Source organism: Micrococcus sp. TA1, assembly GCF_014199555.1.
In the GTDB taxonomy this organism is placed as follows: Bacteria; Actinomycetota; Actinomycetes; order Actinomycetales; family Micrococcaceae; genus Citricoccus.
The window spans coordinates 1151446-1266788 of sequence record NZ_JACHNW010000001.1 but is presented as its reverse complement, the minus strand read 5'-3'; the positions used below and the strand labels follow the sequence as shown (position 1 = coordinate 1266788).

The 115343-nt window shown below is 69.6% G+C and carries 96 protein-coding genes and 2 pseudogenes; 41 read left to right on the top strand and 57 right to left on the bottom strand.

The genetic code is table 11. From position 1 onward, the window contains the following. The first annotated feature begins 187 nt into the window (after positions 1-187). From GGQ69_RS05480 to ybaK, 3 genes are read left to right on the top strand one after another with little or no spacing between them, the layout of a single operon-like run. Positions 188-1090: a sulfurtransferase gene (locus GGQ69_RS05480; RefSeq protein ID WP_183525625.1), complete on the top strand. Its 903-nt coding sequence runs from the start codon at positions 188-190 to the stop codon at positions 1088-1090. Next, positions 1087-1587 carry a SufE family protein gene (locus GGQ69_RS05475; protein ID WP_183525621.1) on the top strand — a complete coding sequence of 167 codons (501 nt, stop codon included), beginning with the start codon at positions 1087-1089 and terminating at the stop codon, positions 1585-1587. The genes GGQ69_RS05480 and GGQ69_RS05475 overlap by 4 nt, the downstream gene beginning before the upstream one ends. Beyond that, positions 1584-2087, top strand: a complete 504-nt coding sequence (gene ybaK, locus GGQ69_RS05470) for a Cys-tRNA(Pro) deacylase (protein WP_183525618.1) — start codon at positions 1584-1586, stop codon at positions 2085-2087. Before GGQ69_RS05475 ends, ybaK begins: the two co-directional genes overlap by 4 nt. A 17-nt stretch (positions 2088-2104) precedes the next feature. Here ybaK and GGQ69_RS05465 read toward each other — a convergent pair whose 3' ends face one another. The 5 genes from GGQ69_RS05465 to GGQ69_RS05445 form a co-directional block, all read right to left on the bottom strand. Then, complete coding sequence (locus GGQ69_RS05465) at positions 2105-2860, bottom strand: GPP34 family phosphoprotein (RefSeq protein ID WP_183525615.1); 756 nt, start codon at positions 2858-2860, stop codon at positions 2105-2107. Then, positions 2853-3497, bottom strand: coding sequence for a phosphatidylinositol phosphate synthase (pgsA, locus tag GGQ69_RS05460; RefSeq protein ID WP_183525612.1), 645 nt, complete (start codon positions 3495-3497; stop codon positions 2853-2855). Before pgsA ends, GGQ69_RS05465 begins: the two co-directional genes overlap by 8 nt. Further along, entirely contained in the window at positions 3497-4117 is a 621-nt protein-coding gene (locus GGQ69_RS05455) for an HIT domain-containing protein (RefSeq protein ID WP_183528332.1), read from the bottom strand. Before GGQ69_RS05455 ends, pgsA begins: the two co-directional genes overlap by 1 nt. Positions 4118-4146: 29 nt before the next feature. After that, positions 4147-6159, bottom strand: a complete 2013-nt coding sequence (thrS, locus tag GGQ69_RS05450; RefSeq protein ID WP_183528330.1) for a threonine--tRNA ligase — start codon at positions 6157-6159, stop codon at positions 4147-4149. A gap of 313 nt (positions 6160-6472) precedes the next feature. Continuing rightward, positions 6473-8665, bottom strand: a complete 2193-nt coding sequence (locus GGQ69_RS05445) for an HNH endonuclease signature motif containing protein (RefSeq protein WP_183525609.1) — start codon at positions 8663-8665, stop codon at positions 6473-6475. Between the two features lie 351 nt (positions 8666-9016). Here GGQ69_RS05445 and GGQ69_RS05440 point away from each other — a divergent pair, with 351 nt between their 5' ends. Further along, positions 9017-9679, top strand: coding sequence for a dihydrofolate reductase family protein (locus tag GGQ69_RS05440; RefSeq protein WP_183525606.1), 663 nt, complete (start codon positions 9017-9019; stop codon positions 9677-9679). Positions 9680-9690: 11 nt separating this feature from the next. Here GGQ69_RS05440 and GGQ69_RS05435 read toward each other — a convergent pair whose 3' ends face one another. The 3 genes from GGQ69_RS05435 to GGQ69_RS05425 all read right to left on the bottom strand — a co-directional run bounded on the left by GGQ69_RS05435 (position 9691) and on the right by GGQ69_RS05425 (position 14867). Then, the gene (locus tag GGQ69_RS05435) at positions 9691-13482 is read right to left on the bottom strand and encodes a DNA polymerase III subunit alpha (RefSeq protein WP_183525604.1); all 3792 of its coding nucleotides are present in this window, start codon (positions 13480-13482) and stop codon (positions 9691-9693) included. After that, the gene (locus tag GGQ69_RS05430; protein ID WP_010142480.1) at positions 13482-13811 is read right to left on the bottom strand and encodes a DUF6504 family protein; all 330 of its coding nucleotides are present in this window, start codon (positions 13809-13811) and stop codon (positions 13482-13484) included. The genes GGQ69_RS05435 and GGQ69_RS05430 overlap by 1 nt, the downstream gene beginning before the upstream one ends. 357 nt (positions 13812-14168) lie before the next feature. Beyond that, the gene (locus GGQ69_RS05425; RefSeq protein ID WP_183525601.1) at positions 14169-14867 is read right to left on the bottom strand and encodes a maleylpyruvate isomerase family mycothiol-dependent enzyme; all 699 of its coding nucleotides are present in this window, start codon (positions 14865-14867) and stop codon (positions 14169-14171) included. A 240-nt stretch (positions 14868-15107) separates the two neighbouring features. Between GGQ69_RS05425 and GGQ69_RS05420 the strand changes: the two genes are divergently transcribed. Beyond that, positions 15108-16550, top strand: a complete 1443-nt coding sequence (locus GGQ69_RS05420) for an aromatic acid/H+ symport family MFS transporter (protein ID WP_183525598.1) — start codon at positions 15108-15110, stop codon at positions 16548-16550. A 28-nt stretch (positions 16551-16578) separates the two neighbouring features. On the opposite strand, the gene GGQ69_RS05415 is transcribed toward GGQ69_RS05420, so the two are convergent. The 6 genes from GGQ69_RS05415 to GGQ69_RS05390 all read right to left on the bottom strand — a co-directional run bounded on the left by GGQ69_RS05415 (position 16579) and on the right by GGQ69_RS05390 (position 25654). After that, positions 16579-19419 (bottom strand): LuxR family transcriptional regulator, encoded by a 2841-nt coding sequence (locus GGQ69_RS05415; RefSeq protein WP_183525594.1) that lies wholly within the window; start codon positions 19417-19419, stop codon positions 16579-16581. Between the two features lie 65 nt (positions 19420-19484). Next, on the bottom strand, positions 19485-20312 hold the full coding sequence (locus GGQ69_RS05410; protein ID WP_183525591.1) for a 1,6-dihydroxycyclohexa-2,4-diene-1-carboxylate dehydrogenase: 828 nt from the start codon (positions 20310-20312) through the stop codon (positions 19485-19487). Continuing rightward, complete coding sequence (gene benC / locus GGQ69_RS05405) at positions 20312-21886, bottom strand: benzoate 1,2-dioxygenase electron transfer component BenC (protein ID WP_183525587.1); 1575 nt, start codon at positions 21884-21886, stop codon at positions 20312-20314. Before benC ends, GGQ69_RS05410 begins: the two co-directional genes overlap by 1 nt. Positions 21887-21980: 94 nt before the next feature. Next, the gene (benB, locus tag GGQ69_RS05400; protein ID WP_183525583.1) at positions 21981-22517 is read right to left on the bottom strand and encodes a benzoate 1,2-dioxygenase small subunit; all 537 of its coding nucleotides are present in this window, start codon (positions 22515-22517) and stop codon (positions 21981-21983) included. A gap of 34 nt (positions 22518-22551) precedes the next feature. Then, on the bottom strand, positions 22552-23925 hold the full coding sequence (benA, locus tag GGQ69_RS05395; protein WP_183525580.1) for a benzoate 1,2-dioxygenase large subunit: 1374 nt from the start codon (positions 23923-23925) through the stop codon (positions 22552-22554). A gap of 409 nt (positions 23926-24334) precedes the next feature. Continuing rightward, positions 24335-25654, bottom strand: a complete 1320-nt coding sequence (locus tag GGQ69_RS05390) for a benzoate/H(+) symporter BenE family transporter (protein ID WP_183525577.1) — start codon at positions 25652-25654, stop codon at positions 24335-24337. Between the two features lie 233 nt (positions 25655-25887). Between GGQ69_RS05390 and GGQ69_RS05385 the strand changes: the two genes are divergently transcribed. Further along, positions 25888-26796 carry a helix-turn-helix transcriptional regulator gene (locus tag GGQ69_RS05385; RefSeq protein ID WP_183525574.1) on the top strand — a complete coding sequence of 303 codons (909 nt, stop codon included), beginning with the start codon at positions 25888-25890 and terminating at the stop codon, positions 26794-26796. Here GGQ69_RS05385 and GGQ69_RS05380 read toward each other — a convergent pair. Then, entirely contained in the window at positions 26781-27992 is a 1212-nt protein-coding gene (locus tag GGQ69_RS05380) for a metallophosphoesterase family protein (protein WP_183525571.1), read from the bottom strand. The two genes, GGQ69_RS05385 and GGQ69_RS05380, sit on opposite strands and share 16 nt — an antisense overlap. A 171-nt stretch (positions 27993-28163) precedes the next feature. Then, positions 28164-28982 carry an SOS response-associated peptidase gene (locus GGQ69_RS05375; protein WP_183525568.1) on the bottom strand — a complete coding sequence of 273 codons (819 nt, stop codon included), beginning with the start codon at positions 28980-28982 and terminating at the stop codon, positions 28164-28166. Between the two features lie 119 nt (positions 28983-29101). On the opposite strand from GGQ69_RS05375, the gene GGQ69_RS05370 reads away from it, so the two are divergent. Genes GGQ69_RS05370 through GGQ69_RS05360 form a run of 3 tightly spaced genes read left to right on the top strand, consistent with a single transcriptional unit; the run spans position 29102 to position 31495 of the window. Next, positions 29102-30193 carry an S-(hydroxymethyl)mycothiol dehydrogenase gene (locus GGQ69_RS05370; protein WP_183525565.1) on the top strand — a complete coding sequence of 364 codons (1092 nt, stop codon included), beginning with the start codon at positions 29102-29104 and terminating at the stop codon, positions 30191-30193. After that, positions 30193-30840 (top strand): MBL fold metallo-hydrolase, encoded by a 648-nt coding sequence (locus GGQ69_RS05365; RefSeq protein WP_183525562.1) that lies wholly within the window; start codon positions 30193-30195, stop codon positions 30838-30840. The genes GGQ69_RS05370 and GGQ69_RS05365 overlap by 1 nt, the downstream gene beginning before the upstream one ends. 4 nt (positions 30841-30844) lie before the next feature. Beyond that, positions 30845-31495, top strand: coding sequence for a uridine kinase (locus GGQ69_RS05360; RefSeq protein ID WP_183525559.1), 651 nt, complete (start codon positions 30845-30847; stop codon positions 31493-31495). Between the two features lie 15 nt (positions 31496-31510). On the opposite strand, the gene GGQ69_RS05355 is transcribed toward GGQ69_RS05360, so the two are convergent. Beyond that, positions 31511-32314 (bottom strand): lipoate--protein ligase family protein, encoded by an 804-nt coding sequence (locus GGQ69_RS05355; RefSeq protein ID WP_183525556.1) that lies wholly within the window; start codon positions 32312-32314, stop codon positions 31511-31513. Further along, entirely contained in the window at positions 32307-33173 is an 867-nt protein-coding gene (locus GGQ69_RS05350) for a thioesterase family protein (protein WP_183525553.1), read from the bottom strand. The genes GGQ69_RS05355 and GGQ69_RS05350 overlap by 8 nt, the downstream gene beginning before the upstream one ends. Positions 33174-33433: 260 nt before the next feature. On the opposite strand from GGQ69_RS05350, the gene GGQ69_RS05345 reads away from it, so the two are divergent. Continuing rightward, complete coding sequence (locus tag GGQ69_RS05345; RefSeq protein ID WP_183525550.1) at positions 33434-34717, top strand: heparan-alpha-glucosaminide N-acetyltransferase domain-containing protein; 1284 nt, start codon at positions 33434-33436, stop codon at positions 34715-34717. Then, on the top strand, positions 34714-35664 hold the full coding sequence (locus tag GGQ69_RS05340; RefSeq protein ID WP_221243352.1) for a ketopantoate reductase family protein: 951 nt from the start codon (positions 34714-34716) through the stop codon (positions 35662-35664). Before GGQ69_RS05345 ends, GGQ69_RS05340 begins: the two co-directional genes overlap by 4 nt. Positions 35665-35729: 65 nt before the next feature. Here the strand turns inward: GGQ69_RS05340 and GGQ69_RS05335 are convergent, their stop codons facing one another. From GGQ69_RS05335 to GGQ69_RS05310, 6 genes are all read right to left on the bottom strand, one after another. Next, positions 35730-38690, bottom strand: coding sequence for an S-layer homology domain-containing protein (locus GGQ69_RS05335; RefSeq protein ID WP_183525547.1), 2961 nt, complete (start codon positions 38688-38690; stop codon positions 35730-35732). Positions 38691-39170: 480 nt separating this feature from the next. Then, positions 39171-40145: a class 1b ribonucleoside-diphosphate reductase subunit beta gene (gene nrdF / locus GGQ69_RS05330; RefSeq protein WP_029139402.1), complete on the bottom strand. Its 975-nt coding sequence runs from the start codon at positions 40143-40145 to the stop codon at positions 39171-39173. Between the two features lie 61 nt (positions 40146-40206). Further along, on the bottom strand, positions 40207-42375 hold the full coding sequence (nrdE, locus tag GGQ69_RS05325) for a class 1b ribonucleoside-diphosphate reductase subunit alpha (protein WP_183525544.1): 2169 nt from the start codon (positions 42373-42375) through the stop codon (positions 40207-40209). Continuing rightward, positions 42372-42842: a class Ib ribonucleoside-diphosphate reductase assembly flavoprotein NrdI gene (gene nrdI / locus GGQ69_RS05320; RefSeq protein ID WP_183525540.1), complete on the bottom strand. Its 471-nt coding sequence runs from the start codon at positions 42840-42842 to the stop codon at positions 42372-42374. Before nrdI ends, nrdE begins: the two co-directional genes overlap by 4 nt. A gap of 17 nt (positions 42843-42859) precedes the next feature. Then, entirely contained in the window at positions 42860-43105 is a 246-nt protein-coding gene (gene nrdH / locus GGQ69_RS05315; protein ID WP_010145812.1) for a glutaredoxin-like protein NrdH, read from the bottom strand. A 453-nt stretch (positions 43106-43558) separates the two neighbouring features. Continuing rightward, on the bottom strand, positions 43559-45265 hold the full coding sequence (locus GGQ69_RS05310) for a thiamine pyrophosphate-binding protein (RefSeq protein WP_183525537.1): 1707 nt from the start codon (positions 45263-45265) through the stop codon (positions 43559-43561). A gap of 49 nt (positions 45266-45314) precedes the next feature. Here GGQ69_RS05310 and GGQ69_RS05305 point away from each other — a divergent pair, with 49 nt between their 5' ends. Together GGQ69_RS05305 and GGQ69_RS05300 are read left to right on the top strand one after the other, a co-directional pair. Then, on the top strand, positions 45315-46124 hold the full coding sequence (locus GGQ69_RS05305) for a cyclase family protein (RefSeq protein ID WP_183525535.1): 810 nt from the start codon (positions 45315-45317) through the stop codon (positions 46122-46124). Then, complete coding sequence (locus tag GGQ69_RS05300) at positions 46114-46383, top strand: NINE protein (RefSeq protein WP_183525532.1); 270 nt, start codon at positions 46114-46116, stop codon at positions 46381-46383. Before GGQ69_RS05305 ends, GGQ69_RS05300 begins: the two co-directional genes overlap by 11 nt. A 6-nt stretch (positions 46384-46389) precedes the next feature. On the opposite strand, the gene GGQ69_RS16825 is transcribed toward GGQ69_RS05300, so the two are convergent. Further along, positions 46390-47184 carry an IclR family transcriptional regulator gene (locus tag GGQ69_RS16825; protein WP_183525529.1) on the bottom strand — a complete coding sequence of 265 codons (795 nt, stop codon included), beginning with the start codon at positions 47182-47184 and terminating at the stop codon, positions 46390-46392. A 49-nt stretch (positions 47185-47233) separates the two neighbouring features. On the opposite strand from GGQ69_RS16825, the gene GGQ69_RS05290 reads away from it, so the two are divergent. The 4 genes from GGQ69_RS05290 (at position 47234) to GGQ69_RS05275 (ending at position 51418) form a co-directional block, all read left to right on the top strand. Then, positions 47234-48574 carry an aromatic acid/H+ symport family MFS transporter gene (locus tag GGQ69_RS05290; protein WP_183525526.1) on the top strand — a complete coding sequence of 447 codons (1341 nt, stop codon included), beginning with the start codon at positions 47234-47236 and terminating at the stop codon, positions 48572-48574. Positions 48575-48671: 97 nt separating this feature from the next. Continuing rightward, positions 48672-49643 (top strand): macro domain-containing protein, encoded by a 972-nt coding sequence (locus GGQ69_RS05285; protein ID WP_183525523.1) that lies wholly within the window; start codon positions 48672-48674, stop codon positions 49641-49643. A 199-nt stretch (positions 49644-49842) separates the two neighbouring features. Further along, positions 49843-50217 (top strand): EthD domain-containing protein, encoded by a 375-nt coding sequence (locus GGQ69_RS05280; RefSeq protein WP_183525520.1) that lies wholly within the window; start codon positions 49843-49845, stop codon positions 50215-50217. Between the two features lie 4 nt (positions 50218-50221). Then, positions 50222-51418: a sorbosone dehydrogenase family protein gene (locus GGQ69_RS05275; RefSeq protein ID WP_183525517.1), complete on the top strand. Its 1197-nt coding sequence runs from the start codon at positions 50222-50224 to the stop codon at positions 51416-51418. A gap of 42 nt (positions 51419-51460) precedes the next feature. Here GGQ69_RS05275 and GGQ69_RS05270 read toward each other — a convergent pair whose 3' ends face one another. Then, positions 51461-52918: a deoxyribodipyrimidine photo-lyase gene (locus GGQ69_RS05270; protein WP_183525513.1), complete on the bottom strand. Its 1458-nt coding sequence runs from the start codon at positions 52916-52918 to the stop codon at positions 51461-51463. Positions 52919-52957: 39 nt separating this feature from the next. Further along, positions 52958-53728: an MOSC domain-containing protein gene (locus GGQ69_RS05265; protein ID WP_298043604.1), complete on the bottom strand. Its 771-nt coding sequence runs from the start codon at positions 53726-53728 to the stop codon at positions 52958-52960. A 105-nt stretch (positions 53729-53833) separates the two neighbouring features. On the opposite strand from GGQ69_RS05265, the gene GGQ69_RS05260 reads away from it, so the two are divergent. After that, positions 53834-54319 carry a DUF2975 domain-containing protein gene (locus tag GGQ69_RS05260; RefSeq protein ID WP_183525510.1) on the top strand — a complete coding sequence of 162 codons (486 nt, stop codon included), beginning with the start codon at positions 53834-53836 and terminating at the stop codon, positions 54317-54319. Next, on the top strand, positions 54319-54525 hold the full coding sequence (locus tag GGQ69_RS05255) for a helix-turn-helix transcriptional regulator (protein WP_183525507.1): 207 nt from the start codon (positions 54319-54321) through the stop codon (positions 54523-54525). The genes GGQ69_RS05260 and GGQ69_RS05255 overlap by 1 nt, the downstream gene beginning before the upstream one ends. 25 nt (positions 54526-54550) lie before the next feature. On the opposite strand, the pseudogene GGQ69_RS05250 reads toward GGQ69_RS05255, so the two are convergent. From GGQ69_RS05250 to GGQ69_RS05230, 5 genes and pseudogenes are all read right to left on the bottom strand, one after another. Then, positions 54551-55445 (bottom strand): annotated as a pseudogene (locus GGQ69_RS05250) (ribonuclease Z). Positions 55446-55741: 296 nt separating this feature from the next. Then, entirely contained in the window at positions 55742-58306 is a 2565-nt protein-coding gene (locus GGQ69_RS05245; protein WP_183525504.1) for a hypothetical protein, read from the bottom strand. A gap of 100 nt (positions 58307-58406) precedes the next feature. Further along, positions 58407-59375, bottom strand: coding sequence for a M28 family peptidase (locus GGQ69_RS05240; protein WP_183525501.1), 969 nt, complete (start codon positions 59373-59375; stop codon positions 58407-58409). 62 nt (positions 59376-59437) lie between these two features. Further along, positions 59438-60319, bottom strand: coding sequence for a M20/M25/M40 family metallo-hydrolase (locus tag GGQ69_RS05235; RefSeq protein WP_370577110.1), 882 nt, complete (start codon positions 60317-60319; stop codon positions 59438-59440). A gap of 142 nt (positions 60320-60461) precedes the next feature. Beyond that, positions 60462-64559, bottom strand: a complete 4098-nt coding sequence (locus GGQ69_RS05230; protein WP_370577109.1) for a Pls/PosA family non-ribosomal peptide synthetase — start codon at positions 64557-64559, stop codon at positions 60462-60464. Between the two features lie 434 nt (positions 64560-64993). Between GGQ69_RS05230 and ectB the strand changes: the two genes are divergently transcribed. Then, positions 64994-66274 (top strand): diaminobutyrate--2-oxoglutarate transaminase, encoded by a 1281-nt coding sequence (gene ectB / locus GGQ69_RS05225; RefSeq protein WP_183525498.1) that lies wholly within the window; start codon positions 64994-64996, stop codon positions 66272-66274. A gap of 17 nt (positions 66275-66291) precedes the next feature. On the opposite strand, the gene GGQ69_RS05220 is transcribed toward ectB, so the two are convergent. From GGQ69_RS05220 to GGQ69_RS05200, 5 genes are all read right to left on the bottom strand, one after another. Beyond that, positions 66292-67338: an alcohol dehydrogenase catalytic domain-containing protein gene (locus tag GGQ69_RS05220; protein WP_221243350.1), complete on the bottom strand. Its 1047-nt coding sequence runs from the start codon at positions 67336-67338 to the stop codon at positions 66292-66294. A gap of 173 nt (positions 67339-67511) precedes the next feature. After that, positions 67512-68984, bottom strand: coding sequence for a DUF2252 domain-containing protein (locus GGQ69_RS05215; protein ID WP_255459423.1), 1473 nt, complete (start codon positions 68982-68984; stop codon positions 67512-67514). Positions 68985-69205: 221 nt separating this feature from the next. Next, complete coding sequence (locus GGQ69_RS16820) at positions 69206-70330, bottom strand: class I SAM-dependent methyltransferase (RefSeq protein WP_298043591.1); 1125 nt, start codon at positions 70328-70330, stop codon at positions 69206-69208. 48 nt (positions 70331-70378) lie between these two features. Next, the gene (locus GGQ69_RS05205; protein ID WP_183525495.1) at positions 70379-72061 is read right to left on the bottom strand and encodes a helix-turn-helix transcriptional regulator; all 1683 of its coding nucleotides are present in this window, start codon (positions 72059-72061) and stop codon (positions 70379-70381) included. Between the two features lie 70 nt (positions 72062-72131). Continuing rightward, a complete protein-coding gene (locus GGQ69_RS05200) occupies positions 72132-73256 on the bottom strand; it encodes a hypothetical protein (protein ID WP_183525492.1) in 1125 nt (374 codons plus the stop codon). A 248-nt stretch (positions 73257-73504) separates the two neighbouring features. Between GGQ69_RS05200 and GGQ69_RS05195 the strand changes: the two genes are divergently transcribed. Genes GGQ69_RS05195 through GGQ69_RS05185 form a run of 3 tightly spaced genes read left to right on the top strand, consistent with a single transcriptional unit; the run spans position 73505 to position 76589 of the window. Further along, positions 73505-74470 carry an alpha/beta hydrolase gene (locus tag GGQ69_RS05195; RefSeq protein ID WP_298043587.1) on the top strand — a complete coding sequence of 322 codons (966 nt, stop codon included), beginning with the start codon at positions 73505-73507 and terminating at the stop codon, positions 74468-74470. Continuing rightward, positions 74467-75930, top strand: a complete 1464-nt coding sequence (locus GGQ69_RS05190) for an alcohol acetyltransferase (RefSeq protein WP_183525489.1) — start codon at positions 74467-74469, stop codon at positions 75928-75930. The genes GGQ69_RS05195 and GGQ69_RS05190 overlap by 4 nt, the downstream gene beginning before the upstream one ends. Then, positions 75927-76589, top strand: a complete 663-nt coding sequence (locus tag GGQ69_RS05185) for a DUF6320 domain-containing protein (RefSeq protein ID WP_183525486.1) — start codon at positions 75927-75929, stop codon at positions 76587-76589. The genes GGQ69_RS05190 and GGQ69_RS05185 overlap by 4 nt, the downstream gene beginning before the upstream one ends. A gap of 74 nt (positions 76590-76663) precedes the next feature. On the opposite strand, the gene GGQ69_RS05180 is transcribed toward GGQ69_RS05185, so the two are convergent. Together GGQ69_RS05180 and GGQ69_RS05175 are read right to left on the bottom strand one after the other, a co-directional pair. Further along, positions 76664-77023, bottom strand: coding sequence for a nuclear transport factor 2 family protein (locus tag GGQ69_RS05180; protein WP_183525483.1), 360 nt, complete (start codon positions 77021-77023; stop codon positions 76664-76666). 112 nt (positions 77024-77135) lie between these two features. Beyond that, complete coding sequence (locus GGQ69_RS05175; protein ID WP_183525480.1) at positions 77136-77726, bottom strand: PadR family transcriptional regulator; 591 nt, start codon at positions 77724-77726, stop codon at positions 77136-77138. A gap of 182 nt (positions 77727-77908) precedes the next feature. Here GGQ69_RS05175 and GGQ69_RS05170 point away from each other — a divergent pair, with 182 nt between their 5' ends. From GGQ69_RS05170 to GGQ69_RS05160, 3 genes are all read left to right on the top strand, one after another. After that, complete coding sequence (locus GGQ69_RS05170; protein WP_183525477.1) at positions 77909-79114, top strand: aromatic ring-hydroxylating dioxygenase subunit alpha; 1206 nt, start codon at positions 77909-77911, stop codon at positions 79112-79114. Between the two features lie 2 nt (positions 79115-79116). Next, on the top strand, positions 79117-80112 hold the full coding sequence (locus GGQ69_RS05165; protein WP_183525474.1) for a PDR/VanB family oxidoreductase: 996 nt from the start codon (positions 79117-79119) through the stop codon (positions 80110-80112). An 84-nt stretch (positions 80113-80196) separates the two neighbouring features. Continuing rightward, positions 80197-81657, top strand: coding sequence for an MFS transporter (locus GGQ69_RS05160; RefSeq protein ID WP_370577108.1), 1461 nt, complete (start codon positions 80197-80199; stop codon positions 81655-81657). Between the two features lie 387 nt (positions 81658-82044). On the opposite strand, the gene GGQ69_RS05155 is transcribed toward GGQ69_RS05160, so the two are convergent. Further along, the gene (locus GGQ69_RS05155) at positions 82045-82650 is read right to left on the bottom strand and encodes a GNAT family N-acetyltransferase (protein WP_183525472.1); all 606 of its coding nucleotides are present in this window, start codon (positions 82648-82650) and stop codon (positions 82045-82047) included. A gap of 152 nt (positions 82651-82802) precedes the next feature. Further along, entirely contained in the window at positions 82803-83141 is a 339-nt protein-coding gene (locus tag GGQ69_RS05150; RefSeq protein WP_183525469.1) for a hypothetical protein, read from the bottom strand. A 326-nt stretch (positions 83142-83467) separates the two neighbouring features. Between GGQ69_RS05150 and GGQ69_RS05145 the strand changes: the two genes are divergently transcribed. The 4 genes and pseudogenes from GGQ69_RS05145 (at position 83468) to GGQ69_RS05130 (ending at position 85897) form a co-directional block, all read left to right on the top strand. After that, entirely contained in the window at positions 83468-83956 is a 489-nt protein-coding gene (locus GGQ69_RS05145; RefSeq protein WP_183525466.1) for a hypothetical protein, read from the top strand. Positions 83957-84331: 375 nt separating this feature from the next. Then, positions 84332-84766 (top strand): hypothetical protein, encoded by a 435-nt coding sequence (locus GGQ69_RS05140; protein WP_183525463.1) that lies wholly within the window; start codon positions 84332-84334, stop codon positions 84764-84766. Positions 84767-84968: 202 nt separating this feature from the next. Beyond that, on the top strand, positions 84969-85511 hold the full coding sequence (locus GGQ69_RS05135; RefSeq protein WP_183525460.1) for a hypothetical protein: 543 nt from the start codon (positions 84969-84971) through the stop codon (positions 85509-85511). A gap of 153 nt (positions 85512-85664) precedes the next feature. Further along, positions 85665-85897: pseudogene (locus GGQ69_RS05130) on the top strand (ribbon-helix-helix protein, CopG family). Positions 85898-86257: 360 nt separating this feature from the next. Here the strand turns inward: GGQ69_RS05130 and GGQ69_RS05125 are convergent. From GGQ69_RS05125 to GGQ69_RS05110, 4 genes are all read right to left on the bottom strand, one after another. Then, positions 86258-86872 (bottom strand): recombinase family protein, encoded by a 615-nt coding sequence (locus GGQ69_RS05125; protein ID WP_183525457.1) that lies wholly within the window; start codon positions 86870-86872, stop codon positions 86258-86260. Between the two features lie 229 nt (positions 86873-87101). Beyond that, positions 87102-87269, bottom strand: a complete 168-nt coding sequence (locus GGQ69_RS05120; RefSeq protein WP_183525454.1) for a hypothetical protein — start codon at positions 87267-87269, stop codon at positions 87102-87104. Between the two features lie 367 nt (positions 87270-87636). Then, positions 87637-88026: a hypothetical protein gene (locus tag GGQ69_RS05115; RefSeq protein WP_183525451.1), complete on the bottom strand. Its 390-nt coding sequence runs from the start codon at positions 88024-88026 to the stop codon at positions 87637-87639. An 11-nt stretch (positions 88027-88037) separates the two neighbouring features. Beyond that, positions 88038-88367, bottom strand: a complete 330-nt coding sequence (locus GGQ69_RS05110; RefSeq protein ID WP_183525448.1) for a PadR family transcriptional regulator — start codon at positions 88365-88367, stop codon at positions 88038-88040. A 470-nt stretch (positions 88368-88837) separates the two neighbouring features. Between GGQ69_RS05110 and GGQ69_RS05105 the strand changes: the two genes are divergently transcribed. Beyond that, positions 88838-90391: an insulinase family protein gene (locus GGQ69_RS05105; protein WP_183525445.1), complete on the top strand. Its 1554-nt coding sequence runs from the start codon at positions 88838-88840 to the stop codon at positions 90389-90391. Between the two features lie 185 nt (positions 90392-90576). Then, positions 90577-91104: a DUF4240 domain-containing protein gene (locus GGQ69_RS05100; RefSeq protein ID WP_183525442.1), complete on the top strand. Its 528-nt coding sequence runs from the start codon at positions 90577-90579 to the stop codon at positions 91102-91104. A 338-nt stretch (positions 91105-91442) separates the two neighbouring features. Here the strand turns inward: GGQ69_RS05100 and GGQ69_RS05095 are convergent, their stop codons facing one another. Beyond that, positions 91443-92105 carry a TetR/AcrR family transcriptional regulator gene (locus tag GGQ69_RS05095; RefSeq protein ID WP_183525439.1) on the bottom strand — a complete coding sequence of 221 codons (663 nt, stop codon included), beginning with the start codon at positions 92103-92105 and terminating at the stop codon, positions 91443-91445. A 203-nt stretch (positions 92106-92308) separates the two neighbouring features. Here GGQ69_RS05095 and GGQ69_RS05090 point away from each other — a divergent pair, with 203 nt between their 5' ends. Together GGQ69_RS05090 and GGQ69_RS05085 are read left to right on the top strand one after the other, a co-directional pair. Beyond that, positions 92309-94285: an MFS transporter gene (locus GGQ69_RS05090; RefSeq protein WP_221243349.1), complete on the top strand. Its 1977-nt coding sequence runs from the start codon at positions 92309-92311 to the stop codon at positions 94283-94285. A 528-nt stretch (positions 94286-94813) separates the two neighbouring features. Further along, positions 94814-95665, top strand: coding sequence for an alpha/beta fold hydrolase (locus tag GGQ69_RS05085; RefSeq protein WP_183525436.1), 852 nt, complete (start codon positions 94814-94816; stop codon positions 95663-95665). Between the two features lie 280 nt (positions 95666-95945). Here GGQ69_RS05085 and GGQ69_RS16815 read toward each other — a convergent pair whose 3' ends face one another. Then, entirely contained in the window at positions 95946-96203 is a 258-nt protein-coding gene (locus GGQ69_RS16815) for a histone-like nucleoid-structuring protein Lsr2 (protein WP_183525433.1), read from the bottom strand. A gap of 93 nt (positions 96204-96296) precedes the next feature. Then, the gene (locus GGQ69_RS05075; RefSeq protein ID WP_183525430.1) at positions 96297-97139 is read right to left on the bottom strand and encodes a phosphatase PAP2 family protein; all 843 of its coding nucleotides are present in this window, start codon (positions 97137-97139) and stop codon (positions 96297-96299) included. A gap of 1080 nt (positions 97140-98219) precedes the next feature. Here GGQ69_RS05075 and GGQ69_RS05070 point away from each other — a divergent pair. After that, positions 98220-99403 (top strand): IS3 family transposase gene (locus tag GGQ69_RS05070; protein ID WP_183523301.1). Its coding sequence is split into 2 segments (ribosomal slippage): positions 98220-98504 and positions 98507-99403, totalling 1182 coding nucleotides; the frame shifts between segments, so codons are not numbered across the junction. A 48-nt stretch (positions 99404-99451) separates the two neighbouring features. Then, positions 99452-99871 carry a CAP domain-containing protein gene (locus tag GGQ69_RS05065; protein ID WP_183525427.1) on the top strand — a complete coding sequence of 140 codons (420 nt, stop codon included), beginning with the start codon at positions 99452-99454 and terminating at the stop codon, positions 99869-99871. Between the two features lie 159 nt (positions 99872-100030). On the opposite strand, the gene GGQ69_RS05060 is transcribed toward GGQ69_RS05065, so the two are convergent. The 3 genes from GGQ69_RS05060 to GGQ69_RS05050 form a co-directional block, all read right to left on the bottom strand. Next, the gene (locus tag GGQ69_RS05060) at positions 100031-100237 is read right to left on the bottom strand and encodes a helix-turn-helix transcriptional regulator (protein ID WP_183525424.1); all 207 of its coding nucleotides are present in this window, start codon (positions 100235-100237) and stop codon (positions 100031-100033) included. Beyond that, a complete protein-coding gene (locus GGQ69_RS05055; RefSeq protein WP_183528618.1) occupies positions 100238-100702 on the bottom strand; it encodes a hypothetical protein in 465 nt (154 codons plus the stop codon). A gap of 344 nt (positions 100703-101046) precedes the next feature. Beyond that, positions 101047-102816, bottom strand: coding sequence for an FAD-dependent oxidoreductase (locus GGQ69_RS05050; RefSeq protein WP_183525421.1), 1770 nt, complete (start codon positions 102814-102816; stop codon positions 101047-101049). A gap of 671 nt (positions 102817-103487) precedes the next feature. On the opposite strand from GGQ69_RS05050, the gene GGQ69_RS05045 reads away from it, so the two are divergent. Beyond that, positions 103488-104927 carry an FAD-binding oxidoreductase gene (locus GGQ69_RS05045; RefSeq protein WP_183525418.1) on the top strand — a complete coding sequence of 480 codons (1440 nt, stop codon included), beginning with the start codon at positions 103488-103490 and terminating at the stop codon, positions 104925-104927. A 458-nt stretch (positions 104928-105385) separates the two neighbouring features. Here GGQ69_RS05045 and GGQ69_RS05040 read toward each other — a convergent pair whose 3' ends face one another. Beyond that, complete coding sequence (locus GGQ69_RS05040) at positions 105386-105928, bottom strand: DUF3592 domain-containing protein (RefSeq protein ID WP_183525415.1); 543 nt, start codon at positions 105926-105928, stop codon at positions 105386-105388. A gap of 610 nt (positions 105929-106538) precedes the next feature. Here GGQ69_RS05040 and GGQ69_RS16810 point away from each other — a divergent pair. The 3 genes from GGQ69_RS16810 (at position 106539) to GGQ69_RS05025 (ending at position 109433) form a co-directional block, all read left to right on the top strand. Beyond that, on the top strand, positions 106539-108095 hold the full coding sequence (locus tag GGQ69_RS16810; RefSeq protein WP_183525412.1) for an S-layer homology domain-containing protein: 1557 nt from the start codon (positions 106539-106541) through the stop codon (positions 108093-108095). 542 nt (positions 108096-108637) lie between these two features. Then, positions 108638-109114: a hypothetical protein gene (locus GGQ69_RS05030; protein WP_183525410.1), complete on the top strand. Its 477-nt coding sequence runs from the start codon at positions 108638-108640 to the stop codon at positions 109112-109114. Then, positions 109104-109433, top strand: a complete 330-nt coding sequence (locus GGQ69_RS05025) for a transcriptional regulator (RefSeq protein WP_183525408.1) — start codon at positions 109104-109106, stop codon at positions 109431-109433. The genes GGQ69_RS05030 and GGQ69_RS05025 overlap by 11 nt, the downstream gene beginning before the upstream one ends. Positions 109434-109620: 187 nt before the next feature. Here the strand turns inward: GGQ69_RS05025 and GGQ69_RS05020 are convergent, their stop codons facing one another. The 4 genes from GGQ69_RS05020 to GGQ69_RS05005 form a co-directional block, all read right to left on the bottom strand. Continuing rightward, positions 109621-110001 carry a hypothetical protein gene (locus GGQ69_RS05020; RefSeq protein WP_183525405.1) on the bottom strand — a complete coding sequence of 127 codons (381 nt, stop codon included), beginning with the start codon at positions 109999-110001 and terminating at the stop codon, positions 109621-109623. A 140-nt stretch (positions 110002-110141) separates the two neighbouring features. Further along, positions 110142-111059: a hypothetical protein gene (locus GGQ69_RS05015; RefSeq protein WP_183525402.1), complete on the bottom strand. Its 918-nt coding sequence runs from the start codon at positions 111057-111059 to the stop codon at positions 110142-110144. A gap of 345 nt (positions 111060-111404) precedes the next feature. Continuing rightward, positions 111405-112346, bottom strand: coding sequence for a DUF1963 domain-containing protein (locus GGQ69_RS05010; protein WP_183525399.1), 942 nt, complete (start codon positions 112344-112346; stop codon positions 111405-111407). 118 nt (positions 112347-112464) lie between these two features. After that, complete coding sequence (locus GGQ69_RS05005; RefSeq protein ID WP_183525396.1) at positions 112465-112857, bottom strand: nuclear transport factor 2 family protein; 393 nt, start codon at positions 112855-112857, stop codon at positions 112465-112467. A 235-nt stretch (positions 112858-113092) separates the two neighbouring features. On the opposite strand from GGQ69_RS05005, the gene GGQ69_RS05000 reads away from it, so the two are divergent. After that, positions 113093-113449 (top strand): DUF1622 domain-containing protein, encoded by a 357-nt coding sequence (locus GGQ69_RS05000; protein WP_183525393.1) that lies wholly within the window; start codon positions 113093-113095, stop codon positions 113447-113449. Positions 113450-113635: 186 nt separating this feature from the next. Here GGQ69_RS05000 and GGQ69_RS04995 read toward each other — a convergent pair whose 3' ends face one another. Then, positions 113636-114811 (bottom strand): M14 family zinc carboxypeptidase, encoded by a 1176-nt coding sequence (locus GGQ69_RS04995; protein ID WP_183525390.1) that lies wholly within the window; start codon positions 114809-114811, stop codon positions 113636-113638. Positions 114812-115343: the final 532 nt, after the last annotated feature.

The window sequence follows — 115343 nt, the reverse complement described above, 5'->3', positions numbered from 1 at the left end:
GCGCGGGCTCGGAGCACCTGCCGGCACCCTGTCCAATTACCACGCGATATTGTGGCGTAATGTGAACACCGATGGCCGTCCACCGGCGACCGGCGTCCTCCACCGATAGGGTGGACACGGCCCGTGACGGTCACCGCCCCGCAGCACCTTCCCGCGGGGACCCGCGAAGCGAAAGGCACTGCCGAGGATGACGACCACCGCAGACACCGCAGGCGTTGACGAGTTCAGCGGATACGCGCACCCGGACAAGCTCGTGTCCACCCAGTGGGTCGCCGATCACCTCCAGGACGAGAACGTCGTGGTCCTGGAGTCCAACGAGGACACGCTGCTCTACAGCACGGGACACATCCCCGGTGCCCTGAAGATCGACTGGCACACCGAGCTCAACGACCCGGTGACGCGCGACTTCATCGGCCCGGAGGAGTTCGCCCGCGTGGTCGGGTCCAAGGGGATCACCCGGGACACCACCGTGGTCTTCTACGGGGACAAGTCCAACTGGTGGGCGGCCTACGCCCTGTGGGTGTTCACCCTCTACGGCCACCCGGACACCCGCCTGATGAACGGCGGCCGGGACAAGTGGATCGCCGAGGGCCGCGAGACCACCCGGGACGTCCCGCAGGTCTCGCCGGCCGAGTACCCGGTCACCGAGCGCGACGACACCACCGAGCGGGCCTCGCGCGAGGACGTCCTGGGCCACTTCGGCAAGCCCCTGATCGACGTCCGCTCCCCGCTGGAGTACACCGGCGAGACCACCCACATGGAGGGCTACCCGCAGGAGGGGACCCTGCGCGGCGGGCACATCCCCACCGCGGCCTCCGTGCCGTGGGCGAGGGCCGCCAACGAGGACGGGACCTTCAAGTCCCGCGAGGAGCTGGAGCAGATCTACGCGCAGGACGCCGGCCTCGGCGAGTCCGACGACGTGGTGGCGTACTGCCGCATCGGCGAACGGTCCTCGCACACCTGGTTCGTGCTGCGCCACCTGCTCGGCTACGAGAAGGTCCGCAACTACGACGGCTCGTGGACCGAGTGGGGCAACTCCGTGCGCCTGCCCATCGCGGTCGGCGAGGACCGCGGCGAGCTGCCGCGATGACCACCACGGCGCTCCCCGAGACGCTCCGGGGGATCATCGAGGACTTCCAGTCGGTGCCGGACCCGGAGAAGCTGGAGCTGCTGCTCGAGTTCTCCGATGAGCTCCCCGCGCTGCCGGAGCGCTACGCCGGGCACGAGGACGAGATGGAACAGGTCATCGAGTGCCAGTCCCCCCTCTTCCTCGCCGTCGAGCTCCAGGACACGCAGGACCGGGAGGCGCAGTCCCCCGGTGCCGGCCCGGCGTCGCCGGACTCGATCGTCCGCCTGTTCATCTCCGCACCACCGGAGGCGCCGACCTCGCGCGGCTTCGCCTCGGTGCTCGCCCAGGGACTCGACGGCCTGACCGCCGCGACCGTCCTGGCCATCCCGGAGGACCTCTCCTCCCGGCTGGGCCTGCAGAAGGCCCTGACCCCGCTGCGGTTGCGCGGCATGTCCGCCATGCTGGGCCGGATCAAGCGCAACATCGCCGACCAGCTCGCCGGCCAGCCGGCGGGGTGAGCGGACGGCCGTCCCGGTCGGCGGCGACGCCGGCCCTGCGCGTCCTGGAGCGCGCCGGCGTCGACCACGAGGTGATCGGCTTCGAGTCCGCGGTGTCGCCGCGGTCAGGGTATGGAGCCGAGGCCGCCGCGGCGCTGGGGCTCGAGCCCGCGGAGGTGTTCAAGACCCTGATGGTCCAGCTCCCGGACGGCTCGCTCGCGGCCGCCGTCGTTCCCGTCTCCGGTTCCCTGGACCTGCGCGCCGTCGCCCTCGCGCTGGGGGTGAAGAAGGTGGCCCTGGCCGATCCGGCCCTCGCGGAGCGCCGCACCGGCTACGTGGTGGGCGGCATCTCCCCGGTGGGCCAGAGGAACCCGGTCCCGACCGTCGTCGACTCCTCCGCCCTCGACCTGCCCCGGATGCACGTCTCCGCCGGGCAGCGGGGCCTGGAGGTGAGGCTCGTGCCACGGGACCTGGTGGCGGTGACGTCAGCGGTGGTGGCGAGGATCGCGGCGCCGCGCTGAGGCCGCGCGCAGGACCGTCAGTCCAGGGCGGAGGCACCGCCCGTGGTCGCCGTGAGCGCCTCGGCGATCGCGTTCTCGGTGGCCTGGAGCACCTCGGACACGGAATTCGTGGTGCCGGGGCTGCCCACCGGCGTGAGGGCGGCGGCCCGGATGTGTTCCTTGTCCGAGTCGGGGAACAGCCGGTGCAGCAGGCGCGTGCTGCGCATCAGGGAGATCAGCGGCCAGGTGACGTCGTCGGCGGGCTGTGTCCCGCGCAGGACGGAGCGCAGGGTGTTCTTGAGCTCCTTCTCGAAGTGGTGGTCCTTCTCCACGTAGCGGGTGCGGTGGAACACCCAGAGCACGATGCTCTCGTCCTCCTCCAGGATCCCGCGCTTGACCAGCGAGGCGGCCACGGCGTCCCGCAGGGACTGGCGGGAGAAGCGGTTGATCCACTGCTCGGCATCACGGTGCCGGGTGAAGGCCCGGATGATGTCCCAGACCTGCTCGAGGGGCCACTCCAGGTCCGTGGTGTGCGCCCAGGCCGGAGGGTTGGGGTCGCCGGTGAAGACCTGTTCCGGCCGGTCGATGCTCTGCACGGTCGTCTGGGTGACCTTCAGGCGGCCGCGGCGGGCCAGGTCGGCCAGCGCGGCGCCGGCCAGTCCGAGGCCGACGGTCGGGCCGTCCAGCAGCAGCCGGCCCTTCTCGTCATCGAGGCACAGCAGCAGGAAGTACTCGGGGAGGTTCAGGGGACGCTCGGTGAGAGGTTCGTTGGTGTCCTTGATGGCCTCATTCATGCCCCCATTGTGCCGCACGGTCCGAGGCGCCACGCCCCCCCGCCTGGCGGTGGACCGCGGCCACCCGCTGCCCGACCGTGACGGCCGAGGCCGCGGCGAGCAGGACGAGAGCCCCGGTCAGGACCCAGGGCTCCAGGCCGAGGCCCGTCAGCCCCGCGAAGACCAGGGTGACCACGAGGCGCTCGGCGCGTTCGGCGATCCCCGTGTTCGCGTCGAACCCCAGCGACTCGGCCTTGGCCCGGACGTAGGAGACCAGCTGGCCGAGGATCAGGCACGCCGCCGCGGCGGTGCCGGCCGGCGCGAGGTCGCCCGGTCCGAAGAACCAGAGCACCAGGCCCAGGAACACCGCGGCGTCCTGCACGCGGTCCAGCGTCGAGTCGAGGAAGCTCCCCCAGGCCCCCGGGCTTCCGGCCAGCCGGGCCATCACGCCGTCCAGGACGTCCGAGAAGATGAACAGGGTGATCACGACCGTGCCCCAGAACAGCTCCCCGGCCGGGTACAGCACCAGGGCACCGAGGACCACGCCCAGGGTGCCGGCGATCGTGACGGCGTCCGCCGTGACCCTGCGGTCCAGCAGGAACCTCGCCAGCGGCGTGAGGATCCGCGTGAACAGCGTCCTGGCGTGGCGGTTCAGCATCAGGTACCGGACCCGCCGGCGGTCGCCGCCTGCCGCGCGTCGAAGGCGGCCTCGGCCTCCGCCCAGGCCTCGGCCACGACGGTCCGCACGGTGTCCAGGGTGATGGTGATGTTCTTCGTCTGGGCGATGATCGGCAGGAAATTCCCGTCACCGCCCCACCGGGGCACCACGTGCTGGTGCAGGTGCGCGGCGATGCCCGCGCCACCGGCCTTGCCCTGGTTCATGCCCAGGTTGAACCCGGTGGCACCCGAGGTCTCCCGCAGGGCGGTCATGGCGATCTGCGCCAGCCGGGCCAGCTCCGCCGTCTCCTCCACCGTCAGGTCGGTGTAGTCCGGCACGTGGCGGTAGGGACAGATCAGCAGGTGCCCGGCGTTGTACGGGTACAGGTTGCACAACACGTAGGCCGTGGTCCCGCGCGCGACGATGAGGGACTCCTCGTCCGACCGCGTCGGCGCCGCGCAGAACGGACACGTCGACTCGTCGCGGACCTGGTCCTGTCCCCCGCGGACGTAGGCCAGGCGGTGGGGGTTCCACAGTCGCTGGAAGCCGTCCGGCGTCCCGGCGAGCTGGAAGTCGTCGGTGCGCGGGCCGCCGTCGGGCCCGGCCTCCCGCTCCGGCACCGGCTCTCCCTGCTGCCCCGGCTGGGACGTCACTGGATCTCCCGGTTCCTCACGGCGCTCACGATGCGCTCGACGGCCTCGGCCACGGGCACGCCGTTGTCCTGGCTGCCGTCCCGGAAGCGGAAGGACACGGCCCCGGCCTCCGCGTCCTCGCCGCCGGCAATGAGCACGAAGGGCACCTTCTCCTTGGAGGCGGTGCGGATCTTCTTCGGGAACCGGTCCGAGCCGTCGTCGAGGCGGGCGCGGATGCCCTGGGCCCTGAGCGTCGCGACGACCTCCGCGAGGTAGTCGTTGAAGGCCTCGGCCACGGGGATGGCCACGACCTGCTCCGGGGCCAGCCACGCCGGGAAGGCACCGGCGTAGTGCTCGGTGAGCACGCCGAGAAAGCGCTCGATGGAGCCGAACAGCGCGCGGTGGATCATCACCGGGCGCTGGCGGGTGCCGTCGGCGGCCTGGTACTCGAGGTCGAAACGCTCGGGCAGGTTGAAGTCGAGCTGGATCGTGGACATCTGCCAGGTGCGCCCGATCGCGTCCTTGGCCTGGACCGAGATCTTCGGGCCGTAGAAGGCGGCGCCACCCGGATCCGGAACGAGGTCCAGCCCGGAGGCGGCGGCGACCTCCTCGAGGGTGCGGGTGGCCTCCTCCCACGCCTCGTCGTCACCGACGAACTTCTCCGGATCCTTGGTGGACAGTTCCAGGTAGAAGTCGTTCAGGCCGTAGTCCTTGAGCAGGTCCAGCACGAAGGTGAGCGTGGTGGCCAGCTCCTCCTTCATCTGCTCCCGGGTGCAGTAGATGTGGGCGTCGTCCTGGGTCATGCCGCGCACGCGGGTCAGGCCGTGCACCACTCCGGACTTCTCGTACCGGTAGACCGCGCCGAACTCGAACATCCGCAGGGGCAGCTCACGGTAGGACCGGCCGCGCGAGGCGAAGATCAGGTTGTGCATCGGGCAGTTCATCGGCTTGAGGTAGTAGTTCTGCCCTTGCTTGCTGATCTCACCGGTGACCGGGTCACGCTGCTCGTCGATGTGCATGGGCGGGAACATGCCGTCCGCGTACCAGTCCAGGTGCCCGGAGACCTCGTAGAGGTGCTGCTTGGTGATGTGCGGGGTGTAGACGAACTCGTAGCCGGCCTCCGTGTGCCGGCGGCGGGAGTAGTCCTCCATCTCCTTGCGGATGATGCCGCCGCGGGGATGGAAGACGGGCAGACCGGAGCCGAGCTCGTCCGGGAACGAGAACAGGTCCATCTCGGCGCCCAGCTTGCGGTGGTCACGCCGCTCGGCCTCCGCGAGGCGCTCCTGGTAGGCCTTGAGGTCGTCCTTGGTGGGCCAGGCGGTGCCGTAGATCCGCTGCAGCTGCTTGTTCTTCTCGTTGCCGAGCCAGTAGGCCGCGGCAGAACGGGTCAGGGCGAAGGCATTGGAGATCAGCTTGGTGTTGGGCAGGTGCGGGCCACGGCAGAGGTCACACCACACCGTCTCGCCGGACTTGCGGTCCACGTTGTCGTAGATGGTGATCTCGCCGGCGCCGACCTCGATGTTGGCCCCCTCGCCGACGGCGTCCGCCTGGTCCTGCTTGCCGAGCAGTTCCAGCTTGTAGGGTTCCGCGGCCATGGCCTCGCGGGCCTCGTCCTCGTTCACGACGCGGCGGGCGAAGGACTGGTTCGAGTTGATGATCTTCTGCATCAGCTTCTCGATGGCCTTGAGGTCCTCGGGGGTGAACGGGTCCTCGACGTCGAAGTCGAAGTAGAAGCCGTCCGTGATGTACGGCCCGATGCCCAGCTTGGCGCCCGGACGCAGTTGCTGCACGGCCTGGGCCATCACGTGGGCGGCGGAGTGGCGCAGGACGTTCAGGCCGTCCTGTTCGGAGATGTCGACGCCGACCACGTCGGCCCCGGCCGGGATCTGACGGCTCAGGTCCTGCAGCTCACCGTTCACCCGCATCACGACGGTGGTCTTCTCCTCGGCGAACAGCTCCGTGCCGGTGGATCCCAGGGCCACCTCCCGCTGTTCGGCGTTGACGGTGATGGTGATCTGCTCGCTCTGCAGCGCCTCGGACACGGGCCATTCCTCCTTGGTTGGGGCTTCACAGCTGGTGGCATACGGGGGCCACCGCCAGCCACGGGCCATTCTAGGGCAGGGCCGCAGGTCGGGCGGCCAGTCCGCGGCACCCGCCTGATCGTCCGCGAGCGCCTGATCCCCTGTTCTCGCCTCACCCCCATCCGGGCCACCCGGGGCAATCACCTCGGAGTCCCCCTCACCCTCGCCGGGAGTGGCCTCCTCAACGGTTGTCCTCGGCCAGTCCAGACGCATCATGGATCTCCTGGTGGCGGAGTGCCGTCCAGCATGCCAGGCCTCGACGTCAGGTTCGGATCCCGAGCAGACCCTCGGCAGCCGCCTCGGGGCGCCAGTAGGTGTTGCGGCGGGGACGCTGGGAAGGATCCCGGTATGCGGCGGGAATGAACCAGGGAACGCCATGGCGCATCGAGATCGTCCATGCTCCCGCGTGCACCGCGTGATGATGGTGCGAGCACAACAGCACACCGTTGTCCACGGAGGTTGGCCCGCCGTGTTCCCAGTGCTCGACGTGGTGGGCCTCGCACCACGGCGCCGGAATGGTGCAGCCCGGCGCGGTGCAGCCGCCGTCCCGGGCCGTGATCGCACGGCGCAGCTTCCTGGTGAACAGTCTCCGGGACCGGCCCAGGTCGAGGACCTCCCCCTCGCCTCCCAGGACGACGGGGATCAGTTCAGCGTCACACGCCCAGGCGCGAATGGTGGTGGGGCTGATCTCGCCGACGTAGGCCGCCGAACTGAACCGGCTCCCACGCTCTCCCGATCCATCGTCCCTGAACGAGGCATTGGCGCTTTCCGGACTCATGCCACTCCGGGGCTCCGCTTCCAGACTGGAGTCGCAGCAGGGCTCCGGGCAGGCCTCTGGAGCGGACCCGCTCGATGATCGTCGAGCCGGGAGCTCCGACGGCGGCCGGAAGGTGTGGTCCAACAACGTCTGGTAGTCGATCGTCACGAGTACTTGTGGCCGGGCTCCCCCACCACCGTCGGGAGCGTCGGTTCCGGCGGTGAGGGCGAGGGCACCCGTCAGTGCGCTGATCATTCCGTCCAGTTCTTGTTGGCTCCGGGTCCGTTCGTCCAGGTCATCGGGGTCACTGACCGGAGTGTTCCAACCCGCGGGCTCGCCGGCCGCCGCGGCGGCGTACCGTGCGGCGCGCTCTGTCTCTGCCTGGGCCTCGAGCTCCCTTGCCGCCCGTAGCTGCTGCGCCCACAGGATGCCGGGGTCCGAGAACACGTCGGCCCCGTCCATGCCATCAGGATCACGGACGCCGCCGGTTACACGGTCACCATCGAGCGTTGCCTCCAGGTCGGCCTCGATGTCGACGTCGACGACCGTATCGACACCGCTGTTCGCACTGGAACTTTTGCCTGCACGAGAGGTGTTCGTGGGTCCCGTGGTGCAGGCCTGCCGAGCCGGACTCGCGGACTCCGCCGTTGGAATGGAGTCGCCGGCGGGAGTGGAAGCGGCGGTTGGTATGGAGTCAGTCGGGGTGGAAGCGGCACCGGCGGGGTTGGACGGCGCGGAACTCTGCGCTCGGGTGTTCGAGGCGGCTGAGACGAGGGTCTTGAGGACTTCGTGCTGGCCATCGGTGGCCACTAAGGACCAGCGATGCAAACCCGTCCGCCGGCCCCGGTAGAACAGCCCCTGCTCAGCCCGCCGCCGGCTCTCGGTGGGCTCGGCCCCGTCCGGGTTCACGAGCGCGTCGAAACGGATCCGCCAGTGCGCGCAGACCGTGCCCAGTGCGTCCGGGTCGAGGACTCGGGCAGAGCTCACCAGAGACCGTTCCCCCTCGACGAGCAGCTGGTCCACGTCCGCAGGGGCCACCTTCGCGTCCGTCGACTCCGCCCGGGCGCCAGCCAGGGTGGATGCGATCACGTCCACGGCGGCCGGGTCCAGGTCTGCTTCCGAGGCGGCTCGCGACAGGATCGGCAACCGGGGAGGCATTGCCTGAGTGCGATCGAGGGTCGGGGTGGACAGGACGTACCGGGATCGCTCGATCCGGGACCTGGCGTGCCGACGGGAGATGCGCAGGTGCTCCCTCAGGTAGTCCACGGCATCGCGATAGGCGGACTTGCCTTCGGGAATGCCGAGGATCTCCTTCCGGCTCGCGTGCTCGTCGAACAGCCTGTCCGTGTGACCGGCCAGCGCGGTCCGCGCCGAATCGACGACCCGGCCCAGCTCTTCCACGGACGTGTGGAGTTCGGGGAACGTTCCCCGGGGCGGCGGGACCTCGACCGGAGTCTGCGCCATGGCGTCCTCGAAGCTGATGTCCTCCACGACATCCGCATGCAGTCCCCACTCATCGGCCGGATGCAGTCGGTCGTTGGAGGGGAAGTGCGGTAAGCGCTCCACGAGCATCGGGTCGCCGATTCTGCCGGCCAGCTCGCCCACCAAGGCCCGGGCTGCATCGAGGAGATCGGGAAGACTCCAGTCCGACAATTCGTCCGGGATCCGCCCGCCCATGGTCTCCTCCTTCCCGTTCATCGTTACCGCTGATCCTTCACGGCCGTTGCTCCCCTTCACGGTCGCTGCTCCGAGGCCAGCCGATGATCCTTGTCCGGGCGGCAGCCTGGCTCCGGCCCGTATGGCGTCCTCTAGTACATACATTCGACTATGCATCGCGGACGCGGTAAGAGCCTGTCGGTCATGTGTGGATGAGCGGGGCTGACGCGTCGGGTGTGGAGTACGGACGGCCTGCTCCTGAGGCACCGCACCCGGCGCCTAGCCGCACGGTAGCGCCTTCCCTACGCTGGGTGGCCACTGGCGCAACCGCCCGGTAGACCGCGGTACCGAGCCCCACCTCCCCTTCCCACCCCGATTCCGGAGGACACCGTCATGTCCAGCACACGCCATCCACGGCCGCCCCGCGTCCGCGTGCAGAACTTCGCGGTCTCCCGCGAGGGCATCGCGGCCGGGTTCAACCAGACCCTGGAGCGCCCTTTCGGTGACCTTGACCCGGCTCCGCTCATGAGCTGGGCCGGGGCCACCGACAGCTGGCCCAACCGCACGGATCCGGGCGGCAGCCGCGGCCTGGACGACCACATCGTGCGCGACTTCACGCACAACATCGGCGCGGAGATCATGGGGCGCAACAAGTTCGGCCCGATCCGGGGCCCCTGGCCGGACGAGGAGTGGCGGGGCTGGTGGGGTGATGATCCGCCGTTCCGCACCCCGGTCTTCGTCCTGACCCACCATCCCCGGTCGTCGTTCTCGCTCAGCGACACGACGTTCCACTTCCTCGATGCGAGCCCTGAAGAGGCAGTGAAGGTCGCCCTGCAGGCGGCCGGGGGCCAGGACGTCCGGATCGGGGGTGGCGTCACCACCGTCCTGCAGTTCCTGGAGGCGGGCCTCATCGACGACCTGCACGTCGCCGTCGCGCCCGTCGAGTTCGGCGACGGACTGCGCCTGTGGTCCAGCCCCGTGGAGCTGGAGGACCGGTTCCACCACGAGAGCGTCCCGAGCCCCAGCGGCGTGGAACACCACTTCTTCTGGCGCTGACGGAGGACGGTTCACTCCTCCGGCGTCGGCAGCAGCTCCCAGGTCTCCGGGTGCGGGACCGGCACGGGCCGGTGGATGTCCAGCTCGCGCACCCCGGCGCCCTGGATGCCCCTCCCCCGGCGGTCACCGCCGGTCGCCGAGCTCTCCGGCGGGAGCCCGACGGCGCCGCGCACCCTGACCGGCCAGTCGCCGGTGTCGTGGTGGGGGATGTCCCGGGGCGCACCGGCGTCCGGAGCGGACCCGGCACCGGCCGCGACGAGCCGGCGCCGGGCCCCGGGACCCCAGGGGACCGGTTCCCGGGCGCCACCGGACCGGGCGGCGGACCGGTCCCGGCGCAGCCAGGCCCGCCATTGCTCGCGCGTGCTGTCCAGGTAGTCCGGGTCCGGCAGCGCCTCGGGCCGGTGCAGGTCCCAGGCGCGGATGGCCTGCAGGCTGATCGCCTTGGGCCCGGTCCGCCGGGTGGTGCCCTCGATCAGCAGCAACCGGGCCGAGAACAGCATCTCCCCGGTCTCGTGCTGGGCCTCCGTGAAGAACGAGGCGTCCACGCAGCCGGTCCCGTCGTCCACGGAGATGAAGACCACGCGCTTGCCGCTGCGCATCGGCGGGGTCTGGGTGGCCACGCGCACCCCGGCCACCAGCACGCGGGACTGCGAGCGCAGGCTCAGCAGGTCCTCCGCCGCCGTGACCCCGAGGGCGTCCAGGTAGGGCCGGTGCGAGTCCATCAGGTGCGCGGTGGTGTCCATGGCGGTCAGGTCGAGTTCGGTGCGCACCATCTGGTCGCGGCTCGGGGCGGGGAACATCGGCACGATCGCCTCCGTCTCGGTGTCCGGCAGGTCCAGGGACAATTGCCCGTCCACCTGGCGGGGTCCCGCCGTCCGCTTCCGCCCGGTGGGGGCCTCGCCGAGCATGCCCGCCGATCCCCCGGCGTGCTGCAGCTCCAGGTGGTGTACCAGGTCGGTGCGCGAGGCCCCGCCGGGGGGCAGCAGGCAGTCCAGCGCCCCCAGCTGGGCCAGTCGCTCGAGGTTGCGCCGGGTGGGCCGGGCGCGGTCGCGCACGTCGGCCAGCGAGGCGTACGGCTGTCCGGCCACGATCCGCCGGACCTCGCGCTCGCTCAGCCCGGACATTGAGGTGAGCGCCAGGCGGATGCCCCACCGGCTGCCGTCGGGATGCCGGGAATGCCCGGGACGTGCAGGACCACCGGGCAGTTCCGGGTGGGCCGGCACCCACTCCATCCGGAACCTCTCCGTGGAGGCGTTGATGTCCACCGGGAGCACGGGGATGCCCATGCGGCGGGCCTCGGCGATCATCAGCCGGCGCGGGTACATGCCCGGGTCGTGCTCGAAGATCCCGGCCAGGAACGCCTCGGGGTGGTGGGTCTTGAGCCAGGCCGAGTGGTAGGTGGGCACGGCGAAGGCCGCCCCGTGGGCCTTGCAGAACCCGAAGGAGCCGAAGGCGTGCAGGGTGCCCCAGACCTCGTCGATGACGTCCAGGGGATAGCCCTTCTCCAGCGCCGCGGCCCGGAAGTAGGCCTCCACGACCTCCTCCTGCGGTCCACCGATCTGTCGGCGGAACTCGTCGGCCTTCGCCAGTCCGCAGCCGGTCATGGTGTCCAGGGTCCGCAGCACCTGCTCGTGGAAGACGGTCACCCCGTGGGTCTCGGATAGCACCGGTTCCAGGTCCGGGTGCGGGTACCTCGCCGCCGCGAAGCCGTGGCGCTGCTCGAGGAACGGGCGCACCATGTCCGACTGCATGGGACCGGGGCGGAACAGGGAGATGTCGATGATCAGGTCGTTGAACTCGACCGGGGCCAGCTTCCCGATCAGCTCCCGCTGGCCCGGTGACTCGATCTGGAAGATCCCCAGGGTGTGGGTGGTGCGGATCATCCCGAACGTGGCCTCGTCGTCCAGCGGCACCCGTTCCAGGTCGACCCGCTCCCCCGTGGTCCGCTCGATCTCCTCCAGCGTGTAGGCGATCGTGGACTGCATGCGCACCCCGAGCACATCCAGCTTGAGCATGCCCATGGGGTCCATGTCGTGCTTGTCGAACTGGCTCATGGGCAGCTCGATGCCCGAGGGCTGCACCGGGGTCCGGTCCAGCAGTGTCCGGTCCCCCAGGATCACCCCGCACGGGTGCATGGCGATGTGCCGCGGCAACCGGTCCAACCGCTCGGTGAGGTCCACCAGCAGGTCCAGTTGCTGCTGTCCCGCGGCCCGCCCGGACTCGACCTGCTCGGCGAACCCGCGCAGCTCGGGCATCCGGCCCATCGCCTCGCGGAAGCTCGAGGCGGAGAACCGCCACAGTTGCTTGGCGATCGTGTCCACCTGTTCGGCGTCCATCCCGAGCGCCATGCCGGCGTCCCGGACCGCCCCGCGGGCCCGGTAGCCGTTCTGCATGCTCATCAGCGTGGTGCGCTCGTTCCCGAACCGGGTGAAGATCGCCGCGTAGACGTCGTGCCGGCGGGCGGACTCCACGTCCACGTCGATGTCCGGCAGGGTGGAGCGGTCATGGGACAGGAAGCGCTCGAAGATCAGCTCGTGCCGCATCGGGTCCACGTTCGAGATCCGCAACAGGTGGTTGACCAGCGAGGACGCCCCGGAGCCCCGGGCCGAGACCCGGACCCCCAGGTCCTCGATCATCCGGACCACCTCGGCCACGGTGAGGAAGTAACTGGCGAAGCCGAGCCGGGTGATGATCCCCAGTTCGTGTTCCAGCCGGTCCTCCAGGTCCCGGCCGGCCCGCGACGACGAGAACCGGCTGCCGCTGTACAGCTGCGGGAAGCGGGCGTGGGCCCCGGTCAGGGTGCGCTGGCGCAGGGCGGTGACCGGGTCGCCGTCGATCCCGATCACCGAGGCCTCCGGTACCGTGGGCCGCCCCCAGCCCAGGTCCGGTCCGGGGTCCATCCGGCAGGCGTCGGCCAGGGCATGGGTGGCCTCCAGCAACGCGCCGGCGCCCTCTGCCCCGGCGGCGCGGCAGACCTCGCGGGCCACCTGGTGCATGGATCCGGCCGGCTTCAGCCAGCCCTGCCCGTTGGGCTGGAGGTCGGCCAGGGCCTCCAGGGAGCTCAGTGCCCGGGCGGCATCGAGGACGTCGGCGGTGGCGGCACCGTCCGGGGTGGCGTACCGTACCGCGTTGGTCAGCACCGCCGGGACCCGGGCGTCCCGGGCCGCGCGGAGCATCTTCACGGCGTGCGCGGCCGAGAGCTTCTCCCCGGGCGGGGACAGGTGGCAGACCACCTCCACCCGCAGCGACCCGGCCGGCAGGGCGGCCTTCCAGCGGCGCAGCAGCGCCCGGCCGGCGGTGTACCTGCGCGCGGCCATCAGCTGCCCGACGTCGGATCCCGGTCCCAGCAGCACGAACAGTTCCGGTGGGGCGCCGTGGTGGGGGCCGGCGGCCCAGCCGGCCAGCTCGTCCATCGTCACGTACGGCGTGCCCCCGGCGGACCCGCCCGTGGTGTGGGCGTGGGCCGCCGAGACCAGCCGGACCAGGGCACGGTAGCCGCTGCCCCCGGTCCCCCCACGGGCCAGCACGACCACCCGGCCTGCGCTGTCCAGCACCCCCGTGCCGGTGTGGTCGGATCCCCGGTGCACCGCCAGGTCCACGCCGATGACCGGGTCCAGGCCGTGTTCCCGGCAGGCCCCGACGTGCTTGGCGGTGCCGTACAGGCCGTCCCGGTCGGTGCAGGCCAGGAGATCGGCGCCGTCCGCGGCGGCCGCCGCGGCCAGCTCACCGGGCCAGGACACCCCGTAATGGGCGCTGAAGGCGCTGGCTACGTGCAGATGGGGGAACCCGGGGGTACCGCCCATCAGGCGCTCTCCCTCAGGCGCACGGCGGCGCCGTCATGGATGCGGACCAGCCGCCACCGGCCCGAGTCCAGGTGGTGGGAGATGTCCAGGGTGAGCAGCGGTGAGTTGCGGGCCCGTTCCAGGCGCACCTGCACCCGCCAGACCTCGTGGTCCACCAGCCCCGCGCCGCGGCCTCGCTCGGCCCGGTGTTCCTCGGTCCACCAGCGCCGTCGTTCGTACCAGCGCACCGGTTCGGCGGCCAGTACGTAGTCGCGGCCGTTCCACCCCAGGTGCAGCGGCACCCCCGCGGTCGTGCAGGCGACCGTGACCGATTGCGTGAAGATTCCCATGGGACCTGATATCCGTCCTTCTCGTCGTGCCTTCTCAGTGCCGTCGGTGCCGGGGTCCACGGTGGCTCCGGTCCGGCCGTCTGGGAAGGAACGGCGAACCGGAACCGGGGATGACCCGGCCTGGCGGTGGGAGGTAGCGGTCCGAGGGGAAGGTCCGGCCGTACTCCCACCATGGTATTAGAACGCATGTTCGAACACCACACGTCAGGCTAGGGAGGACGCCGGACACGATAAGCGCGCAGGTCACGCGCGTGTGCGTCACCCCTCAGGCACGGGGCAGGCCCGGGGGCGGAACGAGAAGGCGGAGCCAGGCGGACACCGGGTCACCGCGGCGGCGGGGTCACCAGGACCGCAGGGTCACCAGGACGGCAGCGCCGGCAGCGGACCGTCGGCCTCGACGTTCTCACCGTCACCACGGGCCAGCCAGGCCAGCAGGCCCTCGCGGTCGGACTCGACCCTCAGGGCGCCGTCGCCCACGACCCACTCGTCGCGCTCCTCGGTCACCAGGGTCATGCCGGGGGCGCCCTTCGCGCGCATGGTCCGCACCGCGGCCTCGACCGCGTTGAGCAGGGAGTCCGGGTCGGCCTCCTCGATGGTCCACGCCGTGTCCAGGTCGTGGTGGTGCACGACGACCTCGGAGATGCGCAGCGCGACGATCGAGGTCACCGGGATCTCCTTGCCGTGCAGGTCCACGGACTCGACGGCCGGTTCGCCACTGAGCCGCTCGGACTGCTCCGCGAAGAACGCGGACGACTCGTGAAGGCGGCGGAGCAGCTCCTCGCGGGGCAGGGCGGCCAGCTCGTCGATCTCCCGGTCCCGCGCCTCACGGGAGGGGTAGAGCTGCTGCTCCTCACCGGTGGTGGCCCAGTCGATGAGCCGCACGAGTGCCCGGCCGTTGGAGGCGAGGTGGGCCAGCACGTGGGCCCTGGTCCATCCCTCGCACAGCGACGGGGCACGCAGCTCCTCCTCGGACAGGGAGGCGGCGGTGGCCTCGAACATGGCGGTCTCCCGGCCGAGGCGGGACAGGTCGGAGTGCAGGCGCGCTGGATTGATCATGAAGGCCACCCTATCCACGCGCCGGGGGGCGTTCCACCGTCCGGACGGGTCCATCCAGACGGGTCCGGACGGCATCAGGAGGTTGCGGATCTCAACGGCCCGCCGGTGCCGCACCCCCCGGCGGAGGACTGGGTAAACCCCTCATATGATGCAGGTCACTCCTCTGGGACTCTGGAACGCAGCCCGGGGACCGGCAGCCGGCCGGCCCACCACGAACCGATCCGAGAGGACCGACAGCCCATGTCACACCCTCCTACCCCCGTCGCCCACGATCCGCGCCAGGAGGCACGCACGGCCAACTGGGTCGCGGCGATCGTCTGCTGCGCCCTCGTCTTCGACGGCTTCGACCTGACCATCTACGGCACCGTGCTGTCCACCCTGCTCGATGACCCGAGCCAGATCGGCCAGCTGGACGGCGCGGCGGCCGGCGCCCTGGGCTCCTACGCCCTGATCGGGGTCCTCGTCGGCTCCCTCACCTGCGGATTCCTGGGCGACCACTTCGGCCGCCGCCGGCTCATCCTCGGCGGCATCGCCTGGTTCTCCATCGGGATGTTCATCACCGCGCTGACCACCTCGGTGGCGGCGTTCGGCGTGATGCGCCTGCTCACCGGACTGGGGCTCGGGGTGATCCTGGCCACGGCCGGGGCCACGATCGCCGAGTTCGCCCCGGCGGGCAAGCGCAACTTCTACAACGCCCTCGTGTACTCCGGGATCCCCGCCGGCGGCGTCCTGGCCGCGCTGCTGGGCATCGTCCTGCTCGAACCGCTGGGCTGGCGCGGACTGTTCATGATCGGCGCCACGCCGATCCTGTTCCTGCTGCCGCTGGCCTGGTTCAAGCTCCCCGAGTCACCCCGCTGGCTGCACGCCCGCGGCCGCATCGAGGAGGCCCGTGCCGCCTCCGCGCGGACCGGGGTGCCCCTCCTGGAGGAGATCGTGGTCCAGCAGGCCGGCGCGGCGCCGGCCAAGCGGGGATTCGCAGCGGCCTTCTCCCGCCAGTTCTTCCTGCCGACCGTCCTGCTGGGCTTCATGTCCTTCTCCGGCCTGTTGCTCACCTACGGCCTGAACACGTGGCTGCCGCGCATCATGGAGGGCTACGGCTTCGACAAGGGCTACTCCCTGTCCTTCCTGCTGATCCTCAACAGCGGGGCCGTGCTGGGCGGGATCGTCGCCTCGCTGGCCGCCGACCGGCTCGGTGCGCAACGGATTGTGGCCACCACCTTCGTCCTGGCCGGGATCACCCTGGCGCTGATGACCTTCCAGTTCCCGGCGCCGGTCCTGTTCCTCTACATCGCCGTGGCCGGGGTCGGCACCCTGGGCACCCAGGTGCTGATCTACGGGTTCAGCTCGAACTACTACACGACCAATGCCCGCGCCGCCGGGGTCTCCTGGGTCGCCGGCTTCGGGCGCATCGGTGGCGTGCTCGGGCCCCTCATCGGGGGCTGGCTCACCGCGGCCGGCGTGGGCGGCAGCACCGCCTTCTACATCTTCGGCGGTGTGGCCCTCTTCGGCGCTCTGGTCACCCTGGCCGTGCCGCGGCAGTCGCGGCTGGAACGGGCCACGGACACCGCGGCCACCGCGGACGTTCCCGGCATCACCGGCGCCACCGGCGCCACCGGCGCCACCGGGCACCATGGCGCCGAGGCCGGCGAGCCGGCGAGCGCGGTCCCGGCGTCGCGAGCCTGAACGCCTCCGTGCGGCCCGCCGCCGTCCCTCAGTCCTCGGGACGGTAGCGGGCCGCCAGCTCGCTGCGGGACCGGACGCCGAGCTTCCGGTAGATGCGCGTCAGGTGGTACTGGACCGTCTTCTCCGCCAGGAACAGCGAGCGCGCCGCCTCCTTATTGGTGGCCCCGTGCGCCACGAGCTCCACCACGGCCTGTTCCTGCGCCGTGAGGTCGACGTCGGCCCGGCCCGCGGCCACGAGCACGGGGTCCGCGGGGGCGTCGACGGGGCCGACGTCCATCCCGGTGGCCTTGAGCTCGCGGTCACAGCGCTCGACGTAGGTCACGGCTCCCAGGGAGTCGTAGAGGTCCTTCGCCACCTGGAGCACCGAGGAGGCCAGCCGGCGCTTCCCCGCCCGGCGCATGCTCTGGCCGAAGGCGAAGCTGATCCTGGCCTGCAGGTAGGGCCGGTGCAGTCCCCGCAGCTGCCCCAGCGCGGACTCGAAGTGGTCGCGTGCGGCGTCCGGGTCGCCCTGCGCGGCGAGCAGCCGGCCCCGGGACCAGGACATCCGGGCCTGGTCGGAGGGAATCGCCCGTTCCCGGCACAGTCCCTCGAACGCGGTGAGGAACTCCTCGGCGCGCTCCAGCCGGTTCGTCATCACCAGGGCGTTGACATAGGTGTCCTGCCACGGCCAGAAGGAGACGCGACCGGCCGTCCAGGGGTCGATCTCCGTCAACGGCTCGAGCGCCTCCAGGGCGCTCTCGTAGTCGGACCGGGCCTCGTGGAACCGTGCCCTGGCCAGGTGGGCGGGCACGAGCATGGCCCGGTAGGTGCCCGGGTGGACGGCGGCCCTGGAGACGTAGTGACGCGCCCGTTCCCAGTCCCCCCGCATGGACCACAGCTCGGCGGCCGTCCAGTACAGCAGGGGCCCGATCAGGGGCATCCGGGCCGATTCCAGCCGGACCGAGGCCCGGGACACCGTGGCCGCGGCGGCGTCCCAGTCCCCCAGCACCAGTTGGGTCCGCGCCAGCCAGGCCTCCGCCCACAGGGAGATGCGCAGCGAACCGCCACGATGTTCCGTGGGGGTGGCCGCCTCGAAGCCCACCAGCGCCGACTCGACCTGGTCGGCCCGCAGGGCCAGCCAGGCGGCACCCATCTGGATCCGCTGCTTCTGGGCGTTCTCCCCGGCGCGGGCGGTGGCCCGCTCGTAGGCGGCCTCGGCCTCCTGCAGGCGCCCACGGGCATACAGACCGAGCCCGTAGATGGCCTCCGACTCGATGTGTGCCGGGCTGCCCGCCTCGGTCAGGGACATCGCCGTCTCGCCCCACTCGGTCATCAGCGGCCCGTCCCACGACGCCAGGCCGTGCAGGACGAAACGCTGGGCCGCCTGGGCGGCCGCCGCCGGGTCCCGGTCGGCGTCACTGGTCCGCCATGCCTCCTCGAGATGGTGCCGGGCGCTGCGGCTCTGGCCCGAGACGGTCGAGAGGTAGCCCAGGACCGAGGAGCGCAGGGAGGAGGACGGCATGGCCTCCACGGCCGAGGTCCAGGTCTGGGCCCGGGCGATGTCCCCGGCGCCGACCGAGGCGTCCACCGCCCGCAGCAACCGGTCGTCGTGGCGTTGCGGGTCCGTGGTGAGACGGGCCGCGGAGAACAGGGCGGACGAGACGTCCTGCCACGCGCCCCGTTCGCCCTGCCGGGCGGCGAAGTCCTCGAGCTCGGCGGCCAGGGCCGCGTCCGGTCCGGCCGCGGCGGCCACCCGGTGGGCCAACCGGTCGGCCTCCAGGGGCACGACGGCGGCCGCGCGCCGGTGCCGGGCCAGTCGCCTGCTCGGCAGGGCCTGTTCGTAGATCGCCTCGGCGGCCCCCGGCTCGACGAAGGAGACCGCCGAGCCGTCGTGGTCCACGGTCCACCGCAGCAGTCCGGCGCGATGGCCCTCGTCCAGGGCCTCGATCACGGCCTCCGGCCCGCTGAGACCGCTGACCGCCTGGATCTCGGCGAGCCCGGCCGGGGAGCCCAGCACGGCCAGGGCCTCGGCGACCTCGACCAGTCCCGGCGTGGCATCGGCCATCAGGCCCCGCACCCGGGACTGCATCCGGGCACTCGCCGGCAGTGACGGGAACCAGCTCTGCCAGGTCTCCGGCGGCATCTCCTGCAGCAGTTCCAGGACCGGTCGCGGCAGTCCCCGGGTGTGCCGGACGAGGCCCTGCGCCGCCGTGTCCCCCAGGTCCAGCCCGAAGCGGGACCGGGCGAGCCGGCGGACGTCCTCGGCGTCCAGGGGGTCCAGGCGCAGTTGGCGGACCCGGTACTGGCCGAGGAGGTCCCGCAGGCCGGGGGGCAGGGCGTGGGAGCGGGAGGGGTCGAGGGTGAACAGGAAGAGCACCTTCGAGGACTTCAGCCGCCGCATCACGAACACCAGGATGCGCACGCTGGCCTCGTCGAGATGGTGGACGTCGTCCACGGCGACCACCACGGGCCCCCGCAGCTGCAGTGTCTCCAGGTGGGTGGTCAGGGTGGCGGCGTAGTTCGCCGCCTGGGCGACGCTCAGTTCGGGCACCGGCATGGCGGGCGGCATGGGCGTGGCGTCGTAGCCCTTGGCCGACCGCAACGGTGCGGTGTCCATGAGCTGGGAGTACCCGGCCAGGGCCAGTTGGGACTCCCAGGCGTCCCCCACGGCGTTGAGGACCCTGATGCCGCGACCGGCAGACCGGCAGTGCTCGAGGAAGGACTCGAGGACCGCCGTCCGGCCCGATCCGGAGGGGCCGCTGAGCACCACGGTGCCCACCGTCCCGCGACGTGCCTGGCGCAGGGCCTCGTCCAGCTCGGCCAGGACCCCCGCGCGGCCGACCAGCACCCGGTCCGGTGCTGTCTCGCCGTCGGGCACCGTGTACTGCATGCGCACGAGACTAGCGGACGTGGGGGTGGCGCCCGTCACGGGACGGGCGCCACCGGCAGCCGCGCTCAGCCCAGGTCCCCCCCGGCGACCGGCAGCACGCTCCCGGTCAGGTACGAGGCCTCGGCGGAGGCGAGGAACACGATGGGCGCCGCCTGCTCGTCCAGCGTCCCGTAGCGCTTCATGAACGAGGACTCCACCGTCTGGTCGACGATGGCCTGGTACCACTGTCTCTCCTGCTCGGACTCCGCCTCGGGCCCCCGCTTCACCTTCCGCGGCGGCGCCTCCGTGCCGCCGGGAGCGGTGGCGACGACCCGGATCCCCCGTCCGGCGACCTCCATGGCCAGGGACTGGGTGAGCGCGTTGACACCGCCCTTGGCCGCCGCGTAGGGCACCCGGTTCATGCCGCGCGTGGCGACCGAGGAGACGTTGACGATCACGCCCGAACCCTGCGACAGCATCGTCGGCAGTACGGCGCGGCAGCTCCACAGCGTGGGGAACAGGGACCGGCGGATCTCGCGTTCGATCCGCTCCTCGTCGTACTCCTCGTAGGGCCGGGCCCAGATGGTGCCGCCCACGTTGTTCACCAGCACGTCCACGCGGCCGTGGGCGGCCACCGCGGCCTCCACGGCCTCGGCGGCGCCCGCGAACGTCTCCAGGTCCGCCGTGACCGAGGTGGCCGAACCGCCGGAACCGGTGTGGCCGGCGTCGTCGTTGATCCCCCGGGCCACCTCGTGGACGAGGTCGGCACGGTCCACGAGCACGACGGCGCCGCCCTCGGCCGCGATGCGCTCGGCCACCTTCTGCCCGATCCCCTGGGCGGAGCCGGTCACGACGGCGACCTGGTCCGCGAACCGCCCCGGGGTCAGGAACTGGCCGGCATGGCTCCGCCCCATCAGGCCCCGGCCACCTTCGCGTCGATCGCGGTGTCCATGGTGCCCTTGGCGTCGCGGGTGTGGTTCATGATGACCTCCCGCGCCCGGTCCCGGTCCTGCGCCTCGAAGGCCGAGACGACGTCGAGGTGGTCCTGGGCCACGCGCGAGAAGATCTCCGTGCCCTTCTCGAAGGTCGCCGCCATCTGGGCGTGGATGTCCAGGCGACGGTAGGACTCCAGCAGGGTGGGGTTGCCGGAGATGGTGAAGAGGTACTCGTGGAACTCCTCGTTGGTCCGCACGTACTCCTCCGGGTCGCCCACCCGGTCGCCGTCGACGAAGTCGACCGTGGCCTCGGCCAGGCGGCGGAACTGGGCCATCTGCTCCTCGCTGAGCCGGCCCATCATGAGCTCGGTGATCGCCAGCTCCAGGCCCATGCGGGCGTCGAGGTGGGCGAAGCTGTCCTCCTTGCGGAAGTCCAGCCGGCCGGTCTCCAGCGAGGAGATCGCCTCGGCGGCGGTGAGGGTGTCACCCTCGGCGGCCACCTGCTCGGGCGGGACGGGGGCACCGGTCTCGGCGTCGCCGCCCGTGGTCTCCTTCGGGGCGAAGCGCTCGAAGTAGAGGTTGGCCGGCTCGATGCCCTCGGAGTCCAGCCACTTCGAGACGGCGTTGACCATGGGCGGCGGGCCGCACAGGTAGATGTCCACGTCGCCCTCGTTGACATGGGTGGGTTCGATGACCTGGGTGACGTAGCCGGTGTGCGGGGCGGAGGTGCCCGGCTCGGAGGCGATGTAGTCCCAGGTGAAGTTCGGCAGTCGCTCCTCGTAGGCGCGCAGCCAGTCCAGGCCCACGATGTCGGCCTCGCGGGTGACGCCGTAGACGAGGTGGACGGGGTACTGCGTGGGGCCCTCGCACAGCTTCTCCAGGATGGACAGCAGCGGGGCCAGGCCGGTGCCGCCGGCCAGCAGCAGCAGCGGCCGCTTGGGCTCGCGCAGGAAGAACGAGCCGTAGGGCCCGGTGAACTCCACGGTGTCCCCGACCTGGGCGCGGTCGCGCAGGTACTCGGACATGGCCCCCTGCGGGGAGATGCGCACCATGAAGGAGGTCTCGTCCACCTCGGGACCGGTGCTGAAGGAGTAGGACCGCTCGGCGTCGGTGCCCGGCACCTTGATGTTGACGTACTGGCCCGGCAGGAAGGCGAGGTCCCCGCGGTTCTCCGGGGTCAGCGTGAAGGAGATGGTGGACTCGGAGTGCTTGTCCAGCTGGGTCAGCGTGGAGGTGAACGCGGCCGCCGAGGTCTTGGCCGACTCGGCGGTGGCCGGCACCTGGATGCTCATGTCCGACTCGGGCACGGCCTGGCAGGTGAGCAGGTAGCCCTTCTCCAGCTCCTCCTCGGTCAGCGCGTCGTCGATGAAGTCGCCCGGGTCGAACGAGCCGGAGTCGCAGAACGACTTGCACGTGCCACAGGCACCGTCGCGGCAGTCGGCCGGGATGTTGATGCGCGCCTTGTAGGCGGCGTCCATGATGGTCTCGAAGTCGCCGACCTTGACGACCTTCGTCACGCCGTCCTCGAAGCTCAGGGCTACCTTGTGTCCCATGGGTCCTCCTTGGTCCGGGCCGCATCCCGCGGCCCGCTGAATCGTGGGTGGTGGCCGGCCGCGCGCGTCGGCGGCCGGAAGGTCCCGGGGGACCTCAGATCATGTAGATGTCCACCACGTGGTGGATGTAGTCGTTCTTCAGGACGACCTTCTTGCTGCGGATGACCGGCTCGGCCCCCGAGAGGTCGATCGTGTAGAAGCTGGTGCCGAAGTACGTGTCCGTGGACTGGTACCGGTAGTACAGGGTGAACCAGTTGAAACGGACCTTGACCTGGTCGCCGTCGCGCTCGAGCACCTCGACGTCGGTGATGTTGTGCCCGGTGCGCGGGTCCGGCAGGGAGGTCGCGGAGGACCGGTCGGTCTTGATGCGGAAGACGCGGTCCTCGATCCCGCCCCGGTTGTCGTAGTAGATCAGGGAGATCTCGGACTGCGGGTCCTCGGTCAGCTCGTCGTTGTCGTCCCACGCCGGCATCCAGAACTCGGAGTCCGGGTGGTAGCACTCGAGCCACTCGTCGAAGTCGCGGTCGTCGAGCAGTCGGGCCTCCTTGTACAGGAAGGCGCGGACGGTCTCGAGGGTCAGGATGTCCTCGGTGGTCTTGACGGTGGGCACCGCGGTGGCAGTGGTGGTCATGGGAGCAGCTCCTCGCAGTTCGTGTCGGTCTCGGTCAGGCCAGGGCCGGCTCGGCGGCGGATTCCTCGGCGGCGACCGCCTGTTCCATGACCTCGTGCCAGTACATGTGCTGGATCGGGTACAGGCCCTCGTCCTCGGTGCGCGCACCGGAGGCGATGACGCCGTTCATGCCCAGGGCGGCGGCCTGCTCGTCCGGGCCGTCGACCTGGTGGGCGGAACCGCGGGACATGTCGTTCCACTGGGCGGTCTTGGCCCAGTAGGTCTTGTTGCAGGAGCGGAACTCCTCCAGGTCGTCCGGGGTGGCCATGCCGGTGGCGTTGAAGAAGTCCTCGTACTGGCGGATGCGCTTGGCGCGGTTCTCGGCCGACTCGCCCTTGGGGGCGATGCAGTAGATGGTCACCTCGGTCTGGTCCGCGGAGATCGGCCGGAAGTGGCGGATCTGCGAGGAGAACTGGTCCATGATGTAGACGTTCGGGTAGAGACACAGGTTGCGCGAGATGTTGATCATGAAGTTGGCCATCTCCTCCCCGTACTTCAACACCAGTTCGTCGCGGCGGTCCCACAGCGGGCGGTCCTGGGGGTTGGTCCACTCCTGCCACAGCAGCAGGTGGCCGTGCGGGTACGAGTAGAACCCGCCCTTGACCTTGCCCCACTTGCCGGCGTCCATGGCCTTGGTGGTGTTGGCGGAGTCGCCGGCGGTCCGGCGGGCGGTGGTGGCCGCGTAGTTCCAGTGCACCGAGGTGACGTGGTAGCCGTCGGCGCCGTTCTCGGCCTGGACCTTCCAGTTGCCGTCGTACGTGTAGGTGGAGGCGCCGCGCAGGACCTCGAGGCCCTCCGGGGACTGGTCCACGATCGAGTCGATGACCTTGGTGGCGTCCCCCAGGTGCTCCTCGAGCGGCAGCACGTCCGCGTTGAGGGAGCCGAAGAGGAAACCGCGGTAGGAGTCGAAGCGGGCGACCTTGGTCAGGTCGTGGGAGCCGTTGGTGTTGAAGCCCTCGGGGTAGCCGCCGTTGCGGCCGTCCTTGACCTTGAGCAGCTCACCGGAGTTCTTGAACGTCCAGCCGTGGAACGGGCAGGTGAAGGTGGTGCGGTTGTCGGTCTTGCGACGGCACAGCATCGCGCCGCGGTGGGAGCACGCGTTGACGATGCAGTTGAGCTTCTCCTCCTTGTCCCGGGTGATGACCACCGGGGTGCGGCCGATGTGGGTGGTGAAGTAGTCCCCGACGTTGGGGATCTGGGACTCGTGCGCCAGGTAGACCCAGTTGCCCTCGAAGATGTGCTTCATCTCGAGCTCGAAGATCTCCTCGTCGGTGAAGATCTCCCGCTTGGCCCGGATGATGCCCTTCTCACGGTCGTCGACCACGGCGTCGGTGAGGACTTCCCGGACATGGGACAGGTTCTCGGTCATGGCGTTCTCCTTCTGGCAGTGACACCGCGCTTCCAGGCCGGCAGGCCCGTTTCCGGCGCGATGGCGGAAAGTACGCCTGCCAGTCTGCCGAACGGTGACTGCGCTCACATCAGGGGAACCCCTAGGGCTGACCAAGGGGGTGATCCATATGCTCCTGCTACCCAATCCGTGGCGACAGGCTCTTGGATATCCGCAGGCCACGGGGCCTATGCTGGCCCGCGGGACCGGGAGTCGTTGCCCTCGTCACACCCTGACGCGGCCGGGCCGGGGGCCCGCCCCCCGGGTTCTGCCGAGGGCCGCCCGGTCCGTCAGTCCGCACCAGCGCCTGGCGCGCACCCCCAGGACGGAGGCGCCGATGCCCGAGCAGCGCCGCACCGCGCCGACGTGCCCTGCCCGCCCCCGGCCCGGCTCATGCCCGGGCCGCCGGGACCGCGTCGGGGGCGTCGGGCCCGGCCTCCGCCCCTGCCCGCAGTGCGGCGTGGTCCCCGCGTTCGAGCAGCCGGGAGACCGCGAAGCCGATCACGATGCCCCAGAACGCCGAGTGGAGGGTGAACAGGTCCAGTCCGGAGATCGTCACCACGAAGGTCACGAGGGCACCCATCGTGAACGTGGTCGAGAAGGCGGTGACGAACGCCTGGAGCAGCGCCCGCAGCATGGCGATCCCGCCGAGGGCGAGCACGAACGCCTCCGGCGTGGCCAGCATGAACCGCACCAGTCCGGGGGCGAGCAGGGCACAGGCCAGGGAGAGCACCGCGTAGACGAGGGCGGCGGTGTACTGGCGGTGCCGCTGCCCGGAGGCGGTCAGCAGGGCGTTCGTGGGACCGGTGACGCAGGCGGACACCGCCCCGAAGACCGCGTTGACGAGCGAGAACACCCCCGAGGCGACCGCGAACGAGGTGATCGGCGGACGGTGCCCGGCGGCCCGCAGGACGGCGATGCCCTGGCCGTTCTGCACGAACAGCACCGTGATGGCCAGCGGCACCACGAGCTCGAGCTGGGCGGCCCACGTGAACTCCGGGACGGTGATCACCGGGGCGGCCAGCACGGGGCCGTCGCCCCGCAGGTCGAACTGGCCGCTGAGCACCACGGCCGCCACACCCACGAGGAGCGTGCCCAGGACCGGCGGCAGGACCCGCCCGAGCACCGGCACCGCGGCCAGGACGAGGTACGCGATGACCATGGGCGCGGCCACGGCCGCGTTGTCCCGCGTGGCGTCCACGATGTCCGTGCCGAAGCGCAGGAAGACCGCCGCGACCATGGCCATGATGATCGGCATGGGGATGGCCGTCATGACGCGGCGCACGAGCCCGGTCATGCCGAGCGCGAGCACGAGCACCCCGCAGCCGAAGAACGCCCCCACCACCTCCGCGAAGGACAGGTGCTGCAGCGAGGGCCCCAGCAGCACGGTGCCGGGGATCGACCAGGCGAAGCCCAGCGGCTGGCGGTACACGAGGGACATGACGATCGTGGCCAGCCCCGCGGAGAGGAAGATGCCGAAGACCCACGAGGCCAGTTCGGCCTGGGTCAGTCCCCCGGCCAGGCCCACCGCGAGCGTGACGGCGATCGGCCCGGAGGCGGAGAACACCACGCCGACGAGTCCGTTGGCCGCATACTCGGGGCCGAGGTCGCGCCACGCGCGGCGCGGTCCCACGGGTCTTCCGCCGGGGCGTTCGAACAACGGTTCGCGTCCCGGCGCCGCCGCCTGCGGCGGGTCCTCCGTGGTCGTCATCTCCGCTCCTCCTCGTCGTCGGCCGTGCCAGTCCATCATGACCGGGACCGCCGGGGACGCCACCAGGGGTGCCCAGCCCAACCTGGGTATGGCATGCCCAGGCTGGGCCGGAGTGACCTCGGCCCCGGCGGCGACGACCCTGGGCAACCCGTCCACGACGGGACGACACGACGACAGGACGACCACGGGATGACGACAGCGGGACCGCGAGGCGGCAGGGACGGGAGGCCGGGATGACGGCAGGATCGGACAGGCGAGCGGACGCGGAGGGCGTCGAACCGGGGGCCCGGCTCGGGGACTTCCTCCGGGCGCGCCGCGCGCTGGTGGACCCGCCCCGGCACGGCGGAGGCCGGCGTCGGGTCCCGGGGTTGCGCCGGGAGGAGGTCGCGGCGCTGGCCCGGGTCAGCACGGACTACTACACCCGGCTGGAGCAGGGCCGGCACCGCCGCCCCTCGGACTCCGTGCTGGCCGCGCTCGCCGGGGCGCTCGAGCTCGACGACCTGGCCACCCGGCACCTCTTCGACCTGGCCCGGGCCGTGCCCGCCCGGGGAACGGCACCGGAACCGGTCCAGCGGGTCCGGCCCTCGCTGCACCTGCTGCTCGAGTCGTTCACGGAGCATCCCGCCTTCATCCGCGGGCGCCGCACGGAGGTGCTCGCGATGAACCGGCTCGCCGCCGCACTGCTCGCGGACCTGCCGGCCCGGCCCGCGCGGGAGCGCGCCCTGGTCCGCTGGGCCTTCCTGGACCCGCAGGCCCGGCAACGGTACGTCGACTGGGAGGCGGTCGCCTCCTCCATGGTGGGCACCCTGAGGCTCGACGCCGGCCGGCACCCGGGCGATCCCCTCCTGGACCGCCTCGTGGCGGAGCTCACCGCCGGCAGCGACGAGTTCCGCGCCTGGTGGGCGGACCACCGCATCGCGGAGCGGCGCGACGGGATCAAGCGATTGGTCCACCCGGTGGTGGGCCGGGTGGACGTCCGCTACGAGGCGCTGGAGGTCACGGGCGTGGAGGACCAGACGATGTTCGTGTACACGACGGAGCCCGGCAGCGACTCCCGCGCCGCCCTGCACCGGCTGGCGGGGCTGGTCGCCGCGGACCGGGACCCCGTCGTGTCACCGCGCGCCGGTCAGGCGGAGACGTAGTCCGGGAAGGCGGCGGGCTCCGCCAGCGGCTTCTTCACCGGGGCCATGTCGATGCCCAGGTCCCGGGCGAACACGGTGTGACTGCCGGTGTAGACGTTCTCCGCGTTCTCGTCGAGGGTGAACACCCGGGCCCCGCGCAGGGTGTGCGTGTCCGCGGTCCCGTCGTTCAGGCCGTAGGTGCCGAATCCGGTGCCCGGGCCGTAGCCGAGCTCGATGCCGAAGTAGTCACCGATGAACGTGTTGATGTGGTCGTGGCCGCAGTACATGCCCAGCACGTCCCCGCGTTCCAGGGCGGCCGCGTACATGCCCGAGTTCACCAGGCCGGTGTAGATGCCCTCGTTCTTGACCCCCTCGATGCCGTGGCGTTCCACGGCCGCCGCGTGGCCGGCGTCGTCCGAGGTGAACTGCTGGCCGTGCCACATGTGGTGGAACTCCCAGACGGGGATGTGGAAGAACATCAGCGACGGGACCCTGCCGTACCGCTTCTCGGTGTCCCGGGAGAGCCGCTGGTACCAGTCGATCTGCTCCGGGCGGATCCAGTCGTAGGCCATCAGCCCGTCGTGCCCCTGACCGCCGACGGTCTCCGGCGCGTAGCGGCCGGAGTCCAGCAGCCACAGGCCGAAGGCCGCGCGGTTGCCCTTCGAGGAGCGGATGAGCAGGTGTGCGTTCGACTCACCGGGGACGCCCCTCCCGCCCTCGTCCACGGCCGGGTTGAGGTTGTGCTCGTACTGGCGCAGGAAGTCGACGATCTTCGCCTCGACCATGGAGGTGCCGTTCTCCTCGACCGAGTCCTCGTCGTGGTTGCCGAAGGTGATGGCCCACGGGATGCCCCGCGACTCCATCGGCATGACGACGTTGTTGTAGGCCTGCTTGACCTCGCGGTCCGTGCGCGGCGAGCCGTTGATGACATCCCCGTTGATCACCACGAAACCCGGCTTCTCCCGCTCGAGCACGCCCTCCATGAGCTCGATGGTGCGGCGGTCGGTGAGGGGGCCGTCCTGGGTGTCATTGAACTGCACCACCGTGAACGTCCCGTCCCGCCCGAAGGACAGCGGCATCCGCCCGGCCGCGGTGGAGCGGCGTCCGGGTGCGGCGTGGGCCGCGGAGGGCAACGCGGACAGCAGTCCGGCGGCGGCCAGGGCGCCACCGCCGGCGAGCAGGCCGCGGCGGTGGAAGGACGGGGTCTGTGCGGTCATGAATGGGCTCCTCGAGGTCGATGGTGCCCGCCCCGGCGGGCGGGCCCAGCGACCGTAGGAGACCCACGGGACGGGCCGGAGACCGTCAACCGGCCGTCAGGTGTCCTGCGGATGACGCCAGGGGAAACACCCCGTCCCCACGGGGGCGGGCCCCTCCATCGCCGGGCCCGGTCAGACCAGCGTGTCCTGCTGCCCGGCCCGGCCGATCGGCTCGATCAGCTCGGGACCGTTGTTGCGCACGTTGCCCACCGCCGGGCCGACCTCGTCGAGCGCCCAGGCCGCGGCGGTCCGGTAGGCCTGCTCGCGCACCCGGTCCACCAACCGGCCGGCGGCCTCGGCGCTGGGCAGCCTCTCCGGCTCGAGCCACGCGTCCATCGTCTCCGCGTCCATCGGCAGCGGGAGCCGGTCGTGCAGGTCGTGCAGCCGCTCGAGGGTCTCGTCCCCGGTCCCGGCCTCCGGCGAGGGGCCGGTGAGGATGGTGCAGCTGAGCAGCCATCGGTGCGGGTCGTCCTCCGGCAGCGCCTCGTCCTTCCACCACTCGTAGAGACCGGCGAAGTAGATCAGCGAACCGTCGGCGGGGTGCACGTAGAACGGTCTCTTGCCGGCCCCCTTCGCGGCCCCCGCGGCGGGCTTGAGCCACTCGTAGTACCCCTCCACCGGGACAGCGCAGCGCCGGGCGCGCACCGCGGCACGGAACGTGGGCTTCTCCGTCACGGTCTCGGACCGCGCGTTGAACGCCCGCGCGCCCACCGAGACGTCCTTCGCCCAGGGCGGGACGAGGCCCCAGCGGGCCACGTGGACCTCCCGGCGCGTCCCGCCCTCCTCCTCCTCGCCCGATGCCGGCACCGCGCGTTCCAGCACCACGGCCACGTCCGTGGTGGGCGCGACGTTCCAGTTCGGGCGCAGCGCGAGGTCCTCCTCGGGCTCGACCGCGCCGGATTCGGCCACCAGGTCACCGATGGCCCGGGCCATCACATACCGTCCGCACATGGGACAAGTCTGCCGCACGGGCAGGACGACGCAATGGGTCACCGGAGGGGATGCCAGGTGAACTGTCCCGGCGTTTGTGGTGGGATGGTGCCGAACCCTGTCGCCAGAGAAGGAGCACCATGCCGCAGAAGGTCAAGGCCGTCGTCGCGAAGGCCAAGGACGCCCCGGTCAGCATCGAGACGATCGTCATCCCGGATCCGGGCCCGGGCGAGGCCGTCGTGGACATCCTCACCTGCGGGGTCTGCCACACCGACCTGCACTACGTCCAGGGCGGGATCGGGGACAACTACCCCTACCTGCTCGGCCACGAGGCCACCGGGACCGTCTCGGCCATCGGCGCCGGCGTCACCGACGTGGCGGTCGGGGACAAGGTCATCCTGAACTGGCGCGCGGTCTGCGGTGAGTGCCGGGCCTGCAAGAAGGGCCAGGCCCAGTACTGCTTCAACACCCACAACGCCACCCAGAAGATGACCCTGGAGGACGGCACCGAACTGGACCCCGCCCTGGGCATCGGCGCGTTCGCCGAGAAGACCCTGGTGGCCGCCGGACAGTGCACCAAGGTCGAGGGCGTCACCGATCAGCAGAACGCCGCCGCCGGTCTGCTGGGCTGCGGCATCATGGCCGGCATCGGCGCGGCCATCAACACCGGCGCGGTCGCCCGCGGGGAGTCCGTCGCCGTCATCGGCTGCGGCGGCGTGGGCACCGCGGCGATCGCCGGGGCCGCCCTGGCCGGGGCCACCACGATCATCGCGGTAGACCTGGACGACCGCAAGCTGGAGAAGGCCCGTGAGCTCGGGGCCACCCACACCGTGAACTCCAAGGAGCGCGACGCGGTGGAGGCCATCCAGGAGCTCACCGGCGGCTTCGGCGCGGACGTGGTGATCGACGCCGTCGGCCGCCCGGAGACCTACAAGCAGGCCTTCTACGCCCGCGACCTGGCCGGCAGCGTGGTGCTGGTGGGCGTGCCCACCCCAGAGATGACCCTCGAGCTGCCGCTGCTGGACGTGTTCGGCCGGGGCGGGTCGCTGAAGTCCTCCTGGTACGGGGACACCCTGCCCAGCCGGGACTTCCAGATGCTCATCGACCAATACCACCTGGGCCGGCTGGACCTGGACGCCTTCGTCAGCGAGACCATCACGCTGGAGGACGTCGACACCGCCTTCGAGAAGATGCACCGCGGTGAGGTGCTGCGCTCGGTGGTGGTGCTCTGATGGCACGCATCGACAAGCGCGTCACCTCCGGGACGTTCTCCCTGGACGGCGGCACCTGGGACGTGGACAACAACGTGTGGATCGTCGGCGACGACGAGTCCTGCGTCGTGATCGACCCGGCCCATGACGCCGAGGCCGTCGCCCAGGCCGTGAACGGCCGCCGGGTGCTGGCCATCCTGCTCACCCACGGCCACGACGACCACATCCGCGCGGTGCAGATGTTCCGCTCCCTCGTGGACGCCCCGGTGCTGCTTCACCCCGAGGACCGGATGCTCTGGGACGCCGTCTACCCGGACCAGGCCCCGGACGGGATCATCGCCGACGGGGACACCTTCTCGGTGGGCGGCATCACCCTGACGGCACTGCACACCCCGGGCCACTCCCCCGGTTCGGTGTGCTTCCACGCCCCGGAGCTGACCGGCCCGGACGGCGCCCCCGGCGTGGTCTTCACCGGCGACACCCTGTTCCAGGGCGGCCCGGGCGCGACCGGGCGGTCCTACTCGGACTTCGACACCATCGTCGAGTCCATCCGGTCCCGCCTGCTCACCCTGCCGGAGCAGACCACCGTGCACACCGGCCACGGTGACTCCACCACGATCGGCGCGGAGGCTCCGCACCTGCAGGAGTGGATCGACCGCGGGCACTGATCCGTTGGACGCATCCGCAACGAACGGTACGGGTTCGATCGGCACCGGAGGCCTCGTCCTGCTGGGCGGGGCCTCCGGTGCCGGCAAGTCCTACCTGGCCCGCACCTACGGACGACCACACCTGCAACTGGACGCCTTCTACCGGGAGGCCGCCGAGGACGCCGCCGCCGGGGGCGCGGGACCGGTGTTCCCGCGCACCGAGTACGGCCAGGTCGACTGGGACGATCCGGTCACCTGGAACGGCCGGGCCGCCGTGGACGCCATGGTCGAGCTGCTGGAGACCGGCCGCACGCGCGTGCCCGAGTACTCGATCACGGCGTCGGCCGTGATCGGCCACGCCACGCTCGAACTGGCCGGCGGTCCCGTCGTCGCCGAGGGCATCTTCGCCGCGGAGCTTCCCCGCGTGCTGACCCGGCTCGGCCTCAGGCCGGGAACCGACTTCCACGCGTGGTACATCGACCAGCACCGGCTCCCGACGGCGGCGCGCCGGCTGGCCCGCGACCTCGCCGAGCGACGGAAGCCGGTGCCCTTCCTCGTCCAGCGGGGCTGGTCCCTGCTGCGCACCGAGGCCGCACTGCGCGCCCGCTACCTCGAGGCCGGATTCACCCCCGTGCCGAAGGCCGAGCTGCACCGCCGGCTGGCCGCCGGGGAGTAGGTCCGCTGCTGCCGGTCAGCCGGCCGGGACCCGTGCCAGCAGGTCGGCCCACGACCGGTCGGTGATCCTGGTTCGCGCGCCGGCCCGCGTCCCGGCATAGGCCTCACGCAGGGACGCGGCGACGGCCTCCACGGTGATCCCGGGGTCGGCGTCACTGGCGGCTCCGGCCGTCGCGGGATCCCAGTCCAGCCCCAGGGCCGCGTAGACGTCCGTCAGCACGGCCCGCACCGGCGCGGGGTCCTCGACGACGAGCGACGAGGAGAACAGCCACGCGCCCTTGACCACCCTCTGGGCGGTCCCGGCGAGCTTGACCGGACCGCGCGCGGCACCGTCCGGACCCGGGGGCAAGGGGGTGTGCACCGAGAACTCCCCGGCGCAGTACTCCCCCGGGACCTCCCCGACGGCGGCCGACACGCCTCGGGCGCGGAACACGTCGACGAACAGCTCGCCGAAACCGGCGAAGCGGTCCCGGAAGCCCTGCATCGCGTCGGTGTCCCGCTGGACGTGGTCCACCACCAGGCTTCCCCCGTGGTAGGCGGCCGCGCGCCCGCCCGCGCGCCGGACGACCGGGGCGAAACCGTGGTCCCGGCAGGCCTGCCGGGCCTGGTCGAAGCCGGGCAGCCGCGCGTCGCGCTGGCCGAAGGCCACGGTGGGCTCGGGCCGGTAGAGCCGCACCACCGGGTCCGTCAGCCGGCCGGCCTGGGCGGCCCGCAACAGCGTCACCGCGTAGTCGAGGTCCTCGGCGGCGCCCAGCGAGCCCTCCTGCCGGACCCAGTCCAGGACCTGGTGCAGGGGACCGTCCGTTGCGGGATCAGTCATCGGCGGCGGGGACCCGGCGCACCGTCTGGATCTGTTCGGAGTGCCCGAACGGCCCCAGCTCGTCATGCAGCACGGCCGTGGTCAGGCCGATCCCGTCCGTGCCGAGGTTGGACGTGGTCGCCAGTCCGAGCCACGGGCCGACGGGCTCGCGGTACAGGTGCACCTGCAGGTCGACGTTCGGATAGCCGTAACCGCCCGGACCGTTCGGGACCACCGGCGCGACCCCGTTGGCGGTGTCCACCATGCCCATGAGCCGCACGAGGTCGGAGGTCGGCTCACCCTCGATCATCTCCACGGAGGAGGTGAGCCAGCACCGGCCTCGACCGTCGGCGTGGTCGTCGGCGGCGAGGATCTGCAGGGACCGGATGTACCCGCCGGGCCAGCGCTCCGCCATGGTCCGGAACGGGCTGCAGTCCTGGCGCGGAGTCAGGCCGGCATCGTTCACGACGCCGACCGGGGACGTGTCCGAGGTGACCAGGCGCCAGGCGCGGGCCACGAGGGCGGCCCGCCCCTGGGCCTCGAGGGTCGACTCCACGAGCTCGATCGTCCGGCCCGGGCGGACCGTCCGCGTGGTGACGGTGAGCGGACCGTAGTGCAGCGTCCCCAGGATCTCGAAGGACAACCGCGCCAGCCGCAGCCCCTCCCGGGGCTCGTGCGCCAGGATCTCCGCGGTGAGCAGTCCGGAGACCGGGGCCATGTGCAGTTCGTCGTCGCGCCACGCACCCTGCGCGTGGATGACGGAGTCGAAGTCCGAGACGCGGACACCACCCTCGACGCGCGGGGGCGAGGTGCGCTGGAAGTTCGCGTCGACGTCGTGCTCCTCGGTGCCGGGCTGCCCGGCGGCAGTGGTGGAAGTCATGGGGTCCATCCTGCCATCGTCCGAGGCTGTGCACGGGGTGTGAATCCGGCCGCCGGGCACCGTCCACGCCTTGACGTCCCGGGCGCCGCGGTGCCTACTGTGGGCCACCATGGCTCACCGGCAACGGGAGGTCGACCCCATGAAGCAGGGCACGTCCCCTCGCCCCCCTGATCAGGGATCCTGAATCCGCGATGGGCGTCGGAAGGCCGGAGACGGTCGCCCCTGGTGAACCCGCCGAGCGTCCTGCGGCGGCGGCCGCCATGCCCTCGCGCCGCGCCATGGGCGTGGACGTCGCCCGGGCCGTGGCGCTGATCGGGATGATCGCCGTCCACGTCTTCCCGGCCGAGAACGAGGACGGCGACGGCCTGAGCTGGTCCTTCGGCATCTTCGGCGGCCGGGCCGCGGCCCTGTTCGCCGTGCTCGCCGGGGTGTCCATCGCGTTCGTGGAGAAACGGTCCCGGGGCCAGCTCTACGGCCGCACCCTGAGGGCCGACCGGGCCGCCCTGGCCGTCCGGGGCCTGCTGATCCTGCTCGTGGGCCTGCTCCTGGGCCACCTGGACACGCCGATCCTGACGATCATCCCCTACTTCGGCGTCCTGTTCCTGCTGGCCATCCCCTTCTACGGGCGGTCCTCGCGGGTCCTGCTCATCGCGGCGGCCCTCTTCGCCGTCCTCGGCCCCGCCTTCCGGCACCTGCTCAACGGCCGCGTGCCGGAACAGGCCGATCCCGATGCCGACTACACGCTGGTCACCGCGGCCGGGCAACCCGACCTGTTCGCCCTGGACATGCTCCTGACCGGTCACTACCCGGCCGTGCTGTGGATGGCCTACCTCTGTGTGGGCATGGTCATCGGGCGCCAGGTGCTGACCTCACGCCGGCTGGCCCTGTTCCTGCTGGGCTGGGGATCGGCACTGGCCGTGGCGGCGTGGGGTGCGTCCCGGATCCTGCTCGGCCCGGCCGGCGGCTTCGGGCGGCTGCTCGAGGCGACGCCGGCCCTCGACGCCGAGGAGATCCGCGAGGTGCTCGTCTTCGGTCCGGAACTGGTCCTGATGCCGAACACGACGTGGTGGTGGCTGGCAGCGGTCTCGCCCTACTCGGACACGCCCCTGAACCTCCTGCACAACCTGGGCGCGGCCGTGGCGTTCCTGGGACTGGCCCTGCTGGTGACCCGCCGCGGGGGCAAGGTCTTCACGCCCTTCGCGGCGATGGGTGCGATGACGCTGACGCTGTACTCGGCGCACTGCATCGTGCTCATGCTCGAGGTCCTGCCCGAGGAGGACCGCCCGATGGTGACGCTCTGGATCCAGGTCATCGCGTTCATGCTGTTCGCACTGATGTGGCGCAGTTCCATGGGCCGGGGACCGCTGGAGGCGATCATCTCGGAGGCCAGCGACTGGACCCGGCGCCGGGTGCGGGGAACCCCCTCCGAGATCCGCCCTCCACCGGGGAGCGGCGACGACCGCCTCCGCACCGGCGGAGGGGGCACGCCGCACCGCGAGCCCGTCCGACCACGCCGCACGAGACCCAGGGGGAACCGGCGATGAGAACACTGATTGTGGGTGCCGGGGCGACCGGCGGCTTCTTCGGCACGCGACTGGTCCGTGCCGGCCGCGACGTGTCCTACCTGGTCCATCCGCCCCGCGCGGACCAACTGCGCCACGGGCTCCGCGTCTACGGGCCCGGGTACGACGAGACGGTGCCCGTCCGGGCGCTCACGGTCCGCGAGCTGGACGGCCCCTACGACCTGATCCTGCTCATGGTGAAGGCCTGGTCCCTGGAGGCGGCGCTGGAGGACATCACCCCGGCAGTCGGCCCGGGCACCACGGTGCTGCCACTGCTCAACGGGTTGACCCACCTGGATACGGTGAACGACCGGTTCGGCCGCGCCACCGTCCTGGGCGGGATCGTCCGGGTGGTCTGCACGGTGACACCCGAGGGCGCGGTCTACCAGCTCAAGCCCAAGGCGGGGCTCATCTTCGGCGAACAGGACGGGCGGACGACGGACCGTGCCTCGGCCGTCCTGCGGGAGTTGCAGGTCCCGGGGTACCGCGTGACGATGGCCGAGGACGTGCTGGCCGCCATGTGGCACAAGTGGGCGTTCATCGCCGCAGGCGCCGCCATGACCTGCCTGATGCGCGGCAGCATCGGCAGCATCCTGTCCACCCCCGGCGGGAAGGACTTCGTGCTCGACGTCATCGACGAGACCGAACGCGTGGCCCGGGCCGCCGGTTACCCCCCGTCGGCCGCAGCGCACGCCGCGAGCCTGGAGATGTTCACGGAGGAGGGGTCCGTGTTCACCTCGTCGCTCTACCGGGACGTCCTGGCCGGACACGCCCACGAGGGCGAGCACCTGCTGGGCCAGTACGTCGCGGTCGCCGACCGGCTCGCCGTGGACGTCCCCCTGACGCGGCTGGCCCTGATGCAGCTCCGGGTGCACGACCAGAACGGCTCACCCTCGGTGCACCGGCCGGCGATCGCCGTCGAGGGCTGACGCCGGGTGAGGACGGGTGAGGACGGGGGGACCGGCGCGGACGCCGGTCCCCCTCCTGCAGGGCGTCAGCCGTGGATCTTCCGCAGGACGCTCGACTGCAGCGGCCCGTCATAGAAGGACTCGAGGAAGGCCGCGGCCTCGGCCCGGCTGATGTTCTGGGTCTGGCGGAAGGTGCGGTCCGCGTACCCGGAGGTGACGCCCTGGCTCCGCAGCCACGTGATGGCCTCGTAGTTGGGCGAGCTCCTGGTCATGTCCCGGAACGGCGAGGTGGCCGGTGCCCGGTACCCGCTCGGTGCGGCCAGCCGGTACAGGAAGGCCGCGAACTCGCCGCGGGACACGGACTGGTTCGGCCGGAAGGTGCGGTCGGTGTACCCCACGGAGATCTCCCGGTCCGCGAACCAGTCGATGGCATCCGCGTAGGCGGTCTTCACGTCCTTGAAGGAGGTGCCGTTGGCCTTGCGGGTCACGCCGGCGAGCTTGTAGACGAACTGGGCGGTCTCGCCGCGCGTCACGTCCTGGTTCTTGCGGAAGGTCTGGTCCGAGGAGTACCCCACGGAGATCTTCTCGCAGGCCATCCACTGGATGGCGGTGAAGTGGCCGGAACCGGGCCGGTTGTCCCTGAACTGAGGCCCGCAGCTGGCCCGGTGCAGGGCCACCGTGTCCGAGCTCTGGCCCGGGCGGGTCACGGCCGCCGAGGCGAAGGTGATGGGCCTGGAGTCCATCACCTTCAGGCGGACCGTCCCGGCACCACCCGTGGGCAGGTCGATGGCGCGGTACTTGGTCGACCCGGAGGTGAACAGCAGGGTGCCCAGGGACGTGCCGTCCTTCTCCACCCGGACGCGCACGGTGCCCGACCCCACGGAGGCGGCCACGACCAGCCGGTCGGCCCGGGAGGCGCTGGGAATGTTGAGGATGGCCCCAGCGCGGGCCGCCCGGTACCCCTTGCCCCCGACGCCGCCGGAGAGGTTGACGCGGCTCATGCCGGAGGTCCGGACGGTGCCGTCGGTCCAGGACACCGGTCCGGTGTGCTGGCCCAGGTAGGTCTGGGAGCTGACGGTCCCGCCGCGGCGGGAGCGCACCGCGTACTGGGCGGTCTCACCCGGCTCGTTGCCCAGGGTGGTTGACGTCTCCGTGCCGGTCTTCCCGGCGGTCCAGGGCTGGCTGGTGATGTCCCCGCCGCCGTGGGGCACGGCCCGGTACATGATCTGGTAGTCCTCGGCCCCGGCCGCGGCGTTCCAGCGACCGGTGGCCACTGCACCGTTGCCGTCCAGGACATAGTGGTCGGCGGGCTTCGAGGGGACGCCCAGCGTGGGGACCGTGACGCCGTGGTTGCGTACGGCCTGCGTGACCCGGGCATCCACGTTCGTGCGGATGGAGGGGATCTTCGCGTCCAGGTACCGGCCCGGGCAGGCCGTGAAGTTCGTGACCTTGTGGCCCAGGATCGTCGGGACCGTCACCGTGGTGCCGGAGGACCAGCGGGCCGTCCCCTTGCCGCTCTGGGTGAGCCGGGTGGTTCCCTTCGGGTCGACGTCATAGCGGTATGCCTGCCAGGCGAGAACGCGCTCGATGGCCGTCACCATGGCGGCCGGGGCGGCCACCACGTCGTAGTTGCCCATGGCGGAGACGCCGATGGTGTCCGTGTTGAAACCGCCCGCCTGGGCACCCGGCACCGGGGCGTCGATGGAGCCTCGGCGGCCCTGGTAGATGGTGCCGAACTTGTCCACGAGGAACTGGTAGCCGATGTCGCCCCACTGGAGGCTGACGGCGTGGTAACTGAAGATGCCGCGGATCTGGGCGTAGGCGCCGGCCTTGGTGTAGTTGTTCGAGCCGGCGGTGTGGTGGATGTACATCGCCTTGAGCTGGGTGGACGGGCGGCCCCAGTCCTGGACGACGGACTCGTTGGCACCCCACTGGGCGCGGGTGACGATGGCGGGCTTCAGCACGTCGGCGGAGGTGGCCACGGTCTGGGCCGTGGCGGTGCCGGTGATCAGGCCGTCCTGCTGGTGCATCGCGGGGACGAACTCGGCGGTGGATGACGCGGCGGTGGAGGCCTGGTCCGCGGTGGGCTCCCCGGCCTCCGGCGCACCGGCCGGCGCCGGGTTGAGCTTGCCGTCGGTGTCGGCCACGCCCGGGTTGATGATGTCGACCTGCAACCCCTTCGGGACCTCGCCGCTGACCGTGGAGACGCGGGCCTGGACGGCGTCGGCACCGGTGGAGACCAGTGGCTCGGTGCCGGTGCGGTCCGCACCGGGGCGCTCGTCGCCGTCGTGGATCTCCAGGCTGGACCAGTCCGTCCAGGTGCCGTCCTCGCGCACGCGCACGGAGACCTCGGTGACCTGGTCGGCGTCCTGCACCTCCCAGGTCACGCCGGCCACGATGAAGTCGATGGTCTCGGCCGGGGCGGTCAGCGCGGCGACCTGCTCGGTGTCCTCGGCGGGCAGGGCGGTCCCGGCCAGCTCCCGGGCCTCGGGAGCGGTCTCGGCATCGGTCTCGGCCGTGGCCTTGGCCGCGATCCCCTCCGGGACCGGGACGACATCCCGTTCCTGCCCCGTCGGCCGTCCCGTCCCCGGTGCGGCCTTGGCCGCGGAGGCCGGGGAGACCACGGAGGCCAGCGAGACCGTCGCCGAACGCGTCCCCGCCGCCTGCGGGGTGGGCTGCCCGGACTCGGAGGCGGCGCTGGGCTCCGCGCTGGTCCCGACGGCCGGCTCCGCGCTGGTCCCGACGGCCGGCTCGGCGCTGGACTCGGGGGTCGGAGTGCCGCTCGGACTGGCGGAAGGATCGGCGCTGGGCGTCGCGTCCTGCTCGGCGGGCTGCAGCGCCTCGGGGTCGATGCCGTCGACGGCGAGGGTCTGCTGCTCCTCGCCCTTGACCTCGGAGGCGACCTGCTGGCCGACGGCGCTCCGGGCCGGGTCCGGCGCGGACGGCGGCACGATCGGGTTGGCGATCGCCGGGAAGGCAGTGGCGGCGGCCAGCGCCGCTGCCAGGGTGGTGACGGCGCAGGTGCGCAGGACAGGGCGAAGTGCCATGACGGATTCCCTCAGAAGTGATGCATGATGCGAGTGGGGCGCGTGTTAACGTCTGCGCCTCGCACAGGGTATCAAGCAACAGTTGCAATTACCCCCTGTCAGTCACAAATTCATCACTCTTCACCGAGAGTTCTTGTACCGGGCGGGCGTTTCTGAGGCGCTGGATCCGTGCAGATCAGCCGCATATGCCGACCGCGCGTCCGTCCGGTGCACGGGGCACCGCGGCCTGCTCGGACGGCCATGACCGCCACTGTGGGCCGCGGAAGGGGGCCAATTCGGCCTTCAAGACCGTTATCCGTGACCTTCCCGTGATCTTTGGGCCAGAGGTCCCAAGAGCCCAGGGCGATGGGCCCCGAAGGGGCTGTGCCGGGGCGCGTGCCGGCATGACAGAAGGGGGCCGGTCCGGGCATCGCCCGGACCGGCCCCCTTCTGTGCTCACCTCCGCCGTCGTGGCTCAGTGAGTGCGAGGTGCCCCCGTTATCAGAAGTCCCAGTCCTCGTCCTCGGTGTTCTCGGCCTTGCCGATCACGTAGGAGGACCCGGAACCGGAGAAGAAGTCGTGGTTCTCGTCCGCGTTCGGGGACAGCGCCGAGAGGATCGCCGGGTTCACGTCCGTGACGCTGGACGGGAACATGCCCTCGTAGCCCAGGTTCATCAGGGCCTTGTTGGCGTTGTAGTGCAGGAACTTCTTGGCGTCCTCGGCCAGGCCCACGGAGTCGTAGAGGTCGTGGGTGTACTGGACCTCGTTCTCGTACAGCTCGAACAGCAGCTCGAAGGTGTAGTCCTTGAGTTCCTGCTGGCGCTCTGCGGACTGGGTCTCGAGGCCGCGCTGGTACTTGTACCCGATGTAGTAACCGTGCACCGCCTCATCCCGGATGATCAACCGGATCAGGTCCGCGGTGTTGGTGAGCTTGGCCCGGGAGGACCAGTACATGGGCAGGTAGAAGCCGGAATAGAACAGGAACGACTCCAGGATCGTGGAGGCGACCTTCTTCTTCAACGGATCGTCACCGTGGTAGTAGTCCAGGATGATCCGGGCCTTCTTCTGCAGGTTCGCGTTCTCCTGCGACCAGCGGAAGGCGTCGTCGATCTCCTTGGTGTTGGCCAGCGTGGAGAAGATCGAGGAGTAGCTCTTGGCGTGGACGGACTCCATGAACGCGATGTTCGTGTAGACCGCCTCCTCGTGGGTGGTCAGCGAGTCCGGGATGAGCGAGACCGCGCCGACGGTGCCCTGGATGGTGTCCAGCAGGGTCAGGCCGGTGAACACCCGCATGGTGAGGACCTTCTCGTCCTCGGTCAGCGTGGCCCAGGACTGGATGTCGTTGGACAGCGGCACCTTCTCGGGCAGCCAGAAGTTGGAGGTCAGGCGGTTCCAGACCTCGACGTCCTTGTCGTCCTGGATGCGGTTCCAGTTGATCGCCTCGACGGTCTCGAGGGTCTTGACAGCATCAGCCATCATCGTGGTGTCGTCCTCACTCAAGCGTTGGTGGTGGTGGTGATCGGAGGTCGCCCGGCCCCTACAGCATGCAGGAGACGCAGCCCTCCACCTCGGTGCCCTCCAGCGCGAGCTGGCGCAGCCGGATGTAGTAGATGGTCTTGATGCCCTTGCGCCAGGCGTAGATCTGCGCCTTGTTCAGGTCACGGGTGGTGGCGGTGTCCTTGAAGAACAGCGTCAGGGACAGGCCCTGGTCCACGTGCTGGGTGGCCGCGGCGTAGGTGTCGATGACCTTCTCGTAGCCGATCTCGTAGGCGTCGTCGTAGTACTCGAGGTTCTCGTTCGTCAGGTACGGCGCCGGGTAGTACACACGGCCCAGCTTGCCCTCCTTGCGGATCTCGATCTTCGAGGCCACCGGGTGGATCGAGGAGGTCGAGTTGTTGATGTAGGAGATCGAACCGGTCGGCGGGACGGCCTGCAGGTTCTGGTTGAAGATGCCGTGCTCCATGACGGAGGCCTTCAGCGCGCGCCAGTCGTCCTGGGTGGGGATGGCCACCCCGGACTCCGCGAACAGCTGGGCCACCTTGCCGGTGGCCGGCACCCACTCCTGGTCGGTGTACTTGTCGAAGAACTCGCCCGAGGCGTACTTCGAGTCCTCGAACCCGCCGAAGCGCTGGCCGGTCTCGATGGAGATCCGGTTGGAGGCACGCAGGGCGTGGAAGAGCACCGTGTAGAAGTAGATGTTCGTGAAGTCGATGCCCTCCTCGGATCCGTAGTGGACCCGCTCGCGGGCCAGGTAGCCGTGCAGGTTCATCTGCCCCAGGCCGATGGCGTGCGAGGAGTCGTTGCCCTTGACGATGGAGGGCACGGACTCGATCTCGGACATGGTGGAGACCGCCGTCAGGGCCCGGATCGCGGTCTCGATCGACTTGCCGAAGTCCGGGGAATCCATGGTCTTGGCGATGTTCATGGAGCCGAGGTTGCAGGAGATGTCCTTGCCGACGTGGGCGTAGGACAGGTCCTCGTTGAACTCGGAGGCCTCGGAGACCTGCAGGATCTCGGAGCACAGGTTGGACATGGTGATCCGCCCCTTGATGGGGTTGGCGCGGTTCACTGTGTCCTCGAACACGACGTAGGGGTAGCCGGACTCGAACTGGATCTCGGCCAGGGTCTGGAAGAACTCCCGCGCGTTGATCTTGGTCTTCTTGATCCGCGCGTCGTCGACCATCTCGTAGTACTTCTCCGTCACCGAGATCTCGGAGAAGGGCTTGCCGTAGACGCGCTGCACGTCGTACGGGCTGAAGAGGTACATGTCCTCGTTCTTCTTGGCCAGTTCGAAGGTGATGTCCGGGATGACCACGCCCAGGGAGAGGGTCTTGATGCGGATCTTCTCGTCCGCGTTCTCCCGCTTGGTGTCGAGGAACCGGTAGATGTCCGGGTGGTGGGCGTGCAGGTAGACCGCACCGGCACCCTGGCGGGCACCGAGCTGGTTGGCGTAGGAGAAGGAGTCCTCGAGGAGCTTCATCACGGGGATGACGCCGGAGGACTGGTTCTCGATCTGCTTGATCGGCGCGCCGTGCTCACGGATGTTCGTCAGCGACAGGGCCACGCCACCGCCGCGCTTGGACAGCTGCAGGGAGGAGTTGATGCCGCGGGCGATCGACTCCATGTTGTCCTCGATGCGCAGCAGGAAGCAGGAGACGAGCTCACCGCGCTGGGCCTTGCCGGCGTTGAGGAAGGTGGGCGTGGCCGGCTGGAAGCGGCCGCCGATCATCTCCTCCACCAGGTCGGTGGCGAGCTGCTCCTCGCCCTGGGCCAGGTGCAGGGCGACCATGCACACGCGGTCCTCGTACCGTTCGAGGTAGCGGTTGCCGTCGAAGGTCTTCAGCGCGTACGAGGTGTAGAACTTGAAGGCGCCCAGGAAGGTGGGGAAGCGGAACTTCAGCTTGTAGGCGCGGTCCCACAGCGAGTGCTTGAACTCGGCGGAGTACTGGTCCAGCGTCGAGGCCTCGTAGTAGTCGTTGTCCACGAGGTAGGCCAGCTTCTCGTCCAGGTCGTGGAAGAAGACCGTGTTGGTGTTGACGTGCTGCAGGAAGTACTGCCGTGCGGCGGCGTGGTCGGCCTCGAACTGGATCTTCCCGTCCGGGCCGTACAGGTTCAGCATGGCGTTCAGCTCGTGGTAGCCGAGGTTCTGCCAGGCCGCCGGCAGCTGCTTGGCCGACCTGATCATGTCCTGTTCGGTGACTGTCATGCCCAAAAACCTTCCAATCCTTCACGCACGGCCGTGACGTCCTCCGGCGTGCCCATGAGTTCGAATCTGTACATCAGGGGGACTCCGCACTTGCGGGAGATGATGTCCCCGGCGAGGCAGTACGCCTCGTAGAAGTTCGTGTTCCCCCCGGCGATCACGCCCTGGAGGAGGTCCCTGTTCGCCTTGACGTTCAGGAACTTGATGACCTGCTTCGGCACGGCCCCCTTGCCGTCTCCCCCGCCGTAGGTGGGGACCACCAGCACGAAGGGCCGGGTGGCCAGCAGGGTGGGTTCCCGGGTCATCAGCGGGAGCCGCGCGGTCTCCCCCTCGCCGAAGCCCAGCTTGGTCACGAAGCGGTGCGTGTAGCCGGAGGCGGAGGAGAAGTAGACCAGCCGGGCATCCGTGGGACGCGGGTCCTGGGGATCCGCGGCGCCCACCGGCCTGCTCTCGCTGACCGCGCTCGTCATGGTGTCTCCTTCGGGCCTCAGGCCACCGAGGAGGCGAGGGCGGAGGCCAGCTCCTCGATCTTGTCCGGGCGGAAGCCGGACCAGTGGTCGTCACCGGTCATGACGACGGGTGCCTGCATGTACCCGAGGGCGCGCACGCGCTCCAGGGCGTCGGCATCCTGGGACATGTCCACGGTCTCGTAGGCGATGCCCTTCTTGTCCAGGGCGCGGTAGGTGGCGTTGCACTGGACGCATGCCGGCTTGGAGTAGACGGTGACGGTCATGATGTTCCCCTGTCTTCGGTGACCGCCTCCGGCAGGGCCGGAGCGACGGGCATACATGGATGGAATTCTGCGAATCTGCGTGATTCTGGATGTCTGTGGAGCCTGGTGCGGCCGCTTGGGCGCTGCACCGAAGTCATGACTTAGATACTACATCTAGTGGTCCTCGATCGCACCAACCACAACATCATGGCTTGGGGCCGTGCCCCCGGTTTCCCCAGCCGGTCCACAGCCCGTGTGGATGAGCCTGCGGTGGCGGCACGCGCCCGGATCGGCGGAATCACGCCGATCGACGGTGACCGAGGGCCGGTGCTCCACAGGATGTGGACAGCGCGCCCGCTCGTTGTGCACAGACGGAGGGCCCGGAAAAGGGGTCCGGATCACCCTCCGGCACGGCGTGTCGCCGTGGTGTCATCCACGAGGGGGTGCCGTCGCACCACCTCGGCCGCCCGCGTCCTAGTGCCCGGTGAACGCCTCGGCCAGCCACCAGGCGCCGCCGTCGGAGGCGATCCGGGCGTCGATCACCAGCGGGGCGGTCCGGGGCCCGGCCACCCACGCCCGCACCGCGTCCAGGTCCGCCACGGACCTGACCGTCACGCCCTCGGCCCCGTGACCGCGGGCGATCGCGGCGATGTCCGTGACCGGGAACGTCACCGGCTCGTAGTCGAAGGGCTCGCCGTCGAAGTGGTGCACCTCGGCGCCGTAGGCGGCGTCGTTGTAGACGATCACCACCAACGGCAGCCCCAGCCGCACTGCGGTCTCCAGTTCGGCGATCGCCATCAGGAACCCGCCGTCCCCGGTGCCCAGCACCGGCAACCGGTCCGGCCGGGCCACGGCGGCCCCGATCGCGGTGGCCAGTCCCAGGCCGATGGACTGGAAGGCCTGGGTGAAGCAGAAGCCGAACTCGTCCGGGACCCCCAGGTACGCACTCGGATAACCCATGAAGTTGCCGGAGTCGACGGACACCAGCCGCGCGGCGGGCAGGATCGCGTCCAGCTTGCGGGAGAGCACCCGCGGGTCGATCAGTTCGCCCGTGGACAGGTCCCCGGTCCCGACCTGGCCCCAGCGGGCCTCGGCGGCGATCCGGTCGGCCATCCCGGGGGTCCGGTAGCCCGCCGAGTGATGGCCCCCGCCGGACTGGCCGGCCCCGGCCATCGACGCGATCCCGCCGCCGGTCCCCCGCAGGGCCTCGAGCACCGAGGTCGCGGTCTCGGCGCAGTCACCCAGCACCCCGAGGTCGATCGGCCGGTGCGCACCCAGCGAGGCGTCCTCGACGTCCACCTGGGCCACCGTCGCATCGGGCCCGATCAGCCGCCCGTGGCGCATCGTCCACATGTTCAGCGCGCAGCCCCAGCCGATGAGCAGGTCGGCCCCGGCGATCATCTCCGCCGCGAACGGGGAGGAGAACCCCCCGGAGATCCCCAGGTTGTAGGGGTTGCCCTCGAACAGCCCGTGCGCGACGGCGGAGGTCGCCAGCAGCGCACCGGTCGCCTCGGCGAGGGCCGAGAGCTGCGGTCCGGCCCCGCGGCCGCCCCGGCCCGCGATGAAGACCGGACGCTGGGCGGCGCGGATGAGCCCTGCCAGGTCCTCGACGGCGGCGGCGCCGGGCCGGACGGGGACACGGGGAGGCAACGGGCCGACGTCGTGCCCGGCGTCCGGCGCGCCCTGGGCCGGCTGGGACTGGACGTCCGTGGGCAGGGACAGCACCACGGTGCGCCTCTCGTTCACGGCCGTGCGGTAGGCACGGACCGTGTCCGCCACGGCGCTGGCCGGGGAATGGACCCGCTCGGGGACCGCGCCGACGCTGCGGGCGAGATCGTCCTGGTCGATCCTGAAGTTGGAGCGCACGGCCGAACCGGCGGCGTCGGCGGTCAGCACGATCATCGGGGTGCGGGACTTGGCGGCCTCGCCGATCCCGGTCACCGCGTTCGTCAGGCCGCAGCCCTGGTGGGTGGAGACGATCCCGACCCGTCCGGACATCCGGCCGTAGGCGTCGGCCATGGTGGCCGCACCGCCCTCGTGCCGAGCGGCGGTGAAGGGCACCCCGGACCGGCGCAGGGCGTTCGTCACCGCGAAGTTGCCGGAGCCGACCACCCCGAAGACGTGTCCGGCCCCGAGGGCCGCCAGTGCCTGTCCGACGACGTCCGCCACGGTTCGGGTCATGTTTCCTCCATTGCTCTGGTCCGGTCCCCCGTCGTGATGTTATGTCCTCATGACCGCCGACACTCCCCGATCCCCCGCCCCTGCCGACGCCCTCAAGGGGCTGCTCGCGGCCCTGGCCACCGGGTCGGTGGAGATCGTGGACCTCACGAACCGGCTGAGCGGCACCACCCCCACCCTGGAGCTGCCCGAGCCGTTCGCGAACCTCATCGACTTCTCCCTGGAGACCGTCAGCGCCTACGACGAGCCCGGCCCCTTCTGGCGGCACGCCAACATCCACACCGGTGAGCACATCGGCACGCACATCGACGCCCCGATCCACTGGATCTCCGGCCGGGACAGCCACGACGTGGCGGACATCCCGCTGCCCCGGCTGATCGGACCTGCCGTGGTGCTGGACTTCTCCGCCGAGGCCGCCGCCGATCCCGACTTCCTCCTCGAGGTGGAGCACGTGCGCGCCTGGGAGGCCGAGCACGGCCCCCTGCCCGCGGGCGGATGGGTGCTGTACCGCACCGGCTGGGACCGGTACGCCCAGGACCGGGCCGCGTTCCTCAACGCCGATGAGACCGGGTCCCACACCCCCGGGCTCTCCGCGGCCTGCGCCGAGTGGCTGGCGTGCACGGACATCGCCGGCTTCGGCGTGGAGACGGTGGGGATCGACGCCGGCAACGCCGCCGCGCTCGAACCGCCCTTCCCCGTGCACTACCACCTCATGGGCTCGGACAAGTACGGGATCACCTCGTTGCAGAACCTCTCCCGGCTGCCGGCCCGCGGAGCCGTGGTGGTCGTGGCGCCCCTGCCGATCGTGGGCGGCAGCGGCAGCCCCTCCCGCGTGCTGGCCCTGGTCCCGCGTGAGGCGTAGGACGCCGGCTGCCCCGCGGAGCCTCGGGGTCGCCTACGTGCTCTGCGTCCTGCTCGGGCTGCTCGGTGCGCACCGCTTCTACCTGGGGCATCCCGGTCCCGGGGTCGCCTACGCGGTGCTCACCGTCGTGGGGCTGACCAGCGCGTCCTGGGGCATCGGATTCCTGTTCGGCGCCCTCGTGCTCCTGCTCGTGCTGATCGACCTGTTCCGGATCCCCGGATACGTGCGCGCGGCCAACGGGCAGTACTGGACGGACTAGCCGCACCTAGCCCGCGACGGTGAAATCGGCGAGGCCCGCCTCGATCGCCTCCCGCGCGCGCCGCACCTCGTCGACCAGGCCGGTCTCGAGGGCGTGGCGGTACCGCTGGTGCGGCACCGCCACGCTCAGCCCGGCGACGGCGGCACCCGAGCCGTCGCGGATCGCCATGCCCACGGCGCAGATGCCCTCCTCCGTGCCCTCGTCGTTCGAGGCGAAGCCGCGGTGGCGCACGGCCTCCAGCTCGGTGGCGAGCCTGGCGTGGGCGCGCGCGTCGAAGGCGGTCCCGTCCTGTTCGGCCCGGCGCCGGTACGCCCGTTCGACGTCGGCCGGGTCCATCGCGGCCAGCATCGCCTTGCCGGCGGAGACCCCGGCCGCGGGCAGCACGACGCCCTGCCGGTCCCCCACCCGCACCGGGCGGTGACCCTCGACGGAGGCCATGAACCTCACGTCGGTTCCCGCCAGCACCAGCAGGTTGGTGGTCTCACCGGTGGCGTGGGCCAGGTCCTCGAGGTGGGGGTGGGCCCGCCGCCGGACCTCGACCGTCCAGGACACCCCGGCCGGCGGCAGTCCCATGGCCGGGCCCGGCACGTAGCGGCGGGAGGCGTCCTGCACCGCGTACCCCCGGTAGACCAGCATCGCCATGAGCCGGTGGGCGGTGGACACCGAGACGCCGAGCAGGCGGGCGGCCACGCTCAGGCGCACCCTGCCGTAGTCGCGCACCATCTCCATCAGGGCCAGCGCGTGGTCGACGGACTCGACGGGATAGTTCGGTTTCTGCCGAAGCGGCGTATTCTTCTGCACAGCAGATCATTCTGGCATTTGAAGCGTCATCTACCTCACAGTGGAACCTATGATCCAGCCCACTCCCGACACTTCACGCCCCGCGCGGGGCGGAAGGACGTCTCACACCGCTCCTCGCACCCCCGGCGCGCTGACGCGCCGCCAGGCGACCATCGCCGTGCTCGTCTGCTGGTTGCTGGTGGTGTTCGACGGTTACGACCTGATCGTCTTCGGCACGGTCCAGAGCTCGCTGGTGAACGACACGGACTGGGGCCTGACGGACGCCGGGCTGGGCGTCGTGGGCTCGATGGCCTTCGTGGGCATGATGATCGGCGCCCTGTTCGCCGGCCGCCTGGCCGACGCCCTGGGCCGGCGTCGCACCATCCTGGCCTGCGCCATCACCTTCTCCGTGTTCACCATCCTCTGCGCGTTCGCGCCCAGCGCATGGGTCTTCGGCGCCTTCCGCCTCGTGGCGGGCATCGGGCTGGGCGGTCTCGTGCCCTCCGCCAACGCCATGGTGGCCGAGCTGGTCCCGGACCGCTGGCGCTCCTCCATCGCCACGCTGATGATGTCCGGTGTGCCGATCGGCGGATCGCTGGCAGCCCTGATCGGCATCCCGATGATCCCCGCCCTGGGCTGGCCGTCCATGTTCCTGGTCGCCGCCATCGCCCTCGTGGTCGTGGTCCCGCTGGGCTTCGCGTACCTGCCCGAGACCCTCGCCTCGGAGGACCGTGCCCGGAAGGGCGCCGCCGCGGGCACCGCCTCGGCGTCCCCGGAACGGGTCGGCGGATACGCCGGGCTGCTGCGCCAGCCCTACCTGCTGGTCTCGATCATGTTCGCGCTGGCCACGCTGGCGACCCTGTTCGCCTGGTACGGCCTGGGCACCTGGCTGCCGCGGGCCATGGAGTCCCTCGGATACAACCTCGGCTCGGCGCTGACGTTCTCGCTGTCCCTGAACATCGGCGCGGTCATGGGATCCATCGTCACCGCCTGGGCCGGCGACCGGTACGGCGCCGTGAAGTCCGGCGTGGTCGCCGCGGCCCTGGCCGGCGTGGCCCTGCTGGCGCTGCTGTTCTCCCCGCCGGTGTGGCTGGTGTACGTCATCCTGATGGTCGCCGGCGTGGGCACCCACGGCACCCAGTGCCTGATCATCGCCGCCGTCAGCAACCACTACCCCGGGTACCTGCGCGGCACCGCCCTGGGCTGGGCCCTCGGCGTCGGCCGCCTCGGCGCCGTGACGGCCCCGCTCGTGGCCGGCTTCCTGCTCAACAACGGCTACGGTGCCGGCTCGCTCTTCGTCGCCTTCGGCATCGCCGCGGGCCTGGCCGCCATCCTGCAGGTGATCATCATCGCGCAGGGCCACGGCGGGCGCAGCACCGACCGCGGGGTACAGGCGCCCGCCGCCTCCTGACGCCGGTCCCGGCCGGTGAGCGGAGGCCGGGGTGGACCGGCCGTGGACGGAGGCCCCGTCCTCGCCAGGCGCCCCCGTCCCCGGGGATACTGGCCCCATGCCGGCCATCATCGCCCTCCAGGGTGACATCACCCGGACGACCGTGGACGCGATCGTCAATGCGGCCAACACCTCCCTGGGCGGTGGGGCCGGCGTGAACGGTGCGGTCCACGCCGCCGGGGGGCCGGGCCTGCTGGCCGAGACCCGCCTCTGGTACCCCCACGGGCTCGGCACGGGGGACGCCGCGTGGACCACGGCCGGGGACCTGCCGGCCCGGTGGGTCATCCACACGGTCGGGCCGGACCACCGGTCCGGACAGCGGGACCGGGCCCTGCTCGTCTCGGGATACCGCCGCAGCCTGGAGGTGGCGGACGCCCTCGGCGCCCGGACGGTGGCCTTCCCCCTGCTCAGCTCCGGCATCTTCGGCTGGCCCCTCCACGACGCGGTCCGCACCGCCGTCGACACCATCGCCCTGGCGCGTACCGACGTCCGGGAGGCCTACCTCGTGGCGCACGGGGACCAGGCCTTCCGGGCCGTGCGGACAGCCCTCGGGGTCAGCACGCCGCTACGGGTCCTGCAGGGGTTGCGCGAGCTGTACCGCCGCGGTTACCAGCAGTTGCGGTTCGCGCCCGGCATGGACCCCTCGGGCGCGCACTGGCGGATCGCGATCACCACGGCGGGGAACCTGCGGCCGGGCGACCCGGTCCCCTTCGACACCCCTCGGGACGAGTCGCGCGTGCTGCGCTACTCCACGGCGGACCGGACCCTGGTCGGCCGTGGCGAGGTCACTGCCGGCACCACTCCCGCCGAGGCGGCGGCCCTCATCCTGGACCGTGTCGGGACCCCGGACCCGGAACCGGTCCACCCTCGGTACACCGCGTGGTTCGCCTCTCTGATCGCGGAGGTCGAGACCACGACGTCGGCCACCGGCCAGGCCCTGCCCGTCACCGGGGGTGACGGTGGCCATGGCGGGGGCAACTGGGAACTCGGCCGGGGCAGCGGGCACCGGCACCCCGCTCCCCCACGGTGAGGATGCGATGGGACCCCGGCACGTGGACCACCGCCCCCAGCTGCCGTGGGCGCGGGTCGTGCGGAGCGTGGAGGAGAGGGTGCTGCCGGTGCCCGGGGCCCCTGACCGCGCGCCCGAAACCTACCGGCGGCGGCGGCGCAGCGGGGATCATCGGACCGGGGATCATCCCTCGCACGCCGCATCGACCAGGAGGACCCAGATGGCCGTGAAGCTCGTCTACGTTGCCCGCCGGCGCCCCGAACTGACTCCGGAGGAGTTCCACGAGTACTGGTCCGGGGGGCACGCGGACCTGATGAGGGAACTCCAGCCGGTGCTCGGTTTCACCAGGTACGTCCAGAGCCGCCCACTGGACACGCCCGTCAACACCGCGTTCGCCAGGGCCCGGGGCATGTCCCTGGAGACGCCCCCGGACGGCACGTCCGAGGTCTGGTGGGAGTCCCTCGAGGACCTCGTGGCCGCGCTCTCGAGCCCGGACGGGGAGAAGGCCGCCGGACGGCTCCTCGAGGACGAGGCCAAGTTCGTGGACTTCGCCACCTCCCATGCGTTCGTCACCCAGGAGCGGCAGGTCGTCTGACCCCGTGACGAGTCACCGGAGGATCTCCCGCTGCGCCCTCGGACTGGCCGCCGCCGTGCTGCTGGCCGGTTGTGGCGCGCCCGGTGGCGGCACCGGTGGGACCCCGGCACCGGCCGGCAGTCCCGGCCCGCCGTCCGCCGGTGGTGCCGCCCCGACGACCGGTGGCGCAGCAGACGCCGCTGCGGACGCCGCCCCCCGGATGGGTTCCGAACCGCGGACGGTGGTGGGCGGGCTCGACGCGCCGTGGTCGATCGTCTTCACGGACCGGGGCGCCGCCCTGGTCAGCCAGCGCGACGACGGCACGGTCCTCGAACTGACGGGGGTGGGCACCGAGCGGGCCGGCACGCGTGAGGTCGGCACGGTCGAGGGGGTCGTCCACCGGGGCGAGGGCGGGTTGCTGGGACTGGCCGTCCTGTCCGACGGCGGCGGAGCCGGGTGGCTCTACGCCTATTCGACCGCCGCCGGGGGCAACCGCATCCAGCGCTTCGCCCTCACCGGCCAGGCGGGAGGCCTGGGCCTGGGCCCGGCGCAGACGATCATCGAGGGCCTGCCCGCCGCCGGCAACCACAACGGCGGGCGGATCGCCTTCGGACCCGATGGGATGCTCTACGCCGGTACCGGTGACGCCGGTGATCGCGCGAGCGCCCAGGACCCGGCATCCCTCGCGGGGAAGATCCTGCGCCTGGCCCCGGACGGCACGGTCCCCGAGGACAACCCGGACCCCGGTTCCCCGGTCTACAGTTCGGGCCACCGCAACGTGCAGGGGCTGGCGTGGGCCGAGGACGGCACGATGTTCGCCACCGAGTTCGGGCAGAACACCTGGGACGAACTGAACGTGATCGAGCCCGGCGGCAATTACGGCTGGCCGGAGGTCGAGGGGATCGCGGGCGGCGGCTCCGGCGCGCAGGGGGAGTTCATCGACCCGGTCCAGCAGTGGTCCCCGGCCGAGGCCAGTCCGAGCGGGATGGCCGCGCTGGAGGGGATGCTGTACATCGCGAACCTGCGCGGTGAGGTCCTGCGGACCGTTCCGGTGGCGGACCCGGGCACGTCCGCCACCCGCTGGTCCGGCGAGTACGGCCGGCTGCGCGATGCCGTCGTGGCGCCGGACGGTGCGCTCTGGGTCCTGACGAACAACACCGACGGGCGCGGTGACCCCGCCGAGGGCGATGACCTGGTCCTCGGGGTCACCCCCGGGCCCTGACGCCGTCGGGGGCCGTCGTCTCCCGCCGGTGGGCCCCAGCGTTCAGGACGCGGCGTTCTTCATCTCCTCGTAGGCGTCCAGGGCGTGCCGGCGGGACTCCTTCAGGTCCACGATGGGCTCGGGGTAGCCGCTGAGGGGTTCCACCGCCTCGGGGACCCACCGGCGCACGTAGACACCATCCGGGTCGAACCGCTCGCGCTGGGTCTCGGGGTTGAACACCCGGAAGTAGGGGGCGGCGTCCGCCCCGCAGCCGGCCACCCACTGCCAGGACACCGGGTTGTTCGCCTCGTCCGCGTCCACCAGGGTGTCCCAGAACCACTGCTCCCCGTCCCACCAGGGGTGCAGGAGGTTCTTGGCCAGGAAGCTGCCGACCACGAGCCGCACCCGGTTGTGCACCCAGCCGGACTGCCAGAGCTGGCGCATGCCGGCGTCGATGAGGGGCACCCCCGTGCGCCCCCGCTGCCAGGCCCGCAGCGCGTCGTCGTCGGGCTCCCAGGGAAAGGCACGGAACTCCGGCCGCAGCGGCTCGGACTCCAGCGGCGGGCAGTGGTAGGTGAGGTGCCAGGAGAACTCGCGCCAGTACAGTTGGCGCACCCAGGCGCGGCGGTCCTCGTTCTCCGGGGCCCCCAGATCGGGATGCGCGGTGACCGCGTGCACCAGCTGACGGGGGGAGAGCTCCCCGAAGCGCAGGCGCGGGGAGAGCCGGGAGGTGCCGTGGTCATCGCCCGGGACGTCCCGCGTGGTGCTGTACCCGGTCACCGACTCCTCCAGGCCGGCCAGCGCCTCCCCGGCGGCGACGCAGCCGGGCTCCCAGTACCGGGCGACGGTCTCCTCCCACCACCGGGGGTCCTCGTCCAGCAGGTCCAGCTGGCCCAGCGGCACCACGGTGCCGTCCCGGTGCAGCCGATCCAGGCGTGCGGACAGCCCGGCGGGCGGGTCCTGGGGCTCGGGCGCCGGCAGCGGCGCCCCGACCGGCAGGTCCGCGGCGGCCTTCCAGAACGGGGTGAACACCTTGTAGTGGCCGCCGGATCCGGGGCTGACCTCCCACGGCTCCACCAGCAGGGAACCCGGGTGGCTGTGGACCTCAAGCCCGGCGGCCCGGAGCCCGTCCTTCAGGTGGGTGTCCAGGGCACGGGACGCCGGGGCATAGCGCCGGCTCCACGTCACGGCCGTGGCCTGGAGCCCGGTGGCCACCGCGGGCAGCACCTCGGCCGCGGGCCCGGCGGCGAACACCAGCGGGATGCCCAGCTCGTCGAGCTCGGTGGCCAGTGCCTCGAGGGACCGGTGGGCCCACCAGCGCGTGGCCCCGCCCAGCGGCCGGGGTCCGCGCCCCTCGCCGTCCCGCACCTCCCGGATCCAGAGCCCGACGACGGCTCCCGCCTCCCGCGCGGCCGTCAGGGCCGGGTGGTCCGCCACGCGCAGGTCGTCGCGGAACCAGAGGAGCGTCAACGGACGTGCGGAGGCCTGGTCGGGGGACGGTGTGGACGGTGTCTCCGGCATGAGCCCAGCGTACTGGCGCGATCCGGCCGGGTGTCTCCCTCAGGGGGTGCCGAGGCGCGCGGAGTCGTCCTCGAAGACCCCGCCCAGTCGGCGTTCCAGGCCCCTGCGCCAGGCCTGCGGCAGTTCCGGGGAGGCCAGCAGGCGCGCGATGCCCTCGCGGTCACTCCGGTCCACGTTCATGACGCGGTTGATCTCGGCCACGCAGACGGATCCGTCCACCCGGCGGACCAGGGTCATCGGGTCGCCCGCGCGGACCTGACCGGGTTCGAGGACGCGCAGGTAGTACCCCGACCGGCCGGTCCGCTGGACGAGCTGGGGCAGCTCGCGCATCGCCCACCGGGCCGAGAGCGTGGTGCACGGGCGCCGGGGCTGGCTGACCTGGACGAGGACCTCGCCGATGCGGAACACGTCCCCGGCGTGCACCGCGGCCTCCGGCCAGCCGGCCACGGTCAGGTTCTCGAAGAACCCGCCCTCCGCGATGTCGAGGCCCTCGGCCCGCCAGGCGCCATAGTTCTCCTGCGCGTAGGCGAGGATCGCCTTCTCGGGCCCCCCGTGATGCCGGGTGTCTCCCTGCTCATCACCGGCCAGGCCCGCGGCCGAGACCCGCACCGGCCCCTCGACGACGTCCTTCGCGGCCGCCGTGGACAGCTCGCGGCCGTTCCACTGCTGCCGCTGGACCCGGCCCACGCGCACGGCGACGACGGCGCCCGGGCCGCGGCCGGCGTCGGGTCCGGTCCCGGTCTCGTTCCCGGCCCCATGCCCGGATCCGGACTCCCACGGCGGCTGTGACTGGTGCGGCGCGTCTCTCACCTGACCATTGTGTCCCGCGGCGCCGGTGGGCGCGACCACCGCACCGCGCGCACCAGCTATCGAATGACGATAGATTGTTCTCGACAGTCGATCTGAGGAGTTGTCATGCGGACCATCACCGTCCTCGCCCTGCGCGGCGTGCTCGCCCTCGCCCTGGCGGGCTCGCTCGTCGTCCAGGTGGTCATGGTGCCCCTGTTCTGGGCGGACCTGGCCGGTGCCCCGGACTGGTTTCGGGTCAGCCTCGTGGTGCTCGTGGTGCTGGGCATCGTGACCCTGCAGGTCGTGGCGGTCTGCGTCTGGCGGCTGCTGGCCATGGTCCGGAGGGGCACGGTCTTCTCCCCCGCCGCGTTCCGGTACGTGGACGCGATCATCGCCGCGATCGCCGCGGCGGCGGTCCTGGTCCTCGGGGTCGCCGTGGTGCTGGCCCCGACCGCGGCGGCGCCGGGGGTGGTCGGCCTGGTCTGCGGCGCGGCTCTCGTGGTGGCCGGGGTGGCGCTGGTGGTCTACGTCCAGCGGACGCTCCTGGCCCAGGCCGTGGACCGCGACGCCGAGGCCCGCGCCCTGCGGTCCGAGCTCGACGAGGTGATCTGATGCCCATCGTGGTGGACATCGACGTCATGCTCGCCCGGCGCAAGATGGCCGTGGGCACGCTGGCGGAGCGGGTGGGCATCACCCCGGCGAACCTGGCCGTCCTGAAGAACGGCCGCGCCAAGGCCGTGCGGTTCACGACCCTGGAGGCGCTGTGCGAGGCCCTGGAGTGCCAGCCCGGGGACCTGCTGCGGTGGGAACCGGAATGAACCGGGCCGCCACCCTCCGGGGTGGTCAGGGGCGGGCTGGCCGACGCCTCGGAAGCCGGCACCGCTCGAGGTCCCGGGCCACCCTGACCTCGGCACCCCCCCGCCCGAGCCCGGGCCTGCAGGCGCAGGGGCTCCAGGTCCTGGTACCGCGAGGAGAAATGGGTCAGCAGCAGGGTGCGCACACCGCCGTCGGCCGCCAGGGAACCGGCCTGCCCGGCTGTCAGGTGCCGGTAGTCCCGGGCCAGGCCGGCCTCGGCATCGGCGAAGGTGCACTCGGCGACCAGCAGGTCGGCCCGGTCCGCCAGGTCCTCGGCACCGGCACACGGGGCGGTGTCCATGACCAGGGCGAACCGCTGGCCGGGACGGAACTCGCTGACGTCCTCCAGGCAGACGCCGCGCAGCACGCCGTCCCGCTGCAACCGGCCGACGTCGGGACCGCCGATGCCGGCGGCCGCGAGCCGTTGCCGGGACAGGGTTCGCCCGTCCGGCTCCTCGAGGCGGTAGCCGTAGGCCTCGATGCGATGGCGCAGGGGCCGGACCGCCAGGCCGGGAGCCACCTCCCCGGCCGCCCCGTGGGGGTGCAGCCGGAGGTCGAGCCGGCCGGAGGCCAGGGAGACCAGCGCCCGGACCACGGGCTCCCCGGAGACCGGATAGTGCAGGTGCACCGGGTGCTCCACGCCGTCCAGCGCCATGCGGGAGAGGACACCGGGCACCCCATAGCAGTGGTCACCGTGGACGTGGGTCAGGCAGATCCGCCTGATCCTGCTGGCTGCCACGCCCGCGAGGGTCATCTGCCGCTGGGTTCCCTCGCCGGGATCGAACAGGAACCCCTCGCCGTCCCACAACAGCAGGTAGCCGTTCTGGTTGCGCTCACGGGTGGGGACCTGCGAGGCGGTGCCGAGGACCACGAGTTCTCGCATGCCCCGAGACTCGCACGGATCCTCCGCCCCGTCATCCCGCGGTGCTCCTGCCGGCCGGGGTCCCTTAACGAGTCAGGAGGCGGTCGCGATGACCGCCTCCTGAAGGACTGAGGATTGGTGGGCCCGTATCCCCCCGGGCTTGTTCCACCGTTCCGGTCCATGTGCACCGTCTCATAGGGCTCCTTCAGGTTATCGCCGGGCTCGTGCGGTCGACCAGTAGACCATCGTCCAGACTTCTGGCTCCGAACCGGCACTTTCGGCCAGGTCCGCCCATGTCACGTGCTGGTAACGTCCCATCACGGTTCGGTCGCGGGTCCAGGACTGTCCCGGCCGAGACGAGTGACCAGGTCCTCCAGCGCGTGCGCGTAGACCACGGACTCCAGGTATCCCTGATGGGTGGCCACCGTGAACTGGTAGGCGCCGCGGACGAACTCCTCCGCCTGCACGTCCATGCCGTCCGCGGATCCGGAGGAACCGTAGCGCACGGTGAAGCCCAGGGGGTCATTGGGCCGGTGCAGGTTGGTCCACCGGTCCTGCACGATCCCCCACAGCGACCCCGGTGCCCGCAGGGACGCTGCCGCACCCGGCAGCCACTGCGTGGCCCGCTCCTGGTCGACCTCCTCGGCCAGCTCGGGTGGCCAGGGGTCGCGGCCGTCGGCCCAGGGCGGCGGGGCGGGAACGATCGAGAGCACCTGCGCACCCAGCACCTGGGGGAAGAAGCGGGCGAAGTACCGGCGCAACTGCGAACCGTAGCTCAGCAGCCCGATGCGCTGCAGCCGCTCCTCCGTCATGCCGCGGGCGGACAGGTGGAACAGCACGCAGACGGCCAGGACCCCACCCATCGAGTGGGCGGAGAGGATCACGCGCCGTACCCCGTCGGCCGGTTCCTCGAGCCACTCCTCGATCCGGTCGGTGACCTCCGGCACCACGCGCTCGGAGTAGCACGGCGGTCCGAAGGGATGGGCCTGGGTGGGCAGGAAGCACATGAGGTCCCACAGCAGTCCGGCCGGCCGGCTCTGGCCCCGGCCGGACAGGATCGCGATGGCGGCCACCAGCACCACGCCGATCCACAGTCCGACCGTGCCCGTCGCCCGGACCAGGGGCCACCACCCGTCCAGTCCGGGCCAGCCGACGAGCCACGCCGCGTTCAGCACCACGGAGACCGCCAGGCCCACCAGGACCGCGGCGGCCAGCCAGGCGGTGGCCACCTCCGCGCGGCGCAACAGCGAGGCGACCCGCCGCGACACGAACACGGCCCGCGTCGCGGTGCCGATGACCGGGGCGTCCGCCCAGGGGCCGGCATCGGCGATCAGGCGGTCTCGGACCTTCGTCAGCTCGTCGATCGCACCCTTCTCCCCCGCCCGCCAGGACAGGAGCAGTTGCACGGCAAGTCCCGCCAGGGCGGCTCCCGTGAGCGCGGTGAACCCCGAGGCGAACAGCAGGTGGACCACCGGCGGCTCGTGGCTGCCGAGCGTCCAGGCCGCCAGGATGACCGTGGAGAAGGACAGCAGCACGGCGAAGCCGACGGCCAGGGACGAGAACACGAACGGGCCGTGGCCGCCCCAGGCGACGGCGTCGTGGTCCTGTTCGGCCACGCCCCGGCGCGACCGCACCAGAAGGACCACCAGCAGGACGGCCAGGCACAGGGTCACCAGCACGGTGGCCAGCCCCCCACCACGGTCACCGGCCATCGCGGGGGCGTCGGCGGCCAGGCCCCCCGGTGCGGGACGACCGGACGGACGGACGTCCGCCACCGAGCACACGATCGCCGCCGTCAGCACCAGGGCCCCGGCGACGAGCAGGAACCGGTGGCCGGGCGGGGTGCGGGTGCGCGGATCGTGGGCCTGGGAGTTCAGGATGCGGACCCCGACGACGGCGGTCACCGCCAGTCCCCCGGCCAGCAGCACGATCCAGGCCACCTCCATCGGGCCGGGGACCATCGCACCGGGGTCCGCCGGGGCGCCGGGCCACCGGGCACCGGCCACCATCGCGTCGACCCTGGCCAGTGCCGCGATCGATCCGGTCCAGGCGAGCGCGCCCGCGATGTGCAGCAGGCCCAGGAACCGCATGCCCGACCCGACCCGCCACAGGCCGCTGCGGGCCAGGACGTGGCTGGGGGCGTTCCGGTCACCGGGGATCTCGTCGGTGGGCTCGAGGCCGTCGATGTGTTCAGGGTCGTCCGGCGCCGCTGCCATCACCGAGTGCGGCGGCGCCACCGGTGCGACGCCCGGCGGCCCGGGCAGGTACCGGGTGCGCGCCAGGGTGGACATCAGCGCGACGACGCCCAGTGCCAGCACGGGAAGGGTCGTCAGCACGGCCGTCCGGGTACCGGAGGGCCAGCCCGCCAGGGCGTCGCGGATGAACCCGCCCCGCCCGCCGGCCGCCATGTCCAGGGCGACGGTGGCCGCGGTACTGACGAAGAGCAGGGTCAGGGCCAGGCCGAGCAGCCGAACGGTGCCGGCCAGTCGCCCCTCGCCGATGACCTCGGGCAGCGGGCACCCTGCCGTGACGGGCGGGCTGGTGCCGGTGGGGGCCGACGTCGGGCCCCTGCCGAACTGGTGCCGGGACCAGTAGGCGGTGTTGGCCAGTCCGAACGGAGCCAGGGTGAACCAGACGGCGCGCACCAGGCTGTCCCCCAGCCGCCCGAGGGCCGGGAACCCGGTGAACCGGGCCAGCCGTCCCCAGGAGTAGGCCTCCACGCGGTGACCGGACTCGGAGGCGCGGTCGATGGAGAACCCGGCCAGCTGGTCACCGCGGGTGCGCTCGACGTTGGCCGGGATGGCCCGGAGCATGAGGTGGGACGGTGTGTTCCGGATTCCGTGGATCCGCAGCTCCAGCAGTCCCGGGTCCAGGTGCGGCATGGTCCCATCGTCCCCTGTGGGCGGGTGGATGGGAACGGCCGCCAGACGACGACCTGCGCGCTGGAGGAGCCGTGCCGGTGCTGAGAGGGTGGCGGGATCCTCACGGCCTCGTCACGGAGGCCGGTACGCCGGCGAGGCGGACGGCCGCGTGCACGAGGGCATCGGTCATGAGGGCCAGGGCGTCCAGGTTGACGTTGCGGAGGTCGTCACCGGGCTTGTGGTAGTGGGGATCGCACTTCTCCTTCGCCTGTCCGCCGAACAGGAGCGCCTCCTTCCTGCTCTTCTTCTCATCGTCCCCCGAGTACAGTCCGCCGACCGCGACGCCCTTCTTCGCGAAGGCCACCTGGTCGGAGTCGTAGTCCCAGTCCGTGGTCGTCCAGGCCTGGTGGAGGGAGTCGAAGTACCCGGTGAGGAGGTCCATGAGCCGCGTCGAGCCCGCCGGGATCTTGAGGTCGTGGTCGGTGTCCCGCGCGTCGTAGACCGCGATGATGGGGTTCGGTGAGGCGATCATGTCCACGTTCAGGTAGGAGGCGATGTTCCTGAGCCTGGCGGGATCGTTCTTGGCCAGGTCCTTGACGTAGTGCCGTGACCCGTAGGACTTGTCGAACTCCTCGGCCCCCCACCAGGCGAAGCGGACCTTGTGGTCGATCCGGTCCAGCCGGCTGATGGCCTTCGCGGCCTCCAGCACGGCCGCCACTCCCGAGCCATTGTCGTTGATCGCCGCGGTGCCCGGCACGCCGTCGAGATGGGCCCCGAGCATGACCACGTGGTCGTCCCGGCCGGACACGGTCTCGGCGAGGATGTTGAAGGTACCGATCTCCCGGCCGTCCTCCCGGAAGGAGAAGTACTGGCGAGTGCTGCGATAGCCCGCGTCCGCCAGTTGCCGTTCAACGTACCGGGCCGCCGCCTCGTAGCCCGAGGTACCCGCGGCCCGATCGCCGTGCCGGTCGGCCAGGGCCTGGAGCTGCCGCAGGTGCTCGTAGGCGGCGGGCACGCCGTCGCGCGACACCGCGGGGGTGAAGCCCTGCAGGGGGGCGGGACGTGATCCCAGAAGCCAGCTCAGTTTCATGATGTCCTTGTCGTCCTAGTCGTCCTGGAGGTCGGTGGGTTGCGCTGGGCCCTGCCCGGAGGTCATTCCAGCGAACTGCTGTCCCGGGCCCAGGTGGTCGCGGCGTGCGTGATGGCACCGGTCATGATGTCCAGCGTCTCCAGGTCGACGTTGTCGAGGTCGTCCTGGGGGGTGTGGTAGTTCGGGTCACGGGGTGCCTTGGCCGTTCCCCCGAAGACGTCCGCCTCCCTCCGGGACTTCCGCTCGCCGCTGCCGGTGAACAGTCCGCCCGTCGGCACGTCCGCCCGGACGAAGGGCCTCTGGTCGGAAGCCATGTCCCAGTCCGTGGCCACCCAGGGCTGGTCCCGGGCATCGAAGTAGTCCGCGAAGAACCTCATGATCTTCACCGAGCCCTCGGGGATGTCCATGGATGCGTCGGCCGCCTGCGCGTCGTAGACCCCGATGACCGGGTTGGTCGAGGCCACCATGTCGACGTTCACGTAGGCCAGGACACTCTCGAGCTCGTCCTCCTCCTCGAGGTCGCGCACGTAGTGGCGGGAACCGTGGGGGCGCCGGAACTCCTCCGCGCCCCACCACGCGAAGCGGATCCTGTTGGTCACGGTGTCCTGCGCGCCCAGGACCGTGGCGGCCTCCAGCAGCGCCGCCGCGCCCGAGGCGTTGTCGTTGATCCCGGGGCCGCCGGGAACCCCGTCGAGGTGCGCACCCAGCATGATGACCTCCTCGTCACTGCCCTGTTCCGTCTCGGCGATGATGTTGAAGGTCTCGAACTCCTCACCGTCGTCGTCGACGGTGAAGTACTGGCGGGTGCTGTCGAGACCAGCGCTCTCCAGCTGTCGCTCGACGTACTGGGCGGCCGCCTCGTACCCCGGGGTGCCCGCCGCACGGTCCCCGTGCTCGTCGGCCATGGCCTGGAATTCCTGCAGGTGTCCGTGGACGCGGCTCACGGGCGCCCCCTTCCGGGGATCACCCGCCCACTGCCCGGCGAGGACGACGGCGACCACCAGCGCCACCGCGCCGATCGCGAGGAGCGCGATGTTCCTCGTCCGCCTCCTGCCGGGCCGCCCGTGGACCGGACTCCGGCCCCGGTCACGGAACACGGTGCCCGTCTACGGCGGGGACTGCGGGTGCGGTCTCGATCTCCTGTGCGGGGTTGCCACCGAACCGGGCGCCTGCCGGTACCCTGGCGCCCTTCATCAGGAAGGAGTCCGGTTCCACGACCGAGCCCTCGCCCATCACGACGTCGTAGTGCACGTAGACGTACACGCCGACGGTCGCGTTGTCCCCGATCTCGATCGCGTCCAGCTTGAACAGGCCGTCCTCCATCGAGTGGCACTGCACGATGCTGTGCGCGTTGAGGGTCACGTCGTCGCCGATGGTCACCAGGGTCTTCTCCGGGATGACGCAGCCGTCGTCGAAGACCCGCTTGCCCATCCGGACGCCCAGCAGGCGCCAGAAGAAGGGCTTGAAGGGGGTCCCGTTAAACGCCGGCAGGGGATAGGTGATGAACCTCCAGAACCGCTCGTGCCGCCAGAAGGGCACGTCGTAGATCGAGCTCTTCGTGGGGACCATCCTCCGGAAGCCGTAGGTGGCGCGCTCGCACAGGATGACGAAGATGGCGAAGAAGGCGTAGAAACCGACGATGCCGACCAGGAGCCCCAGCCCGGTGATCGCCGGGTAGAAGGCCACGACGACCACGGCGGCCAGCAGCCCGACGTAGGCCAGGACGCAGCGGCTGAGCAGGTACAGCGTGATCGAGGCCGCGTTGTGGCGGTTCTTGGCGCGCAGCCCGCGCTGGATCCCCTCCGGTGTGTCGATCCGGAGGGCGTCGTCACCCCAGTCGACCGTGCGGGGGATCTCGAACGGGGGCGAGCCCAGCAGTCCGACGTCCTCGCGGACCTCGCCGTGGGTGGGCACGTGGGTCTTGCTGCCGAAGAGGACGTTGTCGCCGGTGCGGGCGGCGGCCGGGAACGGGACGTCGTTGCCGAAGAAGTTCTTGGCGCCGATCGTCACCGGCATGACCCGGAAGGACGTCCCGGAGTACTCCGCGTTCATCACCGACAGGCCGTCGGAGACCATCGTCCCGGATCCCACGATGGTCAGGTAGGGGTTCTCGTGGGTCGCCTCCGGGCCGAAGTTCGATCCGGTCTGCTGCAGGTTCGGCTGCTTGTAGCCCAGCAGGCGGAGGTAGTGCACCACCAGGGAGCTGTCCGCGGTGATGTGCATCAGCGGGAAGACGTCGGTCAGGAAGAAGATGGCCCGGTGGGCCGCATAGTGCAGGCCGTAGAGCGGGTAGGCCTTCCCCGGCGTGATGAGCAGGTACAGGAGCCGGGGAATCGTGGTGGCCACGAGCAGGGCCAGGAGCAGTCCGCCGATGACCACGATGACGGAGACCAGGACCAGGTCGAGGTAGAACCCCGGGTTCGCCAGGTTCAGGTGTCCGGTGTCCAGGTAGGGCGGCAGGAGCAGCGCGATGAGCAGCAGGGGCAGCGGGCTGAACACCGCCGCGTTGGTGATCAGGGTGGACAGGCCGTAGACGAACCGCCGCCGCTTGCTGGTGGGCATCGGCCCGACCCGCTGGAACCTCACGTCGGCCGGGATCGCAGGGGACCCGTACCAGCTCTCACCCGCGGGGACGGTCTGCAGGCGCTGCAGGGAGGACGCGTGGCCCAGCTGGGCCCCGTCCTCCATCGTGGTGTGGATGTCCAGGACCGTCTTCTCGCTGACGTGGACGTTCTCGCCCAGCGTAACCCGGCCGGTCTGGATCCATCCCTGGTGGGCGCGGTATCCGAGGTAGTGGGACTCCTTGTGGATCACCGTGTTGTCACCGATGGTCAGCAGGTCGGTGCACACGGGCAGGCTCCAGCTCATGATCGTGACGTTGGAGCCGATCTTCGCACCCATCAGGCGCAGGTAGAACGGGAGGACCGGGGTCCCGACGAACACTGCCATCGGATTCATCTGCACGAGCGCCTTGACGAACCAGAACCTGAGATACGCCAGGCTCCAGATCCGGATGTGCTGTTCCTTCCACCGGCCGATCACCATCCACTTGAGCGCGATCGGCGCGAGGCAGACCAGGAGGAAGAAGCCCACGGTGAAACCCACCGAGCGGAGCCAGAGCTCGAGGATCCCGTTGCCCTCGATCACCCACTCGTAGCCGGCCACCAGGACGAACATGAGGGCACCGGAGTAGGCCAGGGAGACCACGGCCTGCAGGACGCCGCAGAGCACGAAGTCGAAGGTGGTGGCCCGCCGGGCCGCGGGCGCGTCGTACGGTTCCGCCCACTCCACCGCGCTCGTGCCGGTCGCCAGCGCTGCCGCGAGCTGCCGGATGGTGGGGTGCTGGTAGATGTCCTGCACACCGAGGGGCGGCAGTTCGGTCTCCCGGCGCAGCGCGGCGGAGAACTGGGCGATCGTCAGGGAGTTGGCGCCCAGCTCCTCGAAGACGTGCGCCTCGACGGAGACGAGCTCCAGGCCCAGCACCGACCCGAGCTGTTCGGCCAGTGCCTCCTCGGTACCATTGGCAGGCGCCACGTATTCGACGTCGGTCGCGACGCCCAGCCGGTTCTTCGGCGTGGGCAGGCTCTTGCGGTCGGCCTTGTCGCTGGGGAGCATCGGCATGGTCTCGAGCTGCTCGTAGTAGGCCGGGACCATGTACCCCGGCAACCGGTCGCGGAGCTCGTCCTGGATCAGGTGGGGATCGAGGGAGGAGACGTCGCTGCGCAGCGTGTAGAACGCGGCCAGCTCGACCATTCCCGGAGCCGGCTCGTGGGTGTCGACCACGGCCTGGGCGATCCCGGGCACCTGCAGGAGGACGGATTCGATCTCGGACAGCTCGATCCGGTAGCCGCGGATCTTCACCTGGGTGTCGATGCGGCCGAAGTACTCGATCTCCCCGAACTCGTTGACACGGCACAGGTCCCCGCTGCGGTAGATGCGCCCGGAGGGGTTGTTCGGGATGTCCAGGAAGTCGTCGATGAAGACCTGGCTGGTCTTCTCCGGGTTGTTCAGGTACCCGGCGGCGACCCCGATGCCGGCGATGCCGAGTTCGCCCATCTCACCGGGGGCCAGGGCCCGTGGCTCGTCCGGGTCCAGGATCATGGTCGTGTAGGTCGGCAGGGGCTGGCCGAGGGTGATCGGCTTCCCGGGTTCGAGGACCTCCATGGTCGCGGTCACGGTCGCCTCGGTGGGGCCGTAGACGTTGAGGAACCGCCGGCCGGGCAGGTGCCAGCGCTCGGCCAGGTCGCGGGGGCAGGCCTCACCGGAGACCAGCAGGAACCGGAGGTCCGGCAGCTCCCCCTCGATGGTCGCCAGCAGCGTGGGCACGCAGCACATCGCCGTGATGCGGTTCTCGAGCAGGTACTCCTCGAGGTCCGCGCCGAGCATGCTCGCCGAGCTGGGCTTGGGCACGAGCGTGGCGCCGACCATCCACGGCACCCACATCTCCTCGACGGAGAAGTCGAAGGCGATGGTCAGGCCCTGGTAGACACGGTCATCGCTCCGGTACCCGTAGACCTCCGCGGCGACACGGAGGAAGTTGCAGATGCTGGGGTGTTCGATGGCCACGCCCTTGGGGCGCCCGGTCGAGCCCGAGGTGTAGATGATGTAGGCCAGGTCCTCGACCGGCTCGGGCTTCTCGTCCTCGCCGAGCCGGGAGGAGGGCAGCTGCTTGATCAGCGGCACCTCGGTGTCCAGTGCCAGGGCGATCACGCTGGTCTCCGGCAGCACGTTGACCAGGTGGTTCAGGGTCAGGACCCTGCTGCACCCGGAGTCCTCCATGATGTAACCGATGCGGTCGGCGGGGAAGCCGGCGTCGAGGGGCACGTACGCGGCCCGGATCTTCAGCACCGCCAGCATCGCGGCGTAGGACCAGATGCCCTGGTCGAAGAGCAGCGCGATCCTGTCACCGGCCTTCGCACCGTCGGCCAGCAGGAACCGGGCCAGCTGGTTCGCCATGGCGTCCAGCTGCGCGTAGGTCAGCGTCCTGTTGCCGGTGTCCACGGCCAGCTGGCCTGCCCGTCCCTCGCGGGCCAGGGCGTCGCACTGTTCCTCGAACAGTGTCTCCATCCGCTCCCCCGGACGCCACCGGACCTCCTGGTCGTGCGGGGACTGGAGCAACAGGAACGACTCGGCCGGAGCCGCGTCGGTCGCGCGGACCTCGGTCAGCATGCCGGGGGTGTCCACGCTGGATTCGGATATTTCTTCCGGAGCCATCGAAAGCCTCATGATTCTGCGCATAGGGGGTCTGAGAGACGGTGCCCGCGACCACAGGGCGGTCGCGGCATCGCCTCCCACGGTATGGACGCAGCGCACGGCGCAGATCCGTGACGCATACTCGATTCCCCACCGCCATACGCGTGGTCCACCCGCTCGATACCCGGACTCCACTGATGACCCACGTGCTCACCCTCGACGGTGCGACGCGCCGGCGTGCACCAGCGGTGGCCCACCGCCCTCAGGGCCCGCGTCCCGTGCGGTCTGGGCACGTAGGTACGGGACAAGTGGCTTCCACCCATGTCCGGGGCGGCGCCCGTTCGTACGGTGGTTATGACCGCGAGGTCTGCCCGGGCCGGTGACCCCATCCCCGTCACGGCCATCCCAGCTGGAAGGAAAGTGCAGTGTCCGATCACCACGACGTCTTCACCGAACGAGAGTCCCAGGTCCGGAGCTACTGCCGGTCATTCCCCCACGTGCTGAGCACGGCCGTGGGCAGCCTCCTGTACGACGGTGAGGGCAACGAGTACATCGACTTCCTCGCCGGGGCCGGTTCCCTGAACTACGGGCACAATGACCCGGACATGAAGGCCGCCCTGATGGAATACATCGCCGGGGACGGCATCACCCACGGCCTGGACCTGCACACCGAGGCCAAGGCCCGCTTCCTGACCACGTTGCAGGAGGTCATCCTCGCTCCGCGGGGCATGGACTACCGGGTGATGTTCACCGGCCCCACCGGCACCAACGCCGTCGAGGCCGCGCTGAAGCTGGCCCGCAAGGTGACCGGCCGCAGCAACGTCATCGCCTTCACCAACGCGATCCACGGCGGCAGCGCCGGGGCCCTCGCGGCGACCGGCAATCAGCATCACCGTATGTCCGGGCTGGGGCTGCACGGGGTCACCCGCATGCCGTACGACGGCTACAACGGTGACGGGGTGGACACCAGCGAGACGCTGGCGAAGATGCTGGCCGATCCCTCCAGCGGGGTCGACGCCCCGGCGGCCATCCTCCTCGAGGTCGTCCAGGGCGAGGGCGGGCTCAACCAGGCCTCCCCGGAATGGCTCCGGCGCATCGCCTCCCTGGCCGCCGAATACGGCGCCAAGCTGATCATCGACGACATCCAGGCCGGCTGCGGACGCACCGGGACGTTCTTCAGCTTCGAGGAGATGGGCGTGGACCCGGACATGGTCGTCCTGTCCAAGTCACTGTCCGGGTTCGGGCTGCCGATGTCCATCCTGCTGATCCGTCCGAAGCTGGACGAGTGGCTGCCCGGGGAGCACAACGGCACGTTCCGGGGCAATGCGCACGCCTTCGTCACCGCAGAGGTGGCGTTGCGGAAGTTCTGGACCACGGCCGACTTCGCCGAGACCGTCAGCCGCCGTTCGGCCAGGGTCCGCGAGTGCCTGCTGGACCTCTCGAAGCTGATCCCCGGGTCCCGGGTCAAGGGACGGGGGATGATGCAGGGCCTGGACGTCCTCGACGAGCAGACCTCGGCGACCATTCGGCGCACCTGCGTGCAGAACGGCCTGCTGATCGAGGCCGCCGGTCCGCACGACGAGGTCATCAAGGTCATGGCGCCCCTGACCACGGACGACGAGGTCCTCGAGCGCGGCCTGGCGATCCTGCGCTCTGCCGTGGAGGAGCACGTCGCCCACGTGAGGACCCTGGCACTCGCCAGCTGACGCCGGGCGAGGCGTGATCACGGCACCAGCATCACCTTGAGTGCCTCGCGGGCGTCCATGGCCGCGTAGGCCTCGGGGGTCTGGTCCAGGGGCAGGGAGCGGTCGAAGACCCTGCCCGGGGTGATCTCTCCCGAGAGCACCCCGGGCAGTGCCCGCTCGATGTAGGCCCGCACCGGCGCCGTCCCACCGGTGACCGTGATGCTGTTCCGGAACAACCGCCCGCCCAGGGGTGCCTCCGCGAATTGCGGCACGCCCACGCGCGAGATGGTCCCGCCCGGGCGGACCGCGCCCACGGCCTGTTCGTGCGCCGGCAGGTGCCCCACGGCCTCGATCACCACGTGGGTGCCCTCCCCGGACGTCAGGTCCCGGACCCGGTCGATGCCCTCCGGTCCGCGTTCGCTGACGACGTCGGTCGCGCCGAACTCCCGCCCCAGGTCGGTCCGCGCGGCGTGACGGCCCATCAGGATGATCCGCTCGGCGCCGAGTTGCCGGGAGGCCAGGACCGCGGAGAGCCCGACGGCGCCGTCCCCGACGACGGTGACGGTCGTGCCGCGGCCGACCCGCCCCATGTGGGCGGCGTGGTATCCGGTGAGGTACACGTCGGAGAGGCTCAGCAGGCTCGCGAGCAGGTCCTCGGAGCCGTTGCCGGTCTCGTCGACGCCGGGCACCACCACCAGGGTCCCGTCGGCCTGCGGGACCCGCACGTACTCGGCCTGCAGCCCGATACCCTGGCCGCCGAAGAAGCCGCCGTGCAGGCAGGAGACGTGGAAGCCCTCGCGGCAGTGCACGCAGGTGTTGTCCTGGTAGGTGAAGGAGGAGATCACCAGGTCACCGGGCGTGAGGGTGGTGACCTCCGCGCCGGTCTCCTCCACGATGCCGATGGCCTCGTGGCCCATCGGGCTCCCGGTCTGCGCCGCGGGCATGGTGCGGAAGGGGTGCAGGTCCGAACCGCACACGCAGGAGCGCACGGTCCGGATGATCGCGTCGGTCGGTTCCCGGAGGGTGGGGTCGTCAACGGTCTCGACGCGGACGTCTCCCGCGCCGTACATGAATGCGGCCTTCATGGCGTGTGATGCCTCTGCTCCTGATCGTCGGAGGGCGCTCTGGCCCGTCTGGTCCGTACCCACCGTACTGCCGGGCGCCACGGGCCGGCCGGGGCGGAGGTGTCCTCCTCACTCCCCCGTCCCCGGCCGCACCGCCGCCGGCCGCTCGCCCCCCGCCGAGGGCCCGTCCGGCCCTACACGTCGCGGGCGATCGCGACCCGTCCCCCGCGTGCGGCCTGCTCCAGGGCGGCATGGTCCTGCTCGTTGCGGTCGGCATACCGGGCGGCGAAGTCGGCGAGCGCCTCGTCGAAGCCCCGGCCCTTGCGCAGGTAGGCGTCGATCGCGAACCGGTCCCCGGACCGGGCGTGGGATCGGGCCAGGATCCAGGCACAGTACCGGCCGTAGACCTCCAGGCTGTCGGGGGCGAAATCCTCGATCTCGAACTGGCCCTTCCAGTCCCGCAGCTGGCGGACGTAGTAGTCGCGCACGGTGTCGTTCACCCGGGCCCGTTTCCAGCCGAGCAGCAGGTCGCCGGTGGCCTGCATGATGCGCTGGCCGGTCACGACCCGCTGCCCCTGGGAGGCGTGGCCGGGCACCATGTCGATGCCGGCCTCGTCCGCGGCTCCGACCGTGACCCCCCGGTCGGCGGCGAGCGCCAGGCCGTGCTCCAGCACAGATGCCCGGGCCTCCTTGGACTGCAGGACCAGGGGGTCCATCCCGCCGGCCCCCTCCAGGAGGTACACCCAGGCCCGCCTGCCCACGCTGCCGACGCCCACCACCTTCCGGGCGACGTCGGTGAGCGTGTACTGCCGGAGCATGAGGCGCACGGCGGGCCCGAGGGTCTGGGCGTAGTCCGCCATCATCTCCAGCAGCGTGGCGCGGCGCAGGGCGGCGTCCCCTCCGGGGTACACCTGGTCGAGGGGCACGAGCAGCGGGGGATCGAGACGGAACCGCAGGTGGCCGTCCACCACCTCGGTGGTCTTCCGGGCGGCCTGCCACCGGTCCCGGGACAGGGACTTGCACACAGCCCGGTCCACGCGCCGCATGGCGGCCTCGTCCAGGACGCGGCGCAACTCGTCCAGGGAGGCGACCACGTCCAGTCGCGCGTACCAGAGGTCGATCTCCCCCATACCGGTGAAGCCGCGCATGGCCTTGCGGTAGGACTTGGACATCGCCGCCACCGCGCGTCGGCACACCGAGGGGTCGAAGCCGTTGTCCCGGCCCGCGGCCTCGATGCTGGCGGCCAGGCGCTTGAGGTCCCACTCGAAGGGCCCGGGGTAGGTCTCGTCGAAGTCGTTGACGTCGAAGACCAGCCGCCGCTCGAACGAGGCGAACAGCCCGAAGTTGCCCACGTGCGCGTCCCCGCACAGCTGGGCGTGCAGCCCGGTGTTCGGCACGGACCCCAGGTCATCGCTCATGATCACGGCGGCGCCGCGGTAGAAGGTGAACGGCGAGACCAGCATCCGCCCGTAGCGCACGGGCACCAGCCCGGGAATGTCACCGGCAGCCTGCCGTTCCAGCAGCGCCACGGGGTCGACGCCGGCCGGCCGGACGGGCAGCTCGGCGTGCGCCTCGTGCGGAACGGCCCGCCGGGCACGTTCACCGCGCGCACGCCGTGACTCGATGCTCGGGGCGTCCTCCCGCATCCGCAGGACGGTCTCAGCCATCGGAGGACCTCGCGCAGCACCGTGACATGACAGGCTCCTCCGTTCGCCGGCGACGGGCGTGTGCCGGCCGTCCCTCCATGCTCGGATCACCGGTCCGGGCACTCAAGGACTCACCGGCCGCAGGAGGGCCCGGGATACTCCGGAGCCCGGTGGCCCGGGCAGTCCTGACGCGTCATCGGGGGCCGGGCCCAGCCGGCCCGGCCCCCTGGGGGTCGGCGTGCTCAGTCCTTCGACGCGACGTAGTAGGTGTTGAACGGGTCGGTCGCGATGTCCTTGGCCTCGACGGTGGTGAAGCCCGCCTCGGACACCATCCGCTCCGCCACCTGCCGGCCCCACACCGTGCCCAGCCCGTCACCACCGAGGCCGAGGGAGACGCTCATGCAGTGGAACATCGAGATCGCGTAGAGGTAGCTGGCCCAGGGCAGGCTGAGGTTGTCCTCCACCTGGCTCTCGGCCCTGATGTCCACCATCAGGAACACGCCACCCGGCCGGAGGGCCCGGTGGATGTTGCCCAGCACCCGGGCGGGATGGGCCTGGTCGTGGATCGCGTCGAAGGCCGTGATGGCGTCGAATCCCTCCGCCACGTCCAGCGCGGCGACGTCGAGGACCTCGAACCGGGCATTGTCCAGGCCCCACTCGGCCGCCTCCCGGCGGGCCGTGGCGATGGCGTCCGCGGAGAAGTCGTATCCGGTGAACCGGCTGCCCGGATAGGCGGCCGCCATGAGGTTGATGGCGTGGCCGGAACCGCATCCGATGTCGGCCACGTCGATCCCGGCCTCCAGTCGCTCCGGCAGGCCCTCGACGAGTGGCAGGATCCCGTCGATGAGGGAGGCGTCGTTCACCGCGGCGCTCTCCTGGGCCATGATGCGGTGGAAGTCCGGGTAGTCCGCATAGGACAGCCCGCCACCGTGGTGGAACCGCTCCACGATCGGCTGCTCCACCCGTCCCATCACCCCGATGTACTGCATGAGATGGGCCATGTTGTCCGGGCCGGCGGACTCGGTGAGGACGGCGGCGTGCTCCGGTGGCAGCACGTGGGTGCGGGTGTCCGGGTGGTAGCGGACGATGCCGGCCGTCACCATGCCCGCCAGCCATTCCCGGACGTAGCGTTCGTCGAGGTGTCCCGTGTCCGCCAGCTGCTGGCTGGTGGATCCCGGGTGGCGCACCATCAGCTCGAAGAGCCCGGCCTGGTGCCCGACGCTGATGAGCAGGGCGATGGCCCCCTGGTTCATGAAGCCGACGCAGCGTTCCGCGAAGGCGGCCACGGCGGCGGGGTCGGCCTCCGGCACCGGGGGTGCTGACGCGGTCCCGGCGTCGGTCTGGTGGGACGAGAGTTGCGTGGTCACTGGTCTCTCCTTCGTGGGTGGTGCCAGTGTTCCCTGGCACCGTCAACGCTAGGAGCGGCGCCCCGTCGTGACATCGGGCGGAGTACCCATGGTCCCGCCGCCGGCATGGGGCATTCGATGCAGCCCGTGTTCGTGCGCCCACGCGGCGGCCGCGGTGCGGGAGCCCACCCCGATCTTGGTGAAGATGTTGGCCAGGTGCCGGCCGACCGTCTTCTGGCTGATGAACAGGGCCTCGGCTACCGCGCGGTTGCTGGCTCCGTCTGCCACGAGCGCCAGGACGTCGGCCTCGCGCCCGGTGAGCCCGCCGGGCAGCTGACCACCCCCCAGCCTCCGGACGTCCGGACGCGCGCCGAGGCCGCTGTAGAGGGCCAGCGCCTGGGCCAGGTCGGCGGCCGCCGCCCCGCTCGCGCCGAGCCCGCGGTGGGCCCGGGCCAGGAGCTCGTGCATACGGGCGGTCTCGTGCCGGGCCCCCAGGGCACGGTATTCGGCGGCCGCCCGGCGCACCACGGGCAGGGCCTCGGCATACCGTTGACCCGTCACCAGCACCAGCGCCCGCGCGTGGGCCGCCCAGGCCCGGAACCCGGGGGTGCCGAAGTCCGTGGCCGTGGACTCCAGTTCCGAGCACAGGTGCTCGGCCTCCTGCACCCGTCCCAGGGACAGGGCCACCTCCACGCCGGCGCCCAGCAGCCCTGCCCCGGCCAGCCGGTCCCGTCCGGCCAGTGCCGCGCACAGCGCGGCCCAGGCGTCCTCGGACCTGCCCTCGGCGTGCAGGAGCAGTGCCTCCCCCGGTTGAGGATCGGTGCCGAGGCGCCGGGACTGGTCGTAGGCCGCCCGCGCGGCGGCAGTGTCACCGCGGAGCCGGCGGATCTCGCCGAGCTGGTAGAAGGCCTCCGCGGCGACCCAGTTGTTGCGGCCGATGAGTTCGGTGCCGCTGCGTTCGATGGCCTCCTCCGCCTGGTCCCAGTGGCCCTCGACGCACTGCAGCTGGAGCCGGTGGATGCGGCAGATGCCGGAGTAGACGACCTCGCCCCGGAACTGGTGGCACCACTGTTCGGTGGCCTGGGTCCAGGCGCGCATGCGCGGCAGGTCGGCCAGGGCGTGGCAGGCGTGGATCACCGTGCAGTAGATGTCCCCGGCCCACTCCGGCGGCAGCTGCCCCGCCAGCACCGGCAGCATGGCCTCGTCCAGTTGCGCGAAGCCCCGGGCGGTCGCACCGTCGCGGATGTCGGCCAGGCCGGACAGGACCAGGCTGAACGAGGTCAGTTGCGGAGCCCGCAACCGCCGGCCCAGGTCGTCCAGCCTGGCCGCTGTCTCCCGGGTGGGCCGCAGGTCCCCGTAGTCCAGGTCCACGGACGCGTCCAGGTACAGCAGGTACCCGTGCTCCACGCAGTCCGGGAGGTCCTGGAGGAGGCGCCGGGCGCGGCTGGCCCAGCCGGAGGAGATCACGAGGTCGCCGCGGATGAACCACAGCAGTCCCAGGTTCAGCGCCTTCATGGCGGCCGCGAGGGGGGCGCCGTCGTCCTCGTAGCGGTGGTAGACCTCCTCGGAGAGGGAGACCGACTCCCTGACCTCCCCGACCCACCACAACGTGCTGCTGTACCGGTCCAGGTCCTCCGTGGGCAGCTCCCCCAGCGAACGGGCCCGGGCGAAGTCGCGGTGGGCGCTGTCCCACTCACCGCGGGCGAATGACGCCCGGGCCGCCGTCAGCAGGGTGGTGCCGTTCTCAGCCATCGGGACTCCTGGTCCACTGTATCCCCGGCCGGGCCGGGAGTCACGGAGTGGCCGGTCAGGACCCCACGGGCTAGGGGGCCTGGCGCCGGACCGTCCGCGTCAGCGTCCTGACGATCATGAGCACCAACAGCAGGATGCCCACGTAGCCGTTGATCACGTAGACGATGTTGACCATCTGGTCGAACGGCAGGATCAGGCCGATGATCGTGCCGAGGGCGGCCAGGCCGAGGGTGAGGAACTTGTAGGGGCGGGTCTTGTCCGTGAAGAACCGGGAGGAGACCGTCCACAGCAGGGGCACCGCCGTGGTGTAGATGCCGGCCAGGATGATCACGGCGAAGCCCGCGGCCAGCCAGGGGGCGGCGTCGGAGGCCAGGACGAGCATCGGGATCTGGGTGCCGGCGACCATCTCGATGTTCGCCAGCAGGCCGAGGCCGACGACGATGCAGGCCACGGAGAAGACCACGCCGCCGAGGACTCCCCCGCTGGCGGCCTCCCGCCGGGTGCGGGCGGTCTTGCCCAGCGCGGTCAGGAAGGCCGCGAGCCACAGCATGCAGAAGCCCACGTAGGACAGACCGGCCATGAACCAGTTGGTGGAGGCCTGGGTCAGGTCCAGTTCCGGGAGGATGGCCGCTCCGCTGACGATCCCCTCCGGGTTGCGGAGGACGCCGAGGATGCCGAGGGCGACGGCGATCACCACGATCAACGGCCCGACCTTGCCGATGACGTCCACCAGGCTCTTCAGTCCGAACCAGACCGTGATGCCCACGGCTGCGGCCAGGCCGATCCCCCCGACGAACTTGGACATCCCGTAGTGCTCCTCGAACACCGCGCCGGCACCGGCGACCATCACGGTGAAGGACAGGAACACGAACAGGATGGAGAAGTAGTCGAAGAAGGTGCCCAGGTAGCGCCCGCAGTAGTAGTGGAAGATCCGTGAGGGCCGGTCGAACGCCCTCGCCTGGCCGACCACGAAGAACTCGACGCACACGTAGGTGATCAGCACCAGGACGAGCAACCCCGTGCCGAAGATGCCCCAGTACCCGTAGGACGTGAAGTACTGCAGGATCTCCTGGCCGGTGGCGAAGCCCGAACCGATGAGGAAGGCGATGATCGCCCCGGCGTAGGTGATGACCCGCAGCGCGCTGGTCCTCTCCACGCTGGCCAGATGGGTGCTTGAGGCGGGTGGTGCGGTCATGGGAGGACCGGGCCTTTCGTCGAGGGGACTGATATATCAGTACCGGCAGAACCGTATTTCAGATGTGTGACCTAGTCAACAGTTTTCTGTTACAAACATTGCCCTCCACACCCGCAGCGGGCACGATGCCCCGGGTGGGTGTCGATCGGGCGCCGACCCGAGGGCGGGCGCGGTGCCGCCTGCCACCCCGAGGTGGGCCTCTACGCTGGGTACATGGAACCCTCTGCCCCCGACCACTCCGCCCGTCCGTGAACCGACTCTCCCGCGCAGTGCTGGGCCTGTTCGCAGCACCGCGGCTCAACATGCGTGAGGACTACGGGAAGGTCCGACGCGTCCAGCGCCGCCTCGCGACGCTGACGGCCCCACGGCACCGGACCCCGTACCGGCAGGAGTCGTTCACCGACGGCGGCGCGCCGATCCCGGTCCGGATCTTCCAGCCCAGGGAACGGCGGCGCGACGACGTCCTGCTCTTCTTCCACGGCGGTGGCTGGGTCACCGGTGACATCGTCAGCTACACCTCGGCCTGCACCACGATGGCCGATCTCACCGGGTGCGTGGTGGCCTCCGTGGACTACAGGCTGGCACCGGAGCACCCCTTCCCGGCGGGGCTGGAGGACTGCTACCGCGTGGCCAACGCCCTGCTGCGGGACCCGCACAGGGCGGGCATCGAGAATGCCGGCAAGATCGTCCTGGTGGGTGACTCGGCCGGGGGCAACCTGGTGGCAGCCGTCTCCCTGCTGCTGAAGGAGCGTGGTCAGCGGGGCGCGGACCGCCAGATCCTCCTCTACCCGGTGACCCACTGGGACCACGATCCCCAGACCTCGCCGTTCGCCTCGGTGCACCACCACGGGGAGGGTTACCGGCTCACCAACACCGAGGTCGAGGACTACTTCGAGCTCTACGTCCCCGATCCGGGACAACGTCGCGACCCGCGGGTCGCCCCGCTGATGGCGACCGACCTGTCCGGACAACCCAGGACGCTAGTGATCACGGCCGAACGGGACCTGCTGTGCGACGAGGGCGAGGCCTACGGCCATGCGCTCGAGGAGGCCGGGAATGCGGTGCGCGTCCACCGGGTGGACGGGGCGCTGCACGGGTTCATCGTCCTGCCGCGGTTCTCCCGGTACCTGCGAGAGGCCTACGAGGTAATCGACGCGTTCCTCGAGGACGAGCCGGCCGATGGCGGACGCCAGCGCCCGCGGGAGCCCTCGTGACCCGCCGGACCTGGGTGCGACTGGACAACGCCTCCAACATCTTCCTCGCCGCCCGGACCGACGCCGATCCCAAGGTGTTCCGCCTGAGCGCCGAGACGGACCACGACGTGGACCCGCACCTGTTGCAGGCGGCCCTGGACACCACGTTCGACCGCTACCCGCTCTACCATGCGGTGCTGCGCCGCGGCGTGTTCTGGTACTACCTCCAGGACAGCGACCTGCGTCCCGTCGTCACCGCGGAGGACCAGTACACCTGCGCCCCGCTCTACCAGTCGGACCGGCGGAACCTGCTGTTCCGCGTGGTGCACCATCGCCGCCGGATCATCCTCGAGGTCTTCCACGCCCTGTCCGACGGCACCGGGGCGCTCTGGTTCCTGACCGACCTGCTGACCGCCTACCACCGCCTGCGCTATCCGGATCCGGTGCGCCCGGCCGCAGGCGCTCGCGAACCCCTCGGCTCCGGGACCGGCCCCGGCCTCGCTGACCCGGTCGCCCCGGTCGTCCCGCCCGGTGGCGACGCGTCGGCGCCGACGCACGCCCTGAGCGGCGACAGCTTCCGGCACTACTTCCTGCGGCGCCGTCGGCAGGGATCGACGGCCACCGGGTCCGCATTCCGCCGCGAGGCCGCTCCGGCCACCCTGACAGCGGCCGCCGGCACCCCGTCGTCGGGCGCGGCGCTGCGGGGAACCGGCGCGCGGCACAGCAGGCCCCGGACGAAGGTCTACCGGGCCGCGGGTACCCGCACCCCGGACAACCGCACCCGTGCCGTCGAGCTCACGATGCCCGCCCAGGGGGTGCTGGCACTGGCCCGCGCCGAGGGGGTCTCGCTCACGATGTACCTGATCGCCGTGTTCTTCGAGTCCCTGCGCCGCTCCTCCGGTGGGCTGGGTGCGGCCCGGACCCTGGCGGCGTCGGTGCCGGTGAACCTGCGGCAGTTCTTCCCCTCGACCTCGGCGCGGAACTTCTTCGCGACCGTCCGGGTGGACCACACCTACGGCGAGGGCCCGGACGACGTCGGCTCCGTCAGCCGGCAGCTCGACGGCCAGTTCCGGCCCAAGGCCTCCCCCGAGGCCCTGGAGAGGAAGCTGCGACGGTTCATCCGCTTCGAGCGGACGCCCGTGCTGAGAATCCTCCCGCGCCCCCTGAAGGACCTGATCCTGAAGCTGGTCAACGGGGGCACCAACCGGGGACTGAGCGTCGCGGTCTCGAACCTGGGCCGCGTGAGCCTGCCGGAGCCGGCAGCCTCCCACGTGGGGCGCATCCTGTTCCACGTCACCGCGGTCCGCCCGCAGTTCTGCGCGATCTCCCACGCCGGCCTGCTCACGATCACCTTCACCTCGCCGTTCACGGAGACCGCGCACGTCAGGGACTTCGCCCGCATGCTGACCGCGCGCGGGGTCGACGTGACGGTCGCCGCGGCCCGGGTGACCGAGGACGAGCTCGCGGAGGGGGAACCGTGAGGCGCTGCGCGCAGTGTGCCGTGGACGTGGAGGGCCACTGGACGCGGTGTCCGCTGTGTGCGGCTCCGGTGGCCGGCGAGGCGGCGCCGAGCCCGCTGCCGGCGGTGCCCCTGAACTTCTCCCGCCGCCGGGTGTGGAAGGCCCTGTTCCTCACCTCCGTGGCCGTGATCCTGGCGTCCTTCCTGGCCCAGCTGCTGTTCGGGGCGGCCGCGGACATCGGGCTCGTGCGGTCCGTCTGGCTGGGCCTGACCGCCATGTGGCTGGTGGTGCTGATGGCCGTGCGCAAGCGGCGCAACGTCGCCAAGGGCACCGTGTACCTCGTGGTCCTGATCGGCCTGGTCTGCGGGTACTGGGACTACCTCAGCGGGTGGAACGGCTGGTCCCTGGCCTACGCGGTGCCGGCCCTGTGCGCGTCGGCCATCATCGCCGTGCTGATCACGGTGCGGGTCATGCGGACCGAGGTGGGCGAGCACATCCTCTACAGCGGGCTGACGGTCCTGCTGGGCCTGGCCCCCCTGGTGTTCCTGGGCCTCGGCTGGGTGACCAACCCGGTGCCCTCGGTGGTCTGCGGGGCGCTCAGCATCTGCGCCCTGGTGGTGGTGCAGGTGGCCCGGGGCGCGGAGGTGCGCCACGAGCTCGCCAAGCGCCTGCACGTGTAGGCGTCTGGCGGCCTCGTGGTCCCGGGGTGGGCTCCCGGGGTCGTGAGCGTGGATGGGACATGGCCCGTCCACGATCACTCGTCCCAGACCTGCACCACGTTCTGCCGGGTGATCAGTCCCGCCGCGATGTCCGCCGTGCAGGCGCACCACACGGTGGTCCCGTCCGGGTAGCGGCACAGGGTCGTCAGGGCGACCCGGTCCTCGCCGACCACCGGGTCGACCACCCGATGGGTCATGTCCCGGGAGTAGGTGTCCTCCAGCCAGGGACGGATCTGGTCCTTCCCCGTGAGGACCTGTGGCGACCTCGGTGGATGGTTCCGGTCGACGATGGTCACCTCGGCGTCGTCGGCATAGGACCCCAGCAGGGTCTCGGCGTTGCGTTCCTCCGTGGCCCGGGTGAAACCGGCCAGGTCGAAGGCTGTGTTGGCGTTCATGGCTGTGTCCTGGTGTTCGGGCCCTCCGCACGGCAATTCTCCCGCTGCGGGGCACCGTGGGCAACGGCCGCGGGCCGTGGTGGAGGACCTGGTCCGCGGTGCCGCCCGACCCTCATCCGAGGTCGCCGAGCTCGTTCAGCAGCGCCAGTCCGCGGCGGGCCCAGGCGATCTCCTGTTCGGCCTGGTCCACCGTCCCCCCGTGCGCGAACTCCTTGAACCGCATGATGCGCTCCCGCTGCTGCGGAGCCGTGGTGGACAGCCGGCGCTGGAGGGTGGGCTGGCTCTCACTGCGGATCTCATCGATCACCTGCTGGGCCAGATCCCGTTGGTGCTCGAAGTGGGCGATGTGGGACTCCAGCTGCCGCCGGGCGTCCCCCGGGTCCGCCCACTCGAAGTAGGCGGCCTTGAGTCGAGCCGGGTTGCGGACCGGAACGTAGGCCAGCGGTTCCCGCTGCCAGGCCCTCAGTGCCTCGTAACCCTCCGGGGACACGGAGTACTCCGTCTTCGTGGCCCCCTTGGTCCCCCACGGGACCTGGCGTGCGGTCAGCAACCCCTCGGCCTGCATCTTGCGCAGCTCCGGGTAGATCTGCGAATCCAGGGCGTGCCACACGTGACCCACCGAGGAGCCGAACTGACGGCTGGCGTCATAGCCGGTCAACGGGCCCGCGGACAGCAGGGCCAGCAGTGCATGGCGGAGACTCATCGCCGGACAACCTCCTCGTGATGTGGCGCACTTGGAAAACTCCGGCACCACCCCTTATGGTGATCCACATTACCAAATAACTCAGCCCTGAGTGAGTGCGCCCGTCAAAATAACTCAGGACAGAGTTATTGCTCGTCGGCAGGCACCGCCCCCTTGCCGGGCACCATCCGCTAGGAGTCACCATGACCACCACCGTCCAGGCCCCCGCTCACGCCCCCACACCGCTGGCGCCCACCGGGGCTGCCAACACCGAGGGGGCCACCACCTCGGCCACGATCTTCAACCACCCGCTCAACGCCTGGTACGTTGCCGCGTGGGACCACGAGGTCACCTCGAAGGGAATCCTGGCCCGCACCATCGCCAAGCGGCCCCTGGCCCTCTACCGCACCCAGGACGGCAAGGCCGTGGCCCTGGCCGACGCGTGCTGGCACCGCCTCGCGCCGCTGTCCCAGGGCAGGCTCGTCGGCCGCGACGGGATCCAGTGCCCGTACCACGGGCTGGAGTACAACTCGGCCGGTCGCTGCACCAAGATGCCGGCCCAGGAGACCGTGAATCCCTCTGCCGTGGTGCCGTCCTTCCCGGTGGTCGAGCGCTATCGCTACGTCTGGGTGTGGCTGGGTGATCCCACCCGGGCCGATCCGGACCTCGTCCCGGACATGTTCCAGATGGACAGCCCCGACTGGGCCGGGGACGGACTGGTGATCGAGGCCGACTGCAATTACCAGTTGATCCTGGACAACCTGATGGACCTCACCCATGAGGAGTTCGTCCACGCCGGCTCCATCGGCCAGGAGGAGCTGAGCGAGTCCGACTTCGAGGTCACCCACTCCGACCGCACCGTCACGGTCACCCGCTGGATGTACGGCATCGACGCCCCGCCGTTCTGGCTGAAGAACATGCGGGACAAGTTCCCCGGTTTCGAGGGCAAGGTCGACCGCTGGCAGATCATCCACTACGAATACCCGGCCACCATCCGCATCGACGTGGGCGTGGCCAAGGCAGGCACCGGTGCGCCCGAGGGCGACCGCTCCCAGGGGGTGAACGGTTTCGTCATGAACACCATCACGCCCAGGACGGACCGGTCCTCGCACTACTTCTGGGCCTTCATGCGCAACTACCGCCTGGACAGCCAACTGATCACCACCCAGCTGCGTGACGGCGTGCACGGGGTCTTCGGTGAGGACGAGGCCATGCTCAAGGCCCAGCAGGAGGCCATCGACGCCAACCCGGACTATGAGTTCTACAGCCTCAACATCGACTCCGGCGGCATGTGGGTCCGCCGGATCATCGAGAAGGCCCTGGCCGCCGAGGGCCGCCCCACCGCGGCCCCGGCCGGAAAGTCCCCGACGTCGGTCACCGGCGTCCCCGCCCAGGGGCGGGGTCGCTGATCATGGGCCACGCCCCCGCGAGCTCCTGGCAGGACTCCGTCGTCGTCGCCGCCACCGAGGTGGCCGACCGCATCCGTCGCATCACCCTGCGCCCCGTACGGCCACAGGCCGTCCGGCCCGGTGAGCACGTCGACGTGCGCGTGAGGATCGACGGCACCGAGCACCAGCGGTCGTACTCGGTGGTGGACGCCACCCAGGACGGCTCCGAGCTCTCGCTCAGCGTCTTCCACACGCCCACCTCCCGCGGCGGCTCGACATTCATGCACACCCTCACCGCCGGCGACCGGCTGCGGATCACCACCCCCCAGCAGGACTTCCCGCTGCGGATCGGCGCGCAGCGTTACGTGCTGCTCGCCGGCGGCATCGGCATCACGGCCCTGGTGGACATGGCCCGGGTCCTGAAGCGGGTCAAGGCCGACTACCGCGTGGTCTACGTGGGACGCACCCACGAGGCCATGGCCTATGCCGAGGACCTGGTCGCCGAGCACGGGGACCGCATCACCCTCCACACCGACGACTCCGACGGACGGTTCGACGTCCAGGCCCTGGTCCAGGGGATCGGCCACGGCACCGAGCTCTACATGTGCGGTCCCATCCGCCTCATGGACGCGGTCCGCCGGGCCTGGGCCGCCACCGACCTCGACCAGACCAACCTGCGGTACGAGACCTTCGGCAACAGCGGCTGGTTCGACCCCGAGCCGTTCCGAGTCCGCATCCCCCGCCTGGACGTGGAGACGGTCGTCGGTCCGGGCGAGTCCCTCCTGGAGGCCCTGGAACGGGACGGCGTGGAGATGATGTCCGACTGCCGCAAGGGAGAGTGCGGGATCTGCCAGGTCAAGGTCCTCGACGTCCAGGGACAGGCTGACCACCGGGACGTCTTCCACTCGGACCGCCAGAAGGACGCCACCAAGACCCTGTGCCCCTGCGTCTCACGGGTCGCCTGCGGCGGTACCGCTCGTGCTGCCGGCCCCGCCGTGCTGACCATCGACGTCACCTGAGCGTCGACGATCCCCTACAGCTCCCGTCGCCGAAGCGGCCGGGTCCACACCGGGCCCGGCCCCAGACCCAGACAAGGAACACCCGTGGAGTCCCAGACCCCCCACACGCCGGCCACCCAACCCCAGGAGGCCACCACCGCGGTCCCCCGGCGGGACCTCAAGCAGGCCATCGAGACCAGTCCCATGTCCGCCTACCAGTGGTTGCTCGTCGCCGTCGCCACCTTCCTCAACGCCCTCGACGGCTACGACGTCCTGGCCATGGCGTTCACGGCGACCTCCGTCACCGAGGAATTCGGCCTCAGCGGCGGGGAACTCGGCACCCTGCTGAGCACCGGACTCATCGGCATGGCCGTGGGTTCCCTCGTGGTGGGTCCCCTGGCCGACCGATTCGGCCGGCAGCGACTGCTGATCTCCGCCCTGGCCGTCAACGCCCTCGGTCTGGGCCTCTCGGCCACGGCCGGATCGGCCGTGGAGCTCGGCACCTGGCGTGTCATCACCGGGCTGGGCATCGGCGGCATCCTGGCCACGGTCACCGTGATCGTCAGCGAGTACTCGAACCGGCGTCACCGCGGCATGGCCGTCAGCATCTTCACCGCCGGCTACGGGGTGGGTGCCACCCTCGGTGGCATGGGCGCCACCCAGCTGATCCCCGCCTTCGGCTGGCGCAGCGTGTTCTTCGTCGGAGCCGTGCTCACCGTCGTCGCCGTGCTGCTGGTGCTGGCCTTCGTCCCCGAGTCGGTGGACTTCCTGCGGTCCAGGCAGCCCGCCAACGCCCAGGCGAAGCTGGACCGCATCGCCCGCCGTACCGGACAGACCGGTTCCTTCGGACTGGGGACCGCAGCGGAGGCCTCGCACCGCGGCAACGGCCCCACCGGACTGCTGGACCGGCGCTACCGGACGTCGACGGTCCTGCTGTGGGTTGCGTTCTTCCTCATCATGTTCGGTTTCTACTTCGCCAACTCCTGGACCCCCAAACTGCTCGTCGAGACCGGCATGTCCGAACAGCAGGGCATCATCGGCGGGATCATGCTGACCCTGGGCGGCACCTTCGGGTCCCTGCTCTACGGTGTCCTGACCACCAGGTGGAACCCCCGGCTCACCCTGGTCGTGTTCACCGTGCTCTCGGCCCTCACCCTGGTGCTGTTCATCACCACCACCTCCATCCCGCTGGTCGCCTTCTCCAGCGGCGTCCTCGTGGGCATGCTGATCAACGGTTGCCTCGCGGGCCTCTACACCGTGGCCCCGCAGGTCTACGGCCCGCAGTTGCGCACCACGGGCGTGGGCTTCGCCATCGGCGTGGGCCGGGCCGGTGCCATCCTGGCGCCGATCACCGTCGGTTTCCTGCTCGACGCCGGCTGGTCGCCCACGCAGCTCTACATCGGCGTGGCGGTGGTCGTCCTGGCGGCGGCCTTCGCTGCCTTCGGGCTGCGGCCGTACCAGGACAACCCGTCCGGAGCGTCAGGTGCCGACGGGGACCACCCGGCCGCCGTCAGCCCGGGGGCTCCTGCCGCCCCGTCCCGCGAAACCATCACACACGACGAGTAGGACCAGTGATCCATCGGGTGAGGGGGCGCCACCGGGCCCACGACAGGTCTCGGGCATGGCGGGCGATCCCGAGTACGTGAGACCGGTTCATGGCGGCAGCCCTCTCGTGGGGCCTTGACAGAGTCCGCCCCGCGAAAGTGCGGTTGGGCTCGCGCCCATGCGGGATGTTCGCATACGGCCCCGCGTCATCTGAACGGTTCACCGGTCGGGTCCTACGGGACGCTGGCCGAGGGGTCCGACGTCGATCCACGCCAACCGCCCGGGCGTCCGGTGGGGGTTCGTCGTGTGGGACGGTATGAGCAGTGATCCCAGTTCCGCGTTCAGGGCCTGGCCGTAGCGAGTGCTCTGGTGGTCCATTGCTCCCGGGGGCCTGAGCGTCGCTGCAGGTCATTCCGACGGCGTTGGGTATCGAGTGCCCAGCTTCTCCGTCAACGACAGCCGCACGGTGGACCACTCGGACTCGATGATCGAGAACACCACCACGTCGCGCATGGTCCCGTCGCGCCACAGGTCGTGATTGCGCAGCACGCCATCCTGCTTGGCTCCCAATGCGGCCACGGCAGCCCGGGAGCGATGATTGTGCCAATGCGTGCGGAACTCCACGGCGATGCACTCCAGAGCCTCGAAGGCGTGGGCGAGCTGCAACAGTTTCACCTGCGTGTTGACCCCGGTGCCCTGGACGCTGGGGGCGATCCAGGTGGAACCGATCTCCAGACGCCGGTGGTCCGGTCGGATGTTCAGGAACGTCGTCATTCCCACCGCCCGCCCGTGTGCATCACGGATGGTCCACGGCACGATCTGGCCGGCGGCGTGGTTGGTCAGTCGCTTGTCGATCTCCGCGCTCATGCGATCCGGTGAAGGTAGCCGGGTGTACCAAACCTTGTAGAGGTCACCCTCTGCTACGGCCTCCGCCAATTCTTCGGCATGCTCGGAAGCCAACGGCTCCAGGGTCGCCAAGGGTCCGGTGAGCCGGGGAATCGCCAGAAAATCCATGCCATCAGGCTACTGAGCGCACAAGGCCCCAAGCCGCATCCGAAAGGAAACCGGTCATGAGCCAGATGCAGCGTGACAACTGCGGATGGTCCTATCGAGGATCCCCTTGTGGGCCCACATGACGAGGAGGATTCATCTGGGAGTTCAGGACCTCACCCTTCTTCACGTCCCGGCAATGGGGCGCCGGCTAGGAACGCCTCGTACTGGGCCTTCGCCTCGGGCTCGCTCGTGGGCTGCTGAGTCGAGTAGCGCCCGTCCGTGCGGTCCCGCTTTGGCCCGGAGATCCAGTAGAGGTCGTCGGTGTCCACGTCGTAGAAGTTCGCATCCCCGTCCACGTTGGCCCGAGCCGTGCCGGTCACTCGTGCAAGGGTGCGGTCGTGGAAGTATGCGGTCCGCCAGGTCTTGGAGAAGCGCACCCACCCGATCCAGGCGGGCCCACGATCGCGGCCATAACCGGTCTTGAGCTGGACGTACATGATTCGGTCGGGCATGCCTTCAGGATAGGTATGCCCCGTTGCGTCCGAATCCCACTCGTGCGGTCCGCCAGATGCAGCGCGCCCAACTGAACTGCCGGCAAGAACTGGCGGGAGGCTTCAGGGCGTCACCAAATCGTCGAACGCGGCGTCGCGGCTGATTCGTCCCCGAATTTGTCGACGTTGTGTCTGTTAGGGATCCTTCGCTGGGACGGTACTGGTGAACCGCTTCTAGGCACACCGTCGTGCCGGTCAGGATTCCACTTGCGGAAAGGCGAAGAGGGGTCACCGGAGCACCTCTTGAGGCACAGCTCGTTTGAATGCCCTCGTAGTAGCGTCGCAATATGAACGACAGCGAGGGTCAGCCTCCTGTGGTGCGGATGTTCCCGGACTACGCCGACACCGTTCTGTGGTTCGGGGGACCCGTACCGTACGACGAATCCGGCCTCAGTGAAGGGCTGGTCCGCGAACTAGAGGATTGGGAACAGTCCTACTGCGACTCACTGACGCCCGACGAAGACTGGAAGTCATCAGAACTGGCCCGCCAGTTCACCGCGGAAGGCAACCGTCTGGCCCAACGGGTGGCAGATGAACTGGGTGACGGATACGAAGTCCAGTTCAGCTCCTACGAACCCGGTGTCCCGCCGCGCAGGTTCCGTGGGGCGCGCTCGAGCCTCAATCCTCAAGCCGCCGCTGCCTTCGGAGAGCTAGAAGCGACTCTGATCGCGGAGCAGGAGAAATCCGACAACGTTGCAGGTGTTCCTGACGGAGATAACTCCGAGTGGTTCGCCGTTGCCCCGTTGACGGGCGCCATCTTCAGACCGCATCGGTAGACCATCCCTGGTGGGGCACAGGTCTTCATTGGCACCGTTGACGAGTCTTCAAGGGGGGCCGGTGCCAGCCCCGGCAACAGATGCCCCCTAAGGTGGTTCAGGTCACCTAGAGGAAGGCGGGGGCGCCGGGCGATGTCGCGAAAAGGCACACACGGATGGATACGGTGCATCGTGGGAACAGCCGCCCTAGGGTTGATCCTCAGCGCCTGTGGAGCCCCAGACCGGGGAGTCGAAGCCAGCAGGCCGGCCGACCAGCAGGCGTCGCAGAGCAGTCCGCAATCGACCTTCAGAACCGAGGCGCAGATTAGCCCGCCGGACGCCATCTCACCCAGTGCGCGGGTGCCGGGAATCACGTGCCAACATCCGGAGGACACCATGGACGACGAACTGGTCAAGGCCCATCCCGCGTTCACGCGGCACTTCTCGGCACCGGTCTACGACGATCCCGCCAACGAGCTCGCCCCCTTCGGTTCCGACGAAGGATGGGACTTACTGTTCACCGTCGCGCAGCGGTGCGAAGAACTGACCGACACCGCCACACTGGATGATGTTCTTGCCCTGGCCGAGGTACCGGTAGCGCACGAGTGGGGTGAGAACCCCGAGGGCGAGCAGTGGTACGAGGCCGCCACCTTCGTCGCGGCAGCCGGGTTCACCCTGCTGCGGTTGACCGGCCAGATAGACCCGGCCGGTCATCAACGGACCATTCAGGCGGTCGACATCCTGATCGACTACTTCGGGGAGCACCCCGACCTGCTCCAACAGAAAGCGGATCTGCAAAGCTGGCCGACCGAGACCACCCCTCAGGGCTGACCACCACGGTCCCCGTCCGTGTGCTCGAGCCCAGAACTCGACGGCCCGCATCTCATTCGAGGATCCTCGACCGAGACAATGGGTGGTTCACCACGGTCGTGGCGTGGATGCGTGTACCAGGCGTGCGGTCTGCCCGAACTGGCCCTGGTGGCTGGTAACCGCCGAGACTCGTGCCAGTCCGTCTTCGAGGAAAGGAACGCGGTTGAGCAAGAACCGTCTTTCTGCACTGCAATCCGAGGCGTTCATCCTGCTCCCGGACACGGTGCAGGACCTGGATGACTTCGTCTGCCACCCGGAGCGGTACCTGGTGAGTCTGTACGCCGACCCCCGACGGGCCACCGAGCTGTGGCGCGAGCGATCCAGAAGGCATCCCTATGGCAGCGAGGGACTGCTGCGCCTGTCCTACCGCGGACGAGAACTCATCCACCCGGCGTTGTGGGACGAGGTCTCCGGGGTGTGGTTCGCCCTGATCGACTGCCTCCAGGCCTACCTGCAGACCGGCAGGGGCTTGAGCTCGTTCCCTGGCCAGCCCGTGGACGTGGAGATGCGGCGCGCCCGGGCGGGAGCGGTGTTCGGCGTCAACGGCGACCGGGTCCTGGTGGACCCGACCGAGTTCATCCCCGGACTGCTCGATGAGGCCGAGCGATACTCCCGGTGGGTCGAAGACCGCATCGGCACCCTGGACGCACCCACGGACCAGCAGACCGGTGCCCTCCGGCAGGCTCTGGCCAAGCACACCCGATGAAGCGGCGCCCCGCCTAAGACCCCGTTCACAGGAGGTCGCGCCCGGATGGGGATCCCTAATCGGCTCGGCCTCAGTGGCTCGGCGCCCGCTCATGCCGTGGGCCGGGGGGTGCTTTCTCTATTGCACGGATTATTCTCTTCATACGATTTTTTCATGGTCAGTGACGAGCAAGTCCAGGAGTAAGCAGACGAGGCCGAAGCTGGTTACGACGTCGAGGAATTGAAGCGCCGCGGGCGCGGCCGCCCCGGTCGCGGGCTGAGCCAATGCAGGTCGTTGCCGTGCGCCTCACTGCCGAGGAAATTGCGGCACTGGATGAGCGGGGCGCGCGAGAGCACCTGTCACGCTCGGAGACAATCCGCCGCGCCCTGACTGACTTTGTAGCGTGAAAGTCCACGCCAGCGCACTCAAGCACGGAGTACTCCCCGAGGACGCGGTCCAGGCAGCCGACTGGTTCCAGTGGATAGAACCCCTTAGAGGGAGATGACTGGCCGCATCGTGAGTTACGGCTCGGCTTCGACACCGGGGCCCGCTTGCTTAAGACCGTTGAACTGGTCTTTGAAAGTGGCGAGCAGATGGTGAGCCATGTCATGCCATGCCCGCCAGGAGGCAATATTGGGACCTGCTCCCCTAATCCCAGCCTCCTTCCTGCCGCGATGCGGCTGCATGTGCCGCCGGGGCCGCTGGTGGCGTGGCGTCGGCTGTCCAGCGTGAATGCATGACGCTGGCCAGCCGACGCCAACCATGCTTCACCGATGCGATGTTGACTCCGCGAGGTGGGTCTCGGCCGCGGCGCGTTGGCGTTCGATGGCGCGGTAGACCGTCGAGCGGCCGACGTCGAAGAGTTCGCCGACCTCGAGGATGCTGTACTGGCCGCTGTGGACCAATGAGACCAGATGCGCCTCCTGGCGACGGTTGAGCTTGGGCTGCTTGCCGCGCAGACGGCCCTTGTCCCGGGCGATCTTCATCCCCTCGCGGGTGCGCAGCCGGATCAGGTCGGACTCGAACTCCGCGACCATGGCCAGGACGTTGAACAGCAATCGCCCGATGGCGTCGGTGGGGTCGTAGACCGACCCGCCCAGCGACAGGCTGATCTGCCGGGCCGTTAGCTCGTCGGCGATCGCCCGGGCATCGGGCACCGACCTGGCGAGGCGATCGAGCTTGGTCACTACCAGGGTGTCGCCGGCCCGGCCGGCAACCAGTGCTTCGCGCAGACCGGGGCGTTCGCGGTTCGTGCCGGTCAGGCCGTGGTCGACGTAGACCCGCTCGGGCTCGACGCCCAGGCCGAGCAGGGCGTCGCGTTGGGCGGTCAGGTCTTGCTGGTCGGTGGAGCAGCGGGCATATCCGATAAGCAGTGCGCTCATGGCGCACCTCCAAAAGGTTGGCTCGGCCCAGCCCGGGATGGCTGGACTCGAGTGTCGAGCAGCGCTCGATCCTGCCACCAAGCGCCTTCCATCACGGGCTCTGCAAGACCCAGCGATCCATCGCCTAGGAGGACCCACGTCTGGGCACGAATCACCGCACCTTCAGTCCTTCGGTGGTCTCAACGACCGGATGCCGTAGGCCGTTCCCCCACGACGGAGATCGGTCGGGCTATCGCACCAGCAAGTTCTCGTGGACCTGACCCCACCCGTCATCAGTGAGCTTGGTGACGTCAACCCCGTCGCGGACCACCCTGGCCTCGGTGCTCTCCATCTCGAGCGTCGCCAGCTGGGTGGCGACGTTCGAGTGGCCACTACAGGCGGACGATTCCGCTTCCATGGCCACAATGCACACGCCGCTTGCGATGCCAGGGTCGACGGGCTTGGCGAGGAAGTATGAGATGAGATGCCGATACCGGCCGCTGCCAGAGCCTTGCGTTGCATCGGGGCTCCTGACCATGGACGTTGGGGTATCTGCCACCCTAGTCAGACGCGAGTGAACCATGTCATGGTCAGGCGATTTCGTTTGGGTAACCGGGGGTCGTGCGCCTGGTCCATACTGCGACATCGATCGGTACGACAGGGGGCCGTGTCACCGATCAACTCTGAACGAATGTCGTCACTGCCCTTCGAAACTGCGGCATAGTCAGCGACTGGCCAGCCTGCGCCGCGAGGGTGGCCCCCGGGTGGAATGGCCGGTGAGGTGTTCACCGCCGAGTCGCGCGGGGTGCTGGGCGGAGATAGTCCGTGAGGAACCCGCCCAGCAGCCCTGCCGCCACGAGCACCAGGGCCGGCCACAGGATCAGCGGTCCCGTGATGACGGTGACGTCGAAACCGACCAACGGCTTAAGCACCAGGGCGGTCACCACGTAGGCAATCGCCAGCAGGACCGTGACAGCAATCACGCGCTGGCCTTGGCTGCGCCGCTTCACTGCGGGGAAACTCGCTGCGTACTCTTGGGCGGTGCCGAACTCGGCCTCGGGCGACGAGTCATCGGATGCCGTGTGGGCACGCACCTCTTCGATCGCCTCGGCCACTTGGGCTTCCGGAACTCCGCGCAGGCGCAGGTTGAAAGCCAAATCACGTTCGTAGGTCATGAAACGTCCTGTCAGTTGGTGCGGAGAGTTGCCAGCATCTGGCTCATGTGGTCCCACGCGGCGTGGGCCCGTCCGAGTTCGTTAACTCCGAGCGGTGTCAACTCGAACACCTTGCGGCCCGGTCCGGTCTTATCGTGCTCCCACCGGTGCTCCACCAGGCCTTGGCCCTCGAGGCGTCGAAGCAGTGGATACAGGGTGCCTCCCTGGACCCGGGGAAAGCCACTGCCGCGCAGGACCTCGACCAGGGCGTACCCGTGCTGCGGTCCGGCGCTAAGCAGAGCGAGTACGGCCTGAGGGAGTGCGGCCCGGGTGATTTCCGTGGACCAGTCGATCGAGGCCATGTTAGATAGTAACGCTATCTAGATGGTCGCACCGCTTCACGTACCGATTAGACATCTTCTGCCAACATTGACGCGGGAGGCCGCCCCGTCTCCGACGAAGGATCCCCCGTGTGGGAAGCTGGCGATGCTCTCTATGGCGCGCCTGGTGTAGGACGCGCCTTGGTCTGGTGGCAGGATGCAGAGTGATCAGGGAGCGGCTTTCGGTGGGCACGGAAACAGCCTGCATAGGGACCGCAGAAGCAACTGGCGGGCAGTCGCAAGGCTGTGGCCCCTGTGAGCGGCTCCGTCGAGACGGGGCTGCAGGTGGCTCAGAATCTCGTCATGAGTGCGCCACGAGCGTCTGACACGGCAGGATGCGCCTTGGGGGTCATGTCGCCGGGTACATTCGGTGCACACCACGGTTTCGAGGCGCCCTGTTCTCGACCACTGATTTGGCCGCTAAAGAGTGGCCGTGACGCACGAGGGAAGACATGAGTGCTGCACCGACCATCACCGAGATCGATGGCGTGGAGGTCCACTGGCGCGCTTTGCCGGGGCGCCTGCGGGCGGACCTGATCTTCCGTGCGGGTGCGGTGGACGAGGCCTTCCACACTCTGGGTACGGGACACCTCGTGGAGCACCTGGCCTTCGCCGAGGTAGAGGACCTGGACCCAGACGTGAACGGCTGTTCCGGAATGCTCACCACCACCTTCCAAGTGGAAGGGACGCCGGAGAAGGTGGCCCATCAACTCCGGTCTCTGTGCCGGGCGATCTCCGACCTGGCCGACGGTTCCCTGCCCGCAGCCCGGATCGAGCACGAGAAGAGGATCCTCGCGGCCGAGGGCGACGTCTCGGCGCTTGGGGAACCGGCCGTGGCCGAGGCACTGACGGTCCGTTACGGACTGCGCGGACCGGGTCTGGCCGGGGTGTCGTCGCGGTTCATCGAGAAGCTGACCGATGCCGAGATCCGTTCCTTCACTCGTGAGTACTTCACCCGCGGCAACGCCTTGCTGGTACTCAGCGGTGACCCCCCGGCCGGTTTGCAGCTTCCCTTGCCCGAGGGTGCCCGTCGCTCCGTGCCGGAGTTCGATCCCGTCCCATTGGTCTTGCCCGGGGAGTACACCACCGGCGGTGAGGACCTGGTGTTGTCCTTCCAGGTGCCAGGAATGTCCGCCGCGGCAGACCCGGTGGCTCGGCTGGTGCTCGGGACGCTACGCCGCCGGACCTTCCGACGGCTGCGCCGGGACGCTGGGGTGGTCTACGACATCGAGGCCGGCCAGGCACTGCAGCCACAGTCCGGGGTGGCGGTGGTCATCGTTCGGGTCGCGAAGACCTCCCTGCCTCAGGCGGCCGAGGGGATTCTGGGTATCCTGCGCGAACTGCGGGACCACGGCGTGACGGACGCCGACCGGGAGGCGGCCTACCAGGAGGTCCAGGACCAACTCGAGGACCCGCACCACGAGACCGTCGAGCTCTTCGACGCCGCCGAGGCAGGCTTCCTGCAGGCGCCGCAACCTTCCCTGCAGGACCTGGGTGCAGCTGTGCGCGCGATCACCAAGGAGGACGTGCGAGCCTGGCTGGCCGGGCTGGATTCGACCCTGGCCGTCGGGGTACCGGCCATAGACCTCGACGACGAGCCCGAGCCGGGCACCTCGGGTCTGGTCGCAACGGTGATGGGCCCCCTACCGGGCCCGGAGGTCACCGGGACGGTCTACCCCGTCAAGATGTTCGCGCGACTGGCTGGGGTGCCCAAGGGACTCAAGCTGGTCGTGGGTGAGAGTGGCGTGTTGGTCACGGACGGCCAATTTCGGCGGTCCCTGGCCTGGGACCAGGTCGCCGCGGTGGAACAGGACGCCTCGGATCCGGACGACGTCCAGACCACCGTCGTCGGCGTCAACGGCGAGGTCATCGAGGTCCCGACGGCCGTGCTGAAGGGCGGGGACCGCGCCGTAGACCAGATCTGCCAGCACGTCCCGCAACGACGGCAAATCACCACACACCTTCGCGATGACCGTGCCGAGCATCGAGAACAGGGACCAGTGTGAGGAAAGCTATTGCGGGCGTCGCGCTCAGCGTGATGCTGGGCATCGCGCTGACCGGATGCGGCGAAGACGCCGAGAGCCAGGGCCCGGACACTGGGGATTTCGCCTACGTCACCGACGCGTCCCCGGCAGCGTCCAACGGCGGGGAGGGGGCGGGGGGTCCGACGGAAATGCCCACGATTGCGGTGATGGACGATGACCGTTTCTGGCACATCATTGACCAGTCCGGGTCATCGGCCGGTGGCAGCGTCGAGGACCAGACCGGCAGCCTGACCGCCACACTGGCGGGTCTGACGGCCCAGGAGATCGCGGCGTTTGACGTGGCCTTCGCGGCCCACCGGGACGAGCTCTACTCGTGGGATCTGTGGGGCGCGGCGTACCTGTTGATGGGCGGGTGCTCGGATGATTGCTTCACGGACTTCCGCAGCTGGGTCATCGCCCAGGGCCAGGACTACTTCGAGGCCGTGAAGTCCGACCCCCAGGCCTTGGCCGATGGCCGTTTGAAGGATGCCGGGCAGGTCGCCGAGGCGGAGTTGTTGTCCTACGTCGCCATGGACGTCTACGTGGAGGCGACCGGCCGGGAGATCTTCATGGACTACGGGTCTCGTCCGGGAGCGGAGATAGCCGCGGAGCCCACAGGGCAGGAGTGGGATGAGGACGATGAGGACGCGCTCCGCGCCCGCTACCCGAAACTGAACCCGCTGCCGTACTGGTAGCCAGGAACTGCTCACAGCGCCGAAGCACCGCCCGCGTTTCGCACGAATGACTGCGGGCTCGCGCTCAGCCGCGTCCGTTCGGGCATCCGCTTCCGGGCCGCACCGCAGCGCTTCAGTGGCCTGAACGACCAGGCGCCATAGACGGTTCCGTCACTGCGATTCACGCCCTTACCCACATGTGTCCATCGGCCCCGTCGCGCAACCCACGGGTTACCGTCCAACCCGAGGGGGAATCTTGGGTCGGCAGTGTGACTGCTGAGATACGTGGCGTTCTCACCCTGGGTTGAACACCTTCCGCCTCCGGTTGACGGCCCCGTCCACGAGGGGATTTTCTGATCTCAGGTCAGGAGGCGTTGCAAGCCCTCACGGTACTGGCGGTACAGCTGGACAGGTTCCAGGGATTCACCGGCGTCGGCCAGTTCGGCCCAGTGGTCCCAGCAGGACCGCCAGAGCAGCATGGCGGTCTCGGCGATGAGCCGGGCCGTCATGAGGTTCATGTCTGCCCCGCCTCGCCTGAGCAGACGGTCGCGTAGACGAAGTACGAGCTCGTGCTCCTGGGCGGTCGCCAGGCCTCGGATGTCCGGTTCGCGCAGCAGGATCCGTCGGACCCGCTGGTTCGTCTTCAGGTCTTCCTGGGGCTCGGCGGCGATGACGGCGGCGGCCATCTCCTCGACCGCCCGGAGCGCGGCATCGGGTCCGGTGCCGTCGAGTTCGAGGGCGTCGATGGCCCGGAGCAGCCGGCGCTGGCCGGGCAGGACGGCTTGTTCCTTGGAGGCGAAGTGTCGGAAGAACGTCCGGGAGGAGACCCCGGCGCGGGCGGCGATCTGCTCGACGGTCGTGGCCTTGACGCCTTGGGCCTCGAAGAGGTCGACGGCCGCCCGGTGGATCGATTCCTGGGTCTCCAGTCGTCGGCGGGTCCGCAGGTCCGGCACGTCCCGGACCGGGATGCCCGGGGCGGGGTTCCCTCCGGCAGCGTTCCTGGTGGGGTTGTGGTGGGCCACGGGCACCCTTCATCGTTTTGGCCGCTATGCGGTGTGATTCTAGGCACGTTCCAGCACCTACGGTTAGCGACAGTACTTGCCATTCTGGCACACTGTGACACGAACCCGGCCGGCCCTGCCTTGGCCGAGTGCGCCCATTTCCTCCCCTATCCCACGCTCCGGTGTCTCCGAAGACGGGATGCCCTAGAAAGTACTGGTGGTCCATGACCGATGTCATCACCCGGGATGCCAACCCGCCCACGGACAGCATTCCCGCTCTACCTTCCCGCCCACGCGCCCAGAAACGTGTCGGTGGGATGATCGCCGTCGCAGCAGCCGCGGCCTTCCTGGCCACCTTCAACGAGACCTTCCTCAACGTGGCCTTCACGCCGATCATGGAGGACTTCGGCGTCGACGTGAACACCGTGCAGTGGCTGACCACCGGTTACCTGTTGGTGGCCGCGGTGTTCGTACCGGTCTCGAACGTGCTCTATCACCGGTTCCCCACCCGCCCGCTGTTCGTGGCCGTCGTTGCCCTGATGGTCCTCGGATCCGTGGTGGGAGCCTTCGCTCCGACCTTCGGAGTGCTCCTGGTGGCACGACTGGTCCAAGCCATCGGAACGGGCCTGCTCACCCCCATCGGCATGAACATCACCCTGGCCGTCTCGCCGCGCGAGAAGCTCGGCCTGAACATGGGCATCATGGCCGCGATGACCACCCTGGGGCCGTCCCTGGCGATCGTGCTCTCTGGCGTGCTGCTGACCATCGCCCCGTGGACCACCCTGATGTGGGTCTTCGGCGCTCTGTGCCTCATCGTCCTGCTCGCCGGCGCGATCACCTTGCGAACCGTCGCCGACCTGGGTCGGCCGGTCCTGGACATTGCCTCGCTCCTGCTGGTCGCGGTGGGTCTGGTCGGCGTCCTGTACGGCGTGACCGCGGCCTTCGGGGGATCCCCCCTCTACGCGGGCGTCGCCGGCGTCGTCGGAGTGTTCGCGATGTGGCGGTTCATCGTCCGCCAGCGTCGCATCAAGCACCCCCTGCTGGACCTGCGCCCGTTCTCCAGCCCGGCGTTCGTGTTCGGCGTGCTGATGACCATGCTGGGGCTGGTGTTCGTGTTCGCGATGAACGTCATCATCCCGTTGTACCTGCAGGGGGCACGCGAGATCACACCGCTGGGTGCCTCCCTCACGCTGGCACCGGGGATCCTTCTCACCGTGGTCATGGGGCCGGTGGCCGGTCGCCTCTTCGACCGCCGCGGCGGTCGCTGGTCGATCCCGCTCGGATTCCTCATCATGGCCGGCTTCGTCACGCTGGTGGCGGTCGCGGCGGGACAGGCACCGGTCCCGGTCCTCGGGTTGCTCTACATCCCCGCGGTGCTGGCTACCGCCTTCGTCATCGGACCCTCGCAGACGTTCGCCCTGTCCCATCTCGACCGGGAGACCAGTCCGCACGGCGTGACGGTGGTCTCCACCAGCTTCCAGATCGCCGGCTGTGTGGGCACCTCGCTGGCCGCCGGCATCTACGGTGCACTGACGGCCGCGAACGTACGCGCCGGGCTCGGCGAGAGCGAGGCAATGCTCACCGGCTTCCACGGCGCTGCCGCCCTGGTGGTCCTCACCTCACTCATCGGCATCGCCCATGCCATCCTCGCGTACCGTTCGGTTCGCTCGCGTCGCTCGGATGAGCTCGATCAGAGCTCGGCGCACACCGTCGCATCGATCATGAAGTCCGAGGTCTACGCCCTGTCCTGGGACCAGTCGGTGCTTGACGCCCTGCGCACCTTCGCAGCACGCGGCATCTCGGGGGCGCCGATCCTCGACGACAAGGGATCATTGGCAGGCTTCCTCTCCGACGGCGATGTCATGCGCTATCTGTCTGCCGCCCATCCGTCCTCGATCTCGATCTACTCCTATGCGGTTGGTGCCGATGACGACCTCGAACAGGCCATGTCCGATCTGGCGAACCTGAATGTCATGAGGCTGGCCACCCGCGATGTCGTCACCATCACGGCCGGCGCATCGGTCGCAGATGCTGTCGCTGCGCTGTCGGACGCACGGCTGAAGAAGGTGCCGGTGGTCAACGGCGAGGATGATCGCCCGGTGGGTATCGTGAGCCGGGCGGCGATCAACCTCCTAGCGATCGCCAACTACCTCCGCACTCGCGATCAGACCCTGCAGTCTGAAAAGACAACGACAGCCTGATCCGCAAAACAGCCGACACACCGTTCATAGGAGGAGGCCACCTTGGCTCGTCAGTCGGTGTCTTGGAGGCCCAGGACGATTTCATGGCCACGCATGCACCACAGCCTGTAGGCAGGATCGAACCGGGTAAGGCGTGGTGAGCCGAAAGCAGTGAGGCCCGCCGAGCGCAGAACGGTACGCAACGCCTTCAGATGCCTAAGATAGTCGGCCCCACTCCAGCGTCCCGAGGGCCTTGACCAGACCGGGGGACAGAATGCCTCCGTAACCGCCCACCACACTGACGATCGCTGACGACCCCTTGCCAGACCTCACCCCAGTAGTGGATCCCGTTTCGGGCAGGAGCCATTGCACATGCAGCCTCCGCCGGCCTCGGCGAACGGGTGCCGCAAGCCGCTCCCCCTAGGGGTCAACCCCGCTACCGGCATGGCTCAAGGGGGCGAGCTGCCGCGGGGTTGGGCGGGACGATCGGTGGGCGCGTGCGATGATCGGTGCGGAAGGCATCGGTTGGTCACGGCACGGGGGGCAGGCATGGGTATCGAGCTTCGCGACATCTCGCTGGACGGGGGACGCATCCACTACCTGGTCGCCGGTTCCGGCCGGCCGCTGCTGCTCTTGCACGGCGTCGGGGAGAGCTCGGCGTACTGGCGCGAGGTCCTGCCCCGGCTGGCCAGCCGGTACACCGTGTACGCGCCGGACCTGCCCGGGTACGGCGCCAGTGACCCGTTGCCCTCCGATGAGGCGCCGGCACCGGAACGCCTGGCCGAGGCGATGGCGGCCTTCCTCGACACCGTCAACGGAGCCGAGGCGCCACCGGCCGTCGTGGTCGGTCACTCCCTGGGTGGCAGCATCGCCCTCGAGCTCGCCCTGGGCTACCCGGACCGCGTCCATCGCCTGGTCCTCGAGGACTCCGCGGGACTGGGCCATTACGTCAACCCGGCCCTGCGTGCCCTCACCGTCCCCGGTTACGGTGACGTCGCAACGCGAGCCGGACGCACGAGCATCGGCGCGGTCCACCGTGCGTGGGCCCGGATCCCGCTGATGTTCGCCCAACCACACTTGGCGCCGCCGCACTGGGTGGCGGAGCAGCGTCGCCTGGCGGGCCTGCCACACCACCTGCATACCTCCTTGGCCGCCCTGCGCACCCAGGCCGGTCCCTTCGGGCAGCGCCGGGTGCTGCTCGATGCCCTGCCCCAGCTCCGGATCCCCACCCTCATCATCTGGGGGGCTCAAGACGCGGTCGTCCCGGTATCCCAGGCCCGTCACGCAGCATCCCGACTGCGACATGGTCAACTCGCCGTCGTCCCGGGCTGCGGACACGTCCCCCACCTCGAACGCCCCGAGCACTTCCTGGACGCCCTCCAGTCCTTCGACACCACCTGAGGCACCCACCGTTTCCTCACGGATCCGGAGAATGGCCGGTGGTCAACGCTTCGGCTGAGGCTGCGCTGCTGAGATCTCTGGGCAACGTCGGGCCGATGATCATCGGCATCTGCGCGGGCGAGAAGTCCGGTTAGTCCTCGGGGGCGACCGGCGACACGTGCTCAGGAGACTGGGGGGACGTCAGCCCCCCGGCGGCGGGGCGCGGCGATTGCCGGCGTCCATCCAGTCAACGGCAGGGCGCCGCCGGGCTTAGACGGCTTGACGGTAGGCCTCGATCGCTTCACGATGAATACGCACGCGGGCGGCGACCTCGTACCCGTTGTTCTTGGCTCAGGTCCGGATGAGCGTGGCTTCCTGTGCGGCCTCCGGCGCCGCGACCGGGCGCGCGAAATACGTAGTTCCTCATTTCGGCCCGTAACTGCTTGGCAGTGTCCTGGCTGAGGTCGAGCTCGTAGTGCCGGCCATCCACACCGAACCGGACGGTCCCCGCAACCGGTGCACCGGTGAGGTCACCGACCAGGACCGTCTCGATCTCCATCGGGTCCCAGGTGACCTGGCCACCGGTGACTACGGACCTGTTCCTGGGCGGCCGCCGTCCGGCCGCGAGCTGCATCGTCTTGCTCGGGGTTGCTTACGGTTCGGCGAAGGGAGCCGGGGTGGTCCGTTTGCGAGTGGTCAGGTACAGGCGGTGGGCGGTGATGACAATCGCCAGCCATGCCAGGCCCAGGAGCCAGGCGGCGAGGACGTCGGTGAACCAGTGGTGACCCAGGAAGACCCGGCTGATCCCGATGGTGAGAGCGAAGGTTGACGCGAGGGTGATGGTCAGCACCCGGGTACGGCGGGAGTGTTGGCGCAATAGCAGTACATAGGCGACGATGCCAGCGATCACGAGCGCGTTGAGGGTGTGCCCGGACGGGAAGGATGCAGAGTGCTCATACGGGGGGACCGCATCAGCCAGGGGTGGGCGGGTCCGGCCGATGAGGTTCTTTCCGGACAGGGTCATGAACAAGGACCCGGCGGCGGCGGTGATCAGGATGACGGGCGTCCAGGAGCGTCGCCTCAGGGCGAGGGTGACCATGGTGGCGGCGGCGAGGATGGGCATCCCCACCACCCCGGCGATATTGGTGTAGGCCGTGGCCAGGACGTTTGTGCCGGGAGAACGCAGCCCCAGCATGGTGTCCAGGACGGGGTGGTCAAGCGCGGCTACCCCGTTGGCCTGCGTGACGGCCTCATAGGTCTCCGAGGCCAGCCACGTCATCGTCACGGAGATCCCCGCCCCGAGCGCCAGGAGCAGCACCAAAGCCTGATAGGGGCCCAGGAGCCTGCCGATCCGGTTGACGCTGTCGGCGAGCCATAGGCCCGGGCCGGACTTCCACCGGGTGAGGTCCCGCGTCCCGATGTAACGGTCCTGGTCCAGCTCGCCCTCGGTACCCAGGCTGGCGGACCGTTCCGGTCCGGGAGTAGGTTCCGGCATGCTCATCTCCTTACTCGTCACTGGTTTTTCATGGGTCCCTCTTGGGTGCCGCGACATAGCCCCCGGCCCGACACCACACAGTGCGGGCTCTCCCGGGGGCATGGGCGACGGCATCCGGGCCGTCATCTTCACCGCCTGCGGACGTGGACGCTGGGACAACAGGCAGTGAAACAGTCCCCGCGACAGGCCAGTGCGGGGCACGGTACGGGAAGGGAGGGGTGCGACCCACGGAACCGGCGCGGCGGCACGCCTGGTTCGCAGGACCTGAACTGTACCTCGTAGCCGTCGCCCAGTTCGTCGGCCACGCGCGCGGCCAGACGGTTGCCCTCTGCGGTGAAGTGGCGGGCCAACTCCGCTGACTTCCAGGATGACGCACGCCCTACTTGCCTCCCCGGACGTGGTCGGTGAACCTCCATCCGCCTGAGGTCCTCGTGCCCTGGAGTCCGGCTAGGACTCTGAACCTCCGAAGCGTGAATCCGGCACATGATTGCATCCTCACGGAGCGCCGGAGGGGAACTTCCCTGCAGGGTCGTCGAACCATTGTGGGGCACCGGGGGCCGTCTTAGAGTGATTGCTGCACCGACGGTCGGCCACTAGGGCAAGTGGCCGTTCTTGGGGACGTTGAATCCAGGATCTGGACTCTCCACGGCAACCCTTCATGATCGCGAGACAGCCCCCGACCAGACTGTTGATAACAGCCAGTCAAGTCCTCCACTCCCCCGGCCTCAGTCAACCAGGCCGCAGGTCATCTCGAGGTGTGCTGTCTTCGGTCGCCCCGTGAAAGAAGACCGAGATGTCCCATCAACCTCGTCACGACCCGGCGTGTTCGCGTCCGAGTGCACGCACACGGGTCAAAGTATCCATGTACCGCAGCGTCGCTGCCGTCATCATTGCGGGGGGCCTGCTCGCCGGCGGCGTGGCGCCTGCCACCAGTGCGCCAGGACCGGTGACCGCCCCTCAGCCGACGGCCGCCAGTTGCACCGCCCAGTCCCCGCCGAGCGACGTCGGGAAGGGACTGCTGCACGAATAGGTGACATCTGATCTGTGACGCTGTGAGGCGTTGCTGGAAGGATGAACACCGTGCCCAAGCCCTATCCCCAGGAGTTCCGCGACGACGTCGTGAACGTCGTCCGCAACCGTGAAGCAGGCCAAACGATCAAGCAGATCGCCGCGGATTTCGGCATCGCCGAGTCCTGTGTGCGCAACTGGATACGCCAGGCCGAGGTCGAGGACGGCGCCCGGCCCGGAACGCCCGCAGCGGAGAACGCGGAACTGCGCGAGGCCAAGAAGCGCATCCGGTTGCTGGAGCAGGAGAACGAGGTGTTGCGCCGGGCGGCGGCCTACCTGTCGCAGGCCAACCTGCCGTCAAAAGGCTCTACCCGCTCGTGAAGGAGCTCGCCGCCGACGGTATCCCCGTCATGGTGACGTGTCGGGTCCTGAAGCTCTCCCGCCAGCCCTACTACCGCTGGCTCGCCACCCCGGTCGCCACCGCCGAACTCACCGAGGCCTACCGCGCCAACGCCCTGTTCGACGCCCACACCGATGACCGGGAGTTCGGCTACCGGTACCTGGTTGAGGAGGCCCGGGATGCCGGTGAACCGATGGCCGAGCGCACCGCCTGGCGGATCTGCTCGACCAACGGTTGGTGGTCGGCGTTCGGCAAGAAACGCGGCAAGAACGGCAAGACGCCTGGCCCTCCGGTCCACGACGACCTGTGCGCCTACCTCGACGAGCACGGCGCGACCCGTCACCGGTTCGCCGCCGACGGGCCGAACGCGTTGTGGCTGTCCGATATCACCGAACACCGCACCGCGGAGGGCAAGCTCTACCTCTGCGCGATCAAGGACGTGTACTCCAACCGGATCGTGGGCTACTCCATCAGCGACCGGATGAAGTCCCGGCTCGCGGTCGCGGCGCTCAACAACGCCGTCGCCCGCCGCGGTGACGTGGCCGGCTGCGTGGTCCACACGGACCGAGGATCTCAATTTCGAAGCCGAAAGTTCGTGCGCGCCCTGCACCGCCACGCCATGGTCGGTTCCATGGGCCGGGTCGGGGCGGCCGGGGACAACGCCGCGATGGAGAGCTTCTTCGCGCTGCTGCAGAAGAACGTCCTGGATCGTCGCCGGTGGGCCACCCGCCAGGAGCTGCGGCTCGCGATCGTCACCTGGATCGAGCGGACCTACCACCGCCGCCGCAGGCAATCATCCCTGGGCCGATTGACCCCCATCGAATACGAGACCATCATGACCACAGCTGCCGCTTAGGCAGCCTGACCCACCCTGTCACCTATCGGTGCAGCAGTCCCGAACGCCATGGCGTGGGAGATCCATCGCCTGGTCAATGAGCAGCGGACGCAAAACGGCCTTGCGGCCCTCGAGGTCGACCAAGGTGTCAGCAACGCTGCCATCAAGCACTCTCAGAACATGGCCCGGACTGGAATCTTCAGCCATGTGATCAACGGCAAAGGCCCCGCTGACCGGCTCAAGGACGAAAACGTCTCGTTCACCTCATACGGCGAGAACATCTACAACACCTGGTGCCAGATGAACGGCAAACCAGCCTATGCCGTAGACGGGTTCCCCCAGAAGGCGGTGACTGCATGGATGAACTCCGCAGGGCACCGCGCCAATATCCTGAACCCGGATTTCACCCACACCGGGATCGGTATCTGGGCAATCCCCAGGGACAACAAGGGGTACATGTACACCACCCAGGTCTTCATCGAGCGCTGACCGCGCTGCGTGAAGGAACGACCAGATAGCCATCGGCCCCCGTCGCGGGTCCCGGTTCGACCGGGATCCGCGACTTCAGACTATTCAACCCGTCCGTCCTGAACGGGTGGGCGACAGATATCAGGGCTCTCCCATCCCCGGGGATGCGAGAGGGTGGCATCACGAATCTTGCGCCTTCTGCGGAGTGAAGAGGTCCTCGATCGTGCATTGGAAGACGTTCGCGAGCCGGAACGCTACCGGCAGGGACGGGTCATACCGGCCCTTCTCGATCGAGATGATGGTCTGGCGGGAGACGCCGAGCTCGTCAGCCAGTCGCTGCTGAGACCACCCGCGGGCCTGCCGGTGCTCCGGAAGCGCGTTCTCCACCTACTGCGCCGATCTCTTCAGCCACACGTAGCGCACGGCGAGGTCGAGCATGGCGAAGAGCACCAGCGCCGATATCGCCCATGTCAGGGGTGCTTCAACCCCCGCCAGGCCGAGTCCTCCGGCGCTGAGACCACCCACGATGAGGATGTCCCCGAACGCTCCGCTGGCCGCCTTGTCATACCAGGCCGACTCGATCGAGTCCTCGGGCTTGTCGAGTGCCCCGGCCAGCGTCGAGCGATCCACCAGCACCGCCCAGCCCAGCGCTGCACTGACCGGGAGGGTGACGACGAAGACCACAGAGAAGGCGAGAATGGGATCCTGTGTGGTGCCCAGGACTAGGAAGAGTCCGCCCAGACCGGCTGAGATGAGCGCGCCGATGGTCAGCGAGACGACCAACAACGTCGTCGAGCTGCCGCCGAATCGTGCTCGTCCCCATGCGCTCCGTGTCGCCCTGTTGGTGTCCATGCCGTCTGCCCTTCCCTCGTCCGCACCCTGTCGTGTCAAGCTCACCTTACAGACAAGCGTGCTTGACGTAAAGACTGCTTTACTAGTTCGAGGAGAGTCCGGACGCGTGAGGGCCCTGTCCCTGTTGAAGTATGACCTGGGCCTCGCCACCCCGGTGCTCATCGGCGACTTCTTCACCGTCCGGCGCCCGCCATGGTACTGATCTGCGCGGGTGGCCCGGCCCCCGCATGACCGTCACCATGTTCTACGCACTCACACGCCCGAAGCCCCGCGTGGAGTGCTGTGGCTGCATCTGCCACTGCATCGTGGCCATGTTCGCCGTCCTCGACGGAAGGCGTCTGCGGTCATCTTCGGTTGCCCTTAAGCGCGCTGGGTTCACACGTCACTGGGTCGAGCCCCGCCGCCATGCGGTGACGTGCCGTCGTCATGCCCTCGCACACAAGCGACAGCTTGCGTACGTTGCCGTTCATACGCAGCACATAGTCGACCGACTGCCAGTCAGCATCAACCGGTGGCACCGCCGTGAGCAGCGATGAGAACGCGATCGCACCCGCAGCCTCACCCATGGCCATGTACTGCGGCTCCATACGTACCGATCCGTGAGCACGGGGAGTCGCCGAGACATTCACTGTCACCATCAGGTTGTCGAGGTTGACCGGGTGGATCACGCCGCGAGGCACTTCATACCAGGGAACGGCCGCGTAAGAAGCCCAGTCGCGGTACATGACACCGTCCCAGTAGCGGTACTCGCTCGGCTTGTTGTCGACGTGGTACGTGCCGATCGCGATGCTCTCTTCGGCAACGCGCTGCGCCGGGTCGTCGATGTTGTGCATGGTCAGCGTCTCTTCGCCGACGATGCGCCGCCCCTCACGGATGTATGGCTCGTACGGCCAGTTCTCGTTGTCCGTGAACTCGTCCGCGCACAAACCGAAACCGGCCATGGATTCACGCACGCCTTCTGGCGTCTCATGCTGAAGGAACCACATCCAGTTGCGCTGATAGTCTTCCAGCTGATCGAATACGGCGTCGCGTTCGCCCGTGAACAGCCCGTCTGGCGCCGGGACGTTGGCGAATCCGTGTCCGTTGTTGAAGTCCCACTTCCCATCCTGGGTCGGGACGATTTGGACGGGCCCAGTAACTCGGCCGTGACCAGCGAGCTGGACTCCCCATGTCAGTCCGCCCTGCCAACGCCGCCACCCGTCGGCGTATCGCTCGTAGTTGCCTGTCTTCGCAAACGGAACCCTGTTGTTCTCGTCCTTCGTCACGCACAGGCGATAGGTCATTGAGATACGACCGTCACTGGCATCGTCGACCCATGACGCGGAGGGCGGGACACCGGTCGTGACGTAGGGGTTCTCCGCGAACGCAGCCTCGGCACCTGACACGTCCTCGGGTTCCAGCTTCGAGAGGACTTTCCAGACACGCTCTGCCCGTGGCTCGTCGTAGTCGAACCAGTCGCCGTAGCCCAGACGGTGGGGAGCGCCGGCAGCGGCGGCCAGTTCGCCGGTGTACGTCGCGTCCACGAAGACCGGGCCGCAATACTGGGAACGGGTGGTGGTGATGCAGTCGATCTGCTCGCCACTTTTCGCTACGGATTCAAGTGTCTCGTCCGTGAAGACCTCAACCCCGGCATCGCTGAGGTGCCCCCGGAAGATTTCCTCTGCATCGCTCGGAGTGACGTTCCAGGCTCCGGCGTCATCGTAGGTATCCCTCACCCCCTGGAAGAAGCGGTCAGCGTAGCCCGTCACCGCGGACTTCCCCCCGATATCGGCTGCGCCAAGACCGTTGGAGATGGCACCGCCAACAGTTGGATACTCGCTGATCAACGCGACTCGGTGCCCGTGCTTCTCACCCCGTTCCGCAGCAGTGACCGCGGCGGCAACACCGGACGGTGACCCACCGAAGACCACGACATCAAAGTCGGAGCGGACTACGGAGATCAGGGACGCCGCTGGTTCACGAGGAACATCGACGCCATCCGCTTCGACTGCACAGCCGGTGAGGCCGAAGACCGTTCCCGCTGAGACGAGGAACGCGAGTAAGACCTGACGCACCATTGATGGATTCGTCTTCGAGTCGCACACCGGTTCAGGCTGCAGGGTCCGTTCTGTCATCGATCTCGCTCCCATTCGGTGCTAGCAGCCGCTCATACTCCGATCCGGGCGCACGTGTAAATTGACGTGATAGTGATTTTCGGCGTCGATTTAGCACAATTATCACGACACGTTCCGGTCATTCACGACCGTCGCCAGACTGGGGTTGGATGTGCACTTATCCTCACGGCATAAAAGTACTTTCTGCCCTCGCTCATCCATAGGGTGGTCCGCACTCGTCAAGCACTGAGATCAGTACAGCGACTGCTCCATCCCACTCAACGCATACGTGGTCCCGTGCTTTTCTGCCCCCGGTCGTTGCGCCATGGGCCGTTACCTATTGACGGCGCCATCATCAGTCGGTCCAGACGAGGTGCAGGGCCTTCCCGAAGGCACCGGCGTCCCGAATGGCGGCAGGGTGACCCAGAAGAATCCCGTTCGAGCCCGTCGGACACGACGTGGCGGGCTCAGGCGGTCAGACGGTTATTGTCGGGGCTCATCGGTGATTCCTATTCTGAATCCACCGCTTTCCAGCTGTCCTAGTGCAGCACCCTTGGGGACAGCCTCACCGGACTGGCCCCCGGGCAAACCCCAGCGCCATCGCGCACAGGATCGCGAGGTGGTCTCGACCGGATCTCCACAGACGGATCTCATCGCCAGAAACCCGACTCACGCAGGGAAGCAGCAGACCGATGAATACAGCGCAGGACAACAGCGGGACGGAGGACCTACGCCGTGCCCTGCAGGAGCTGGGCAAACGGCTGGTCGGCTCGGTGATCGAGCCGCAGGACCCCCTCTACGACGAGGCCCGCGCGGTATGGAACGGGATGATCGATCGGCGTCCACGCGCCGTCATCCGGGCAGGCGCCGTGCAGGACATCGCCCCAGTGCTCGAGGTGGCACGGAACACCGGCCTGGCGTTGGCCGTGCGTGGTGGCGGGCACAGCATCGCCGGTCACGGCACGGTCGAGGACGGCCTGGTGCTGGACCTGGGTGCCTTGCGGAGCGTGGAGGTCGACGTCGAACGCCGGTTGGTGACCGTGGCACCTGGAGCAAGACTGTCGGACGTCGATCGGGCGACCACCGCCCACGGGTTGGTCGTGCCGCTCGGGGAGGTCAGCATGACCGGGGTCGCCGGGCTGACACTCGGCGGGGGGGTCGGCTGGCTGACCCGGACCCACGGTCTGAGCCTGGACAACCTGGTCGCTGCCGACCTGGTCACCGCCCGCGGTGAGCACCTGCATGCCAGTGAGCAGGAGAACCCGGAGCTGTTCTGGGGCCTGCGCGGCGGGGGCGGGAACTTCGGCGTGGTGTCGTCCTTCACCTTCCGGGCACACCCGCTGCCGGCCGAGGTCCTGTGCGCCAACCTCTTCTACAGGCCCGCGCGCTGGCGAGATGCCCTACGTGCCTTCGACCGGTGGGCCCAGGAGCTGCCCGAGGAGATGAACGCAGGCATCACCTTCATCGTGCTCCCGCCCGAGCTGGGCGTGGGCCGGCAACCCTGGATGGTGCTCGGCTGTGTGTGGGCGTCCGAAGACCACGACGCCGGCCGGGGGTTGATCGAGCGCCTACGGTCGGCCGTGGCCCCGGATGCGGAGGAGACCGCCCCGACCTCCTGGACCGTCTGGCAGTCCGCGATGGACGAGATGTTGCCCCCAGGCTCCCGGAGCTACCTGAAGAACCAACCCATCACCGGACTGGACGAGACAGCACGTGAGGTGCTCGTGGACGTGGCCTCGGATATGACCTGGTTCGGGACCGCGATCAACATCTACACCATGGGCGGAGCCTTCGGCCGGATCCCCGACGATGCGACCGCTTTTCCCGATCGCTCGGCGAAGTACTGGGTTGAGATCACCGGCTTCTGGACCGACCCGGCCGAGGACCAGCGGCTCAGCGCGTTCGCCCGGACGGCCCACGCCCGGCTCCAGCCCTTTGCCGCCGCAGGACAGTACGTCAACTTCATCGGTGAACCCCTAGCGGGAGCAGAGGAGACGGCAGAGACGGCACGCCGGGCCTATGGACTCGTCAAGTACGAGCGGCTGGTGGCCCTGAAGAATCGCTACGACCCGGAGAACCTCTTCCGCCTCAACCACAACGTCATTCCCGTTAACGCAGGGACCCCGTCCTAGCTCTGGGACAGGCCATGAGCATGCCACGGCACGGGGCAATGGAGTTCACTGGAGGGCATCCCGACCTGTTGACGAGGAGCTCAGGAGAGAAAGCACCACCAGCAGCAGCATCAGGTCTGAGGCAACCGATGGTGAGTCATGTGCGCCACGCCGGTCCCGGTGTTCGGGACAAGGTTGTGGCAACTGCTATGGCTCCGACAACCTGGGCCACCCCAAGCGCGCGAGTCAGTCCTGGACGCTCTCGGAACCACGCCATCATCGGAGCCCACGGGCCAAACTCCCATCTCGCGCAATGTTCCACTGGGAACAACGTGGTGAGAACTCCGTCACCGATTTTCAGCATGATCACTGTTTCTGCGATCCGCACGTCCACGAGAGCCTCCTCCGGGATGAGGAACACATGTTCCGCATCGCTGCGTGTCGGCATTCTAGGACCTTCGGCGGAACGGTCTCCATACTTAAGCCGCGGGCTCGTGAGTGTCCGCCGCGGTCGAAGGCCCAGCGCCAGCTTCCATGAACTCATTGAACAGGACGAAACGCCCGGGGTTCACGGGGTCGACGTACACCGTGAGGAGTTCTCCCGGGGCCCATGCCGGGTCCGGATACCGTGCCGTGGACCCGAAGGAGTTCCAGGCGCTGCTGAAGGTTGAGATCTCACCGTGCAGGACCTGGCCATGAACGGGATAATCCAGGGTGGCTGTCGTCTGCGTGATGTATCTGCGTCCGGAGTCCCGTGACACGTGCGTTGAATGCTCCACGCTCACACGTCCCACGACGCCGGTGGTCTCGATTCCCCCGCTCTTCAGACGGTTGTAGTGGATCTGTTCGCCGTACTCGAGGGTGAGGTGAACGCAGCCGACACCGAGGATCAGGGTCGCCAGGCCCAGCGCAATCCAACGAAGGATTCCCGTTCGGCGGGCTATACGCTGGTTGTCCCAGCCCGGGGCGAAGTAGCCATTGCCCTGACCGTCATTGACGTACCACTTCGTCGTATTGCTCATCTCAAAGGCGAAACGGCTCCTCGAGACGCAGGGGGATCGCGTCCACCCCTGAGGAGGGACGAACACCTGTCGGGAAGCGTCCTCGATCGGCAACTGTGAGACAGGCTGGTCATTCGGGCGTGCGTTCACGAGACAGATCCTTTCCGCCCAGCGGTTGGATGGGTGTCTGCCCAACGCGAGGTCGAGACCGCCCTCCAGTCATGGCTCGTTCAGCCTCACGATTCTCTCGCACATGGTCGCACATGAATCACGCCCCGCGGATGGTTGCGCTGTCGTGCCACTCCCCCCCCCCCCCCAGGGACACACCGGAGGTTGCGCTACTGACGGCCGTGGCGCCCCGGGGAGCAGGCTTCAATCACGGTTCGGTCCCGAAGCACCGTTCGGCCTAGCGAAGAGCGGTTTTCGACGCAACGACGGGATAGCTTGAGTGTGCCTGCTGCTCCTCGCGGCCCCTGGGGTGAGGTCCTCGCCCTGCCGGAAATGAGTGGCAGTTCTTCCTGTCATCGCCATCGCTGTCGCACGCACCTTCCGAGAGGACCCTCCATTGACACATACGTCATTGCCCGCACCCCGACCGCCCGCTTCCAGTAGGAAGGCGGCCACGGCCGCGGTGCTCGGCACCGTGCTGGTGGCGGCATCGCTGTCGGCGATCCCGGCCAATGCCGCCACCGGGGCCGGGACCATCGCCCCCTACGGCGGTTACGTCCAGGACATCTCCATCGTCGAGGACCGGCTCACCGCCGAGGACGACCACCTGACGGTGGCCGTCGACTTCTGCCTGGTCCCGGGCTCCGCCGCCCGCCGGGGCGTCGAGGACATCTGGCTGGACACCGCCACGCCCATCGCCGACTACGAAGGCCCCTACGACCGCTTCATGTTCTACACGGGCATGACCGTCGGGGACGCCACCGGGAAGAACACGTTCCGGGTGGAGATGCAGGCCGCCCCGCTGGAGACCGAGGTGCCGCTGTCGCAGGCGATGATCTCCTTGTATCCGATCTCAGGACCGGCGACCTCGAAGGGTGGTTGTGGCACGGTAGAACTGCCGGTTCAGATCCCGCCGTACTACTGGGAAGACAGGTCCCTGACGAAGTCCTTCACGGGCAGCGACGCATTCGGCAACCGGTTCACCGACAAGGTCACCCTGGGCCGCGGCGGCCTAGACACCCTTGATGCGGCCGAGCCGCAGCTGCGCCCCGACCTGCTCTGGGACGGCTCCGTCGAGTGGTACTCGATCACCCCCGAGGGCCCGGCCGAGTCCGTGTCGCTCACCCTGGACATCCCCGGTCAGTGCAGCGACGTGGAGTGGATGGGATCTTCCGCCGGAGAGGGCACCGAGGACTGGCGGACTGGCCGGGTCTCCTGCGCCCAGGGCGTGGTGCGAGCCCGCCTCGACGGCGGCCTGGCCGGGAACGAGCGATTCACCGTGGATGCCCGGGACACTTCGGGCCTCACCCCCGGGGAGTCGGTCGCGGGCCGGACCACCGTCAACCTCGACGGGGAATACCACCGACTGTCGGAGACCGTCGAACTGGCCGAGGCCACCGCCTCCTTCGAACGCCCCTGGGTCCCGGTGGCCCACGGGGACCTGTGCCCGGTGTCCTTCTCGGACATCCGTCCCGGAGGGGCGTTCTTCGGGCCCATCCAGTGGCTGGGCTGCGAGGGCATCTCTGCCGGCCAGTCCAACGGGGCCTTCGGCGTGAACCGGCAGATCACCCGCGGGGAACTGGCGGCCTTCCTGATGCGCGCCTACGGTGAGAAGCACCTGGATCCCATCACCGCGCGCCAAGAGCGGCGATGGCTGCCGCCTAAGACCAGCCCGTTCACGGACATGACGCCCCGTTCGGCCCACTACGCGGCGGCGACCTGGCTACGCTCGATGGGCATCGCCGGCTACGCCGACGGCACCTTCAAGCCCAGCCAGCCGGTCTCCCGTGTCGAGGCCGCGCAGTTCATCTACCTGGCCGACCACGCCGGCGAGGACTGGAACGCACCGTCCAGAAGCCCGTTCGCTGACATCCCGGCCACGTACAGCCGCTTCGAGGCGATCAGCTACCTGTACGCCACCGGTGCCACCCGCGGTTACACCGACGGCACCTTCCGCCCGAGCCGGGACATCACCCGCGGGGAGATGGCCAAGTTCGTCGAGACGGTCTTCAACGACTGACCCGGCAGCATCGTGACACGGCACAGGCCGGTCGGCGCCCTACCGGCACCGGCCGGCTTGTGCCGTTTGCACCTCCCAACGCCCCGAAGGGTCGTGCGGGCCCCTGATGAAAGGAATGCTGCTGCGTGAGGACCGTCGGCCTGCCGTGGAGTCCGAAGCGTTGATCCTGCTCCCGGACGCGGTGGAGGAGGTGGAGGACGTCGTCTCCCAGCCGGAGCGGTGTCTGGTGAGCATGTATGCCGAACCGCAACGGGCAGCGCGAGTGTGGCGCGAGCGACGGACGAGACACCCCTACGGTAGCGAGGGGCTGCTGCGCCTGTCCTACTGCGGAGGAGAACTCCTAAGCCCGGGCTGAGGGGATGAGGTCTCCGGAGTGTGGTTCGCCCTGATCGAGTGCGTCCAGGCGTACGTGGAGACCGGCAGAGGCTTGACGTCGTTCCCCGGCCAACCGGTGGACGTGGAGTTGCGTCGCACCGCGGCGGGAGGACGACGCCGCACCCCGCAATTGACTTGCCAATGAGGAAACTGATTCACTTGCAGATATGGAAAACAATGCCTCCGCCGAACCCACCGCTCGACCCTCCAGCATCCAGGCGCAACGGCTCCTGCATGACCTGGAGTCCGATCGAGCGGCCCTGGCAGAGCGGCTCGCGGCGCCCGGGTGGCTCTACCCGCTCGTGGCCCTGATCGTCGCCGGTTACGTGGCCACACCAGCCGTCCGGTCGAGCGAGCCACGCAACGCCGTGGTGGGAGGTCTCATCGTCGGCACCATCGTCGTGCTGATCGCCTACCAGCGGCTGTCCGGAGTTCGGGTGGGGCGCATACGCGTCCGGGCCGGTGCGGTGCTGACGGCCCTGCTCGTGGTGACCCTGGTGTTGCTGAGCACGTCCTATGGCCTGGTGGCGTCGCTGAGCGCGTGGTGGGTGCTGGCACCGGCATCAGCGTGCTTCGTGGTGGTCCTGTTCGGCGGCCGATGGTTCGATCGCCTGTACCGAGAGGACCTGGGTCATGGCCGCTGAAGCCGCTTTCGACGACACCATCCACGCCCCTCTCCGTCTTCGCATCTGCGGGGTTCTTCGCCACCTCGAGGAGATCGACTTCGCAGTACTGCGCGACACCCTGGGCACCACCGACGCCACGTTGTCCAAGCATCTCAGAGTGCTCCTCGACGCGGATTACATATCGATGACCAAGAGTCCATCACCGAACCGCGCCGATGCGCGGCGCCTCACCTGGATCAGGCAGACGCGGACCGGCAGGCAAGCCTTCGACGCGCACATGGAAGAACTTAGGCGGATCGCAGCCGGGCTCTCCACCACATCAGCCGACCCCCCGTGAAGCCGACCCGCCGCCTGAGGATCCCCCAGCCTGGGGCGGAGAGCCCGCCATGCTGGTGACGCACGATCGACCCGTGCACAACGAGCGGCGACGGGGGGCGGCACCAGGCGGGCCGCACGGGTTGTCTCGACCATCGCGTGGTCCGTCAGCAGAGCGTCGACGTGTTCGAGACATCTCCCACGCGCCCTCAGTCCACGAGCTGGAGATCGAACTCCGCAGGGCCAGGAAGTGTGTCGTGATCATCGGCAAGGGACATGTAGTTCACGGAGTGGAGATATCCATCGATCACCCACAGTTCCACGAGTCCCAGACACTCCCCCCGGCGCCGGACCTCGAGGACGGAGAACGGGCCGCCCTCATGATGGATGCGAGTAGACGGTGGCAGCTCGGCGACGGAGAGGCGGAAGCAGTCGCAGTCCTCGAACTCGTAGCCTCCCCACCGGGCAGACCGGAGCTGCTCGCGCACCGGCACGCGGTGCGGATCATCGCCACCGCAGAGCAGCTCCAGGAGAACGCGCTCGAGCGAGGTGAAGGGATCCCCGGCCATGCGCTGACGACGTGCCTTCATCTCGTCACCGTACGACACCACGGGGTGGTTCGGTGCCATGGACCGCGACGTGGGACGCTGCCCGATGGCGAAGGAACAGGGAGGACCCGTCCCTGGTCGTGCCCAGGAACCGGCCCCCCCCTCGCCGAGGTGCCGGGTGGTTACCTGCCGGCCGTGATGGTCAGCGACTGTGCCCTGCTCGTGGTGTGGACCGGAGACCAGGACGTCTTGGTGACCTGCTTGGAGGTCGTCGTCGACGTGTACAGGTAGTCCCTGACGGACTCTACGTACGGGTAGAGCGTGACCTTGGCGGTCGACCCCGGGACCGGTTTCACGGCCCCCTCGGACACGGTGTCCTCCAGCCACAGCACCTCGTTGGCCAAGTCGTTGGCCCGGTTCGAGGCGGTGTCGGGGAAGCGGGCTGCGAGGGCCTCATAGGATCCGTCGAAAGCGCCGGTGCACTTAAGGTCGATGAACTCGATATCCACGCGGCCAAGGAACGGGTCGACATCGGATTCCACCGGCCAGACCTTGGCCACCGTGCACGTCATGGCCACCGCGCTATCACCGTCGGACACCAGTTTCCTGGTGGTGCTCTTCACGGTGGTCGTCGTGGTGACGGGGACCTGGTACTTCACCGTCGTGGTGGCACTGTATTTCCCAGCCTTCAAGCGAGCAGTGGGCTTGGCAGAGACGAGCGTCTTGGATCCTTGCTTGACGGTCAGCGTCTTGGACACCAGTCGGGCTCCCGAGGCGAGGGATACGTTGGGCGCCACGGTGACCGTGCCACCGCGTGGTGCGGTCTTGGCGGGGATGGTCTTGACGGTGACGGCCTCGCGCACCACCAGCGCCTGGGTCCTGCTGGCCGTCTTCGAGACGGACCCGACCTTGTAGGTGACCCGGGTGGTGACCGAATAGGTGCCGGCCTTGAGCGAGGCGCTGGCCTTGCCGGAGACGAGCGTCTTGGTGCCTTGCTTGACCGTGAGCGTCTGCGCGGTCACGGAGGCACCGGCGCCCGCGACGGCCGAGGGACGAACCGTGGCGCGGCCCCCGACCTTCACGATCGGGCTCGCGATCATCTGGAGAGTGACGCGTGGGGTGGAGGTGGACGCCGCCACGAAACCGGTGGCGACTGCGGCGGTGCTTGCGGGCGACGAAGACGGAGCGGCCGAAGCCCCCGCCGCCGTGCCGAGTACGAGCGATGAGACGGTTGCGATGGTCGCGATGGCGCGACCCCATGATGAGGCCAAGTGGTTCCCCTGCAAGTCAGGCGGCGCTTATGGCGCCTGCGCGTGTGATGCAGGCATCATAACCGCCTCCGGAGTGCCCGACGGGGACATCCCAGGGTGGGGGCCCTGCCGTTCACGCAGGGCCGTGGAGAAGGCGCCGACAGTGTCAGCTGCTGGCACCCGCCATCAGGGTGGTCAGTCGGTGCGGATGAGGCACCAGGCCTTCTCGAAGGCACCAGCGTCCAGGTCGGACTGGCGCATCCACACCTCCAGGCTGCCGGCGTCCCCGAACCAGCCCTCCAGCACGGTCCAGCTCTCGATCTCCAGGATGAGCCGGTATTCGTCGCCGCCAGTAAGCGGCAGGACCTCGGGCAGGATGTCCAGGGTGGCGGTGTGGTGGCCCCGGGAGCTGTAGCCGTAGGCGTGGGTGGTGGGGATCGCGTAGTCCCCGCCGATGCCTCGCTGGGTGATCCACGCCCGTTGCAGGGCCTGGGTGAGTTCCTCGAGCCGGTCGACGTCACCGGCGTTCTGGGGGGAGAGGTCGAGGGGCGAGGGCAGGGCGAAACTGGAGAACGGCAAGGCCAGCTGGCACACCTGGTGTGGAGTGTTTCCGGGCCCGGGGGCCTCGATCAGGGCTGGGCGTGTGCCCGTCGGATCATGGGACTGACCGCCCGTCGGGTACGCGGGAACTTGCGTCACGATGACAGCCCAGGCGCCTCGGGCCTGATCACCGGGGTCATACCCGAAGGTCCGCAGATCGTGGAAGACCTGCAGGATGCCCATCCGCGGCAACCCTTCCTGGAGCTGCCCTGCTGGCCAGGTGGCCTTCCCGGCGCGGTCGATGTCCCCGTCCAAACCAGCCAGGTCGATGGTCGCCACGTGCGACAGCGGGGTGCCGTCTGCCGCGTGCGGCCAAGCGCCCACGTCCACGGTCGGCCCACCGAACCAGCAGACCTGAGCTCCAGTCGGCCAGACGTCGCGCAGCTCCTCCTCTCCAGGTTCGAAGCTCTGCTCGCTGAAGGTTGGCGAGTAGAGCAGGCGGTCCTGCCATTGCGTCCCATCCTGCTCCCGGAGCCAGTCGAGAGCGGCCGGGTAGGTCCCGTGGATGGGCGGGAAGGACTCGGGTGAGAGAGTCAAACGGTAGCTCCTAGGGTTCTGAATGTGCGTGGTCGCTGCCCTGAGGAAGTCGTCGACCGCTGAGACGGCCCCGATCGAGTGCAGCCGTACCCATGACGAGTTCCGGCCGCGGCCGGGCTCAGGCCCAGAATGTGTCGGATGCGGCGGTGTCCTCCAGGAACTCCCGGCACTCGATGACCTTGCCGTCCCGCAGGACGAACACGGTGACCGTGTCCTGATCCAGGGTCTTGCCATTCCTGACCGCATGACTGTGGTGGATCCCCACCGTATGGGTCTCCCCGCCGATGATGTCCCGGACCGTCACCCGCAGGGACCCTTGGGACCGCTCACCCAGCTCTCGGAAGAACGCCAGGATGGCCTCTCGTCCTCGCTTGGCCCCTGATAGCGCACCCTGTCCGGGGACGTGCCAGACCGCGTCCTCGCCGAACAATTCGCCGAGGGCCCCAAGATCCCCTGCGCTGAAGGCCTCGTAGCCGCGCCGAACCAGTTCGGCGTCTTCAACCGCTCCCATGCCCAACACCTCTCCTTCGCCGGTCGTGTCCGGACGGCTTGAGAGTATTCCCGGCCCCCACCCCCGGTCGAGGTCCAGGAGCCCGGTGCTCCGCTGGGTGAACCGCGCGCCAGGACTATCCGCTGCACCCGGGACCCCGTGTAATCTCGTCGCTCACGGTGGGTGCTCGCCACCGGACCGGCACGGCGTCGAGTGCGCAGGCACAGGCGTGGGACGGCGGGGAAGGGAGACGTCCGTGGAGTTCCAGGGCGCCATGGAGGCAGTGGGCAAGGCGGTGGACATCGCCGGAGTGGTGGCGATCGTGGTGGGCATCGCCGTGGCGAGCTTCATCGCCGCCGGGGCGCTGCTCGGCAAGGGGCCGGATCGGACAGACGTCTATCACCAGTATCGACGACGCCTGGGGCGGTCCATCCTGCTGGGGCTGGAACTGCTCGTGGCCGCGGACATCATCCGGACCGTGGCCGTCACGCCCACCTTCGCCTCGGTCGGCGTGCTGGCGCTGATCGTCCTGATCCGCACCTTCCTGAGCTTCTCCCTCGAGCTCGAGATCACCGGCCGGTGGCCCTGGCAGAAGAAACCCCTGGAGACATAGGCACGGCCGGCCCCGGTGCCGTTGGCTCGTTTCCTCCCCCTCCCCCGCCTGACCGTGGTCCCCGCGACAGACACGCAGGACCGTGCCGGTGCCGGCGAGCGCTGATTCCCGGCACGGGCGGCGATGCTACCACGACCAGGGGTCCTCCCGCCGCACGGCAGGAGGACCCCTGGTCCCGGGCCCTGCCTACTGGACCGGAATGTTGCCGGCGTAGTCCGTCTGGTATCCGGTCACCGGCTGGTGCGGGATCTCCTCCCACCGTTCCGGATCCTCGTGCTGCACCTCTCCCGTGGCCATCCCGAGCAGGAGTTCCTTCAGTGCCAGCACGTTCTGTCGGACCGACTTGCCACGGGCCTTCTGTCCCAGGCTGCCGTCGGAGGTGTTGCCGCTCGTCTCGAAGAACACGACCGGGTTGGTGTGCCCTTCGGGGTTCAACCCCTGGTAGTCCAGACCGAGCATCATGGCCGAGACGACACCGCCCTTGATGTCGATCTCCATCCCGTTGCCCACCTGATAGCGGTCCATGTTGATGGATCCGTACTTCGAGAGCTGGTCGTAGACGTGCACGAGCATCTGCCGGGTCAGGACGTCGTAGGCCCCTCCTTCAAGCCCGGGCAAGGTGGGCCCGCCGGGTGCCAGGGAGATGCCGAGAGACAGGGTCACGTCATCGCCTGTTCCCCATTCCTTCTTCAGGCCCTGGTGATGGATGTCCACCCCGAAGGCCGGGTCCACCATGGTCCAGTACTCGTAGAAGGCCAGGGACTCCTTCGCGGCGAAGCCGTTCGCGGTCCAGTCCCGGTTGAGGTCGACGCGCTGTTCACGCCCGTTCCCACCGGGCTCGGGGGATCCGGTCACGTCATCCCACAGGAGCGTATGGCGGATGTTCGCCTCGGCGCCGTCCGGGTTGTACATCGGGATGATGTGGAAGGTGTACTTCTCGCGCAGGAGGTCGTAGTCCGATGACCCGTTCGTCCCCAGGTCCTTGAGGAGGGTCAGCAGGGAATCGGTGCCATAGGGTTCGTTGCCGTGGATCCGTCCTTGGAGCCAGACGTCCTCCGGCCCCGTTCCCACGGTGGCGACGTAGAGGTCGCGGCCCTGTTCGGAGGTGTTCACGGACGTCCCGGCCTCGGCGAGGGTGAAGACGTCCACGGCGAAGCGTGAGGTCTGCTCCAGCTTCTTCAGCTCCTTCTCGACATCCGCAGGGGTCAGGATGCTGGAGATGGTGGTCTCGCCCGTGGGCGAGGGGAAATTCGCGTCCGCCATCGCGGGTGCGACGCCGGCCGGCACCGCGAGCGCCAAAGACGCCGCGGTCACGACGGCCGCAAGGCGGCCGCGCCGTGTGGATCGTGGGGTGGACTGCATGACCCTCCTGAGGATTCTTCCGTGGTGTCACGGCGACATACGTACTGGTCAGGGCCACGATCGTCGATGAACGAGGCCCTCCCGCAGTGTAGATGTGTCCCATGTCACCTCAAGGTGACGGCCTGAACCGTGGACTGACTGCTCGTCGGACGCCCCGAACGGCGGGTGAGGTCCATTCGACCCCCGCATACCTGATGATCTATCTGCGGGCAGCGGCCAGCATGCACGGTCCCCGTGACCGTGTCCGGGCGGCACGATGACAGGGCGGCCTCGGAGCAGGGCCGAACGCCGTTCACGCTGGCCATGAGCAGCAATGCGGGCACGTCGCTGTTGTCGACGGTCGCGGGGGCCATGATCACGACCGTCGGTGCCGTCTTCTCGCTGACCGTGATCAGCCTGCACCGCCCATCTCCACGCCGAGGGCCACCCCGAGCGGGCGGCAGCCCTGGACGAGTTCGCCGGAGACGTCGCGTGACCGCTTCGAGCACGAGTGATCGCCGTGCGGCGCATCGGGGCAAGTCAGGTAGCCCTG

Excerpts from the sequence above, each read along its gene's own strand:
- GGQ69_RS05240 (WP_183525501.1), bottom strand. The coding sequence starts at position 59,375 with ATGAAACTGAGCTGGCTTCTGGGATCACGTCCCGCCCCCCTGCAGGGC.
- GGQ69_RS05155 (WP_183525472.1), bottom strand. The coding sequence starts at position 82,650 with ATGGATTTTCTGGCGATTCCCCGGCTCACCGGACCCTTGGCGACCCTG.
- GGQ69_RS05415 (WP_183525594.1), bottom strand. The coding sequence starts at position 19,419 with ATGCAGTACACGGTGCCCGACGGCGAGACAGCACCGGACCGGGTGCTG.
- GGQ69_RS05165 (WP_183525474.1), top strand. The coding sequence starts at position 79,117 with ATGGGCCACGCCCCCGCGAGCTCCTGGCAGGACTCCGTCGTCGTCGCC.
- GGQ69_RS05370 (WP_183525565.1), top strand. The coding sequence starts at position 29,102 with ATGCCGCAGAAGGTCAAGGCCGTCGTCGCGAAGGCCAAGGACGCCCCG.
- GGQ69_RS05305 (WP_183525535.1), top strand. The coding sequence starts at position 45,315 with ATGACCGCCGACACTCCCCGATCCCCCGCCCCTGCCGACGCCCTCAAG.
- GGQ69_RS05445 (WP_183525609.1), bottom strand. The coding sequence starts at position 8,665 with ATGAACGGGAAGGAGGAGACCATGGGCGGGCGGATCCCGGACGAATTG.
- GGQ69_RS05340 (WP_221243352.1), top strand. The coding sequence starts at position 34,714 with ATGAGAACACTGATTGTGGGTGCCGGGGCGACCGGCGGCTTCTTCGGC.
- GGQ69_RS05040 (WP_183525415.1), bottom strand. The coding sequence starts at position 105,928 with ATGAGCAATACGACGAAGTGGTACGTCAATGACGGTCAGGGCAATGGC.
- GGQ69_RS05105 (WP_183525445.1), top strand. The coding sequence starts at position 88,838 with ATGAGTGCTGCACCGACCATCACCGAGATCGATGGCGTGGAGGTCCAC.
- GGQ69_RS04995 (WP_183525390.1), bottom strand. The coding sequence starts at position 114,811 with ATGCAGTCCACCCCACGATCCACACGGCGCGGCCGCCTTGCGGCCGTC.
- GGQ69_RS05440 (WP_183525606.1), top strand. The coding sequence starts at position 9,017 with ATGTCCAGCACACGCCATCCACGGCCGCCCCGCGTCCGCGTGCAGAAC.
- nrdH (WP_010145812.1), bottom strand. The coding sequence starts at position 43,105 with ATGACCGTCACCGTCTACTCCAAGCCGGCATGCGTCCAGTGCAACGCC.
- GGQ69_RS05170 (WP_183525477.1), top strand. The coding sequence starts at position 77,909 with ATGACCACCACCGTCCAGGCCCCCGCTCACGCCCCCACACCGCTGGCG.
- GGQ69_RS05260 (WP_183525510.1), top strand. The coding sequence starts at position 53,834 with ATGCGGACCATCACCGTCCTCGCCCTGCGCGGCGTGCTCGCCCTCGCC.
- nrdF (WP_029139402.1), bottom strand. The coding sequence starts at position 40,145 with ATGGCTGATGCTGTCAAGACCCTCGAGACCGTCGAGGCGATCAACTGG.
- GGQ69_RS05020 (WP_183525405.1), bottom strand. The coding sequence starts at position 110,001 with ATGAAGGCACGTCGTCAGCGCATGGCCGGGGATCCCTTCACCTCGCTC.
- GGQ69_RS05435 (WP_183525604.1), bottom strand. The coding sequence starts at position 13,482 with ATGGGCGGTACCCCCGGGTTCCCCCATCTGCACGTAGCCAGCGCCTTC.
- GGQ69_RS05255 (WP_183525507.1), top strand. The coding sequence starts at position 54,319 with ATGCCCATCGTGGTGGACATCGACGTCATGCTCGCCCGGCGCAAGATG.
- GGQ69_RS05220 (WP_221243350.1), bottom strand. The coding sequence starts at position 67,338 with ATGAAGGCCGCATTCATGTACGGCGCGGGAGACGTCCGCGTCGAGACC.
- GGQ69_RS05310 (WP_183525537.1), bottom strand. The coding sequence starts at position 45,265 with ATGACCCGAACCGTGGCGGACGTCGTCGGACAGGCACTGGCGGCCCTC.
- GGQ69_RS05140 (WP_183525463.1), top strand. The coding sequence starts at position 84,332 with ATGGACGACGAACTGGTCAAGGCCCATCCCGCGTTCACGCGGCACTTC.
- nrdI (WP_183525540.1), bottom strand. The coding sequence starts at position 42,842 with ATGACGAGCGCGGTCAGCGAGAGCAGGCCGGTGGGCGCCGCGGATCCC.
- GGQ69_RS05270 (WP_183525513.1), bottom strand. The coding sequence starts at position 52,918 with ATGCCGGAGACACCGTCCACACCGTCCCCCGACCAGGCCTCCGCACGT.
- GGQ69_RS05065 (WP_183525427.1), top strand. The coding sequence starts at position 99,452 with ATGGCGTGGGAGATCCATCGCCTGGTCAATGAGCAGCGGACGCAAAAC.
- GGQ69_RS05285 (WP_183525523.1), top strand. The coding sequence starts at position 48,672 with ATGCCGGCCATCATCGCCCTCCAGGGTGACATCACCCGGACGACCGTG.
- GGQ69_RS05375 (WP_183525568.1), bottom strand. The coding sequence starts at position 28,982 with ATGTGCGGACGGTATGTGATGGCCCGGGCCATCGGTGACCTGGTGGCC.
- GGQ69_RS05425 (WP_183525601.1), bottom strand. The coding sequence starts at position 14,867 with ATGATCAATCCAGCGCGCCTGCACTCCGACCTGTCCCGCCTCGGCCGG.
- GGQ69_RS05050 (WP_183525421.1), bottom strand. The coding sequence starts at position 102,816 with ATGACAGAACGGACCCTGCAGCCTGAACCGGTGTGCGACTCGAAGACG.
- GGQ69_RS05290 (WP_183525526.1), top strand. The coding sequence starts at position 47,234 with ATGATCCAGCCCACTCCCGACACTTCACGCCCCGCGCGGGGCGGAAGG.
- GGQ69_RS05145 (WP_183525466.1), top strand. The coding sequence starts at position 83,468 with ATGAACGACAGCGAGGGTCAGCCTCCTGTGGTGCGGATGTTCCCGGAC.
- GGQ69_RS05480 (WP_183525625.1), top strand. The coding sequence starts at position 188 with ATGACGACCACCGCAGACACCGCAGGCGTTGACGAGTTCAGCGGATAC.
- GGQ69_RS05430 (WP_010142480.1), bottom strand. The coding sequence starts at position 13,811 with ATGGGAATCTTCACGCAATCGGTCACGGTCGCCTGCACGACCGCGGGG.
- GGQ69_RS05205 (WP_183525495.1), bottom strand. The coding sequence starts at position 72,061 with ATGGCTGAGAACGGCACCACCCTGCTGACGGCGGCCCGGGCGTCATTC.
- GGQ69_RS05215 (WP_255459423.1), bottom strand. The coding sequence starts at position 68,984 with ATGGCTGAGACCGTCCTGCGGATGCGGGAGGACGCCCCGAGCATCGAG.
- GGQ69_RS05085 (WP_183525436.1), top strand. The coding sequence starts at position 94,814 with ATGGGTATCGAGCTTCGCGACATCTCGCTGGACGGGGGACGCATCCAC.
- GGQ69_RS05030 (WP_183525410.1), top strand. The coding sequence starts at position 108,638 with ATGGAAAACAATGCCTCCGCCGAACCCACCGCTCGACCCTCCAGCATC.
- GGQ69_RS05390 (WP_183525577.1), bottom strand. The coding sequence starts at position 25,654 with ATGACGACCACGGAGGACCCGCCGCAGGCGGCGGCGCCGGGACGCGAA.
- GGQ69_RS05150 (WP_183525469.1), bottom strand. The coding sequence starts at position 83,141 with ATGCCCGACCGAATCATGTACGTCCAGCTCAAGACCGGTTATGGCCGC.
- GGQ69_RS05115 (WP_183525451.1), bottom strand. The coding sequence starts at position 88,026 with ATGACCTACGAACGTGATTTGGCTTTCAACCTGCGCCTGCGCGGAGTT.
- GGQ69_RS05110 (WP_183525448.1), bottom strand. The coding sequence starts at position 88,367 with ATGGCCTCGATCGACTGGTCCACGGAAATCACCCGGGCCGCACTCCCT.
- GGQ69_RS05355 (WP_183525556.1), bottom strand. The coding sequence starts at position 32,314 with ATGACTGATCCCGCAACGGACGGTCCCCTGCACCAGGTCCTGGACTGG.
- GGQ69_RS05475 (WP_183525621.1), top strand. The coding sequence starts at position 1,087 with ATGACCACCACGGCGCTCCCCGAGACGCTCCGGGGGATCATCGAGGAC.
- GGQ69_RS05045 (WP_183525418.1), top strand. The coding sequence starts at position 103,488 with ATGAATACAGCGCAGGACAACAGCGGGACGGAGGACCTACGCCGTGCC.
- GGQ69_RS05120 (WP_183525454.1), bottom strand. The coding sequence starts at position 87,269 with ATGGAAGCGGAATCGTCCGCCTGTAGTGGCCACTCGAACGTCGCCACC.
- GGQ69_RS16815 (WP_183525433.1), bottom strand. The coding sequence starts at position 96,203 with ATGGAGATCGAGACGGTCCTGGTCGGTGACCTCACCGGTGCACCGGTT.
- GGQ69_RS05175 (WP_183525480.1), bottom strand. The coding sequence starts at position 77,726 with ATGAGTCTCCGCCATGCACTGCTGGCCCTGCTGTCCGCGGGCCCGTTG.
- benB (WP_183525583.1), bottom strand. The coding sequence starts at position 22,517 with ATGACCACCACTGCCACCGCGGTGCCCACCGTCAAGACCACCGAGGAC.
- GGQ69_RS05335 (WP_183525547.1), bottom strand. The coding sequence starts at position 38,690 with ATGGCACTTCGCCCTGTCCTGCGCACCTGCGCCGTCACCACCCTGGCA.
- nrdE (WP_183525544.1), bottom strand. The coding sequence starts at position 42,375 with ATGACAGTCACCGAACAGGACATGATCAGGTCGGCCAAGCAGCTGCCG.
- GGQ69_RS05365 (WP_183525562.1), top strand. The coding sequence starts at position 30,193 with ATGGCACGCATCGACAAGCGCGTCACCTCCGGGACGTTCTCCCTGGAC.
- GGQ69_RS05200 (WP_183525492.1), bottom strand. The coding sequence starts at position 73,256 with ATGACCGCACCACCCGCCTCAAGCACCCATCTGGCCAGCGTGGAGAGG.
- benC (WP_183525587.1), bottom strand. The coding sequence starts at position 21,886 with ATGGGACACAAGGTAGCCCTGAGCTTCGAGGACGGCGTGACGAAGGTC.
- GGQ69_RS05055 (WP_183528618.1), bottom strand. The coding sequence starts at position 100,702 with ATGGACACCAACAGGGCGACACGGAGCGCATGGGGACGAGCACGATTC.
- GGQ69_RS05410 (WP_183525591.1), bottom strand. The coding sequence starts at position 20,312 with ATGGGGCGGAGCCATGCCGGCCAGTTCCTGACCCCGGGGCGGTTCGCG.
- GGQ69_RS05345 (WP_183525550.1), top strand. The coding sequence starts at position 33,434 with ATGCCCTCGCGCCGCGCCATGGGCGTGGACGTCGCCCGGGCCGTGGCG.
- pgsA (WP_183525612.1), bottom strand. The coding sequence starts at position 3,497 with ATGCTGAACCGCCACGCCAGGACGCTGTTCACGCGGATCCTCACGCCG.
- GGQ69_RS05380 (WP_183525571.1), bottom strand. The coding sequence starts at position 27,992 with ATGACCGCACAGACCCCGTCCTTCCACCGCCGCGGCCTGCTCGCCGGC.
- GGQ69_RS05465 (WP_183525615.1), bottom strand. The coding sequence starts at position 2,860 with ATGAATGAGGCCATCAAGGACACCAACGAACCTCTCACCGAGCGTCCC.
- GGQ69_RS05420 (WP_183525598.1), top strand. The coding sequence starts at position 15,108 with ATGTCACACCCTCCTACCCCCGTCGCCCACGATCCGCGCCAGGAGGCA.
- benA (WP_183525580.1), bottom strand. The coding sequence starts at position 23,925 with ATGACCGAGAACCTGTCCCATGTCCGGGAAGTCCTCACCGACGCCGTG.
- GGQ69_RS05280 (WP_183525520.1), top strand. The coding sequence starts at position 49,843 with ATGGCCGTGAAGCTCGTCTACGTTGCCCGCCGGCGCCCCGAACTGACT.
- GGQ69_RS05090 (WP_221243349.1), top strand. The coding sequence starts at position 92,309 with ATGACCGATGTCATCACCCGGGATGCCAACCCGCCCACGGACAGCATT.
- GGQ69_RS05075 (WP_183525430.1), bottom strand. The coding sequence starts at position 97,139 with ATGCCGGAACCTACTCCCGGACCGGAACGGTCCGCCAGCCTGGGTACC.
- GGQ69_RS05385 (WP_183525574.1), top strand. The coding sequence starts at position 25,888 with ATGACGGCAGGATCGGACAGGCGAGCGGACGCGGAGGGCGTCGAACCG.
- GGQ69_RS05005 (WP_183525396.1), bottom strand. The coding sequence starts at position 112,857 with ATGGGAGCGGTTGAAGACGCCGAACTGGTTCGGCGCGGCTACGAGGCC.
- GGQ69_RS05025 (WP_183525408.1), top strand. The coding sequence starts at position 109,104 with ATGGCCGCTGAAGCCGCTTTCGACGACACCATCCACGCCCCTCTCCGT.
- GGQ69_RS05125 (WP_183525457.1), bottom strand. The coding sequence starts at position 86,872 with ATGAGCGCACTGCTTATCGGATATGCCCGCTGCTCCACCGACCAGCAA.
- GGQ69_RS05015 (WP_183525402.1), bottom strand. The coding sequence starts at position 111,059 with ATGATCGCGAGCCCGATCGTGAAGGTCGGGGGCCGCGCCACGGTTCGT.
- GGQ69_RS05180 (WP_183525483.1), bottom strand. The coding sequence starts at position 77,023 with ATGAACGCCAACACAGCCTTCGACCTGGCCGGTTTCACCCGGGCCACG.
- GGQ69_RS05245 (WP_183525504.1), bottom strand. The coding sequence starts at position 58,306 with ATGCCGCACCTGGACCCGGGACTGCTGGAGCTGCGGATCCACGGAATC.
- GGQ69_RS05100 (WP_183525442.1), top strand. The coding sequence starts at position 90,577 with ATGGACGATGACCGTTTCTGGCACATCATTGACCAGTCCGGGTCATCG.
- GGQ69_RS05350 (WP_183525553.1), bottom strand. The coding sequence starts at position 33,173 with ATGACTTCCACCACTGCCGCCGGGCAGCCCGGCACCGAGGAGCACGAC.